Raw genomic sequence first — 86,004 nt, 5'->3', positions numbered from 1 at the left:
GCAGATGTTTGAATCGCTGGAGGAACAAGTTTAAACGACTAAAACACTGGCTAACTAAATTCAAAAGGGATAGGGTCATTTACACAAAATTATTGACGCCCCCAGTAGTTATAGTAGTAATAATAATAAATAGTAATATACCATAAAACCATACATAATCAGATACTGGTATATGTTCGTCTTCATCAGCAATAAAGTAGTTGTTAAGTGCCCTGATTACTTTAATATGATTACCTCCCTTATGTATAACTATTTAAGTTTAACTAGTTTCGTTACATTGATAATTATATATCGCTATTCGTTAAACGTCAATAGATATATCTATATTCGTTAAACTTTTTCTGTTATAATTATTTTAGGAGGGATATAAATATGAAGAAAATTAAATGTACTTTAAGTAACACGCTATCTGAATTACATATAACCAAAAATAAATTAGCTGTTGAATCAAAAGTAAGACCTAATACAATTACTGATATCGCCAATAACAAAGCACAAGCTGTCAATTTTGATACGCTGGTTAAGATTCTTGCTGCACTTGAGATAATTGCCAATGATAATAATATCAATCGTGATTTTAATGTCACTGATGTATTTATTTATGTAGACGAATGACTATACATTAAAATGATGGAAAGTAGGGATATGTTACAAGACTTATCTATATAAAAATAGCCACACTGTTTTATGTGTGGCTTGTATAACTTATGCAGCTTAGTCTATATCAGGAAATAAATCATCAATTTGTATGTCTAAGGCTTTTGCTATTTTAAATATGGCATTTTGTTCTGGAGCGTTTGTTCCACTTTCATATGAAGATATCGTATTATGTTTAACACCGATTAAATTACCTAGTTCTTTTTGTGTTACGTTCTTCTTCTTTCTCTCTTGTTTTATTCTTTTACCTATAGCTTCATTCATTTCTTTATTATCCATTTAGATTTATCTCCTGTATTATTTAAGAAGAGCCTTAATACCAATAGTATCAAGGCTCTCATCACAGTTAATGACCTACACTGCTTGTTTTTGTTGGCTGTTATTATTTTTAATAAATAATCCCATGATGCCACCAATACCTAACAAGACAACTGAGACAATGTAGAACATAGATACACTTACGACTCCCCAAACTGCCGATATTAGCATCAGAATGCTACCAACTTTAGGCTTCCCTTTTACTAAGGCAGAACCAACAATACCAAGTATAGAAGCAAATAAAGCTGATATTCCTAATCCGATCATTGAGCCTGATCCTTCTGCCTCAAATGCTGAACCGACACCACCAATGAACATAGCTAGGAATGAAGCTATAATACCAATAATTCCACCAATCAGTCCTAGCGTAAATGAAGTTGTTTTCATAATAACCCCCTTAGTCATTATTCTCCTAAGTTAACTTTAATTTTATCCTCACTGAGCCAATCATCTTCTATTAATAGAGTTAAATCTCCGTTGTCATCATCTTCTGGTGCTTGAAAAACAACGGAACCTTCTACTTTACCGTCTGGAACCAGTTTACCAGAGTCTAACTGATTATCCTGATCAACCATACTCATACCTGAGTCTTTGATTTGACCTTTTGAATTTTTAAGTGAGTAATCAAATGGGTTATAAGAAACTTCATCGTCACTCTCATTCTCAATTTTAATGTTTACAATAGCAAAATCATTACCATCATCTGGGTCTTCAAATTCAGTACCGTTGGATCTTTCAACATTAGTTACAGTTGTAATTACACCATCTTTTTCGATGTTGTCACCAGCAGAGAACTCTTTTTGTTCCTCCTCTTCCCCATTATTATCATCACTGTCTTCCTGTTGTTCTGCATCGTTGTCTGAATCAACCTTTTTAGCTTCTGAATCATCCTCACCGCATGCAGATAATACAAGTGCTAGTAATCCAACTAAAAGTAAAACTATACTCTTTCTCACAAAATACTTCCCCCTTAAAATTAAATATATAAGGCACTCTGAAACTTCACATAATATGAAGTATACAAGGTACTTTTTGCATAATACACCATATTCATCCTTTTCGTCTAGTATATTATTCTGATAACCAATCATAATATATACCTGATATAGCCATCTCGCGCATATGTAATTGCTCACATGTACGCTTAAACGCACCATATAAATACCCTAAGTAATCACCCTTAATATTTCCATTTTTATACTTGTGTATCGTTTCTTTAAACGTTTTGATGTAATCATCGAGATTTGTAACAAGACTGTCTGTATAGCTCTTTGTTGCTAATGTGAGTCGTCTGTATATTGAATATATATCCTCAGCTTTATCAAAAAATGGAGATATGTCTTGAACTAGTTTTTGTGGTACATTACTAGATACGTAAGTATGGTCTAGGTGACGCTCATTACGTGCGTTTATATTATTAGTTTTATATAGATTGCTAGTTTCTTTTGATACGTCAATTGTCTCGTCATTTGATACATCTTTATCAATATAAGGGTTAAAGACATAGACATTATGCCCTTTTCGTCCATACTTAAATGTATGATACATAGTGATAATACCTGATTTTGTAGCCTTGTTTAGCATACGTTCAAACGTGGATCTGCTTATACCTATTCCATCATTATGTGTAGCTGATACAATCGTTTGTATTTTGGCATAGCAAACACCAGCATATTTAGCTGAGTATCGTACAAGTCTTTTAAATGCTACTGTTTGAGCTTTAGTAAATGGACTATCAATTAGCCATTTTTCTACGGCAGAGTTAAACTGTTTTAAATTATCAAATTGTGATAGCTGCTTAAATTGATTGATGTTTCCGCTTGTCAGCATAAGTATCCCCTTGAATCTTGATTTATAGGGATCTAACATGCTATAATAAACATGCTTATCCCCTGCTTTAGTCGGTAGTGGTAAGCTTTTTGCTCCAGATGGTGTAGTGACCTCTGGGGCTTTTATTATGTCAAAAATTGCTTAATGGACTTACAGACAATGCTTTCTTGAGTAACTCATCATTGCTCAATGACTCTAAATACCTTTGTGTCGTACTTATATCACTGTGACCCAGTAACCTAGACAAGCTGTAAATATCAATGGGATTGTCACCAGATATAGCCTGTACAGCATAGTAATGACGTAGTTTATGTGGATGTACATCGTTTACACCAGCTTTAGAAGCTACATGTTTAACTAATATGTGTAATGCTGTATGTGACATCATTTGTCCTTGATACGACAAAAAATAATACTCTTGAGTTTGTTTACTTTTAAAGTATTTACGTTTAAATCGTTCATATTTAAGCAAAATACGCTTTAACTCTGGCGATATAAATACCATACGATCTTTGTTACCTTTACCTGATACAAGTATGGCATTATCCTTAATACTGTTATTTTTTAATTGTCTAACCTCATGTGACCTCAATCCACAATCTGCCATAATTGCTATAATAGCTTTGTTACGTGTCTCCATATAACTGTTACCATTCGTTGCTTTTAGAAGGGATTTAACCTCACTCTGAGTTAACCCTTGTGACAACCTCTTAGGTAGTTTTGGTAATACAACTCCGTAAAATGGATTAGATGATATATACTCCTCTTGTACACACCAATTTAAAAATGCTTTAACTTGTTTTGCTGTTGATACAATGGATTGAGCTTGTAATTGTCGATCTTGTTGCTTATATCTAATATAGGCTTGCAGATCATGTTTTGTTATATCTTCTATGTTTTTTATACCTCGTTTATCTTTAACAAATTGTGAAAATTGCTTATATTCCTGTTGCTTATTTTTCATGGTCTTAGCTGTAAATTCTTTCGATAAGCAATAGTAGTAATAATCCTCAATAGCATCAGCTAATAGCATTAAAAAAACACCCTCTCTGGTTTAGCTTCCCCAGACAAGAGTGTTCTCGTGTAAGATTAACCAAATATGATATTGATGCATTTAGAATCTTAATCAAAGCCCGTCATATGACAATCCTGTATAAATAAGTCCGATTATTTACCTTGCTGCTGATTGTTCATTTGACGCATCATCTGATTAATTTTCTTCTTGGATGGTTTTTGTCCCATCTGCATCATAAGTGTACGCAGCATTTGCTCATTAATCGGCGGGTTCTTCTTTAAGTAATTCATCATATATTTTCTGGCAATAAAAAATCCGAGCGCAAGGCCGGCTAATAAGGCAACAATGCCAATTAAAACAACCCATATGACGTTCATTAAAGCTTTCCTCCTTCATGTAGCACTCCTTATACAGTATAGTAAATCAAAAATAAGAATACAATACTTGTTCATGCTTGTCCTTATTCTGCGCCAGCGTAACTGGTGCAATCCAACCAGAATTATAAACGTTGTCTCCTGCGACAAAAAAATAAGGGTGAAACAATCGTAAAACCGGGAAAAACAAGTCTTCGGCAGCATGAACGATGTCACCCCAAAAGTTTATATGTTTTTCCCCGATATGTAAAGAAATAGAGTGTCTGTTATTGTAGATTTTCACGGTATTATAGCCTCTGGCCATGTGTATATGAGACGGCAGAAATCGATTAATATGTGATAAAACAGACGTTTCGGCAAGTTCTATCGTTATAAAATCAAATTGACGGGCAAATACATCATATTTCTCACCTTGTTCATAACTTTTTAAAAATCGATATAATACATCACTCCTGAAGTAAAAGAAATGAGCAAATTCTTCCTTAATTGCGTAAATGGTATATTGATTCAACAGAAGCCCTCCTTCTTTTACATCCTATTATACCGATTACCTTTTAAAAGGTTGTCACACTGCGCCGTAAATGCAGACTAATTTTGTCAAAACAAAAGAAAAGGTGACGCTTCTGTGTTGGAAGTGTCACCTTTTCACATTTATTCAGATTTAATTCAATAAATCGACGACACGATTGACGACATTGTTAACATGGAAGCCATATTCTTCAACAACCTTGCCGCCCTGTGCTGATGCGCCAAATTGTGAAATAGCCATAACATCGCCTTCGTCACCTGTGTATCTTTCCCAGCCAAATGGAGAGGCCATCTCAATTGCAAGCCGTTTCTTAACATCAGGTGGAAGCACCTCTTGCTTATAGGCTTTATCCTGTTCATTGAACCGGTCCCATGATGGCATACTGACAACGTTGACGCCAATACCCTTATCGAAAAGTGCTTCTTTAGCCTTAACCGCAAGCTGAACTTCTGAGCCTGATGCAAGCAGGAGTGCATCCGGTGCTGATTTATCTGTGCGGCTGACAACATAAGCACCCTTTTGGATACCTTCAGAAGCATTTTCCTTGGTACCCTCCAATACCGGCAATCCTTGTCTGGTTAGGACAAGTGCTGTCGGCTTGTCGTTTGTTTTCAGGGCAGTCCGCCAGGCTTCACGCACTTCATTTCCATCAGCTGGCCGGATCACGGAAAGACCAGGCATTGCTCTTAGTGATGGGAGCTGTTCAATCGGCTCGTGCGTCCGCCCGTCTTCACCAACAGCAATCGAATCATGCGTGAACACATATGTTACAGGGTTATTCATAATAGCTGACAGTCGTATGGCCGGTCGCATGTAATCACTAAAGACAAAGAAAGTGCCCGCATAAGGCTTAATTCCCCCATGTAACGCCATGCCATTAGCCGCAGCCGCCATGGCAAACTCACGAACACCAAACCAAATGTTTTTCCCTGCATAATGACTACTGGAAAAATCATCCTGACTTTTGATGGCTGTTTTATTGGAACCGGCCAAATCAGCGCTGCCGCCAAATAGATATGGAATCGCCGCAGATAGTTCATTCAGAACCTCGCCCGATGTTGCACGGGTTGCTTTTGCGTCATCTTCCACATCGTATACAGGAAGATTTTGCTCCCAATTATCCGGCAATTCACCATTAATAGCATGCTCTAACTCATCGGCTGCTTCCGGATATTTCGTACGGTAAGATGCAAATAAGTCATTCCAGTCCTGTTCTGCTTTTTCTCCAGGATCTGCAACTTTCTCCCGGAAATGCGCATAAACGTCATCCGGAACGTAAAAGTCATCATGTGTCCATCCGTATTGCTCTTTGGTCAATTGAACTTCTTCTTCACCCAGTGGTGCACCGTGCGAAGCAGCTGAGGCCGATTTATTAGGAGACCCGTAGCCAATAACAGTTTTTACTTCAATCAGAGTTGGCTGATCCTGATTCGCCTTGGCTTCCTGAATAGCTTTGCGGATTTCTTTCAAATCGTTTCCATCTTCAACATGAATGACCTGCCAGCCATATGCTTTAAATCTTTCTCCGGTATTATCTGAGAAAGCCCGGTTCAGATCACCATCAAGTGAAATATTGTTGGAATCATACAGAGCGACCAATTTACCAAGTTTCAAATGACCGGCAAGGGAAGCCGCTTCATGGGATATGCCTTCCATAAGGTCGCCGTCGCTCACAAGTGCATACGTATTATGATCAATAATTTCACTATCATCTTTGTTATAGGACGCTGCCAGATGCGCTTCAGCCATCGCCATGCCGACTGACATCGCAAGTCCTTGGCCAAGCGGTCCTGTCGTAGCCTCAACGCCATCTGTATGATGAACTTCCGGGTGTCCTGGTGTTTTTGAATCCCATTGACGGAAAGACTTCAAATCATCAATGGTGACATCATACCCTGACAGATGCAAAAGGCTGTATAGCAGCATTGAGCCATGCCCGGCTGACAAAACAAAACGGTCGCGGTTAAACCATGCCGAATGAGCCGGATTATGCGTCATAAACTCTGTCCATAATGCATAAGCCATTGGGGCAGCCCCCATCGGCAACCCGGGGTGGCCGGAACTGGCATTTTCAACCGCATCAATAGACAGTGTCCGGATTGTATTAATCGATAATTCTTCAATTGATTCAGACATATAGTCACACACCTTCCTCTGCTAGCATTCATATCCAATTTAATTCTATAACGAAAACGCAGATAGAACAAGTTATACTTGATAATGCTGACTATTCTTTTTTATTTTTCTTCTGCAGATCCCGAACCTTTTGCGGTGTGACATCATTTCCGGCAGGATCTCTTACCGACATAGACTTGAGTTCATTTTTAAAAGATTTCCGTACATTTTGCAGATATTCTTCACGCAGTTCTTTTTGTTCTTTTTTTTCACCGTCCGTCAGTCCGTCTTCTTTTGCTTTATGTGCTAATTCATTTATTCGATTCAATTTTTCTTTTTCAATCATTTGTAAACCTCCTGAATGACCTATAAAAAAGACAGGAATTGCATAGATTCCTATCTTTTTTATACTACATGTCCAGCATTTGTTATTCAAGTATTGTGATATTCCTGATACCTGCGGTGCACCGTCGCCTTCGAAACTGAATAGCCCAACCCGTTAAGTGTATCAGCAATGTCACGAAACGTCATATTATTTTGCCTCAGACGAACAACTTCTTGAATCGGGAACGACTTGCGGGTCTTCCCGGGAGCCAGATCACGATTGCTTAAATTCTTCTCCGGATTAAAGCCACCATCCACTGCCCGTTTCATCCCGCGCTTAATTTTCGTATTATGAATCTGCCGCTGATATTCCTCAACAATACTCAGGATCTTCAGCACCATAGAATCTGACTCGGATAATTCAAGTTCGCCATTTTGCTGAACTGTATATATAGAGACACCCAGTTTTTGCAGCTGATGAAACAAAGCAATTTTAGAATTACCCCGCCCCAGCCGTGTTTCATCCTGTATCAGCAAGCTGTCAGCCTGATGATCTGAAAAATAGTCAAGCATGCGAAAGATGCCATCACGGTTAATATCATAGCCGCTTGCCTGTTCCTGTATACAATCTGCTATGATAAATTGATAGTTATCAGCTAGTTTAATAAGTTCTTCTTTTTGCCGGTGTAAGGACGTTTCCTGTGTTTTTTTATCTGTACTCACTCTGCAATAAATAACAGCTTTCAATCTACCGTCTCCCTGCTCTATGAACTTGTTACCATGGAAACATAGAGAAAAATCAATGACAAAGCAAATGCCGTTAAGTAGAATAAGTCCGTTTTCGTCAGCTTGTCAAACATTGTAACAACCTCCGCTAAATTAGAACTTTTGTTCGCACTGTCTACACTTATTATAGACGAACACACGATCCTGTCAAGCTTTTATTCGAACGAATGTTTGTCTCAGGGGGCATGTCCATGATATACTGATATCAATAAATACTATGTGCGAGGTGTTTAATAGATGACAAAACTGTCTAAACGACAGCAAGCTATCATAGACTATATTAAAGAGCAGGTAACTGAAAAAGGCTACCCGCCATCAGTACGGGAAATTGCAGAAGCTGTGGATCTTGCTTCCAGCTCAACCGTTCATGGCCACTTAGCGCGATTAGAAAGCAAGGGTTACATTAGGCGTGATCCTACAAAACCACGGGCAATTGAGGTTCTGGATCAGTCCGAAGAAAGCCATATACCACGAGAAGATCCCCGGTATGCACCGGTTATCGGTAAAGTAACAGCCGGTATCCCCATTACTGCAGTGGAAAATATCGAGGAATTTGTACCACTGCCCGGTTCATTAACAGGGGTTGACGATAACTTATTTGTTCTGGTCATTGAAGGAGAAAGTATGATTGAAGCAGGGATACTTGATGGGGACATGGTCATTGTCAAACAGCAAAATACTGCTCAGAACGGTGACATCGTCGTTGGGATGACAGATGAAGATGAGGCAACCGTTAAACGATTCTTTAAAGAAAAGGATCATATCCGTCTGCAGCCGGAAAATGCAACGATGGAGCCGCTCATTTATCAGAATGTGACCATCCTGGGCAAAGTGATGGGGTTATACCGGCATATAGATTAAAAAACAAGGCTTTCGTCAGCAATATGATGAAAGCCCTGTTTGGGATCGCACGAACACAACTTTCCATTAAGTGTCGTTTCATTATATATAATCAGTCAGTTCCTCTGACTACCTTTCCGCTTCCTTACCACGAGAGTACCTCTCAAAGATTCTATTTCTCTTAAATAAGACTCTATTGCTGAACCAGCTTACTGCTGCACTCAACTATTCATTGACATCAAGTTTTGTTCAAGCAGTTCATTCATCGCTGCCTCAAGCGCAATTTTCACATGGGCATATGTAAGTCCGCCCTGGACAAACGCCGTGTATGGTTCTCTGATTGGTCCATCTGCCGTTAATTCCAGGCTCGCACCTTGAATAAATGTGCCCGCTGCCATAATGACATCGTCTTCGTAGCCAGGCATACCGCTCGGATATGGTTTGACAAAAGCATCAACCGGTGAGTTTTTCTGGATAGCCTGACAAAAGGCGATCATTTTTTCCTCACTGTGCAATGTTACTGTCTGAATCAGATCTGTCCGGCGAGCGTCGAAACGCGGACTTGTCTGGAAGCCGGTCAATTCCAGAAATCTTGCTGTTAGAACAGCACCCTTTAATGCTTCACCTACCACATGCGGGGCAAGAAACAATCCTTGAAACATCTCCTGCAGCATATTAAAAGTAGCGCCTGTCTCTTTGCCAAGACCCGGTGCTGTCAAACGGTTGGCACACCGTTCTATAAGTTCCGTTTTGCCAACTATATAGCCACCGGCCCGAGCCAGTCCGCCGCCCGGATTTTTAATCAGAGATCCCGCGATGATTTCGGCTCCAGCCTGCAGTGGCTCATATGCTTCAACGAATTCACCATAACAATTATCAACAAAAACGATCGCGTGCTGATTAATTGATTTCACAAATTGAACCATTTCTTTTATATCATCGATGGTAAATGAAGGCCGGTCATCATAGCCTTTTGATCGTTGAATGCCGATAACTTTTGTGTTTTCAGACATTTGACTCCTTATATCGGAAAAGTTCACAGAACCGTCTTCCAGCAAATCACTCTGTTTATAAGTAACGCAGAAATCATGTAATGAACCACTGTTCTGATTATTGATGCCAATAACTGACTCAAGGGTATCATAGGGCTTCCCAGTGATGTACAGCAGTTCATCTCCTGGCCGCAAAAGTCCAAAAAGAGCTGTAGAAATAGCATGTGTGCCGGAGACGATCTGCGGTCTGACAAGGGCATCTTCACCTCCAAACACATCCGCATAAACAGCTTCTAATGTCTCACGGCCCAAATCATCATAGCCATAACCAATCGTCGATTGAAAATGACTGTCACTTACACGGTTCGCTTTAAATGCATCAAGTACTTTTTTTTGATTCTGTTCAACTAAGTCAGCTATTTTGGCGTGCTGTTCTGTACAATCCTTCTCTGCCTCGGTTATTAGATCTTTCAGCATGTCGCTTTATGACTCCTTTACTAAACGCTGCAGTTCATGATCAGGACGCATGTACCCATTTACAATGAAAGCATTTGCATCTTCCTGAAAAAATCGCTGCGTTACAATCGTCTCTGATTCAAGCCTGTACAATAATTTCCCCTGATCAGGGGGCACTTGGATGTTATACCAGTCCCAGTCCTGTTTTAAAAGTTCTTCTATCTTCTCAAGGATCCCGCTAACAGCACCGGATTCAAAAACGCTGACTAAGATACTGGGGTGACGCATCGGTATAAAATCCTCACTCAGCTTATCCAGCTTATTATAGACCATAAGCTGGGGGACTGTATCCGCACCAAGTTCCTGAAGCAGGTTGTCGACCGTTTTCTGCTGCTGCATAACATCATCGTTCGCCGCATCAGCAATATGCAGTATGAAATCAGCCTCCGTTACTTCTTCCAGCGTTGATCGGAAGGAAGCTACCAATGTTGTTGGCAAATCCTGAATAAAGCCAACTGTGTCCGTGACCAACGCCTGTAAGCCTGACGGAAGATGAATATGCCGTGTTAGCGGATCGAGTGTTGCAAACAACTGGTTCTCGACTTTTGTTTCTCCTTTGGTCAGTTGATTAAACAATGTTGATTTCCCTGCATTCGTATAGCCAACAATTCCAATTTGAAAAACGTCATTGGCCTTTCTGCGCTTCCGGTATTGTTCACGCTGCCGAACAACTTGCTTCAGCTGATGTCTGATATCGTCAATCCGCCGTCTGATGTGACGTTGATCAATTTCCAGCTTGGTCTCTCCGGGGCCGCGTGTGCCAATTCCCGCCCCTAAACGGGACATTTCCTCACCTTTACCACGGAGGCGCGGCAGCGTGTATTCCAGCTGGGCAAGCTCAACTTGCAGCTTGCCCTCTTTTGTGTGAGCACGCCGGGCAAATATATCTAAAATTAACTGACTGCGGTCAATCAATCGCACCCCGATCGCGTCATTTAGATTTCGCATTTGACTGGGTGAAAGCTCATCATTGGAAACAACCAGATCAATTTCCAGATCACGGACCAGCTCCCCTATTTCAGCCGCTTTACCTTCACCAATATAATAGGCAGGGTGGATACGCTGCCGGTTTTGGATAATCGTTCTTTCAACTGAGCCACCAGCCGTTTCAGATAACGATGCCAGCTCAGTCAGTGATGATTCAAATTGATTGTCATCAGCCCCGGGCATTTTTACAGCCAGGAGAAGTACCCGTTCTGTCATATCAAACCTTCTTCCTAATTTACGTATTAACGTTTTTCCCAAGTTTATCATAGCAAAGAAATACCGCCTGGGCAATTCGGTGCATTCCTATCGTCTCTCACCGATCAAACGAAAGATCTTCTTCTGTCAAAAACATCAAATCATTAACCGAGAACATCTCCTGATTCAGAAGTCTGACAGCGTGATGCCGAATAGATCGCTCAACTATATTTCGGATATAGCGAGCATTAGAAAAATTGGCTGTTGTCGTCTGTTTCTGTATATTTATATGTGATCGTAATTTCCATACCGCTTCTTTTGTCAAAGCATACTCACGATCTTGAACCATTTGTTTGGCGATCATTATAAGCTGATCAATTTCGTAGTCCTGAAAATCCATGATAAATGGAAAACGAGATTTTAAACCAGGATTAAATGTTAAAAACCGTTCCATCTCTTTAGGATAGCCAGCCAGTATGAGAACAAAATCGCTATGATAATCTTCCATATGTTTGACCAGCGTATCAATGGCCTCCTTGCCAAAGTCTTTCTCCCCGCCTCGTGCTAATGAATAGGCTTCGTCAACGAATAGAATGCCTCCCATTGCTTTTTGAATGATACGCCGTGTTTTTTGGGCGGTTTGACCAATATACTCACCAACAAGATCAGCACGCTCCGCTTCAATTAAATGACCTTTCGAAAGCAGATTCATATCATAATACATCTCAGCCAGTTTTCTGGCGACGGTTGTTTTACCCGTGCCAGGATTCCCTTTAAACAGCATATGGAGAACTTGTCTGGATTTGGTCATACCCATTTCATGCCGTTTGTCATTGACGACAATGGTTGCATAAATTTCTTTTATCGTTTGTTTTAGCTGATTCATACCAATAAAAGCAGAGAATTCTGTGTCAATATGTGAGAATGGATTGTGTGACGTAATACCATGATTGTCTTTTTGAACGGTTCTGCTCTGTTCATCTTGCAGTATAATATTTATTTGCCCATTTTTGTTACGAAGCTTTTGCGTATCCACATAATCACCCTTTCGTCACGATAGCATACGCGGCTCAGGGAAGCGGTGTGACAAACGCCTAATGGGCTGCATTGGCAGAAAAAAACGGGCGCACTCGGGCGCCCGTTTTTATCATTCTTTGTCCAGTGGTATATTTCTAACTGGAGCAAAAGTTGAAATAGCATGCTTATAAATCAGCTGTTGTTTACCATCCGTTTCAACTAACACGGTAAAGTTATCAAAACCTTTTACAACGCCGCGCATTTGAAAGCCATTTGTCAGAAATAACGTAACGGAGACATTATCCTTTCGTAGTTTATTCAAATACTGATCCTGAATGTTAACCGACTGCGCCATCGTGTTTCCTCCTCTTTTGAAACTCTGGCTTAATACTTCTAGATCCTTGCAAGCATTCCTGCCAGGTCGTCAAAAATTTTTTCAAAAGTACCGTCGATTGCATCGGGTGTTACATGATACCAATTTACCTGCATCTTATTTTTAAACCAAGTGTACTGCCGTTTGGCATAACGTCTCGAATTTCGCTTGAGTAATTTTATGGTGTCATCAAAGGTCTGCTCTCCTTTAAAATAAGGGATAAACTCCTTGTAGCCGATACCACGCAGCGCCTGATGATTCTCATATCCCTGATTATAAAGCAGTCTCACTTCTTCCACAAGCCCTTGCTCCAGCATTTGCTCGACCCTGGCATTGATACGCTGATACAAAAGCTGCCGATCCATCTCGAGACCAAGCAAAATCGGACTATAGGGTGAATTCTCAGGCTGATCCTGCTGATAGTCTGACATCGTCTTCCCTGTTGTTTCGTAGATTTCGAGGGCTCGAATGAGGCGCTGGTGATTGTTCGGATGTATTTTGACCGCCTGATCCGGATCGATAGCTTTCAGGTTCTCATATAACTTATCAGCCCCCAGCGTTTTGAGCTCCTCTTCCAAACGGCGGGTGACGTTCTCATCCCGGGGCTTTTCGGCAAAATGATAATTATACAGGGCAGCCTGGATATAAAGACCGGTTCCGCCAACAATAACAGGCAGTTTGCCGCGTCTGTTGATAGCTTCAATCGACGCTTGCACCATCTGCTGGAAATCCGCAGCTGAAAAGGGTTCTGACGGATGTTTAATATCCAGCATATGATGAGGGATTGATTGCTTATCGTTCTGCGTTATCTTATCCGTTCCAATGTTCAATCCTCTATACACCTGCAGCGAATCTCCGTTTATAACTTCGCCATCAAAACGGTGGGCTATATCAATGCTTAACCGCGTCTTCCCTACTCCGGTCGGTCCAACAATTGCTACGACTGGCTGTATCATCTGCATTCCCCTATCACATTCTTACACATTGAGCACAAACAACAGTAAGTTTAACGTGTTCCTAATAGCTTAAGCAAATCTTATTATCTCACAATCATCATCCGCAAACAATTATTAGCGGGTTTATCATACTCATTACGCCCATTTCAGCAACAAACGCTACAGCTCATAAATGGTGCTGGCAGTCAGACGATACCGGTAAAGCCAGTCCAGGTGCTGTCCTTGATTATTTAACTTAAGTCTGTCTTCAATCATACTCATAATGATCAGCAGATTTTTCATACTTTGATTGCTTGCTTCACCTCTAAATTTGGCACTTAACTCCTGAAGCAAGGTAGGTATACTGCATAGAGCGGATTTTTTAAGTTGAAAATCAGCAAGTAACTGATCACAAACATAGCTATAAAATTAATCGGAATACCAGTTCAAATATTCAAGCCCGCCAAATAGACATCAGCATGGCTGTGATTGTGGAAATCCCAATTAAAATGTTTTCTGATCCGAACAAAGCCATAAAGGCAAAAATAAATGCCATAATGCCGACAAATAGCAGGTTGTTGGAAATAATGGTTTTTTGTTTATTTTCATACGTACCATCTTTTTTAATATGTTTTCGCATTTAATGTTTTAATATTAAAGTTTTAAATGCAAAACTAAAATGCTCACTATTTCACACATGATATTAAATCAATTTCCTTCACTATAACCAAACAGCTTGTTCTGGAGCTAACCAATCAAAAATGAGGCAGGTGTCTCACATCCACTTCCTGCACACATTTAAAATTGACCAGCTTTAAGAATAATGGATTTCGTTATATCCCAGCCTTAGACCAATAACTACATAACCCGCTTAAACATTTTTTCCAGCTCATAGGATGAAAAATGGATGATAACCGGCCTTCCGTGCGGGCATGTGAAAGGATCCGCTGTCGCCCGCAAATCTTCCAGCAAACGGAACATATCATCAGAATTTAAATAGTGATTGGCTTTAATAGACCGCTTGCATGACATGAGTGCTGCAGCACCTTCTCTGATGGATGCCACATCCACTTGTTCATCCTGCATAATCTGATCAATCATTTCCCGGATAACCTCTTCTTCATAGCCTTTTGGAAACCAATTAGGGTGAGACCGGATAATGTAGGTTTGGTTTCCAAACGGTTCAAAAAACAAACCAACTTGAGCAAGGTCTTCTATATGATGATCAATAAAAATAGCTTCCTGTTTGGAAAAGTCAAACGTTAATGGAATCAACAGTTCCTGTACTTCATTGGCCGTTTGACCTAATTTGCGTCTGAACTGTTCAAATTTAATACGTTCCTGAGCTGCATGCTGATCGATCATATACAAACCAGTTTCGTTTTGTGCCAGAATATAGGTCCCCTGAACCTGACCAATTGGGTGCATAACGGGAATCCGCTCTTGTGTCTCAGGTATTTGAGCCGTTGTATCTTTATCATCCAACGAGGCGGCTGAACTGGCTAAAGGGGCTTTCCAATACCTGTCTTGAGATGGAACCGGATATACATCGGGTTCGGTGTCAGCAGAAACCACATTTGGCTGAGATTCATTGACCTGTTGTGTGAACGAGGTATTGGTTTCTGTTTTGGGTTCCGGAAAGGTCATTGTATTTTGCAGTGATTGCCTCGTGTTATCCGGCTTAGGCTGTTCCTCTTCCATCTCCGGTATGAGTGATATCTGCCGGAAAGCATCACGAATAGCGCCTTCAATCGCTGTGAAAAGTTCTTTGTCTTTACTAAAACGAACTTCAAGCTTTGTGGGGTGCACATTCACATCAACTAAAACCGGATCCATGTCAATGTTCAAAACAACAACTGGGTAACGGCCCACCGTAAGCAGTGTATGATAGCCTTTAATAATTGCCTGTGATAGCTGCATACTCCTGATATAGCGACCATTAATCATGGTCGATACATAATTCCGGGAAGCTCTTGTCACTTCCGGTTTGGCAATATAACCATTAATCGAGAAATCAAGCGTATCACGGTGAATCGGGATCATTTTTCTGGCAACACTCATGCCATACACCTGGCTGATAACCTGCAGCCGATCACCAGTACCGGCAGTCGCAAACAGCTGGTTGCCATTATGAACAGCTTCAAACCGAATACCCGGATGGGACAAGGAGAGCCGGTTAAGCAAATCAGTTATATGTCCCAGTTCCGTATGAATGGTTTTCATATATTTCAGGCGCGCCGGCGTATTGTAAAATAAATCGTCTACAATAATCTCCGTTCCCTGGCGTGCATCACTTTTAGACCGGTCTGATATCTCACCGCCTTCAATTGACAGCCATGTACCGGCCCCATCTCCCTGCGACGTTTTAATCTTTAACCGGCTGACCGCCGCGATACTGGCTAAAGCCTCTCCACGGAAACCTAATGTGGTCACCCGAAACAGATCAGATTCCTGTGTGATTTTACTTGTCGCATGACGCAGAAAAGCCTTTTCAGCATCTGTTTCAGACATCCCTCTCCCATTATCAACGACTTTAATTGATTGCAGCCCAGCTTCTTCGACTTCCACCCGAATCCACGAACTATTCGCATCGATACTGTTTTCAATCAGCTCTTTGACAACAGAAGCTGGACGTTCCACAACTTCCCCGGCCGCTATTTTATTAGCCAGTGTATCCGGGATTTGCCAGATTTCCATGGAAACACCCCCCTCTTTTTATTCCTCTTCTGTCTGTTTTTGCAGCCGATATAATTCATTCATAGCTTCTATTGGGGTCATCTCAAATAGATTGACAGCTTTAAGTTCATCCACGATGGTATAGTCTTTTCGGCTTTCCTGTACTGATTCATCGTGTGTCTCCCCGGTCTGGTCGAAAAGCGATAATTGACCAGTGTCGGCCACAGGAACTTCACTATGTTGTTCCAGCTGCCCCAAAATGGCACGGGCCCGTTTTATCAATGGTGCCGGCAGATCAGCCAGCTTAGCTACATGAATCCCGTAGCTTTGATCCGCGGCCCCGTCCTGAATTTGATGCAGAAAGACAACATTCCCATCATGTTCCTCAGCCCGGACATGAATGTTTTTCAGCTTGTCCAGTGAATTCTCCAACGCTGTCAGCTCGTGATAATGTGTCGATAGGACGGTTTTAGCATGAATGTGATCATGAATGTGCTCTACAATCGCCTGCGCCAGAGCCATCCCATCATACGTGCTTGTACCACGGCCAATTTCATCCAGCAGAATTAAACTATTTTCCGTTGCGTTTGTAATCGCGTGATTGGCTTCAAGCATTTCAACCATGAATGTACTCTGACCCGAAACAAGATCATCAGCCGCTCCAATTCGTGTGAAGATTTGGTCGAAGAGAAGCAGTTCAGCATCTTCACAGGGAACAAAGCAGCCAATCTGCCCCATAATAACAATAAGTGCAAGCTGGCGCATATAAGTGCTTTTACCAGACATATTTGGACCCGTTATCAACAAAATATCGGTTTCCCTGTCAAGCTGGATATCATTCGGAACAAAGGCATGATCCTTCACGACTTGTTCAACCACCGGGTGACGACCGTTTTTAATCGACAGCAACTGATCCGAAAACCGGGGACGCTGGTATTGATTTGCCTCACTTACCGCTGCAAAACCCTGAAGAACATCGATTTGACTCACAACTTCTGCTAAATACTGAATAGCCGGAATATGCTCTTTAACCTGGTCACGAATCGTCATAAATAAGTTATATTCCAGATCAACACTTTGTTCTTCGGCCTCCAGGATCAGCTGTTCTTTTTCCTTCAGTTCCGGTGTAACATAACGCTCGGCATTGGCAAGCGTCTGTTTGCGTTCATATCTGTCCTCAGGCAATAAGTGCAAATTAGCTTTTGTAACTTCAATATAATAGCCAAAGACCCGGTTGAATCCTATTTTCAATGACTTTATACCCGTTTCCTGACGCTCTTTTTGTTCCAGTTCAGCAATCCATTGTTTCCCGTCTGTTGAGGCACTGCGATACGTATCCAGTTTAGTACTGTAGCCATCTTTAATGATGCCGCCTTCTGTTACAGATGCAGGCGGATCATCTTTCAAGCCGGCATCAAGCAATGTCATAAGATTTTCCGGAAATTGAAGCTGACTGCTTAAGTGTGTGATTCTTTGCTGCTCAAATTGCGTTAAAATGGTTTTAAGGTCAGGAATCTGGCCCAATGATTGTTTCAGCTGGATCAGATCCCGGGCATTAACATTACCGTAAGCTATTCTGCCGGCAAGACGCTCCAGATCATAGACAGATTTCAGTGTTTCACGCAAAGTATCGCGTTCCATAAACCCGCGTAAAAACCCTTCCACTATATCAAGCCTTGCTTCAATCTGCTGCTGATTTAACAAGGGACGATCAAGCCACTTTTTAAGCATGCGTGACCCCATTGGTGTTACAGTCTGATCGAGCACCCATAGCAAGCTGCCCTGTTTTCCTTTTTTCATAAGCGTTTTGGTCAGTTCCAGATTTCGCTTGGAATACATATCCAGAGCCAAATAATGATCCAATTCAATTAGTTTAACAGGCTGCAGATGATCGAGTGACCGTTTTTGGGTGGTCATAATATAGTTAAGCATCCTGCTGAGACCATGTACGAGTCGTTCATCATTTAAATTGGCGCACAAATCCCGAAACTCAGCATCAAATGACACATCATCCTGATAGGATAAGGTGAGCTGCAGCTTTTCAGCTAAAGTTTGCTGTATCGACTCCGGCAAGTCAGAGCCAATAACCATCTCCTTAATCGGCTGATTATACAATTCATGCATGACCGCATCCCAGCCATCTGTGATCAGCGCAATACTGTTTTCGCCAATCGATAATTCACTATAGACAATCACATAGGAACCATCTGGAAAATAGGTGAGACTGGCAATATAGTTATGGTCACGTTCCTCCAGCATATTGCTTTCCATGACCGTTCCCGGGGTAACCAATTGGACAACTTCCCGTTTGACCACCCCTTCGGCATCTTTAGGATCCTGAACTTGTTCGCAAATCGCTACTTTATAGCCTTTTTCAATTAAATTTTTAATGTAATTACTAGATGAATGATAAGGTACACCACACATTGGCGTCGGGTTCTGCTTGCCGCCGTCCCGCTTCGTCAGTGTGATTTCCAGCTCTCTTGCTGCCAAAGTGGCGTCATCAAAAAACATTTCATAAAAATCACCAAGCCGAAAAAATAAAAAAGCATCCTGATAGTCATTCTTGATGCTCATATATTGCTCCATCATTGGTGTGTATTTAGCCATCACGAATCCTCCAAAACATACATATCGATTATTATATTATAGCATATATAACCGTATTAAAACGACTGATGAAAGTTGATCAAGAATTTAAGTCATTTCTGGAATATGATGGTGCAGTAAAGGAAAAAACTTACGAGAGTATAAACTCTCGTAAGCAGCTCAGTCACTGAAGTTACTGCCGCTGTCAACAAAATCCGGTTCAACATCATTTAATTCATCGTCCGTAATATCAGCACCCCAGTCATCGTCGTCAAATGCCAGACCTTTCTGATCTACTTTGACGGCTACTTTCGTCTCGCCAATGATTTGTACGCCAAACTCGCGTTCAACTTCCACAGCAATTTTCTGGCCATATTCCGTAATTTCACATTCCAGGCAGTTTGGCTGCTGTACTACTTTGGCAATAACATCATAGTCATCATTCAAACTGTTATCGTCCTTCACAGACAGTGGAACTTTGTCGGTATACGTGACGCGTTCGGTAACGACTTCGGTTCGGGTATTATCGTTGTAGGAGTACCAAATGTTAATGTCATAGCTGCCGCTTATCTCAACAGTGTCTTCTGATTTTTTCTTAGCATTATATAAGTGGTTGATCACCCAGCAGCCAAGGATACTGGACGGATTATGTGATGGTGATACATGGTGGGTTGCTTCCGTAAACTTTCTGCCTTTGCCGCAGACCGCTTTTGTAATAATCTCTCTGTACTCATGATCAAGATAGGACATAAATTGTTACCTCCTTTTTCTCATAGCATCGTATGCAAGACAAATACCTAAAGTGCATAGCTGACTTGGAAAAGGAAGCAATGACGCCTGCCACGCTTCATACTAAAAGCCAGGCAGTTTCCATGCCTGGCTTCATTTCGCGCGCTATTCATCAAGGTGAACGATAGTCTCCATGACCAGCAATGGAACTAAATATTAACGGCTGCTGGCTGACTCGTCAGGGAATTCTTTTCCTGTTTCACCGGAAAGAAGATCACCGCCTGTAGATGTGATGACATTGTTGGTCACCTCACGGGAAATCGTTCCCGATACAAGCTGCAGAACATCATTGACAACACCCTGTGTCTCTTTAAATTCCTGAACAATAGGAATGGCATCGACTTCTTCATGCAGACGGTCAATTTCTTCTTCAACTTTTTTCAAGGCTTCTGTTTTGCCGTATGCCTGAAAATTAACAGCTTGTTTTTGCAGTGTCTTGATTTTTTGAATTAGACTTTGCACCTTTTGATTGTTGTTGATTTTAGCCTCAACCTGCTTAAAGCGGTCAATTTCTTCTGTATCGGCAAGCATACCCGCTAATGTTCTTGCCTCATCCATTATTTGCTGGCGTGTATATTCTGCCATATTATTTCACCTCAGCTGGCGTTTCGGCCATAACACCATTTAATGACCATGTTCTGGCTTCTGTGATTTCAACATCGATAAGCTGGCCGATTAATGATTTTGGTGCTCTGAAATTAACTAATTTATTCCGTTCCGTATAACCTGCGAGAACGTCAGGATCTTTTTTACTTTCACCTTCAACAAGCACTTTAACGATTTCACCTTTATACTGTTGCATCGATTCAGCAGATTGTTTATTAACCAGTTCATTCAGCCGATAGAGACGCTGTTTCTTAACGTCTTCAGGAATGCTGTCTTCTTTTCGGGCTGCCGGCGTTCCTTCACGCGGTGAATAGATGAATGTAAACGCCGACTCAAAACCAACTTCTTCGACTAGGGACATTGTTTCTTCAAACTGCTCTTCCGTTTCATTCGGGAATCCGACTATAATATCTGTTGTCAGAGTCGCATTCGGCATGGCTTCGCGAATCTTTCTGACCAGCTCCAGATAATCCTCCCGGGTATAGCGGCGGTTCATTTTCTTAAGAATCCGGCTGCTTCCTGACTGGACCGGCAGATGAATATGATCAAGCAGATTGCCGCCCTGGGAAAGAACCTCGATTAAGCGATCGTCGAAATCTCTTGGATGCGACGTGGTGAAACGGATTCTTGGGATATCGATTTTATGAAGATCGTCCATCAAATCACCCAGACCATAATCCGACTCGTCAAAATCCTTGCCATAAGCGTTAACATTTTGGCCGAGAAGGGTGACTTCCTTGTAGCCTTGCGCTGTTAAATGGCGTACTTCCTGAATAATATCCTCTGGATGACGGCTGCGTTCTTTACCTCGAGTCATCGGTACAATGCAGTAAGTGCAGAACTTGTCGCAGCCATACATAATATTCACCCAAGCCTTAACGCTGCCTTTACGGGCTTTGGGAAGGTTTTCGATAATATCGCCTTCTTTGGACCACACTTCAATTACTTTTTCCTTGCCAAAAATGGCATCTTTGATAAGCTGTGGCAACCGATGAATATTATGCGTTCCAAAGATGAGATCAATTTGCGGGTGTTTTTTCAAAATCCTGTTGACGACCCCCTCTTCCTGGGACATACAGCCACATACACCAAGAATCAGGTCGGGATTCTCGCGTTTTAGAGCCTTCAAATGGCCGATTTCACCAAATACTTTATTTTCCGCATTTTCGCGTATGGCACACGTATTCAGCAAAATAACGTCTGCTTCTGTTTTATCATCCGTTGATGTATAGCCCATTTCCTCCAGAATACCAGCCATTACCTCTGTATCGTGTTCATTCATCTGACAACCATATGTACGTATCAGGAACTTTTTATCCTGGCCAATGTTTTCCATATCTTCCGGGATGCCGAAATCATAGTGTACTTTGATATCGTCACGACCGCGTTTTCTGGCTTTGCTTAAATTAGGCGGTTCATAGGATGTCTCAAAGTACTTGGAAATCAAATCGTCGCTTGATGTATTCTGCAGCCGTTCCATATTATTCGCAGCAGATTTTACGTCTGAGGAATTCTCCGGCTGCTTAATTTGAGCTTGCTGTTTCCGTTCATCTTCGTTCATATCCAAACTCCTTTCAGCTATACCTCAAGTTATAGCTATAACCATCCATAATGTCATTATAAAGGCTCAGGACAAATTAAACAATACATGACCCATTACAGCTGGGCAACCAGACGCTAACCTGAACATGGGCGCCTGACTGCTGAAACAATAAAAATAGTGCTGCGCAAAAGCACAACACTGGTAGTAAAAAATATGATATTATCTCGGTTCGACAATTAACTTAATGGCTGTCCGTTCTTCTTCATCAATCATAATATCCGTAAATGCCGGTATGCAGATTAAGTCAACGCCGCTTGGTGCCACAAATCCTCTGGCAATCGCAACTGCCTTAACAGACTGGTTCAGAGCACCGGCACCTATTGCCTGCATTTCTGCTGATCCTCTTTCTCTTAATACGTTTGCAAGTGCACCTGCTACTGAATTTGGATTTGATCTGGCTGATACTTTTAATACGTCCACTCCTAGTACCTCCTTCATGTGCTATTGTCATTCTACTGATACTATATTCTTATAATTGCTAGCTTATAACCTCATTATGCAACAATATTTCTAAACATTCAAATAAAGCGAATCGATTTAAGTGAAGAAGGGATGATCATCATTTATCATAATCCGTTCAGCAGCCGTTGCTTTTCCTGTCTTTTCATTAATTGTTATCAACAGACCGTTCAGTTGTGCCCGGCCTTTTTTATCCACTTCAAAACGCCCTGGCAAACCTGTTAAGAACGTTTTCATAACCGCTTCCTTTTCCATGCCTATAATTGAATCATACGGACCGGTCATGCCAACGTCCGTTATATAGGCTGTTCCGTTCGGAAGCACGCGTTCATCAGCTGTCTGAACGTGCGTATGGGTACCAGCTATCGCTGTCACTTTTCCATCCAGATACCAGGCCATAGCCTGTTTTTCACTTGTTGCTTCGGCATGGAAATCAACAAAGATGATGTTGGTCCGCTTTTTAGCCTCCGAAATCAATTCATCCATTTTACGAAAGGGATCATCAAGGGCAGATAGAAATGTTCGGCCTTGTGCATTAATAATAGCAACTTCTGTGCCGTTCAAGTTAACAAACGTCATCCCTTTCCCCGGCGTTCCCTCAGGAAAATTGGCTGGCCTGACTAGATTTTTAGCATCATCTATGAATTCAAATATCTCTTTTTTATCCCATGTGTGATTCCCCATGGTAATAGCCTGTGCTCCAGCTTCCAGCAGCTGTTTGTAAATTTTCTCAGTTATCCCTTTGCCAGCTGCAGCATTCTCGCCATTAATGACCGTTATGTTTGGGTGGTAGACTTCCTTTAACTTGGGTAAATACTGTTGAACCATTTCTCTTCCGGGTGACCCTGTTACATCACCTACAAATAATAATTTCATTGTGCTCCATCCTTCTATCTGCGTAATTAAATATAGTGTTGCATAGTATCTGAGTATTGTAAAGTAACTAAAAATAGAAGCGGCCGGTTATGGCCGCTTGTCCTATTTTGCATATTCAACTGCCCGTGTTTCCCGAATAACCGTCACTTTGATATGACCTGGGTAATCAAGTTCACCTTCAATTTCTTTACGGATATCACGTGCAATTCGAACTGAATCAATATCATTAATTTCGTCTGGTTTAACCATAATTCGAATTTCTCTTCCGGCCTGAATGGCAAAGGATTTTTCAACTCCAGCAAACGACTCAGAGATTTCTTCGAGTTTTTCAAGACGTTTAATATAGTTCTCCAGGGATTCACTTCTGGCACCTGGTCTGGCAGCTGACAACGCGTCGGCCGCTGCGACCAGAACTGAGATAATTGATGTTTGTTCCTCATCACCATGATGGGACGCAATCGCATTAATAACAACGTCATGTTCCTGATACTTCATGCCCAGTTCTTTACCAATTTCAACGTGACTTCCCTCGACTTCATGATCAATCGCTTTTCCAATATCATGAAGCAGACCAGCCCTTTTTGCCAGTGTCTGGTCTTCGCCTAATTCTGCTGCAAGCAGCCCGGCGAGATACGCAACCTCGGTCGAATGCTTCAAGACATTCTGCCCGTAACTTGTGCGATATTTTAAGCGGCCAAGTATTTTGATAAGATCTGGGTGTAACCCATGTATGCCGACTTCGAATGTCGTTTCTTCCCCAACTTCACGAATCTGATCGTCAACGTCACGTCTGGCCTTATCAACCATCTCTTCAATTCTGGCAGGATGAATCCGGCCATCCTGTACAAGTCTTTCCAGAGCCATTCGGGCAATTTCGCGACGAATTGGGTCAAATCCGGACAATACGACCGCTTCCGGTGTATCATCGATAATTAGATCAATACCGGTCAGTGTTTCCAGTGTCCGTATATTACGGCCTTCACGACCAATAATTCGCCCTTTCATGTCATCACTTGGGAGATTGACAACAGACACAGTTGTCTCGGCCACATGATCCGCAGCACAACGTTGCAAAGCCAGTGAAAGAATGCTTTTAGCCTTCTTATCTGCCTCTTCCTTGGCTCGGTTCTCTGCTTCCTTAACTTTCAGAGCGGTTTCGTGGTTGACTTCCTGCTCAACCCGGTCCAGAATAACCTGTTTTGCCTGGTCACTCGTATAGCCCGAAATCCGCTCAAGCTCTGTCTGCTGTTCGTTAAGCGTCGCTTCCACTTTGCTTTCCATTTCTTCAATTTGTTGTTGTTGTTCTGCTAATGATGCTTCCCTTCCTTCCAGCGTTGTTTCCCGCTCATCCAGCGTTTTTGTTTTTCCGTCCAGATTATCTTCTTTTTGCAACAGGCGATTTTCCTGTTTCTGTACTTCAGATCGCCGTTCACGTAACTCATCTTCTGTCTGCTGGCGTAAATTATAGGCTTCATCTTTCGCCTCGAGAAGTTTTTCTTTTTTAGCAGCATCCGCATTCCGATGTGCTTCATCAACTATTTGTTTAGCTAAAGTCTCCGCACTGGAAATTTTAGCTTCACCAATCGATTTACGAATTAGGTAACCAACAACAATACCGACGATCAGGATTACGGCAAGCAAAATGGAGATGACTAAAGGATTATCCATGATTTCACCTCCTCTTGCTATAAAATTGTACAATTCATTCATTATTGTCGGCGTGTAAAAGGTTCAATAATAAACAATTTATTGTATAATAAAATAAGTAAATTATACAGTTTAATTTTACTGTGCTGTGTCATTTATGTCAAGAAAACGTAATAATTTGCAAATCAATAAGAAAAAAGTCCTTTACCGCATGCCAGCAAAGGACTTCTCATCATCTGATTCGTTTATACATCTGTTGTTTCCTGATCAGTTTGTTCGTCATTTTCTTCCTGATCAGCCTGTTCCTCTTCCGGTTTATCATCCAAATGATAATGTTCGCGAATTGCTTGATGAATTTCCATTTTAGTTGCTTCATTTTCTTTCAGGAACTGTTTAGCATTTTCTCTTCCCTGTCCCAGGCGTTCACCATTATACGAATACCAGGCACCGCTTTTTTGAACGATATCCAAGTCTGAACCAATGTCCAGGATTTCACCTTCTCTAGAAATCCCTTCTCCGTACATGATATCAACTTCAGCCTGCTTAAATGGTGGAGCAACTTTGTTTTTGACAACTTTTAAGCGCGTTTTATTCCCAACCATATTATTGCCTTGTTTAAGTGTTTCTGCACGGCGTACTTCCAGTCTGACAGATGAATAGAATTTAAGTGCGCGGCCGCCAGGCGTTGTTTCCGGATTACCGAACATAACACCGACTTTTTCTCTGATCTGATTAATAAATACAGCCGTTGTTTTTGATTTGTTAATAGCACCGGACAGTTTTCTCAGCGCCTGGGACATCAGGCGTGCTTGAAGTCCAACGTGTGAATCCCCCATTTCGCCTTCGATTTCGGCTTTTGGCACCAGAGCTGCTACCGAGTCTACAACGATAATATCGATGGCACCGCTGCGTACCAGCGCTTCAGCAATTTCCAGTGCCTGTTCTCCGGTATCCGGCTGTGACAAAAGCAATTCATCGATATCAACACCCAGCGCTTTCGCATAAGTCGGATCAAGCGCATGCTCAGCATCGATAAACGCGACCTGTCCACCCTGCTTCTGTGCTTCAGCAATGGCATGCAGCGCCACCGTTGTTTTACCGGATGATTCCGGTCCATAAACTTCTACCACACGGCCCCTTGGATAACCGCCAATGCCAAGAGCGACATCCAAAGCCAGTGAGCCGCTTGGAATCGTCGCCACATTCTGTCCTTCCTGTTCACCAAGTTTCATAATCGAACCTTTGCCAAATTGCTTTTCAATCTGTTTCAACGCCGTATCCAGAGCCTGATTTTTATCTCCCAATGAGCGTACCTCCCTTATAAGTGAAACAATTCTAGTTTTATCATACGCCCTTTTGAACATTTTCTCAATAGAAAGGCGAATAAGTGTTCTTGTATTTTAGTGAATGAACAACAGGTGAAAAGGAAATTTAACGGGGGCTTAGAAAAATAAAATTGTATTTCACCATTTAACAGTGTGGTTATATAGTCATTTTAACAGATTAAACAAAAGTTCATAACCCTTTAGAACAGCACGTTCGCGCACCGTTTGCCGGTCACCCTGAAACGTATATTTTTCCACCGTTTGTTTTCCAGACTTGTCATAAACACCGATAAAAACAGTTCCGGCAGGCTGTCTTTCACTGCTGTCCGGACCGGCTGCACCTGTAAAACTGATGCCAATATCTGAATCAAGACGCGACCTGACATTTTCTGCCATAGATGATGCACACGCTTCACTGATCGTACCATGCTGCCTAATAAGCTCAGAGGAAACATTGAGTACTTGCTCCTTCACTTGAGTGCCATAGCAGACAATGGCGCCAGTACACACATCCGAAGCACCCGGAATAGCTGTTAGTCTTTCTGTAAACATACCACCCGTTAAACTTTCGGCAGCCCCAAGTGTATAACCCTGCTGTTTCAGCAAACTGTAAACACTCTCCTCAAGTGTCTGATCATCGGTTCCATGGAAAAATTCGCCGACTCTTTCCATAACTGCCGCTCGGCTCTGTTTAATTAAACGATCTGCCTCCTGATCAAATTCTGCCTTGGCTGTCAGCCGGATAGCAATCCCCTGGTCCTGTGCCAAAGGAGCAATTGTTGGATTCGTCTGCTGCTGAATTAAGTCCAGCAGCTTATCCTCGACCTTCGACTCACCAATTCCTGTGAAACGGAGCATGGTGGATTTAATCACTGTATCCCGGCCAATGACCTGCTGCAGGCGAGGAATTACCCTGTCAGTCATCATGCGTTTCATTTCCCTCGGAACGCCTGGCAGGAAAACCCATGTTTTATCGTTGTGTGTCACAATCATTCCCGGAGCCATGCCTGTATTGTTAGTCATAACATCCGCTCCAGTAAAGACGCGTGCTTGTTTTCTATTGTTAGATGTCATCGTTTCCTGCTTTTCAGCAAAGTAAGCTTCAATTTTTTCCATAGATGACTTGTGCTCGATAATAGGGATGCCAGTCAGTTGCTGGAATGCTTCACGTGTAAGGTCATCTTCGGTCGGTCCCAGTCCGCCGGTGACAATAATGATATCCGCCCGCTCACCGGCAATCCGGAACTGCTCCTCAACCCGCCGGAGATTATCCCCGACAACTGAATGATGACGAACATTAATGCCAATCGATGCCATAGCCTTCGACAGCCATTGTGCATTCGTATTAGGAATCTGGCCTAATAGTAATTCTGTGCCTACAGCAACAATCTCTGCGTTTTCCTGTTTCATCATTTGGAATCCCTCATTACATGCCAATTTTTAACAAAGTAATCAACGCCTGATATAATTGTAAAAATCAGCGATAGATATAGCATCATTAAGCCAAATGGTATGCCGGCATATGAAAAGGGAAAGTTATGCAGCAGCAAAACAGCAATTGCAATCATTTGTGTGGCTGTTTTCAGTTTCCCCATATTTCCAGCGGCCAGAACAATACCTTCACCGGCTGCCACCAGCCGAAGACCCGTCACTGCAAATTCCCGGCTGATAATAATAATGGTTATCCATCCCGGGGCAAGCCCCTGTTCCACCAGTAAAATCAATGCAGCAGCAACCAGCAGTTTATCAGCAAGCGGATCAAGAAATTTCCCGAGATTTGTTATTAAATTATATTTTCTTGCATAATAGCCGTCAACCCAGTCTGTTGCAGCCGCTACAATAAATAATAAAGCTGCGGCGAAATGGGAAACGGGCAATACCGCTTCACCAATAGACCACTCACTCCAATTGAAGGGAATGGCCAGCAAAATCATGAAAATAGGAATTAGAAGAATGCGTGACAGTGTCATCTGATTTGGAATGTTCACAGTTTTCTCTCCTTCTGTGTACGTAAGCAGCTTTTCTTATTTGCCCGAGTCTTGTTCTTTATTAAGGTTAACCCAGATTTTTTGATGAAACACTTCGTTGTCCGGATCGACCGGATAATCAAGTGCTGCACCATCTACAGTAATATCAAGTGCTGGCGCATTGCCAACATTGAACCTTACCCGATCAGCCCCTGATACATCCAGTTCAATCGGTGAATCTTCAGCTGTTGCCGTATCTTTAAACAGCACGTCACCGTCACCATTATCTACTTCGAGCCAGGAATCATCCGTTGCTTCAATTGTTACAGAAATCTTATTACTGGCATGTTCCAATGTCAGTGTCGATTCAGGAGGATTTCCGGTACTCTCTTCGTCCACCGTCAGCGCTGGATCTGGACTCTCTTCCTGTGAATCAGTGCTTTCCGCATTGGCTTTGTTGTCTTCCTCAGCATCCGAACTGTCGTCATCCGCCGGCTCATTTCCGGACTCGTCATCCTGCTCGCGGACAACTTCATTATTTTCAGTTTGCGGCTGTGTCTGTGCTGAATCCGTGCTGTCCTCTGTCGACGATTCCTGCAAAAAAAACCATACGATAAAAACGATACCGATTACCAGCAGCACGACAATAACAGTCGGTATAAATGAAAAAACGTTTGTGCTTTTATTGGGACTGTTATCCTTGCGTGACCGGTGAACTTGTGAATAATGTGCTGAATTGTCCTCTTCTGTCTGGGGGACCTCTGCGTTATATTCTTCAAGAAGTTCATTGGGATCCAATCCCACAGCAGTCGCATACTCTTTAATAAAAGCACGCGCATAAAATGTTCCTGGCAGAATACTGAAATTCTCGTTCTCAATTGCCTCCAGATATCTCTTCTGTATTTTTGTTGTTTCCTGCATCGTCTCGAGCGACATGTTTTGTTTTTCTCTTGCCTCTCTCAGCTTTTCACCGATCGCCATGCGTAACACCATCCATCATTAAGAATCAAAACATTGAAAAGCCATCTCCCTGACCAAACATGCTGTCCTCAATTGGTCCATAAGTGATCTCTTCGTTCTCATCACTGCGGAGTTCAATAATATATTCAAAATCCTCCAGTTTGTATTCCGTGAATTGTACGAACATATCCGGATGTTCCACAACCTTGACCGCTGGAAGCTGCATAATTTTCCGGATAAGCTGCCAGTGTGTTTCATTAGCCTGACGTTTGGAAACAATCCCATCAATAATGTAAAGATTGTCACGATTGTACTCACCCTGGATCAGCTCATTCCGGATGGTCTGTTTAAGCAAGGTGCTTGATACGAACAGCCAGCGTTTATTGGCGGACACACTGGCAGCCACAACCGACTCAGTTTTTCCAACACGCGGCATGCCGCGTATTCCAATGAGTTTATGACCGTCCTCTTTAAACAATTCCGCCATAAAATCAACCAGTATTCCGATTTCATTCCGGACAAACCTGACAGTTTTTCGCTCATCCTCATCATTTTGGATATAGCGTCCGTGTCTTACAGCAAGTTTATCACGTAACATCGGTTTACGCATTTTAATAATGTTAATCGTATCCATTGTTTCCATAATGGATGTCATTCTCGTGATCTGTTCCTCATTCCGACACAATAAAAGCATTCCCCGCCTTGATTCGGCTACGCCATTAATGGATACAATATTAATGGAGAGCATACCTAACAGGGAAGAAATGTCACCTAATAATCCCGGGTGATTATTTTGAATTTCATATTCAAGGTACCACTCTGTCTTCTCCATCGTAAACCCCTTTTCATACATACTTAATACTATAATAAAGTATTTGCATAAAGAAGAAAAGATGTTTCTTAATTAAGACAAAAATAAAGAAGCTGCATAGTAATGCAGCTTCTTTATAAAGGCAGGCCGTTTAAGCGTTCCCTTGATTCTGCACGAGTTTAACCATCGCGCTCGCCATTGATTGTCTTTCCTCTTCAGATGCAGCACTCCAAATTTCCTGCAGTACAGCCTCTTCATTATTTTGAGCATTTGTATTAGAAGCCAGGTAATCGCCTACTTCATAAGCCATATTGTCAATCGTTTCCTGGCCCATGCCTTCGGATTGAGCCTGTTCCAGTTTATCAGCCAAAAAAGTTTTCCATGAATCAAAGTTGTCAAGAACTGACATGTCAATATGCCTCCTTCATGTTGGTTCATGACTAGCATTTGATTGATGAGGCTTGTTTATGCAACGGCATTTTCATAAATGCCAGCCGCCGCTGATATTTATGATCTCACCATGAACGTAATCACTTTTTTCCCTCATTAGAAAACGGACCATTTGGGCAACATCATCAGGGGTGCCAGCACGTCTGGCAGGAATATCCTTAATAATTTCCTCCTTTTCCTCAGATAATAAAGAAGCATTCATTTTGGTATCGATAAACCCGGGACTGACAGCGTTAACCGCTATACCAGATGGTGCTGTTTCCTTATCCAGGGCCTTTACAAAGCTGTTTTGCGCCCCTTTAACAGAGGAATAAATGACTTCATCGCCAGCTCCGGCTTCTCCCCATATAGACGTAATCAAAATAATTCTGCCCTGTTTTTGCTGGATCATCGAGGGCAATAAATTTTTCGTAATTATCCATGGCGTCTTCACATGCAGTGTAAGCATAGCGTCCATTAATGTTTCGTCGGTATTCTGAAACAGCCCATAATGTGCTCTCCCTCCAGCAAAAACAACCGCATCAACTGGGAAAACCAGCTGGCGGAGAAGATGGCTGATTCCTTCTGTCTTACTTAAATCAGCTTGTATAGTCAGGAGAACAGCTTCCTCATCCAAGCCCGTTCTGCCTTTATCCAGAAAGTGTTTATTTTGATAATAATGCAGCATCAATTGATGACCTTCCCGGCCAAGCTGCGTGACAACAGCCTGGCCGATATCGCCGCTTGCACCAATAATCAATACGTTTTTCCCCATTAAAATCACCTATTCGTTCACTGTTTTGGCAGCCGTTAAACCTAATCATCGCGTTATACAGCTTAACATAGCCATTACAGGACGTCGCAAATATCGCTTTTGGCATAAGCATTTTCGGCTCAAGTCATTTAAAGCTTATCGTGTGCCTTTAATGTAGGGTTCACCATTAGCCTTAGGTGCTTCAGCCCGGCCGATAAAACCTGCCAGGGCCAGTATTGTCAATACATATGGGGCAATCAGCAGAAACACTTGCGGTATGTCCTCCAAAACCGGAATACCACCACTTATAACACTCAGGCTCTGCGCAAAACCAAAGAATAAAGCAGCGCCCATCGCGCCTAACGGATGCCATTTTCCGAAAATAACAGCAGCCAATGACATAAATCCCTGCCCGACAATCGTCGCATGGGAAAAGTTTAAAGCTATGGTTAAAGCAAAGACTGATCCGCCCAGACCGCCAAGGACACCGGACAAAATAACAGCTGTATAACGCATTTTGTAAACGCTGATGCCATTTGTATCAGCTGCCATCGGATGCTCCCCAACTGAACGAAGCCGCAGCCCAAACGATGTTTTATAAAGAATGTACCAGACAATAAATGCTAAAATGATTGCCAAATAGGATGTTAAGTAAATATCCTGAAAGAAGATCTTCCCGATGATTGGAATATCAGCCAAAACTGGGATATCACGGGAAAAAAACTGTTCAGATACCATTTCCGTCTGGCCTTTGCCATACCATTGTTTTGTCAGGAAAACACCCAGACCCAGTGCCAGAAAATTAATGGCAACGCCGCTGACAACCTGATTGGCGCGGAAAGATACGGCAGCCACTGCATGAATCAGGGAAAAAACGCCCCCTATCAACGCGGCAGCGATAATGGAAATCCAGGGTGTCCAGGAACCAAACATATCGGCAAATTTGAGATTAAAAACAACTCCGACAAACGCACCCATCACCATAAGGCCTTCCAGCCCGATATTGATAACACCCGAACGTTCGCTGAATACACCGCCCAAAGCCGTAAAGATCAGAGGGGCTGAAAAGAACAAGGCCGGTGGAATAATTGACTGTAATAAATCGATAAACCCCATTTATTTTTCCTCCTTTTTAAAGCGGCGTATAACCCAGCGAATAATGTAGCTTGAACCAACAAAGAAAATAATCAGAGCGATAATAACGTCAACCAGCTCAGTCGGCACACCTGCTTCAGTGGGCATGTTTAAAGCACCGACCTTAAGTGCCCCAAACAGGATAGCAGCCAGCACCACACCAACAGGTGTATTAGAACCCAAAAGAGCAACGGCAATTCCATCAAATCCCAGATTATTGAACCCTGACTGTACTGACATGTACCCAAATGTTCCCAAGCCTTCCATAGCACCAGCTAAGCCTGCAAAACCACCGGAAATTACCATTGATAATACAAGATTTCGTTTAACGCTCATGCCAGCGTACTTTGAGGCATATTCATTCAGGCCAACTGACTTAAGTTCAAACCCCAGTGAGGTCCGTTCAATGATAAACCACATAATCACAACAGCAAATAAAGCGATGAATATACCATAATGCATACGCGAAAAATACGTTATATTCTGGAACCATTCAGATGCCAGTGAAGCTGTTGAGGCTACATCAGGCGTTTTATCTTCGTTATCTGACAGTACACTCCGGATGATCGCATTAGCCGAATACAAAGCTGTATAATTTAACATAATGGTTATAATAACTTCATGAACACCACGCGCAGCTTTCAAAATACCGGGAATAAATCCCCAAAATGCACCAGCCAGCGCCGCAGCAATGACGGCCAGGGGCAGATGAATGAACATGGGCGCTTCCACTGTTGTACCAATCCATACGGCTGCCAGCCACCCAACTGTCACTTGACCTTCAGCACCAATATTCAATAAACCGGCTCTGAAAGCAAACGCCACAGCCAGCCCCGTTAATATGTAGGGCGTTACCTGACGAACTGTTTCACCAATATAATAAGCATCTCCAAACGCACCATTCCAAAGAGCAACATAGCCTGTTACAGGATTGTAGCCAAATCCAAGCATCAGGAGTGCACCCGCCAATAAACCAATCAGGACAGATATGAGCGGGACCAGAATGTTAAACATTCTATTTGAATTCATGATTGGTCACCTGCCTTGTCCGCATGACTTCCTGCCATCAGCAGGCCTAATTCATTTTCATCCGTTTCCCCGGGGCTAACTTCTGCAATATTCCGGCCGTCAAACATAACAGCAATCCGGTCGCTGATATCCATGATTTCATCCAATTCAAACGAAACAAGCAGCACAGCTTTGCCCTTATCCCGTTCTTTTATTAATCGGTTGTGAATGGATTCAATAGCACCAATATCCAGTCCTCGCGTTGGCTGCGCCGCTATGAGCAAATCCGGTGAACGATCGATTTCTCTCGCAATAATAGCTTTCTGCTGATTACCGCCTGATAAAGCTCTTGCCTTGGTGTAAACGCTGGGCGTCCGAACATCATATTCATCTATAAGTTCTGAAGCTTTTTTATAGATTTCTTTATAATTAAGTGTTTTATATGTGGCATACGGCTTTTGGTAGTACGTTTGCAGCACCATATTTTCACCAATCGTAAAATCCAGAACAAGTCCGTATTTCTGCCGGTCCTGAGGAATATGGCCCACTCCGCTCTCAGTCACTTTACGGGGAGATAAATTGGTGATATTTTTGTTATTCAACGTAACGGTGCCGGATTCGGCTTTATGCAGACCGGTAATCGCTTCGACTAATTCAGATTGGCCATTGCCGTCCACACCAGCGATTCCAACAATCTCACCGGCACGCACTGAAAGATTTAAATCTTTCACCATAGCAACTTTACGATTATCTTTCACCTTTAAATCTTCAACCTTCAGGACAGTTTCTTTTGGCTCAGCCGGTTTTTTATCTGTATGAAAACTAACGTTGCGGCCTACCATAAGTGACGCCAATGCATCCGCAGACGTATCAGCTACATCAACCGTATCGATTCCCTCACCTTTGCGAATCACAGTACAGCGGTCAGCACTGTCCATAATTTCCTTCAGCTTATGTGTGATTAGAATGATCGACTTGCCTTCAGCAATCAAAGAGTTCATAATTTCTTTCAGTTCAGTGATCTCCTGGGGCGTCAGAGCTGCAGTAGGCTCATCAAAAATTAATACCTCCGCACCCCGGTACAATGTTTTAAGAATTTCGACACGCTGCTGCATACCAACGGAAATATCACGGATCTTAGCTGAGGCATCTACACGCAAACCGTAGCGATCCGACAATTCCTGGACGTCTTGTTCAGCTTTTTTTAAATTAACCTTCCCAAATTTAGTCGGTTCATTTCCCAGAATAATATTTTGTGTAACCGTAAAAGGTTCTACAAGCATAAAATGCTGATGCACCATACCAATGCCCAGTTCATTCGCAACGTTCGGGTCTGTAATATTAACAGGTTCGCCATTGACGCGAATTTCTCCTTTTTCCGGCTGATAAAGTCCGAATAATACATTCATCAGCGTCGATTTGCCAGCACCATTCTCACCTAACAAAGCATGAATTTCCCCTTTTTTCAGCCGGAGGGTAACACGATCATTGGCAACAACTCCAGGAAATTCCTTGCGAATATCGATCATTTCGACGACATAATCCACGTTTATCACTCCTAAAATCAACGATCACGTAGCTGCATTCAAAATTGCCAAAAGAAAATGTCTTTCCAGCATCTTTTCATTTGGCAATTTCAGCTATGACGTTGTGCCGCTCTATGGAAAAGAGGCTGGGACATATTTATATAACAGAAAACCGATCAGCCACTAAAACGCCAGTGTCATGAGCGCCGAAAATAGACACCGTTTTCCGCGGACGAGATGAGTCTTTGTTCCCGCAGAGTCTGCATATATTTCCTGTGCGCTTTTTTGATATCACACGTGTTAGAGTTAATAAATTCGTTATTCCCAGCCTCTTTCAATCTGTTCTACAGTGAATCCAGATAATCATCCAGTTCATCATGTGTTTGCGGAACATCAACGTCACCGTCAATGATTTTTTGTTTCCAATCCGCTGCGGCTTCTGCAATCTCATCTGTATAAGCTTCATCATTTGTATCCACTAAACCAACACCGTTATCTTCAACACCGAATTCTAAAACGTCGCCGCCAGGGAAGTCATCATCCATGGCCATGTTGCTAACCTGCTGAACAGCGTTATCAACGCGCTTAACCATAGATGTTAAGGTGACATTTTGATCGCCAATCTGGCCTTCATCGTACTGGTCACGGTCGACTCCGATGACCCAGATATCACGATCCGGATCACTGTTTTTAATATCTTTCGCTTGTGCAAACACCCCATTGCCTGTTGCGCCTGACGAATGATAAATAATATCAATGTCTTCATTATACATACTGGAAGCAATCAGTTTTCCGTCATCTGGCGCATCAAAGGCACCTGCATATTGAACATCCACTTCAATATCAGAATCAACTGTTTTAACACCTGCTACAAAGCCTGCCTCAAATTTATTAATCAGATCGGAATCCGTACCGCCAATAAAGCCAACTTTACCGGTATTGGTTTTATTGGCTGCGGCGACACCTGCAAGAAAGGAACCTTCATGGTCAGCAAATGTGATACTGGCAACGTTATCGCCTTCAACTACTGAGTCAACAATTGCAAAGTTTGTATCGGGATATTGATCAGCAACATCGCTGATGGCATCTTCCAGTTTGTAACCGATACCAAAAACCATATTATAATCTTCACGAACCATCCGGTTTAAGTTTGGTTCGTAGTCGGAATCATTATTTGACTGGGCATAATCAAATCCTTCACCTTTTTCCAGGTCATGCTCTTTTCCCCATTCCTGCAAGCCTTCCCACGCAGATTGGTTGAACGATTTGTCATCAACACCCCCAACATCTGTTACCAGACCGGATGAAAAGTCGGCTGTTTCACCTTTAGCTGTTTCACTTTTTTCGGCATCTCCATTATCGGAACTGGAGTCCTCATCGGCAGAATCTCCCCCGCCACAAGCTGCAAGTACAACCCCAAAAGTCAGCAGCACCAGCAGCATAAGTGATTTTCGGTTAGTCAATTCAATTCCCCCTTATTATTTAATAATACTAATATTGGCAAAACTAAAACGCAATTGGTCAGGCTATCACCTCCTCCTAAAAGGGTCTATGAAACCCTTTACATTAGCTTCCTTACAACATGAAAACTGAACATATCAGGCTGAAAGAAATTGGCCGAATACAGAACCGGCTCATCATTGGCTGTATAATGCATTTGCTTCAACAGCAACAGCGATTGGTCAGGATGACATCGCAATATATCATGAATGCGTTCATGATAACTGACAGGTTCTATATACGTTACAGCATAAGCAACATGTTTACCGGAATAGGCCTCCATTAGTTTAAAAATTGAATCTGACTCGTTAACATGATCCAGCGGAATGAGTCCTTCGGGCAATTTATCGATACAAAACACAACTGGCTGATCATCTGCTGTCCGGACACGTTCAACTTTTGCCAGGGTTTGAATGTCTTTTGGTGAAAATTTAAGCTGCTCTTCCCTGGTCGGTTCCTGGAACTCTGTTGATAAAAATTGTGAACCCGGAACCTTGCCTGATTGCTCTATCATGTGTGTCACACTATACAATTGCTCGATGCCAGAGGAGAAAATGGGCTTAGGATTGACAAACGTTCCAACACCATGACGGCGTGTTAAAATAGTTTCCTCTTCCAGGATGCGTAATGCCTCTCTGAGTGTTGCACGTGAGACACCAAGATCATTTGCCAGTTCAAATTCAGAAGGGAGTTTTTGTTTTGCATGATATTTACCGTTTTCGATATCATGTTTAATCTGATCAATTACTTGTAAGTATAGATGCCGTGAATCATATTTCAGCGACACAGTATCCCTTCCTATCTTTTAAAATATAAGAGCAGTTCGAGAAATCTGACATCTGACGTAAGACTCTCAAATTTGCCATAATTGTAACATGCCCTACATCATAAATAAACACATTTATAGAATGATTTTCTAAAATTTTAAATTTGATAAAAAATACCAAATAGCAGCATCTCTAAATCATGTCTAGATACCGCCATTTGGTAAGACCTAAGACGATTTTTCCTCCTGAGATTGGGTAGCCAGTACTTTTCGTGGTTTGCTTCCTTCATAAGGTCCGACGACCCCATGATCTTCCATCGCATCAATTAAACGCGCTGCTCGATTATAGCCGATCCGGAACCGCCTTTGCAGCATCGAAACACTGGCACTCTGCATTTCTATAATAAGCTGCACCGCGTCATCATACAGGTCATCATCCACATCGGATACTGTTTCACTTGGCTCCTCCGGCATCATGTCATCCTGGTAGGAGGCCTTTTGCTGATCAATACAGTAATCAACGATCCGTTCAACTTCTTCATCTGACAGGAATGCTCCCTGTACCCTGATTGGTTTTGACGAACCAACCGGCATGAACAGCATATCACCGCGGCCCAGTAATTTTTCAGCACCACCAGCATCAAGGATCGTCCGCGAATCTGTTGCTGAGGAAACACTAAAGGCAATACGAGACGGGATATTGGCTTTAATGACACCTGTGATAACATCCACTGATGGCCGTTGTGTCGCCAGAATAAGATGGATACCAGCTGCGCGGGCCATTTGTGCCAGTCTCGTAATCGCTTCTTCTACTTCATTAGAGGCAACCATCATTAAATCGGCCAGTTCATCCACCAGAACCACAATATATGGGAGATTGGGCTGCCGGTCCTCGTCTGCAGCTGTCTCATTGAATTTACGGATGTAGTCATTATACCCCTCGATATTACGTGTCCCTGATTCTGAAAAAAGTTCATATCGCCTGTCCATTTCAGTTACAACTTTTTGCAGCGCATTGGAAGCTTTTTTCGGATCAGTCACAACAGGCGTCAATAGATGAGGAATACCATTATAGACATTCAGTTCCACTTTTTTCGGATCAATCATCATCATTTTAACTTCATGCGGTTTAGCCCGCATCAGAATCGTTGTAATAATCCCGTTCACACAAACACTTTTTCCGCTTCCTGTTGCACCAGCAATCAGCATATGCGGCATTTTGCTTAATTCTGAAATAATGGCCTCACCGGAAATATCCCGTCCAAGCCCGAATAATAGTTTGGAAGATTGATTTTGTGCTGTTGTGTCCAGCACTTCCCGCAGTGACACCTTCGCAACGTCCTGATTGGGCACCTCAATTCCGACAGCTGATTTCCCGGGAATGGGTGCTTCAATCCGAATATCTCTCGCTGCCAGTGCCAATGCCAGGTCATCATGCAAATTGACAATCTTGCTCACCTTGACACCAGCTTCAGGCGAAATCTCATACTTGGTAACTGCAGGACCAACATGAACTTTTGTCACTTTTGCCTTAACATTAAAGCTCTGAAATGTCTGCTCAAGTTTTCGGACAGTTGCCTGAATTTGCGACTTTTCCTGCTGCTGGGAATTTTGAACAGGCTCAGCAAGCAGATTGACGGACGGTAATTCATATTCCCGGTTTTCTGTTTCTGTCATGGCAGATAAGCTTTCCGGTTCCATTGTTATGTCGTCCCCATCATTCGTTTCTGCACCAGATGGGTCTTCGCCAGGTGGGTCTTCATTTTCAGCGATCTCCTGTGCATTATATGAATAAGCAAAGTCTGTGAAATCCTGAATAACTGGCTCGTCCTGATCAGGTTTCTGATCAGATACCACCTGCTGGTCAGAAACATCTTCATTATCTGGACGATTACGAGACGAACGAACTGCTGACATACGACTTCTGATACTGCGAACCATGTTGGACAAACGTTTTTGCCATGCCGCAAAAAAGCTTCCCAATGAAAACTCAGTCATGACTATAATTCCGATTAAAATCGAAAAGACGGCGACAATTTTAGCGCCAGCCGAGGAAAACAAAAAATAACAGAACGTGAAAAGAACGCCTCCGATCATCCCCCCGCCGGTTTGTAATGCCCCGATTTCACCATTTGCATAGGCAAAGAAATGATCCCACGTAGCCCGCAGAATAGACGACTCGTCCGAGGAGACAAGCCAGCTCTCATACGTCTGAATATGTGTCAGAAGTAAGAGACCACCAAAAATGATATAAAAACCAATCATTTTTTTATGGCTAAAGTCAGGGTAGCGACGTTTTACCATCAAAAGAACACCGGTCACAAGCAGCAACAAGGATGCTACAAAATACCAGATTCCTAGAAAAAAACGAAAAATATGTTCAAGACCGCCCGGTATAGCCCCATCACTTATCGCACTGGCGCCACTGCCAAAAATCGCTAAAAATATAAACAATAGTCCAAGTAATTCCGATTTTACCTGCTTGTTCAATTGACGCTTCTTTTTCTTGCGTTTTTTCTTTGCCACAATCATCACCTCACTTACGATCGCGAGTGCTTTATAAACATGTCCTAATGGAATAATCAACCCCTGCCGGCTTGCAGGCAAGGGTCGAATGACAATTAGTTCCATTATAGCACAGAATGCAATCATTCGTGCTGTTCAGCGCAGCATTGTACCAGGCAGATAGTCCGAATTCATAAAATCCTGTGGATCACTGGACAGTAATTGCAGTACTTGATAGCTGCCATCGTCCATCTTTTCAACGTATAGTTGTTTCCCTTTATACGACACACACAGACGTTTTTCGAACGCTTCACTCGAATCTGGAAAAATATCGGTTGTTGCTAAAGGCGTGTGTAACATGGGGGATTCACTCGCTTTCTGATGTTTTTTTATCCTTAATCATTTCGTTTAGTTTGACCGTAGCTTGACCGACACCGCCAATACCGTCGATTAACCCGTATTCGACTGCATCAGTCCCCACAACATTCGTTCCAATATCCCTGGTCAGATTGCCGCGTGCAAACATGAGCTCGTTAAACTTATCTTCCTCGATATTCGAGTGCTGAACGACGAAATTAACGACACGCTCCTGCATTTTATCGATATACTCAAATGTTTGCGGCACACCAATAACTTGGCCATTCAGCCGAATCGGATGAACAGTCATCGTGGCTGTTGGTACTACATAGGAGTAATCAGCCGCGACAGCAATGGGAACACCGATAGAATGACCGCCTCCCAGTACAATCGACACAACCGGTTTCGAAACAGAAGCAATCATTTCTGATAGTGCGAGACCTGCCTCAACATCACCGCCGATTGTATTCAGCAAGACAATCAGCCCTTCAATTTCAGGATTTTGTTCCACAGAAATAAGCTGAGGCAGCATGTGTTCATATTTCGTTGTTTTATTTTGGGCCGGAAGTTGCATATGTCCTTCAATCTGGCCAATGATTGAGATGACATGGATATTGGAATCCGGCGCCTGAGCAACGTTGGATTGACCTAATTGCTGGATTTTCTGCACCAAAGATGAATCATTATTTTGCTCATCCTGTGATTGATTCTGATCATCTTGCTTGGATGATTCTTTGTCCATTATAACCAACTCCTTTTGCATACTTAACTAGTTACACGTCTCTATGCGGTAGTATGGGACTAATGGATGTCAACCATGCAGGCAAAATAAAAAATATCGGTACAAAGACCGATATTTTTAACTTTCAATTAATGTTTTTAAATGGGTTCTTTCCGTATCAGTCAAAGGAATTAATGGCAGTCTTACACCGCCCGTTTCCACACCTTTCATGGTCAGAGCTGTTTTCACCGGAACAGGTGAAGGCTGAGCGAACAGCCCTTTCATGACCGGGAGCAATTGACGATGAATGCGGGAAGCTTCTCTCACATTGCCTGCCTTATGGGCGTAAACCATTTGCTGAAGATCATTCCCAGCAATATGGGATACGACCGATATGACACCATCTGCACCAACTGAGAGCATAGGCAGTGTCATACTGTCTTCTCCGCTGTAAACACTGAACTCATCAGGTGTTTGGTCAATAACAGCAGACACCTGGTCCAAATTACCGCTTGCATCTTTAACAGCCGTTATGTTGGCAATCGTGCTGAGACGCGTAATCGTATCAGCCGTCATGTTAACAGCCGTACGCCCTGGCACATTGTAGAGTATAACCGGCAATGATGTTTCCTGAGCGATGGCTGAGAAATGCTGGAAAAGTCCTTCCTGATTGGGCTTATTATAATAGGGTGCCACCAGCATAACGCCATCAACACCCACTTCTTCAGCTGATTTGGTCAGTGTCACCGAGGCATGGGTATCGTTGCTGCCAGTTCCTGCAATCACAGGAACCCGGTGATTGACGACTTCAACGGTATGCTTGAATAAAGCAACTTTCTCATCTGCCGAAAGCGTTGGTGATTCGCCGGTTGTTCCTCCAATCACCAAACCTTCACTGCCATTATTTAGCAAATACTCAATTAAAGCAGTTGCCTTGTCAAAATCAATTTGATTATCCGTATCAAATGGGGTTACCATCGCTGTTAAAATTCTACCAAAGTCCATGATCGAACACCTTTCTTCATCAAAAAATGTTTAGAAAGAGCTATTACTGTACTTGCTGTATACCATTTATACAAGATTTTTTTCCAGGGTGTTCAAGGCAAAAACATCGTGCAGTGCATTCACAGCCGTCTTCAGATCCTGTTGATGAATAAGCACCCATATGGTTGTATGACTGTCAGCAGACTGCAAAATCTGCACACCTGCATCTGTCAACGACTGTACGATTTTGGCGGCAACACCTGGTTCGCCGGTCATTCCTGCTCCAACCGCAGACACTTTCGCACAGTCTTCGGTTATTTCTGGATAAAAACCCAGCGTCTTTAAAATGCTGACCGCTTTTTCGGTATGGGTATCCGGTACTGTATAAACAACACCGGTCGGTGAAATATTGATAAAGTCAACTGAAATACCTGCTTCAGCCATCGCTTTAAAAATGTCAGACTGCATTGCATTAGAATCTTTTTTCGTCTGAACGCTGATTTGGGTTATGGAAGACATATGGGCTATGCCGGTAATTAGCCTGTCAGGGATATCTGTTCCCAATTCCTGCGAACTGGATGCGGTGATTAATGTTCCTTCATCCTCAGCGTAGGCCGAGCGCACACGCATTGGGATTTTAGCTTGCATCGCAATTTCGACAGCTCTTGGATGGATGACTTTAGCACCCTGATAAGCAAGGTTACAAATTTCCGTATAAGTGACGATATCCAGTGATCTGGCTGAAGCCACCATGTTCGGATCAGCGGTCATAACACCATTCACATCTGTGAAAATTTCGATGCGCTCAGCATTCAGACCCGCGCCAATGGCAGCAGCTGTGGTATCGCTGCCGCCTCTGCCAATCGTAGTGGTATCACCAGCGGGGGTCTGACCCTGGAAACCGGCTACCACAACAACATCATGATTATGAAATTCATCATACACACGATCAGGTTTAACTTCCCTGATTTTGGCTTCGTTAAATTCGTCATTGGTCAAAAAGCCTGCCTGTGATCCTGTTAGAGCTGTAGCATTGATATGGTTTTTCTGCAGTTCATTTGATAAGACAACTGATGCAATTGTTTCGCCGCATGACATAAGCAAATCAAGTTCCCGATTGCTGTTATAGCTTTTCGGAAAATCAACCAGATCAAGCAATGAATCCGTTGCATATGGTGCAGGCTTTCGCCCCAATGCAGATACCACAACAACGACTTTATAATTGTTCATAAGCGCATTTTTAATATGCTGAATAGCATGCATTCGATTATCTTCTGACTGAACAGAAGTCCCACCGAATTTTTGAACTAATATCTGCATTGTTCCACCTCTTCTAAAACCAGTTATGATTGTTTAAATGTTCCGCAATTTGAATCGTATTCAATGCTGCGCCCTTGATCAGATTATCAGACACGACCCATAAATGGAAGCCGTTAGCCTCATCCAGATCTTTGCGGACACGCCCAACAAAAACGTCTTCTTTATCAGATGAACTGAGCGGCATTGGATATGTTTGTGTATCAGGATTATCCTGGAGCACAATTCCTTCCGTTTTTTCCAGGACATCCCATATATCGCTTACCGTCACGTCCTGCTGATCAACATTAAGATAGACGCTTTCAGCATGTGATGTAAAAATTGGCAGTCTGACACAGGTTGCCGCTATGGCCAGATCGTCATGATGGAGAATTTTTTTCGTTTCGTTAATCATTTTCATTTCCTCAAAGGTGTAGCCATTTTCTTGAAACGTATCAATTTGCGGCAATGCATTAAATGCTACGGGATAATGGCTGGATTCGTCTTTAACCGGCAATTGTGCCGCGGTCATCTCCTCACCATTCAAAAACTGCCTTGTCTGGTTCTCAAGTTCATCATTCGCTGCATTGCCTGCTCCTGATACAGCTTGATACGTCGACACAATCACACGTGACAGACCAAATGCATCCTGTACTGGCTTTAATGCAGCAGCCATTTGAATGGTTGAACAATTTGGATTGGCAATGATGCCCTGGTGTAATCGGATATCGGCTTCATTAATCTCCGGCACTACTAATGGTACGTTCTGGTCCATTCTGTAGGCACTTGTATTATCAATGACAACCGTGCCATGTTTCACTGCCTCTGGCGCCAATTTTTTCGAAACGGAGCCGCCCGCAGAAAACAAAGCGATATCCACATTCCGGAAACTTTCCGGCTGTGCCTCCTCCACAGTTAATTCCTGATTGCGAAAGGACACTTTTTTACCAGCCGAACGTTTAGAGGACAGCAATTTCAGTTCATTAATTGGAAAATCTCTGTTTTCAAGTAATTGAATAATTTTTTCACCAACAGCACCGGTAGCTCCAACAACTGCCAGATTCACTGGTTTCGTTTCAGCCATGCTATAAGACACCTCACTAAAAGTTTGTTTCGTTTATTCTATCATATTATCATCTCAGTGAGGAATAATTACTGGCTGACGCTGCTGATTATTGAGTGCCGAAGCAACGGTGTCCTGTAATAAGGTCATATCTGAGACGAGTGAGTTCGGTTTCTTATAGGGATCATCCTGGCCATAAGGAATAAAGTAGAAATATTGAGTTGCCATAAGACGCATCAGATTAACACCATTTAATCCAAGAGCATCATTGGTCGATATCCCCAGCACAATCGGATTTTGATTCCTTATAGTTGCTTTAACAGCCATTAATACGGGTGTATCTGTCAGAGCATTGGCTAACTTGCTCATCGAATTGCCCGTTAAAGGGGCTACAACCATGCAATCAAGCGGCAGCTTCGGTCCGAGTGGTTCAGCCTCAGGTATTGTTTTAATAGCACGCTTCCCTGTGATAGACTCAATTTTTGCTACATGATCAGCTGCTTCGCCAAATTTGGTATCTGTATTCTGTACCGTATAGGAAACAATCGGGATGACATCTGCACCACTTTCCACTAGTTTTTCCAGCTGTGGAAATACTGCTTCATATGTGCAATGTGACCCTGTTATACCGAAACCGATTCGTTTTCCATTCAAGTTCATTAGCCATTCTCCTTCCGTTTAAAATCAGCTAAAAATTGTTTCACAACATCCGCCAGAATCTTCCCGGCGGTTTTTGGGGCAACAACACCTGGCAGACTTTTAGCTAACACTGCTTTAATACCGCGTTTTTGGGCATAGTCGAAATCTGTTCCGCCTGGTTTCGAAGCAAGATCAAAAATAATACCGTGCGGCGGCAAGTATTGAATAGCATCTTTCGTAACGACTTGAGCCGGGACTGTATTGATCAATAAATCGCAATCACGGGTATGCGCGTGCAATTCATCAAATGGGATAGCTGTGTGCCCCAATTCCGTTATTCTGGCTAAATCCATAATACTTTCGGCACAAACGGACACTTCAGCCCCTAAAGCCGCAAACTTGTTGGCAACCGTATTACCAACCCGGCCAAATCCAACCACAATAACACGTGATGCATGAATCGTATAGTCTGTATGTTCAATCGCCATCATAATGGTTCCCTCAGCCGTTGGAATCGAATTGTAAATAGCCACATCGTCCCGGTTAAGCAAGGAAATCAGCGATAGGTTGGTTTTATTAATGGCGTTAGTCAAATAGTCATTGGTGATGCCGGTGAAAACCACCGTTTGATCATTTAAACTGGCAAACCATTCATGCGTAAGTCTGATGGTTTGACTGGAAAAAACCGTTTCCACATAGCCATCCTGATCCGTCCCGGTAATTGGTAAAATCACAGCATCAAGCATTGTTTGTTCCAAATCGGCAAAGTCTGTCTGATCCAATCCTGTAAAGCCCTGCTCGAGTTTGTCAAAACCGACTAAATGAATGGAGACATCCGGCAATGTCTGCAACTGGCGTATTAATTCAAGATAACGGGCATCCCCGCCTATTACAGCAACGTGTTGCGTCATAACTGAAACTCCCTCCACACAGTGTTCCAATCGATACTCAAATATAGCTTATGTTCTTATGAATGTTTAGTGATTACGACACATAAAAAAACTGGCGCCATTTTAAATAGCACCAGTTTTTTATGTTTTTTACGGCAAATCGTCGCCGGCTTCGATCATAATCATATCTTCACCAATTTTACGGATCGAGGTCCAGCTGATTTTTGTTTCTGAACCTTCTTTTTTCAGACCGAACCATTTATAATTCGGGAGAACAAAAGATTCAATCTGTCCGGATGACTCGTCGATTTCGAGATCTGTCTGCCCCAGCACACCAAGGCGTGATCCCTGATTGATGTCTACAATCTCCTTAGAGCTCATATCTTTATAGCGCATTAAGCCACCTCCTGCACCGTCGTACATATATATGACAGGAGACAGGAAATGATGCTCAGGAAATAACCGACTCCGGTCCAATTAGTGCACTGGATGGGGCGGGACGGAGAACTGAATCAATCACGGAACGTAATTTATCATGTGTAACAGCATCAATTTCAGTAATCATATCATCCATTGAGCGATGCTTATTTAGCAATAACTCGTTCTGGCCATTGCGGCTCATCCGGCTGCTTGTACTTTCCAGGCTCATCATCAGATTGCCTTTCAGCTGTTCCTTGCTGTTAGTCAGTTCTTTATCCGTCAGGCCATTCTGGATAAGATCATCAACCGTTCGATTGATCGTCTCCCGCAGCTTTGGCAGCTGTTCTTTGCCAGTGCCGGCATAAATCGTCAGCAGTCCATTATCCAAAAAAGAGGCATGATAGGAAAAAACGGCATAAGCCAGCCCCTGTTTTTCCCTCACTTCCTGAAACAGGCGTGAACTCATACTTCCGCCGAGAACATTATTCAGTGTGATCAGGCTGTACATGTTTTCATCATCGACAGGCAGACCATGATACCCGAGGCATAAATGAGCCTGCTCGGTATCCTTCTGACGCTCAATTTGCCTGCCCAAAAATTCAGGGCGTTCCAGTCCGATATGCTTAGCCTCGCTCGCCTCAAAGCGGCTGAAATAGTCTTCAGCTGTCTGAATAAATGTATCATCCGCATTACCAGCAATGGAAACGACCACATTATCAGGTGTATAACGTTCATTGATATAGGTTTTCAGGGTTTCCGGTGAAAACGACTGCAGCTGTTTTTCTGATCCCAGTATCGGATAACCCAGCGGATGATCGCCAAATGAGGCATGTGCCAGCAAGTCATGCACCATATCATCAGGCGTATCTTCATACATTCTAATTTCCTCTAAGACAACTTTTTTCTCGCGTTCCATTTCCTCTTCATCAAACGTCGAATTAAAGAACATATCTGCCAGTATTTCCAGTGCTTCTTCTTTATGCGTATCCATAACTTTAGCATAGATACAGGTATATTCTTTCGATGTCATGGCATTAACCTGACCGCCAATGGCATCAAACGCTTCAGCAATATCCTGCGGCGAACGGGTGTTTGTTCCTTTAAAGAACATGTGTTCCAGAAAATGCGAAATACCATTAATATTTTCCGTTTCATTCCGTGATCCGGTTTTAATCCATATGCCAATCGTCACCGAACGAACGGACGGAATGCTTTCAAAAACAATCCGCATCCCATTTTGACTTGTATGTTTTTCAATCAATGTTCTGCCTCCTAATAAGCGGCCTAAAGACTATCTTTCGCTGCTTAGTAACGTATTAACCGTTCCAAAACGATAGCCGTCTTCTTCAATATGTTTAAGCAGTGAATCCAATCCTTCAGCAATTGACGCTGTTGGATGCATCAGCAGCATCGCACCGGGATGAATATTCCTATCCACCCGATTAAGCATAACAGAAACGGAAGGGTTCTTCCAATCAACCGTATCAACGCTCCATAAAATTGTTTGCATATTCTGACTGGCAGCCGTTTCAACAACCAAGTTATTATAATCACCACTTGGCGGGGCAAGCAATTGAGGCGTTTCACCTGTTATCGCTTCCAGAATATCGTTGGTCTGATTAATTTGTTTCAGGATGTCCTCCTGAGATAAACGGGACATAACTGGATGATTATAAGCGTGATTTCCAATCAGATGGTCCTGTTCCTCAATCATTTTGACGTAATCTGTATTGTTCTTCGCCCATTTGCCTTCAATAAAAAAGGTGGCTTTAACGTCATGTTCTTTTAACGTGTTTAAGATAGCCGGAATATGTTCTGTCCCCCATGCTACGTTAATTAATAACGAAACCATATCCTTATCCGAATGGCCGCGATAAACCGGTGCGGGCGGCAAGTCATCCATCGTTACGTCCGGTTCGATCTGGTCATAAACGAGCAATGTGTCCTCGAATCCATCCTGGTCTTGCATTTGCTCATAGGATTCATCAAGATTTACTTCCACGCCATTGCGTCCGGGCATTTTCTTCCAGACTTTATCAATTACCGCGTTTTGGGGATCTTCTTCATAGTCTTCGCTTTTATGTTTTATCTTATTATAGAGCGGATCTTTGTTTTGGGCTACACTTTCTACTGCATCAGAAAATGTGGCCATTTGTTTCGGCTCAAACGGACTGTCCATATAATCGAATGATACAGCAACAATCAGGATAAACACACATACATGAATTAACGAACGATAGCTATGCATCTTTGATCCCCCCTCATTCACACATATGTGAAAATGGACAGGTTATGATACATAAAAAAAGAAACTGGGTTTCCAGCTTCTTGTTTCGTCTGATTAAGACTGTGATTCTTCCTGTTCTTCGTTCTCTTCCCGTTCCTCTTTCAGTATCGCCCGGCGTGACAGATTAACGCGTCCCTGATTATCGATTTCTTTAACTTTAACTGTAAGCTGATCACCAACGGAAACGACGTCTTCAACTTTTTTAGTATGCTCTTCAGCCAATTCAGAAATGTGCACCAGGCCATCTTTGCCTTTAAACAACTCGACAAACGCACCAAATTTTTCAATACGTTTAACGGTGCCTGTATAAACTTGTCCGACTTCCACCTCTCGGACGAGATCTTCAATAATCTGTTTGGCTTTTTGATTCATCTCTGCATCAGGTGACGAGATGTAGACACCGCCATCCTGTTCAATATCGATTTTGACACCAGTCTCTTCAATGATTTCATTAACCTGTTTTCCGTGCGGTCCAATGACATCACGGATTTTATCCGGATTAATGGCCATTGTCATTATTTTAGGGGCATATTGTGACAATTCAGCTCTTGGCTCTTTAATCGCCGCCAGCATCGTGTCCATAATTTGCATGCGCCCTTTTCTGGCCTGTGTTAAAGCTTCTTCAAGAATATTCTTGGATAGGCCTTCAATTTTGATATCCATTTGCAGCGCCGTTATCCCATTTTCTGTGCCGGCTACTTTAAAGTCCATATCGCCAAGCGCGTCTTCCATACCCTGAATATCCGTTAAGATCGTATAATCGTCTCCTGATTTCACCAGTCCCATGGCTATTCCAGCAACAGGTGCTTTAAGTGGAACGCCTGCATCCATCATAGCCATCGTACTGGCACAGATGCTGGCCTGTGAGGTTGATCCATTAGATTCCAGCACTTCAGAAACAAGGCGGACAGTGTAGGGAAATTCCTTTTCGGACGGGATAACTTTTTCCAGTGCTCGTTCACCCAGAGAGCCATGCCCGATTTCCCGGCGTCCCGGTGCTTTAATTGGGCCTGTTTCGCCAACACTGAACTGTGGAAAGTTATAATGGTGCATAAAACGTTTGGATTCCTCGAGATCAAGGCCATCCAGCACTTGCACATCACCAAGAGCTCCCAATGTACAAACACTCAGTGCCTGAGTCTGTCCACGTGTGAACAAGCCTGATCCGTGCGTTCTCGGCAAAATATTAACACGTGATGATAATGACCGGATTTCGTCGACCCCGCGACCATCTGGCCGGACTTTTTCTTTGGTTATCAGACGGCGGACTTCTTCTTTAACCATATTATCCAAAATGGCCTTGACTTCTGAAATAACCGTCTCATCTTCGTCTTCGAAACCTGCTACCACATCATCTTTAACCTGGTCAATCGCCTCATCCCGGGCCTGTTTTTCCCTGGTCTGAATGGCTTCATGCAGTTTGCCCCGTGCTTCTTTATCCACTTTGGCAGTCAGATCTTCATCGGGTGTATCAACACTGAATTCCTGTTTTTTAACGCCAACCGCTTCAACAATCTTTTCCTGAAACTCAATCAGACGGATAATTTCCTGATGTCCGAACATGATCGCGTCAAGCATGACATCTTCAGGAACCTCCTGAGCATCAGCTTCAACCATATTGACGGCATCCTTTGTTCCCGCCACGGTCAAATCAATATCACTGTTTTGTTCTTGTTCAACCGTTGGATTAATCACAAATTCACCATCAACACGGCCAACATGTACACCCGCTATTGGTTCCGAGAATGGAAGATCTGAAATAGCAAGGGAAATCGAGGAACCAATCATGGCAGCCATTGGTGCTGAACAATCCTGGTCAACACTCATCACCGTGCTGATAACCTGAACTTCATTACGGTAACCATCCGGAAAAAGCGGGCGGATTGGACGATCAATCAGACGTGATGTCAGTGTAGCCTTTTCACTCGGCCGTCCTTCCCGTTTAATGAATCCACCGGGAATCTTGCCGACCGCATATAACCGTTCCTCATAATTAACTGTTAACGGAAAAAACGGCAAATCTTTGGGCTTGTCAGATCCTGTCGCCGTCGCCAAAATAACTGTGTCACCGTAACGGACCAAACATGCACCGTTTGCTTGTTTTGCGAGTTCTCCGGTTTCAATAGTTAATGGCTTACCGGCTATTTCCGTAGAGAACTCTTTTTTCTCTTCTACCATGCGTATAGCAACTCCTTTCTAAAACATTTACTGCTTTCATTTTATAGTTAATAAGCGCAAATGTAAATTTCATATGTGTAAGTAGAAAAGAAGCAGGATTTCTCCTGCTTCTTTCTTACCGGCGTAGGCCGAGTCTTTTAATTAAATCACGATAGCGTATGACATCTTTTTTACGCAGGTAGTTCAGCAGATTACGGCGTTTACCTACCATTTTCAAAAGACCGCGTCGTGAATGATGATCTTTTTGATGAACGTCCAAATGCTTGTTCAATGTCGTGATTTCTTCGGTCAGTACAGCAATCTGTACTTCCGGAGAACCTGTATCCGTTTCATGAACCTTATATTCATTGATAATCTCATTTTTACGCTCTTGTGTAATGGCCATCAGGTTCACCTCCATTATTAAATATAGCCCCATTCCCCCAGCAATCGCCGGAGTTACGATTTGCCGAGCGATGGTTTACTTAACCTAGCATACATTTTTTATGTTCAGAATGCAAGATGTTGCGATCATCTTTCGTGATAAAAAAAGTGTCTAATGGCCGTTTCATCTTTTTCCATTTGCTCAATCAGCTCTTCTCTGGTATCAAACTTAACTTCATCCCGCACATAGTGATGCCATTCCAGAACAAGCTCTTCACCATACAGATCTTTGTTATAATCGAATATGTTCACTTCAACAATGGGTTCATTCCGGTCTGCCGTAAAGGTTGGGTTATAGCCTAAATTGGCCATTCCTTCATAGATATTATTCTGCCAAACCACTTTCACAGCATAAACCCCGACTTTTGGCAGCAGTGCATCAGAGGAAATATCCAAGTTGGCCGTTGGAAAACCAATTGATCTCCCTCGTTCATCACCTTTTTTAACGGTGCCGCGAACACTCAGCGTCCGGCCCAGCAGCCGATTAGCTTCTTCCAGATTACCGGATTGCAGCAGTTCTCTTATGCGGGTGGAACTTATTTTCTGTTCATCAGATGTGACCTGCTCTATGATCGTTACATCGAATGCACCCCTTGAGTGATCTTCAAGAGTTCCAGCATTCCCTTTTCCCTTATGGCCATAGGAAAAATCAAAGCCAGCTGCTAAATGCTTAATATTCAATTGAATGATAAAGTGATCAATAAATGCCTGGGGGTCCAGAGAAGCCAGTGTTTTATCAAATGTAATAATGTATAGGCGGTCGACCCCGAGCTCCTGCAATATTTGCTGTTTTTCCGCCAATGGTGTAATGTACTGTACTTGCTGTCCATCGTTTTTTAATACACTGGAAGGATCCGGATGAAAGGTGATCACAGCACTCTCTGAATTCGACTGTCTGGCCTGTGTGACAGCTGTATTGATCACTTTCTGATGCCCTTTATGAATACCATCAAAAAAACCGATGGCAGCAGCCGTTTCCGGCAGTTTTTCCCCCGAAAAGGTATGAGGATACGTTAGTGTAATTGTCCGCAACTTTGTCACCTGCACTTTTTAGTCATCATGAAAAACGCGTAACGGTTTTATCATATGACTGTTTTTTTGATCTATTTCATACAGAGCGATAACTTGCTCATTAAACATGACCAGAAAAGGACCAGATTCCGGCAGTTGGGCGGGCTTGGTCAGTTTTTGACCGTGATAGACCCGTTTTTGTGTCTGTTCGTCAACTGTCGTACGCGGCATGTGTGCAAGACAGCTGCTGATGGGGAGCAACAGCTGCTTTTGTTCATTTAATTTGACAGCCTCTTCGATATCCTGGAATGTAACTGTATTCTCTTGGAGGATCGTTCCTGTCCCCGTCCTGTATAAAGCAGACATATGAGCCGGATATCCAAGTTTCTCACCAATATCAACACAGAGGGTTCGGATGTAAGTACCCTTTGAACAAACAACTTTTAGCCAAAACCGGTTAGCATGCTGCCTCGTCTCAAGCATGTCAAGCTGATGAATGACTGCCTGCCGCTCCGGACGCTGCACTGATTCATGATCCCGGGCATATTCATAGAGTTTTTTGCCATTAACTTTAACAGCCGAGTACATCGGCGCAATTTGTGTTATATTTCCGCAGAATAATTGTAACACGTTTTCGATTTCCTGTTGAGATGGAGACTTCGACACTGATTTTTTTTCAACTGTCCTGCCGTAACTATCTTCCGTTTCAGTAGCAGTTCCAAGCGTCACCTCTGTTATGTAGGTTTTATCTGTATCTGTCAAAAAAGGTGTCATTTTGGTCGCATGCCCGATACAAATCGGTAAAACACCTTCTGCTTCCGGGTCAAGCGTTCCTGTATGCCCAACTTTTTTCAATTGAAATAAGCGGCGCACTCTCGCCACACAGTCGTGCGAGGTCATGCCCTTTGGCTTCCATAAAGGCAAAATGCCATTCATATTACCAGCTCCAATTAGTCATAAACACTGGACAAGGAAAAATCTGACTCTTAAATGAGTCAGATTAACCTGCCATAATACTGCTTATTCATTCAAATCACGCAGTATTCTTTCAATACGATTGCCATATTCATAGGCTTCATCAAATTCAAATGTTATTTCCGGTGTCTTTCTCAGCCGTATGCGCCTGCCGATTTCTGAACGCAGGAATCCATTTGCTTTAGCTAATCCGACAAGCGTATCCTGTTTTTCTTTATCATCGCCAAACACGGTGATGTATACTTTGGCCTGCTGCAGATCACCGGTGACGTCCACGTCTGTTACCGTGACAAACCCGATGCGCGGATCTTTCAATTTTTGACCGATCAGCTCGCCCATTTCTTTTTTAATCTGTTCTGCGACACGATTGGCACGTATACTCAATTTAAATCACCTCAATCAACGGAGGCACATCTTGCTTTATCAGCGACGTTCTGTCTCCGTAATCGTACGTTCGATTTCAATAAATGTGTCAATCAGTTTTAGTGCGGCCTGAAGCACTTGCTCAGCATGTGTTTTATCAGTCGAAACTGTCACGATTCCGAACTTTGTCCGCTGCCATAAATCCTGATAATCCAGTTCGGTTACAGCAACATTCAACTCTTGACGCAGCTTAGCGGTGATGCGTTTAACAACCGAGCGTTTCTGCTTAAGTGAATGACTCTCATACAGCCAGCATTGCACCTCGGCATACATAATCATGTGCGCTCAATTTCTTCCATAACAAAGGCTTCCAGCGTGTCGCCCACTTTAATATCATTAAAGTTTTTAATGGTTATGCCGCATTCGTAATTCTGGGCTACTTCTCTGGCATCGTCTTTATAGCGTTTCAAACTGTCAATTTCACCTTCAAATTGAACGACACCGTCGCGGATAATCCGGACACCTGCATCACGTGTCACCTTGCCGTTCGTTATATAACTGCCGGCAATGGTTCCGATTTTGGATACTTTGAATGTTTCACGAACCTCAGCCTGACCAATAACTTTTTCTTCATATTCTGGATCCAGCATGCCTTTCATGGCAGATTCAACTTCCTCCATCGCCTTATAAATAACACGATGCAAGCGAATATCAACTTTCTCATTTTCTGCGGTTTTTTTCGTGCTGGCATCAGGACGCACATTGAATCCAATAACAATGGCGTTAGAAGCTGAAGCCAAAATGATATCGGACTCTTTAATGGCTCCTACACCAGCATGAACAATCTTGACATTAACGCCTTCAACGTCGATTTTTTCAAGTGATGATGCCAGGGCTTCAGCTGAACCTTGGACGTCAGCTTTAATGACAATATTAATTTCCTTCATCTCACCCTGTCTAATCTGTTCAAAAAGATCATCAATACTGACCTTGGCTGATTCTGTCCGATTTTCCTGGATATGCTGCTGCTGACGTGCTGCCCCAACCTGACGTGCTTTTTTCTCATCCGTAAACTTAAGGAATGGATCGCCCGCCTGCGGAACATCATTCAGTCCGGTAATTTCAACTGGCATCGAAGGATCGGCTGTTTTCACACGTTCTCCCTCATCGTTAACCATCGTCCGGACACGGCCAAATGTATTACCGACAACAACGGCGTCACCTACGTGTAAGGTGCCGTTCTGAACGAGTAGTGTCGCAACAGATCCTCTTCCTTTTTCCAGTTTAGCTTCGACCACTGAACCAGAAGCATTAGCATTTGGATTGGCTTTTAATTCTTCCATTTCAGAAACAAGCTGAAGCATTTCAAGCAGTTCATCGATCCCTTCCTGCTTAGTCGCCGACATATTAACAAATATTGTCTGGCCTCCCCAAGCTTCCGGAACCATTTCATACTCAGTCAGCTCCTGCATAACCCGGTCCGGATTAGCGCCTTCTTTATCGATTTTATTAACAGCAACAATGAGCGGCACACCAGCTGCTTTGGCATGATTAATAGCTTCTGCTGTCTGCGGCATCACACCATCATCAGCAGCGACAACCAATACCGCAATGTCGGTTACCTGGGCACCGCGGGAACGCATACTCGTGAATGCTGCGTGGCCCGGTGTATCCAGAAACGTAACTTTTTTACCATTCGTTTCAACTTGATAAGCACCGATGTGCTGTGTAATACCTCCAGCTTCATCAGCGGTTACTTTAGTATGACGAATAGCGTCCAGCACCGTTGTTTTGCCATGATCCACGTGCCCCATAATCGTCACAACAGCCGGACGTTCCACAAGATCGGCCGGGTCATCCTCCTCAAGATATTTATCAAAGTCTGTATCATCTAAAATAACTTCTTTTTCAACTTCTGTGCCAAACTCGTCGCATAATAATTCGACGGTATCGTCATCAAGGTCCTGGTTTTTGTTAGCCATGACACCAAGCGACATTAATTTTTTAATAATTTCAGCTATTTCTTTATTCAGCTTCTCAGCTAGATCACTGACCGTCAGCGTGTCGCTGTACGTTATTTTAGACGGTGTTTCCTTAACTGGCTTTTGCCGGCCTTTGGACTGCTGGGATTTTCCTGATTTTGAATGCTGCTGTCCGCCTTTTCGATTATTAGCCTTTTGTTTCTTATGTTTGGCTTGGTCACGTCCATTTTGCCGTTGTTGCTGACCTTGACCTTTTGATTGTTTATTGTTCGGCTGAGATTGCTGTTTGCTTTGATTTTGCGACTGTCCAGATGCGCTGTTTTGCTGTTGCTGTTCGTTTCCTTTAGTATCTGCAGCTGCTTCCGTTTTTCCCGAGGCAAACTTTTTATCCAGTTTTTCCATTGTTTCGGTTGAAACAGTTGACATGTGACTTTTAATATCATAATTTAAATCATTTAAATATTGAATGACTTCTTTACTCGACTTATTATTTTGCTTTGCATATTGATATATACGCATTTTGCTCATAGATCCACCCCCAAGATTAATTATCCCAGCAGCGATTTGATTTTGGTAGCGAACCCCGCATCCAAAATAGCAACAGCTACCCTCTGGGATTTTCCAACCGCATTCGATAATGTGTCCCGATCGTCGACAATATTATATGGTATATCGAAAGTATGGCATTTATTTGTTATTTTTTTTCGCGTCCGGGGCCCGACATCATTTGCCAGCAGAACGAGTTCTGCACGCCTTTTTTGTATATCCTGCACAATGGCGTCCTCTCCCAGTGAGCATTGCCTCGCGCGATGGGCCAGTCCGACAATGTTAAGATAGTTATTTTTCATCTGGACCGTCCGTAACAAACTGCCTTAATTCTTCATACACCGAAGAATCAATGGCCGTATCAAGCTGCCGGCTTAGTATGTCATTTTTTTCGGCTTTGTCAATAACAGCCGGGTCATTGGAGAGATAGGCACCACGGCCGTTTTTTTTGCCTGTCGGGTCAACAAAAACGTCGCCTTCTTTATTGCGTACGATACGGATCAAATCTTTTTTTGGTTTCAATTCATTTGTGACAACACATTTCCTCTGTGGTATCTTTTTCTTTTTGACCATGCCAATGCCTCCTTATTCAAACAAGTCTTCATCTATGTCAGAATAGGACACGCCGGCCAGATCATCGTCATCATCGTTAATAGCCGAATAGGAAAAGGCTGACTGACTATCGTCCGCTTCATCAATAAGGCCTTCTTCAAGTGCTTCGGATTCACTTTTGATATCAATTTTCCAGCCTGTCAGTTTTGCGGCCAGACGAGCATTCTGCCCCCGCTTGCCGATGGCCAGTGACAATTGATAGTCCGGAACAACCACAGTTGTTGCCTTATCATCCTCATCAACCAGCACGTCGACAACTTTAGATGGACTCAAGGCATTGGACACATACACAAACGGATCCTCGGACCATTCAACAACATCAATTTTTTCACCTTTTAATTCGTCGACAACGACCTGAATCCGCTGCCCTTTCTGTCCGACACATGAACCGACAGCGTCAATTTCCGGATCATCAGCATGCACAGCTATTTTGGAACGGTCACCTGCTTCTCTTGCAACCGATCTGATTTCAACCGTCCCGTCATATATTTCTGGCACTTCCATTTCAAACAAACGCTTCAATAATCCGGGGTGGGACCGTGAAATATAAATCTGCGGACCCTTACTTGTGTTTTCGACCTTGTTGACAAACACTTTCATGCGGTCGTGCACATAGTACTCTTCTGTAGGCATCTGTTCAGATTCAGCCAATTTAGCTTCAATTTTACCTAAATTGACATAAACAAAGCGGTTATCCTTGCGCGAGATAATACCGGTCATGACATCCTCTTCCCGATCAGCATATTCACTGAATATCACACCGCGTTCAGCCTCGCGAACACGCTGAGTGACAACTTGTTTAGCGGCCTGGGCAGCTATTCGCCCGAAATCTTTCGGTGTCACTTCAACTTCGATAACATCTTCAGCTTCATAATTCGGATCGATTTCCCGCGCTTCTTCAAGAGAAATCTCCTCCTGAGTATTTTCCACTTCTTCAACAACTGTTTTTCGGGAATAAACACGCATTGATGCCGATTCTTCATCAATGTCAACCCGGACATTTGCAGCTGAGTTAAAATTCTTTTTGTAAGCAGAAATCAAGGCGGCTTCCAAAGCCTCCATCACAATATCTTTATCAATGCCTTTTTCTTTCTCTAAATAATCAATTGCATCAAATAGCTGACTGTTCACTTTGTCATTCCCCCTTCACAATGATACCGCCAGTCTGGCTTTGGCTATTTTTTGATACGGTATAGCAACCTGTTTGTTATGGCCTTGCAGGTTATAAGCTATAACGGCTGTTTCATCGTTAAATTCGTGCAGCGTTCCTTCATACTCCTTGTCGCCGTCAATGGGTTCATAAAGTTTAACGTAGACGTTACTGCCCACATTTGCGGAAAAATCCTGTTTAGATTTAAGCGGTCGCTCAACACCTGGTGATGATACTTCGAGAAAATAAGAACCTTTAATCAGATCTGACTGATCGAGCTTGTCACCTAATTGTTCAGAAACTGTCGCACATTCATCAATATCAACGCCGTTTTCTTTATCAATGTAAACACGAAGGAACCAATTCTTCCCTTCCTTTACATATTCAACATCAACCAATTCCAACCCTTTTTCCTGCAGAATAGGTTCGGCTAATTGTTCTGTTGTTTGAACAACTTTAGAACTCATAGAATCCTCCTTATTCAGTTGTTGTTAACCTTAATATAAACCACACATAGTGCATATTATTTCAATTTAAGACACTTCTTAATATAAAACCCCTGCCAGAGGATGGGCAAGGGAAGCTGCGTGGTGCGAAACCAGTTGTATGAATAACGAGTGGGCAAAACCCACTCGTTAGTCCTGCAAATTCCATACTTTAGAACTATAGCATACGTAACGTGATGTTGCAAGAAATGTAATGTCTGACGTTGACAGTCAAAGGCGCTCCGCTGCTTAAAACAGAGATAACTGGTTTTGATCAGCCATTCCTTCAAGACAGCCATGGTTATCCAAATATTCCAGCACCGTTTTGGAAATTTTGCTGCGCTGCCGCAAGTCTTCTTTGGACAGAAACTCACCATCTTCCCGCGCTTTAACGATATTGATAGCGGCATTGGTTCCAAGACCTTCAACAGCATCAAATGGCGGTATTAACGTATAGCCATCCACAATAAATTCGGAGGCTTTTGATTGATACAGATCCACCTTCTGGAATGAATAACCCCGCTCACACATTTCCAGCGCTACTTCAAGGACTGTGAGAAGACTTTTTTCTTTCGGCGGAGCATCATTCCCTTTGGCCATGATCTGCTCGATACGTTTCCTGATCGTTTCGGAACCTTTGACCATCGTATCCAGTTCAAAGTCGCCGGCTCTTACGGAAAAATAGGCGGCATAGAAATAAATAGGATAGTGCACTTTGAAGTACGCGATTCGTACAGCCATTAACACATAAGCTGCTGCGTGGGCTTTCGGAAACATATACTTGATTTTTTTACATGACTCAATGTACCAATCAGGAACACCGTGATTTTTCATTTCCTCTATCCATTCATCTTTCAAGCCTCTGCCTTTGCGGACATATTCCATAATTGTAAAGGCAAGTGATGAATCAAGCCCCTTATACAGCAAGTAAACCATAATATCGTCCCGGCAGCCGATAACATCCGGCAATTCGCAAATGCCGTCATTAATCAGCTCTTCAGCATTTCCGAGCCATACATCTGTACCATGTGACAGCCCGGAAATGATAACCAGCTCGGCAAAGGTGCTCGGCTTCGTATCTTCAAGCATTTGCCGTACAAACCTGGTTCCAAACTCCGGAACACCCAAAGTCCCCGTTTTACAATTAATTTGTTCAGGTGTGACACCTAATGATTCGGGTCCGGAGAAGATTTTCATGACATCCTCATCATCAGTTGGAATCGTTTTGGGATCAATTCCGCTCAAATCCTGAAGCATGCGTATAACGGTCGGATCATCGTGACCGAGTATATCTAATTTTAATAAATTGTCCTCAATCGAATGGAAATCAAAGTGTGTCGTCTGCCATTCGCTATTCCGGTCATCAGCCGGATATTGAATCGGCGTAAAATCAAAGATTTCTTTATCCTCTGGCACAACGATGATGCCTCCTGGATGCTGGCCAGTTGTTCGTTTGACACCTGTACAGCCCTGGACAAGACGATCAACTTCTGCATTTTTATAAACTAATTCATTGTCGGATGCATAGCCTTTCACATAGCCATAAGCCGTTTTGTCGGCAATTGTGCCGATTGTTCCGGCACGATAAACCTTCTCTTCGCCAAACAGAACCTTGGTATAATTATGAGCAACTGGCTGATATTCGCCGGAAAAATTCAAATCAATATCCGGCACTTTATCCCCTTTAAATCCAAGGAATGTTTCAAATGGAATATCCTGACCGTCTTTCGTTAATGGTTCACCGCATTCCGGGCATGGCTTATCTGCCAAATCAAATCCACTGCCGACGGAGCCATCTGTTATAAATTCATGATGATGGCACGTCTCGCAGACATAGTGCGGCGGCAAAGGATTGACTTCCGTTATTTCAGACATCGTCGCAACCAGCGACGAGCCGACTGAACCGCGCGAACCGACTAAGTAGCCATCATTAAGCGACTTTTTGACCAATTTATGTGAGATTAAGTAAATGACCGAGAAACCATTTCTAATGATACTGGAAAGTTCGTTCTCCAGCCTGTCAGTTACGATATCTGGCACGGGATCACCGTAAATTTGTTTAGCACGGTTATAACAGAGATCGCGTATCTCCTGGTCAGCTCCCTCTATCTTGGGTGTAAACAAACCATCCTGCACTGGCGAAACGTCATTGATTGATTCTGTGAGCCTACTTGGATTCGACACAACAAGTTCGTTTGCCTTGTCTTCACCCAGAAACTGAAAACTTTCCAGCATTTCATCTGTCGTCCGAAATGGTGTGTCCGGCAGCGTCTGACGGTTCAGAGCATTGCCGGGCTGTGACGAAATTAGAATTTGCCGGTAGATTTTATCATGGTCTTCCAGATAATGGGGATCACCTGTTGCGATGACAGGCTTGTTCATACGTTCGCCCATAGCCGTCATTTTCGCGATAATATCAAGAATTTGCGACTCATTCTGGACAAGTTCCTTTTCGATCAGGTGACTATAATTCGCAGGCGGCTGCACCTCGATATAATCATAGAATTCAGCTGCTTTTTCCGCTTCATCAGCTGACTTCTGCATCATCGCTTCAAACACTTCGCCATCGTCACAGGCGGTACCGACGAGAATTCCCTGGCGCAATTTCTGCAGAACAGATCTTGGTATACGCGGGACCCGGTAAAAGTAATTAATATGCGCATAAGAAACAAGCTTATACAGATTTTTCATGCCTTCTTGTGTCTGCGCCAGCAAAATGCAATGGGAGGGACGCGACCGTTTGTAAGCATCACCTTCACCCATATGACTATTTAACTGCTGATGGTTGGTGATGTCCTGATTCAGCAATCCTTTAACGAGTTTCCAGAGCAAATAGCCGGTTGCTTCAGCATCATAAATAGCCCGGTGATGCTGGGTAAGTTCAATATCCAAATGCTTGCACATCGTGTTCAGGCGGTGATTTTTAAGGGTTGGATACAAAAACCGGGACAATTCAAGCGTATCGATCACCGGATTAGTCGTTTTAGGATAATCAATCCTTTGGAATCCCTGATCCAGAAAGCCGATATCAAAGCTGGCATTATGGGCAACGAGAATACCATCAGCCATCCACTCGTGAAAGTCTTGTAACACCTTGCCGATTTCCGGCGCGTCCTGGACCATATCATCTGTTATCCCGGTTAAATCAGTTGTTGTGTCCGCTAATGGGTGATGCGGATTAGCGAACGATTCAAACCGGTCGATAATTTCTCCCTGATAGACTTTCACAGCTGCAAGCTCAATGATTGTGTCATAAACGGCGGAAAGCCCCGTTGTTTCCACGTCAAATACAACATACGTCCCCTCAGCCAAATCAGCATCCCGTTCGTTATAGGCAATGGGCACACCGTCATCAACTAAATTTGCCTCGACCCCATAAATAACCTTAATATTATGTTTCTCCGCGGCTGCGTGTGCTTCCGGGAAACCCTGCACACCACCATGATCGGTAATCGCCACTGCCTGATGCCCCCAGCTGGCAGCTTGTTCAATCAATGTCGTTGGTGACATCACAGCATCCATTTGACTCATCGTCGTATGAGCATGAAATTCGACACGTTTACCGCCCTCTGGTGCCGTGTCCTGACGTTTTTCAACTTTGACTTCATGGATATCATTTGCCATCATAGCTAATTCATTGGTGTACATATCGGTTTGAATACTGCCGCGCGCTTTAACCCACATGCCTTCTTGCAACAGTTTAAACGTTTCAGCATCTTCGTCACCTTTGGAAAACATTTTGATTTGTAATGAATCCGTATAGTCTGTCACCTTTAGAATCAATAAACTTCTGCCCGAACGCAACTCCCTGATTTCTGCCGAAAAAACGTAGCCCTGTACGGTTATCCGGCGTTCTTCTTCCTGAATCTCCTCCATTTGGGCAGGTTCATCCTGTATTTTGTAGCCAAGCATCACCGGTTTATCCTGGGCTTCCTTTTGTCTGGCCTGATCACGCTTTTCTTTCTCTTGAACAGTCTTTAAGACAAGTTCCTGATCTTCCTTCGCCTTTTGTTCCTTAAATTTCTGCAGTTCATCTGTTTCCGCTTTGACATCCACCTGCAAACTAAAAGGCGGTGCGCCGATTTTTTCACAAAAATCCTGAAAAGGCTTTTCAAGGCGCTTTTTAATGGCTTTGCCCTCCGCGTCACTTCTTGCCGTTAACATAAGGTTATTATGTTTAATCTCAGGCGTCTGCTGGGATACAAGTTCTTTATAACCTGGCGATAAATCGGAAATGGACTGAAGAAACTGCGACCAATAAGCAACAATTGTCTCACTATCTGTCTGTTTTTCCACTGTATATAAAGTCAAATCAATGGCTGCAAATTGTTTAAATGTCTCCTGCAATCGGGATGAGAACAGCGCATATACGTCAGTCGGCAGCAAATGGTTGACTTGTATATGAAAATGCCAAAGCTGTGTTCGTTTATGCACTTCCAGCTTAACTAATTGACTGTCCTGAAAATGATCACTGACAGTCTCTTCGGGAATCCCCAACTGCTGCAGCAATAGTGTCATTTTTTCCTGTTTTGAGATACCCATACGTACTTCCTTTCGATTTTTAATGACTGATGTCCATTATAACAGAAACCCTTGCCGAAAGATGCAGACAAGGGTTCGATGCCTTTTATAAAAGACTTCAGGGATATGGCAGGCCGCGCTATCGTGTCAACTGCTGATAAACAGTCATTTAAACGCTCTTACCAGGCTGTCTGGCGCTACAAAAATAACCGCTGTATATCATTCCACGTGACGACAATCATGAGCAGCATCAAAAGAGCAAAGCCGATAAAATGAACAACGCCCTCTTTCTGTGGATCCACCGGCTTGCCGCGAACAGCTTCAATCCCAACAAACAATAAGCGGCCGCCATCCAGAGCTGGAATTGGTACTAAATTCACAATTCCCAAGTTCACACTGAGAATCGCCGTCCACATTGCGAATGTCGCGAAGCCTGACTGGACAACCTGATTCGTCGCGTCATAAATACCTACAGGACCGGACAGAACTTCAAGAGAATATTGGCCGGTAACGAGTTTAAACAGATTTGTCAGAATCAGTTTTGTTGTATCGTAAGCTTTTTCAAATCCATACGTAAATGACCCAAAGAACGATCTCTCAAATGCATGGTCAACACCTACCTGGCCAATAGCCATCCCCTGTCTTTCTAATTTATCAGGTGTTATGGTCACCATTTCCGTGCTGTCATCGCGCTGAAGTGTCATTGATAATTCGTCTCCTGGATGATCCTGGACGATTTTTGTGAATTTATCCCATGTGCTGACGGGGGTGCCATCAATCTGAATGACTTCATCCCCAGACTGAAGGCCAGCCGTATCAGCGGGACTGTCTGCTTTAATATCAGTTACTTTAGCTTCGTCGACAGGTATACCCTGGACTAACCCAATGACAATGAAAATAACAATGGCCAGCAGGAAATTCATCATAGGTCCTGCAAACAGCTGCATAGCCCGTTTACCGGTGCTTTTTGAGGCGAATTGTCTGTCATAAGGAGCAATTTGCGTTTCTTCCTCATCCATTATAAAAGAGGCTTTGCGATCCACCTCAAACGTGAATTTTTCATCCTCCTCATCCGGTTCATACCCTTCAATGACCAGCTCATGATCCAGGTCAGTATGTTCCAGCTCGACAACACGTGCCTGAGGATGTTTTGCTTTGTTATTTACAATAATTTTATTGACATTTCCCTCGTCATTAAATTCCAATCCGACCTGCTGACCTGGTTTCAGATCAATAATTTCCGGGTCGTCCCCGGCCACTCGCACATAACCGCCAACGGGGAGCAAACGGATCGTATAAACCGTCTCATTTTTCATGAAAGTGAATACCTTTGGTCCAAATCCGATAGCAAATTCACGTGCCAGCATGCCGGCCCGCTTGGCAAAAATCAAATGGCCGAATTCATGAATAAAAACAAGCAGACCAAACATACAAATAAAAGCTATGATTGTGGTCAATCGCAGCACCTTCCTTTTGATAATAAGGGTAAGGATTGAACGTTTCGTCCGAATCGATTATCGTCCTGAAACAAACAATTGCCGTTATCCTAGGCAAAAAATTGGATGACATGAAGCAGTGGTAAAACAAACACAAGGCTGTCCAGCCGGTCGAGAATACCGCCATGACCCGGCAGTATTTTTCCGGAGTCTTTCACATCATAATGCCGTTTGTAGGCAGACTCCACCAGATCACCAATCTGACCGGCCGCTGAAGTAAGTATCGTCACCATGATCACCGTTATCATACCATACGAAAACGGGAAGACAATATGAAAAACAATGCCAACAATGACAGACAGAATGACACCGCCAGCTGCCCCTTCAATCGTCTTATTCGGGCTGATTTCCGGCCAGAGTTTGTGCTTTCCAAGTGTACGTCCGCAAAAATAAGCACCTATATCCGTCGTCCAGATCACAAGCAGCACATAAAAGATATTGGTCAACCCCGTAACGCCAGTACCATCACGAGTTACCATCAGGTAGAAAAAGCCCATTCCGACATAAATAACCGTCAATAGGACAAAACCAGCATCGTCAAATGTAAATGTATTCTTAGACAGCACCGTATATGCCAGTAAAAGTAATGCCAGCACTGTGATCATTTCTGTTTTATGAAAGGTTTCCAGAAAATCAGCTGATCCAGGCAGCATAATAAGCCATAAACCTATAACAGCAGCGATTATCGGAAAAAAGCTCATTGTCCGGCGCATACGGACCAACTCTAAGAGTGCAATCGAGGCGAGCAAATAAACCAGCACATTAAAGGCCGTACCGCCAATCACGACAAAAGGTATAAAAATAACAAATGCTGCAATAGCTGTCAGAATGCGTTGTTTCATATCATGTTCATCTCCTTAAACGCCGCCGTATCGCCTTTTCCGTTGCTGATAATCAGTAAGAGCCTGCCTGAATGTATCTGCCGTAAAATCGGGCCATAAAATATCTGTAAACCAGAGTTCAGAATAAGCACACTGCCATAACAGAAAATTGCTCAGACGCTGTTCACCGCTTGTGCGGATTAACAAATCCGGATCCGACAAGTTGTTTGTGTAAAGATACCGGGACACCACATCCTCATCCAGTTCATCGAGTGAGAGAGCTGAATCATCCACATCCGCAGCGATTTGTTTGATCGCTTCAATCATTTCATATCGGCTGCCATAGTTTAGAGCAAAATTCAGTAATAAACCATCATTCATCATTGTCTTAGACTTAGCGTCATTCACAGCATCTTTCGTATGATCTGGCAGAACAGTTGAATCACCTATTGTTTCAACCCGTACATTATTTTCGATCAGCTCGGGCAAGTAGATATGTAAGAACTCTTTCGGCAGACTCAGCAAATAATTCACCTCTGACGTTGGCCGCCGCCAATTTTCTGTCGAGAAAGCATATAATGTCAGAGTTTCGATATCGCTGTTGGCTGCTGCTTTGGCCACGTCACGGACAACATCCATACCTGCTTTATGACCAGCTATGCGCGGCAATCCCCGTTTTTTGGCCCATCGTCCATTACCGTCCATTATCACAGCGACATGCCTTGGCATATTATCTGAATCAGATGTTTCATTCGCCTTCGATTCTTTCTGTTTAAAAAAGGGAATTTTCATTGACATAATTTGTCCTCCGATATCACTGATAATGCTAACGCACTCTGCAATCCTAACCACCGTTAACTGCCAACCAGCTAATAACAGGCCAGTGTATTTTTCTATTAGGGTAAGTCACCATTATATCACGTTCAGTCAAAGATTTTATAAAGAATTCCTTAAAATATAAGAAAAACCTGACTCAGAGTGAATCATTTAGAGTCCAGCGCTTTTCTTGTATTTTAAACAAAACAATGGTTTTCAAATTCGCTAAACCAAGATAGATGCTGGAAACAAAGGGGCTGGGACAAAAGAGTCTCTTATCAAACAAGCTTGAATAACTAGATTAACCTGGCAGGACCAATCATTTGCTCCGGAAATGGACGTCACTTTCCGCGGGTAGCTGGTGAGCCTCTCTTCCCGCAGGAGTCAACGCATATTTCCTCCCGCCAATCTTAATATTATTCGTCTTCAGGATTGATAAGTACCGTTATGTCCCAGCCTCGTTGCATCTTACCTGCTCAAGGTCACTTAAAACGCCATTATTTCTTTTTCCTTATCTTTGACAAGATCGTCAATTTTCCCAATATGCTTATCGGTTTCTTTTTGCACATCGTCATACGCTTTCTTCAGATCATCTTCCGATAAGTCACCATTTTTTTCGTCTTTTTTAAGCTGGTCGTTGGTTTCACGACGAATATTTCTTACTTGCACACGCGCTTCTTCGGCATATTTCCCGACAACTTTCGTTAACTCTTTGCGGCGTTCTTCGGTGAGTGCAGGAATATTGATACGAATGACGCTGCCATCACTGGACGGGGTTAAGCCTAAATCGGCCTTTTCAATGGCTTTTTCAATGTTCGATATGGCTGATTTATCAAAAGGTGAAATGACCAGGAGTCTTGCTTCCGGTGCTGATATATTCGACAACTGATTCAACGGTGTTGCCGCACCATAATAATCAACCACGACACTGTCCAGAATAGACGGATTGGCCCGTCCGGCCCTTACAGTTGCCATACTTTTTGAAAAAGCCTTTACGGCCTCTTCCATATTATTCCTTGTATCTTTTATTATTTGATCGGACATGATCAGTCCCCCCTTATTCTTGTGCCAATAGGTTCTCCTTGTACAACACGCCTGATATTGCCTTCTTCAGTTATGGAAAAGACGATTAATTGAATATCATTATCCATGCAAAGGGAAGATGCTGTCGAATCCATAACACCCAGACCTTCATTCAGCATTTGCATATACGTTATCTCTGAGTATTTTTCCGCATCCTTATTTAATTTCGGATCATCTGAATAGACGCCATCAACGTTATTTTTAGCCATGAGGATAACTTCAGCTTCGATTTCCGCAGCTCTTAATGCTGCTGTTGTATCCGTTGAGAAATAAGGATTTCCTGTTCCTGCAGCAAATATAACAACGCGCTTCTTTTCGAGATGGCGGATAGCCTTTCGTCTTATATAAGGTTCTGCAACCTGCCGCATTTCAATGGAGGTTTGCACACGTGTAGGGATACCATTTTTCTCCAGGCTGTCCTGAAGGGCCAGGGAATTCATAATCGTTGCAAGCATTCCCATGTAATCGGCTGTCGTACGATCCATTCCCATTTCACTTCCGATTTTGCCGCGCCAGAGATTACCGCCTCCGACGACGACAGCCACTTCCACACCTAGATCAGCAATCTCTTTTATGTGCAATGCTATCGACTGAATGACGCTTGGCTCAATGCCATTGCCTTGTTGGCCGCTTAACGCTTCGCCACTTAATTTTAGTACAACTCTGCGATATTGGGGTGTCGTCATGATTACCTCCATCGGAATGATTTTTTTCAGCATTAAGCTGTTTGCAAGCCAAAAATGAGCAAAGGAGGAGACAGCCTGATTGTTTCTTATCTCATCTTACTTTATTGCTTCATTTGATTCTTGACTTCTTCAGCAAAGCTTTCTTCACGCTTTTCAATACCTTCACCGACGTCGTAGCGGACAAATGTACTGACGGATGCCCCATTATCAGCGACATATTTTTTCACTTTTTGATCAGGATCTTTAACAAAATCCTGCTCCAGCAGACAAATTTCCTCAAAGAATTTATTGAGACGGCCTTCAACCATTTTCTCTACGATATTCTCTGGTTTACCTTCTTCGAGTGCCTGCGTTTTCAGGACCTCGCGTTCATTGCTGACTTCAGCTTCCGGCACGTCCTCTTTTGATACATAACGCGGGCTGACAGCAGCCGCATGCATGGCAATGTCTTTTGCAATACTGTCATCCTGAGTGCCTGATAGCAGTGTCAGAGCACCAATTGAACCACCCATGTGAAGATAGGTGCCAAATGCTTCATTGTCTGTCTTGTTCAGAAGTGCGAAACGGCGAAGAGAAATTTTTTCACCTATTTTCCCGACAGTTACATTAATATATTGTTCGACTGTATCGCCATCCTGATTGCCGTGCAGTTTTTGCTGCAATGCTTCATCGACTGTTTCAGGTTTTTGTTTAACGATATGAGTGCCGATTTCTGACAGCAATTGTTTAAACTGATCATTTTTTGTAACAAAATCTGTTTCACAATTGACTTCCAGAAGTACGGCTGTATTGCCATCTACTTCGATATGGGCCATACCCTCAGCTGCAATGCGGTCAGCTTTTTTAGCTGCTTTAGCCATGCCTTTCTCGCGCAGAAATTCCATGGCGCTGTCCATATCGCCATCCGTTTCCTGCAGAGCTTTTTTACAATCCATCATACCTGCACCGGTTTTTTCGCGTAGATCTTTAACCAATTTGGCCGAGATCGCCATAATGATTCCTCCTTATTGTTATAAATAATGCGTTGTAAAAAAAGGTGATAAAAGGCTCTCATCCCCTTATCACCTGTCCTTTTACAACCTACTCTTTATTCGTTTCAGCTTCCTCAGAGGTGCTTTCAGCGTTCTCAGCATTTTCCTCTTCCGGCTTTTCCTGTTCTGCTTCAGACTGAGCGTCATCCGCAACTTCTGTTTCTTCACCTTGTTTTACTTCCAGAATGGCATCTGCCATTTTAGAAGTCAGCAGTTTGATAGCACGGATAGCATCATCGTTTGCCGGGATGACATAGTCAATTTCATCCGGATCACAATTGGTATCAACCATTGCGATGATTGGAATGTTCAATTTATGAGCTTCAGCGATCGCGATGCGTTCTTTGCGCGGATCAATCACAAACAAGGCATCCGGCAAATGCTCCATGTTTTTAATGCCGCCCAAAAATTTGACAAGGCGATCTTTTTCTTTCATCAATCCCACGATCTCTTTTTTCGGAAGTACTTCAAATGTACCGTCTTCTTCCATACTTTCAATATCTTTAAGACGTGTAAGACGTGTGCGGATTGTTTGGAAGTTTGTTAGTGTGCCGCCCAGCCAGCGCTGGTTCACAAAATACATACCTGAACGGGTTGCTTCATCCCGAACTGAGTCCTGTGCTTGTTTTTTCGTTCCTACAAACAGAATTGAACCGCCATTCGCAGCGATATCCTTCACATAATTATAAGCTGTATCCACGCGTTTAACTGTTTTTTGCAGATCAATGATGTAGATACCGTTACGTTCTGTGAAGATATATTTTTTCATCTTCGGATTCCAGCGGCGAGTCTGATGGCCAAAATGCACACCAGCCTCAAGTAATTGTTTCATTGAAATAACTGACATTAAAAATTCCTCCTAATGGTTTTTTCCTCCGCTTCAGATCATTTTTGTATAAAGACCAAAATGAATGGCACCCGATATACAAATCACCGAGCGTGTGTAGTCATGTTTAGCTTCGAACGCAAACACAGTTTTACACCAAAATAAATATATCATAACAATTATACCCAATCAAGTATTATTATAAGCCTTCTGATTCATTTTAATAATCAATTCGGCTTCTGTATGACCACAATTATGCTGACGAGCTATCTCCTCGATGCTGAACCCTTTATCGTGGAGCTGCAGGATTTTAGCTTCAAGTGATAACGCTGTTTCATCTGTTACGCTGTCCGTTTCGGGCGTATAAGGATTTTTTGTTTCTCCCTCTGTTTCAGGCTGTTTAGAACTTTCCTTCTCTCCCGCAGGTTTTGTATCATTGCCTGTCGCCGCAAGCGTGTGTTCCAGCTCCCTGTTCTCCTGCTTAATATCCTGTAAAGATTGTTCAAGAAGTTCCGTCACTTCTCTGGCATTGTCCTGCTGCAGCGACTGAACCTGCTTAAACAATTTATAAATAATCGATAATGTTACCACGTGTAAGCATAAACTTAAAAAAATCAGTATTGACGTCATCATACCCCTCGATCCATCATTTTAATCATCCATTATAATTTAGCATGCATTGTATTTGAACGATACAGATTTTGGATTATGCCGTCTTTTCGCAAGTCATGTATTGGCTTGGATTTTCTGCAGTGACTTTCGCAGTTTAAATATAGCTTTTCGATGTATTTGTGATATTCTGGACGTCGTCAATTCCAATACGCGACCAATTTCTGTTAATGTCAGTTCTTCTTCATAAAATAGACTGACCACCATTTGTTCATTTTGATTGAGATTTTGCATGCTTGAAATCAGTTCATTTTTCAGTTCCGATTGCAGCATTGATTTATCCGGCTGTAATGCATCCTGATCTGGAATCGTATAGCCAATGCCTTCTTTATAATCATTGTTTGGTTTCTCTTCAATGGATAAAATATTCGCTGCCAGTGAATGCTTTACAGTTTCCTCCACGTCTTCCATTGACAATTGCAGCTTCTTTGCAATTTCTTCAGACGTTGGCTCGCGCTGATAGACTTGCTTCAATACTTGTGATGTTTGTTCTACTTTCTTCGATTTCTCCCGCATAGATCTTGGCAGCCAGTCTTCTTTTCGCAGTCCATCAATAATAGCACCACGAATACGAAAGGAGGCATATGTATCAAATTTCAATTCCCGTTTATGCTGAAACTTTGTCAGGGCATCATACAATCCCAGCATCCCGAAACTTTTTAAATCATCCTTGCTGACATTAGGCGGAAGATGGCTGCCGATCCGTTCAACGTGAAAGCTGACCAGATACATATAATAATAAATTAGATCATTCGCAGCCTTCGAGTCATGATTTTCCAGCCACTTCTTCCATAATGATTGGATCAGAGGAGGTTCATTTGTCGCCATACTTCAAAGCTCCCCCTTTACTTTAAAAGCCAGACTTCTGCAGTTCAGTATCAAATAATGGTTTCACCTTTATAAACCGTGCGAATGCTCAGCATCCCATCTGCTGGATTAAATTCAATCGTTCTGCCGGAATGTCCCCCAACATCCATAGCTTCGGGCGTTATATGATGACGTAACAACGCAGCCTGAACAGCCTGTACATTTTTGTCGCCAATTGAATCCTGGTTAGATGCAGAATCAAACATTTGGGCTCCACCAGCCATTTTAGCCTTTAAGGCATATTTGCGGGCACCAATAGAACACACTTCGTCCATTAAACTATCAACAGCTGTATCTGCAAATTTTAAAACATTCTTCTGAGACTGTTTAGCCAGCTTCGAGTCAGGAAGCATAACGTGCGCCAGTCCAGCTGCCTGTTTAGTCAAATCATAAAGAATCACACCAACACAGGATCCAAGACCAGATGTTTTGATCCTGTCTGGTGCCCTGACAGTTTGTAAGTCAGCAATCCCAACCTTTATTATTGTCATCTTTTCACTCATTTCCGGCCATGCCCAGTGCTCTAAATAATGTGGCTAATGATTCCGGGTCAGGCAGGAATAGAAATTGCCCGTTAACCGGATTTTTTTGCCCGCTGTAACGTATAACCGTGTCAACGATCAGCACATAATCGGTCGATCGTGATACGTCAATAACAGCATCGGACAGAATCGCCCCGGCCATATCAATCTGCAATTGCGGTACCGATGGCTGAATATGCAGTCCGGTGAAATCAGAGATTGCCGACATATAAGATCCGGTCAGAATGTTGCCGATCTCTTTAAAGACAGATGCTCCAAAGAGATTTGTTTCATCCTGATCAATTAATTGAACATGCTGCTCATCCGACGCATACTTGACAAAGGTCTCGGCTTCATCAACAGCCAGCATAAAATAAACTTTGCCGCAAACGTCACCGGATATATGAATCAGGGTGCTTGCGACCGGACTATCCGGTCCCCCCATCCAGTCCAGGATATCTGCAAACGGAACAATATCAACAAACGGGACCTCCATATCTATTTTCTTATTCATTAAGGATGACATAGATGTAGCAGCGTGTGCTGCCCCAATATTTCCTGCTTCCCGCAGAGCATCCATTTGCATAGCAGACAGACCATTACCTTTATCCATTTACTCAACCTCCTGCTGATTTGATTCAATTCTGTGCATCTTCTCCAGTTCAGACCGCTGGGACAGCGCCAGCAATTATTAGTCACAATCGCGGGCGTGCTAAATGATGTATCAGACCTCCGATTTGCTGAATTGGTACACTATAGGTGACCAGCCGTGTATCCATGGCAGCTTTCGGCATACCATAGACGACTGACGTTAGTTCAGACTCAGCCACGATAACCGCCTGCTGATCTTGCATTTTCAGCGCCTTAATGCCTTCTGACCCATCACGTCCCATTCCGGTTAAAACAGCACACATTTTTCGGACATGCTGCAAACGGGCGAGCGATTCAAACAATACATCGACTGACGGCCGCTGTCCATGCCGCTTTGCATCCCGGGTCAGTTCAATTGAATAGTCAGTCCCGCTTTGTTTGACGGTCATATGATAATCACCCGGTGCGATATAGGCTGTAGCCGGTTCAATGATTTCGCGTTGGGTCGCTTCTTTAACACGGATAGCCACTGTCTGATCAAATCTTGCAGCAAGTGACGCTGTAAACCCTGGCGGCATATGCTGAGCAATTAAAACAGGTGCAGCGAAATCGCCGGGCAATTCAGCCAGCACACACTCAAGCGCTTTTGGACCGCCTGTTGAGGCGCCGATTCCAGCAATCGTGTTGAACTGTCTCATCGTTTATCACCTGACATGAACATTTTCAGTTTTTGCACAAAGGATCGCGATAATTGCTCATTTGTCGTGTCATCACGCAGGTAATCACTTGTCAGCTTTCTCATGGCCCGCGAAACAGCAGCTTTATCATTTAACAGGATATAAGGGACTTGCTGAAGAACAGCATCTGAAACTGTGCGATCATCTGGCAGTGTTCCCAGCAGCCGAATATGATGGTTAAGAAATTGCTGGACGACACGCTGGAATCTCACAAGCGCTTTCCGGCCATTTTTCACAGACGGGGAACGATTCATAATGAGCGATATGGGCATATTCCAGCGGCTGTGGACAATGTGCTTGATCAGTCCGTAAGCATCTGTAATGGAGGTCGGTTCAGGGTTAGCTACCACCATGCATTCATCTGAAGCCATAACGAATGTCATGGTCTCTTCTGATGCTCCTGCACCCATGTCAAAAATAATATAGTCATATAAGTATGTAACATCGTCAAATGCCTGAAAAAAATAATCCTGTTCTTCCGTACCCAGCCTAAAGAAGTCATTCAAGGCTGATCCCCCTGCCACATAGGCCAGTCCAAGGGGACCTGTTTCAATAATATCCTGAATGGCTGAACGATTGGCAAACATATCAATAATTGTTGCTTTCGGATCCAGACCAAGCAGGATATCGAGATTGCCCATGCCAATGTCAAGATCAAACAACAACACTTTTTTATCGTGATGCAGCAGATCCAAAGAAAAATTTAAAGCAACATTTGATTTACCTGCGCCGCCTTTTCCGCTTGCAATGGCGATTGTTCTGGCTGTTCGTTCAGATTGATTGTCTGCAAGTTTCTGCCTTAGTTTGCTAGCCTGATCACCTGTCATGCCTATCACCTGCGATCAAATCACTAATTAATCGCGAAGACGGCTTCACGATATCGTCCGGCACGTCCTGGCCATTGGTCAGAAAAGCCACACCCAGACTATTTGGCAAAGCAATATTCAATATACTCCCATATTCGCGTGTTTCATCCATCTTGGTGAAAACGACCTGGCTGATCGGCAAATGCTGAAACTGTTCATATATGGCTGTCATATCTTTAGCCTTGGCGGTCAGGGAAAGCACCAGGCAAGTACGGGTGCTCGCGTTAAAAGTAATTGTCTGCTGCAAATCCTGAACATGTTTTTGTTCCATAAAATTCCTGCCAGCTGTGTCAACCAGAATTAAGTCGCTGGAAGCCAGTTTTTGGACAGCTGCCTGATAATCCTCTGCATTATAGATAACTTCCAGCGGGATATTTAGAATCTGAGCGTACGTGTTTAATTGGTCAATAGCTGAAATCCGATACGTATCAGCTGTCATAAGCGCTACTTGTTTTTGTTCATTCATAAGCGCCGATGAAGCAATCTTAGCAATCGTGGTTGTCTTACCCGCCCCTGTTGGGCCAACAAACTGAATGATTTGCTGTCCCTGCAAATCTGTGCCGTGATTCAGTGTGCTTAATTGTCTTTCAATTTCAGAGCTCACGTCCTGCCAAATACGCTCCTGATCCTCTAGCAGGCCGTTATTTGTTTCATGATCACGGATCACATTCTCCATTAGATTCTGTGCCAGCTTTTCATCAACTTCCTGCGCCAGCAAATGATGATAAATAACCTGATAGTCCGGCGGATAATCTGCACCGTCTGCTGTTTGCGTTTCGACCAGTTTCCGCAGCTGTTTCACTTCATTTAAAACAGGATCATTTTTTGAAGGCGTTTGCTTGTCTGTTGTTTTAGTCACAGCAGCCGCTTCCTTCTTATGGTGGTTTTCATGTTGAGACTCAGGCTGCGGCTGGGGGTCCAGTGCAGCAATCACCTCGATATGCCGCTTTTTAAACAGTCCCAGGAAACCGCCCCGGAATACGTCTCTTGAATTTAAAATAACTGCCTGAGAACCAAGTTCTTTCCGAATACGATCCATCGCCTCAGGCATGCTCGGCGCTACGTACTTCTTCACCTTCATTCTGGATTCACCACCCCAATACTCTGTACGTTCACACTAGGCTCCAGATCGTTATAAGATAACACGGCGACTTGCGGCAGGAATCGTTCCACGAGCTGCTGCAAGTACATTCTAACGGCCGGTGAACATAAGACAACAGCTGTTTCTTCCTGCAGTGTCATCTTTTCAGCTTCAGCGTGAATGGCCTTGACAATTTGCTCCTGTGAATCCGGATCCAGTGCTAAATAATTGCCATACTCTGTCTGCTGAATATTTTCTGCAATCATTTTTTCGACCTGACCTGATACGGTGATAACATTTAATGCCATATCATCACCCGCATACTGTTTGGTGATTTGCGGTGCCAGTGCCTGTCGGGCATATTCGGCAAGCAGATCTGTATCATTGGTCATTTTGCCAAAGTCAGCAAGCGTTTCAAAAATAACCGGCAAATTACGTACGGACACGCTCTCCCTGAGCAATTTGGCCAGTACCTTTTGAATGTCACCAACCGATAATGGTTCGGGTGTCACTTCTTCGACCAGAATCGAATAACTTTCTTTCAGATGATCAATTAACTGTTTTGTTTCCTGACGCCCCAGCAGTTCATGTGCGAAACGCTTGATAACTTCAGTAATGTGAGTTGAAACAACTGACGGCGGATCGACAACTGTGTAGCCGGACAGTTCAGCTTCATCCTTATCATCTTCACTAATCCATTTAGCGGGCAGCCCAAACGCCGGTTCCTTTGTATCGATTCCCTCAATTTCTTCATCGTCCATTTCCGGTGACATGGCCATATAATGATCCAGCAGAAGTTCGCCGGAGGCCGCTTCATTTCCCTTGATATTCAAACGATAAGCGTTCGGCTCCAGCTGAATATTATCCCTGATCCGCACGACCGGTACGACAATACCAAGTTCAAGTGCCAGCTGCCTGCGGATCATCACAATCCGGTCAAGCAAATCGCCGCCCTGATCTTTATCGGCAAGCGGTATGAGCGCATATCCAAATTCAAACTCAATCGGATCCATATTTAACAGATCAACGACATTTTCCGGTGTGTTCATTGACTCGGATTGCTCAACCTGCTTGTCTTCTTCAGATTCGGATGCGGCCGGTTCTTCCGTTTGCCTTTGCAGTGTATACCCGCCTAAAGCCAGTAAACCAGCAATGGCAACTGCTAAGAAAAAATTGATCGGGGTGAAACTAAGGAGAAAGATCGTTCCTGCCGCAATAAACAGCAATTTTGGAAATTGCAACAACTGACCTGTCACTTCACTTCCTAAATTACCCGTTGTTGTTGTTTTGGTAACGACAATACCGGTTGCGGTCGCAATGAGCAAAGCAGGCATTTGACTCACCAGGCCATCCCCAACTGTCAAACGCATATAAGTATTCATAGCTTCGGTGAACGTAAAATCCTTCTGTACCATACCAATGATTAAACCAAAGATAATGTTGATTAGAACAATTATAATTCCAGCAATGGCATCGCCTTTAACAAACTTGCTGGCACCATCCATTGCGCCGTGAAAATCAGCTTCTTTTTCCACCTTCTCACGGCGTTCCTTGGCCTGCTGCTCGGAAATGAGCCCAGCATTCAAATCCGCGTCAATGCTCATTTGTTTACCGGGCATAGCATCAAGGGTGAAACGCGCCGCTACCTCGGAAACCCGCTCTGCACCCTTTGTGATAACAAGAAATTGGATAATGACCAAAATAACAAACACGACAAAGCCGACCAGTGCATTATCACCGATCACAAACGAACCGAATGTATCGATGACACCACCGGCATCAGCTTCCGACAAAATGGAACGCGTTGTTGAAACATTCAGTCCGAGACGGAACAATGTCAGCAATAATAACAGCGACGGGAATATAGAAAATTGCAGGGCTTCCTCCGTGTTCATAGACACTAGTATCACAATCAGTGCAAGTGATATATTACAAAGTATTAAAATACTTAAGAGCCACCCAGGAAGTGGCACAACAAGCATAACAATGATAAGTATAACACCTAGCAAAACGGATAAATCACGTGCTTTCATGATTGGCTACTCTCCTCATGGCCTTAAACTTTTTGCTCTAGTCTGTAAACATAAGCCAGTATTTCGGCTATTGCTTTATAAAATGTCTCTGGTATGACCTCGTCAATTTCCGCAGTGTCATACAGTTCCCGGGCGATTGCTCTATCTTCTACCATCATGACGTCATTGGCTTTTGCAACCTCTTTGATTTTCTGAGCAATCATGTCAGCACCTTTGGCTGCTATGTAGGGAGCAGATGCTTCGGTCTCATCATATTTAATGGCTATCGCATAGTGTGTCGGGTTGGTAATGACAACATCAGCTGATGGCACCTCGCTCATCATGCGTTTATTCGCTATGTCACGCTGCTGCTGCTGCCGTTTGGATTTAATCTGCGGATCGCCTTCCATGTTTTTATGCTCGTCTTTGACATCTTTTTTGGACATTTTAATATTTTTTTCAAAGTCATATTTCTGATAAACATAATCCAGAACTGACAAGCACAGCAACGCCAGACCTGCTGCGACGCCCATGATGATGGTTACTCGTTTGAAAAAGGCGACCGCATTGTCAGCTGTCTTAAAAGCAAGCATGAACAGATCACCTTTAAAAATCCAAATAATCAAAAATGTGGTTGCCCCTATAAAGGTTATTTTCAATAATGACTTTAACAGCTCAATAAGAGCCCGTGCTGAAAAAATACGCTTAGCACCCTGAATGGGATTGATTTTGTTCAGATCAGGTGACAGTGGCTCTGTCGTAAACAAGAAACCGATTTGCGTCAAGTTAGCTGCCAGTCCTGCGAGAATAGCAGCAAGCATAACCGGGGCCAGTACTTTGCCCATTTCAAGCGCCCCTTCTTTCAGCACGCGACCCACTGATTGAGTCGTCACATCCCAATGAATATATTCTGTGAATGTGTGCTGATATAACGACGACAGGTGTTCCATCATAAAGGTTCCCATGGCAAATAAAGTCATAAAACAGAAAAGCATGAGAAAGGCTGTATTGATATCCGTACTTTTTGCCACTTTACCTTTTTTTCGCTCATCCTGGCGCTTTTTGGGTGTCGCCTTTTCGGTTTTTTCCTCTGCTCCAGCAAAAAATTGCAAATCCAGCTGCATTAACCGCATTCTAGCCACCTCCGAACAAACGCATCAAGTCCCTCATAGCCGTGAACATGGTTTCAAAAACATGCTGAACCAAAACAACATACAGGCTGAGAAACAGGAAGATAACGACAAAACTGACAAAAATCTTTAACGGCAGACCAACAACAAACACGTTCATCTGCGGCACCGTTCTGGCTATAATCCCTAAAGCCACATCAACCAGAAACAAACAGCCAACGATTGGCATAGCCATCTGGAAAGCAATTAAAAACATCTGATTAAATGTCTCGATGATAAATTGCGCTATTCCTGCATTTTCAAACGGTATAAAAGCATCTATTGGAATTAGCTCAAAACTATTGAAAATCCCATCTATTAATAAATGGTGACCATTGACCGATAATAGAAACATAAGTGCGATAATATTAAAATACTGACCAATCAGCGGACTCTGGGCACCTGTTTGCGGATCAACCACATTGGCGATGGCAAAACCCATCTGAAAATCGACGAACCCGCCGGCGATCTGGACGGCTGCAAGAATAATATAAGCCAAGAGACCAATCAGCAAACCGACAATAGCTTCCTTCATTAGCAGCAAAAAATACGTGTAATCGACCGGAACGCCGGAGATATCTACTGTATAATACATAATGAGTGCCAAGAAAAATGAAAAACCAATCTTGAACGGTGTCGGTATTGTCGCATATGAAAATAAGGGCAGCGTGACAAAAAATGCAGAAATCCTGACAAAAATAAGAAGGAAAACCGGTATAGCTGAAAGATTAATAAGTTCCAGCATAGGCTACCCTGTAAATTGATTCAAATTCTGATAGAGATTCGCTGTAAACTCAACAACTTGTGTCAGCATCCACGGTCCCAGGAATACGAGACCAACAAAAACGGCAACAATTTTAGGGATAAACGCCAGGGTCTGTTCCTGAATCTGTGTTGTTGCCTGAAATATGGCAACTAACAGGCCGACTGCCAAAGCCAAAATCAGCAATGGACCGGCGACGAGCAAAATAACATAGACACCGCGTTCGGCCAGAGAAATAACAAATTCACTGCTCATGATAAACCACCTGCCTTAAAAGCCTTGCAGCAAGGAATCAGTAATTAAATACCAGCCGTCAACAAGCACAAACAGCAAAATCTTAAACGGTAACGAAATCATAACAGGCGGCAGCATCATCATCCCCATTGACATCAGGACACTTGCTACGACCATGTCAATAATCAAAAACGGCACGAAAATCATAAATCCCATTTGAAAGGCTGTTTTCAGCTCACTGATGGAATATGCTGGGACAAGTGTCGTCAGAGGAATATCCTCAACTGTATCGGGCTGTTCTGTACCAGCATAATCCATAAATAACTCTAAATCCTTCTCCCGTGTATGGGACGCCATGAAATCTTTAAATGGCACACTTGCTTTATTATAAGCCTCTTCCAGCGAAATATCGTCTGCCATAAGCGGCTGCAGGGCTTCATCATTCACCTCATGCAGTGTCGGTGCCATAATGAAAAACGTTAAAAACAAGGCCAGTCCAATTAACACCTGATTGGGCGGCATCTGCTGGGTTGCGAGTGATGTTCTGACAAATGATAAAACAATAATAATGCGTGTAAAACTTGTCATCAGAACTAAAATACTTGGTGCAAGCGATAGAACCGTTAATAAGAGCAATAATTGTACTGACGTCGATACATTGTCTGGGTCCGTTCCTGAGAATATATCCACCAATTCATTCATCGTTATCGTCCTTCTGTTTCGGCTGATTCATTAGCGAATGACGGGTCTTTTTCAACTTATCCAGTTCAGTCGCAAAAAGATCTCTGAAATGATTTGTCTGATCGCCATTATTTTTCTGAGTATTCCTGGATTGAAATAGAGCCGGCAAACGATTTGTCGTGTGATGATTATCCGCATGATCATTAGAAGCCTGATCTTGTTTCACATCATCTTCACTAAGTTCCTGCAAAAGCTGAACATTATCACCGACCCCCACCATGAATACTCTCGATCCAATCCGGAGAAGCTGAACAGATTTATTAGCACCGACTGAAGCACCACCGATATTCTCCAGTCCCTTAAAGTTCTGAAATCGTTTGCTGCGTTTCTGCAAAATCTTTAAAAGAAAATAGATTAATGCTAAGACAAGTACTAATGCGAGTACCATTTTTACCAGATTAATAGCTAATGACCCAGTCTCAGGCTCATCTGCCTTGTTCTCCTGCTCTGTCTCAGCTGGATCAGTCTGTTCGCAGTCGTCATTTTCAATACAGTCTTTGACATTTGATTCAGCTAGCACCACATCTGTTGGGACTGCGATAAACCATAGACCAATCAAACATAGACCAGCCATTATTCTCAGTTTCATAAGACCACTCGTTTCTAGCCCAAGACCTTTTGTATGGCTTCGATAACCCGGTCACCTTGAAAAGGTTTGACAATAAAATCTTTTGCTCCAGCTTGAATAGCATCAATTACCATGTCCTGCTGCCCCATGGCCGAGCACATGATAACGTTAGCATCGGGATCGGCTTCCTTTATTTCCTTTAAAGCCTCTAAGCCATCTTTTCCCGGCATCGTAATATCGAGTGTCACAAGATCTGGCTGCAATTCCCGGAATTGATCAACAGCCTTCTGTCCGTCTTCTGCTTCCCCGATGACTTCAAAATCATTTTTAGTCAATATATCTTTTATCATCATCCGCATAAACGCTGCATCATCAACAATTAAAATACGTTGTTCCATTGTTCTAGCACCTCCCTGCTCAAATCACTTCAAAGTCTTAAGACGATCTGTCCGGCTCATTATATCTGTTACGCGCACACCAAAGTTTTCATCGATAACAACAACTTCACCTTTAGCAATTAATTTATCGTTAATTTTGATGTCCACTGGTTCACCAGCAAGTTTGTTCAATTCAATCACGGAACCAGCCGCCAGCTGCAGAATATCCTGGATCGTTCGATTGGTTCGACCCAGTTCGACCGCGACGTCCAGTGAAATATCCAAAAGCATATCCAGATTTTGTTTTTCCGTTTGACTAAAATCTGTCTGCTCTAATTCAGAGAATGCAGCTTTTTGAACCGATGCCGACTCCTGCCCTACTTTATTACCCAGATAATGTGGCTCTTGATCAGCCGTCTCTGGCTGCTCAGGGGCTGTTTCTGCTGCTGAGTGGTCGGCTGCAGCGGCAGCAGTTTCAGCTTCAGCCGGTTCCTCATCAGCCTCAGTCTTATCAGCAGATGAAGCCATTAATTGATTAACCAGCTGCCTGGCAAAGAACAGCGGGATAAGCTGCATAATGTTCGAGTCAATTAACTCGCCAACTTTCAGACGAAACGATACTTTAACTAAATGATCCTCACCAGGAGCTGTCTCGGAGCTTTGACTGTCACCATCTTTCTCCACCTGGATCGTTGGCGGTGAAATATCGATTTTCTTATTAAATACCGAGGACATGCTCGTTGCCGCTGTCCCCATCATTTGATTCATCACTTCCTGAACGGCACTCAGCTTAATCTCCGATAACTCCTGTTCCGGCGACGTCCCATCGCCTCCAAGCATAATATCAGCAATTACCGCAACATCTTCTGAATTCATCAAAAGGATATTTTGTCCGTCGAACCCTTCGGAATAATTAACATTAACTTGTACCTGTTCCGATTCAAAGGCATCAGCTAATTCTTCTTTTGTAATGATGGAAACATCAGGTGTTGTAATCTCTACTTTTTGATTCAGTAACGTTGACATAGTGGTAGCCGAACTGCCGAATGAAATATTGCCGATTTCCCCAAGCGTATCTATTTCGACAGGGGAAAGCAGCTCCGAATTGGTCAGCTCCGCCTCATCATCGTCACTGCCAACCTTTAATAATGCATCAATTTCATCCTGGGAAAGTTGATCATCACTCATCGTTGTCCCCCCCTTGGAATTCCTCAAGCACTTGTACAGCCATTTTATTTTTTGATTTACCGGCTTGTACAGAAAATTTTGGCTGATTATTTATTTGCAATTGCAGTGGTTCATTTATTGACTTGTCCAGTGCGATGACATCATCCTTATGTAAATGCAGCAATTGACTGACACTGATCGTTGTTTCGCCCAGCAGTGCTTTCGCCTCAATTCCCGTTTCCTCAAGTGTCGCTGAAATTTTTTCATAAGATTCTGAATCCTGTTCATGCGTGTTCGACTGCATCCAATGATGAAGTGACAGTTTTGGAATAATGGGCTCCAGTATAATGTGCGGAATGCACAGATTGATCATACCGCTTGTTTCACCGACAGTGATGTTAAGTGACACGACAATAACTGTTTCATTCGGTGACACCAGTTGTAAAAATTGCGGATTAACCTCAAAATCTTCCAGAATTGGGTCAATGTCAACAATTGATGACCATGCTTCGTAAAGACATGTACTGGATTTTTCAAACAGCTGTGACATGAGCATTGATTCAATTTCTGTCAAATTATCCACTTTGTTGATGCTGCCGCCTCGTCCACCCAGTTGCCTGTCAAGCATCGCATAGGCAATATTTGGATTAATTTCCATTAAGATTCTGCCATCCAGGGGCTTCATACTGAACACGTTCAATATCGTCATTTTGGGAATTGAACTGATAAATTCCTCATAAGGAATCTGATCCACAGAAGCCACTGAAATATCAACATATGTGCGCAGTTGAGCTGAAATATACGTTGTCAGCGAACGCGCAAAATTTTCATGGATTCGTGCCAGGTTTCTGATCTGGTCTTTGGAAAAGCGCAGTGCCCGTTTAAAATCATAGACACGCACTTGCTGCTCAGTTTCTTCCTGTTTTAATTCATCTGCGTCCATTTCGCCTGATGATATAGCCGATAACAATGTATCAATCTCATTTTGGGAAAGGACATCCTCTGCCAAAAAACGTCACCTCCATCATGGCGTATCCAGCCTTAAACCTTTAATTAAACTTAAGCCGGGGTCGTACTGTCTACTGCAGAACTTTATTCGTGGTATAAACATCCGTGATCTGACCCTTTTCCATAACATCATTCAATTTTTGCTGGACAGTGTCTTCCAAGTCAGACAGTCCCGACTTAAAATCGTCACTTTTCATTTTTGCCAATTCCTTAATCAGCATATTTTTTAATTGAAAATCCCGTTTCACCACTTCTTCTTTAGCCTTTTCACTTCCAGTCATAATTTGGAATTGAATGCGGACAAAACTGCCATTTTTCAGGTCTGTGGTGATTTCCTCTGTTTCATAGGAATTCTCCAGCTGTTTATCCAGCGATTGAGCATCACCCTGATCGGACTCGTCTGTCATACTAAACATGACGACAATGGTAATCCCCGATGCCAGTAATAAGAAAATAAGCGTTGTGATCATCGTTTTGGCAAGCTTGCCCATAGTTTTCACCTGCCTTTTCTAGCGGCCGGTCAAACCGATTTGCTTGTAATAAGCTGTCGCCAGCCGCAAAACATCAGATTCGGCCTCTTTGACAACAAGTTTTTTCCCGTTGCTTAATGTAATCGTTGTATCCGGATGGGATTGTACTTGCTCAATCCATAAAGCATTTAATGTAAAACGATCGCCATTTAATCGTGTGAGCTGAATCATATCAAGGCGGGAGCATCCTGATTAAGGATGCCCCCTTCCCCCTTATTTAGCGTTTTAGATTGACAAGCTCTTGCAGAATTTCATCGGATGTTGTAATAATGCGTGTGTTGGCCTGGAATCCACGCTGCGCTGTAATCATATTTGTGAATTCATCAGACAGATCAACGTTCGACATTTCCAAAGCACCGCTGACAATGGACGCAGCACCATTCTTTTCAGGCTCTACCAGATTGTCATCGTTATCCGTGTTAAGCCCAGCGTTTTCCGTATTTGTATACAGACTATTCCCCGTCTTCTCAAGCCCTGCTGGATTGGAAAATTGAGCAATCCGTATTTGCTGACTTTTATCAATATTTCCATCCTCGTCAACATAAGTTACCGTGCCATTCTGCTCAATGTTGATGCTTGTAGCTTCATCTGGAATTTTTAATTCACCATCTGTGCCGTTGCCATCACCTTGTAAATAATAACCATCAGCATTGACGATATCGCCATCTTCATCCATATAAAAATTGCCGGCCCGTGTATAAGCAGTGGTTTCATCCGGCTTTTCGACAGCAAACATGCCGTCACCTTCCAGCTGCAGATCAAGCGGATTATCTGTTCGCTGACTGGAGCCTTGTGTATGCAGGTCATCGATCGTTCCCACTTGTGAGCCGAGGCCGACTTGTGAGGGGTTCACACCGCCGCGGTTATCTGTTGGGCCGGATGCCCCTGTTGTCGTCTGGCTCAGCATGTCCTGGAATGTCACCCGGCCTTTTTTAAACCCAGTCGTATTAACGTTGGCAATATTATTTCCGATGACATCCAGTTTTTCTTGAAACCCTTTCATGCCGGATATCCCAGAATACATCGAACGTAACATGAAAATCTCTCCTTTAGCTGTTTTGATTCTGATATCAGTGCTGCATTCAGTCGGTCAGCAGCTCCGGCTTCCTTAAAGGTCCGCCTCGCTATTGATCAGAATCGTGCCATTAATATTTGTGAAAATTTTGCTCGCCGCCTCTGCCTTATGCATGCCCGTAATCACGGTGTTATTTTTCGTACTGACCAGTAAAGCTGTTTCATCCGTCAGCACTAATGAATCCGTCACACCTTTCTGCCTGGCTTCAGACACTTTGTCAGTCATGGCCTGCCACTCAGCTTGACTAATCGTGATACCGCGCTCATCCAGTCTTTGTTCGGCATGCTTGCTGAGTTTGAGCTCCTGAACATCATGCAATACATCTTTGAAGGCTGAAGACGGTTTAGGCTCACTGGACTTGGGAACGGATCGTCCCGGTGCAACCGGCTGCTGCAGCTGGTGCAAACGATGATCCATGTCCATCAGCTTCCCTGAGATTCCTTATCTATGACACTATCGCCGCTATAACTGTTATTATTACCTGCTTCCGACGTGCCCACTTTCACAAGAACATCAGCGTAAATATTCTCACCATTAGCCAACTCCAGAACCGCTTTTCCCTTGTGTTGACCAACCGCCGTTACTTGAGCAGTCGCTGTATCCTGCTTTTCACCTGTTTCTTCGTCGTAACGCTGGTAAGTAACAGACTGATCTATCAGATGACTGTATTGCAAAATCGGCGATACGTTTTGTTTTTGGCTCAGTTTGTCAATGGAATCAGCCATATTCATAGTTTGCTCCAACTGTGAAAAAGTTGCCATCTGTGAAACAAACTTGCCTTCATCCATTGGACTTGTCGGGTCCTGGTTTTGCAGCTGGGTCATTAAGATTTGAAGAAAACCATCTTTACCGATTTTCGGACTTGGTTCGCGTGCATTTGATTGGTTTTGCAAATACAGTGATGAATCTACTGACGTCATAACGTCACCTCCTCGCCGGTCATAATCGCCTCTAATTCGTCATCAAAACTGTCGTCATCATCTTCTTCATCCTCTTTCTGTCCGGAATGTTCGGATTCTTCCTGTTCATCACTGTCCATAGGCTGACCGTGTTCGTCCTGCAGATTTGACTGTGCCTCCTGAGCCGTTGAATCCTGCTTTTCGATCATGACCTGCTGTGGCGAAAACATATTCTTGAGCTGATGCATGTTTGTCTCCAGCATATCTTTTGCGGCAGCGGTTGATACGACAATCTTCACTGTCATTTCCCCGTTCAGCTGTGTCAGTTTAACCTGCATATCGCCAAGATTATCAGGACGCAATGAGATATTGAGCTGCGATGCCCCGTTGGATGTCTTTAAAAACGAGCTTGTTTTCATGACCTTTTGAACTTGATCCATTAATTGCTGTCCAGCAGGCTGGCTGTTTTGCGTTTGGTTTAAATGAATAACATATTGTTCAACCTTGGACATTGGAAGCGACGATGACATGACTGCTGCCTGTTTAGGTGCTGGTTTATCCTGTGTCTGTATCGCATTCTGCAGCCACTTGGCAACATCACGATTGGTTACTTTAGCATTTGTATGGTATTGCTGTTTCATCGTGAATTGCTGCCTTTTTTGAAATGATTGAACTAAGTCCTTCCAGATTTTTTGATTCTTATCATCATGACCAGAGATGGTTTCCAAAACATT

At 43.1% G+C, this 86,004-nt stretch carries 91 protein-coding genes (1 of these 91 running past the window's edge); 2 read left to right on the top strand and 89 right to left on the bottom strand.

Annotated elements, in window-relative coordinates; translation table 11 throughout:
* The first annotated feature begins 372 nt into the window (after window positions 1–372).
* On the top strand, window positions 373–615 hold the full coding sequence (locus ACFQU8_RS01365; RefSeq protein ID WP_382357357.1) for a helix-turn-helix domain-containing protein: 243 nt from the start codon (window positions 373–375) through the stop codon (window positions 613–615).
* Window positions 616–714: 99 nt separating this feature from the next.
* Here ACFQU8_RS01365 and ACFQU8_RS01360 read toward each other — a convergent pair whose 3' ends face one another.
* From ACFQU8_RS01360 to ACFQU8_RS01315, 10 genes are all read right to left on the bottom strand, one after another.
* The gene (locus ACFQU8_RS01360; protein ID WP_382357356.1) at window positions 715–936 is read right to left on the bottom strand and encodes a helix-turn-helix domain-containing protein; all 222 of its coding nucleotides are present in this window, start codon (window positions 934–936) and stop codon (window positions 715–717) included.
* Between the two features lie 75 nt (window positions 937–1,011).
* On the bottom strand, window positions 1,012–1,362 hold the full coding sequence (locus ACFQU8_RS01355; protein ID WP_382357355.1) for a DUF4064 domain-containing protein: 351 nt from the start codon (window positions 1,360–1,362) through the stop codon (window positions 1,012–1,014).
* Window positions 1,363–1,379: 17 nt separating this feature from the next.
* Window positions 1,380–1,931: a DUF4352 domain-containing protein gene (locus ACFQU8_RS01350; RefSeq protein WP_382357354.1), complete on the bottom strand. Its 552-nt coding sequence runs from the start codon at window positions 1,929–1,931 to the stop codon at window positions 1,380–1,382.
* A 115-nt stretch (window positions 1,932–2,046) separates the two neighbouring features.
* Window positions 2,047–2,805 carry a hypothetical protein gene (locus ACFQU8_RS01345; RefSeq protein ID WP_382357353.1) on the bottom strand — a complete coding sequence of 253 codons (759 nt, stop codon included), beginning with the start codon at window positions 2,803–2,805 and terminating at the stop codon, window positions 2,047–2,049.
* A 130-nt stretch (window positions 2,806–2,935) separates the two neighbouring features.
* Window positions 2,936–3,838 (bottom strand): tyrosine-type recombinase/integrase, encoded by a 903-nt coding sequence (locus tag ACFQU8_RS01340; protein ID WP_382357352.1) that lies wholly within the window; start codon window positions 3,836–3,838, stop codon window positions 2,936–2,938.
* A 134-nt stretch (window positions 3,839–3,972) separates the two neighbouring features.
* Window positions 3,973–4,197 carry a YneF family protein gene (locus ACFQU8_RS01335; protein ID WP_382357351.1) on the bottom strand — a complete coding sequence of 75 codons (225 nt, stop codon included), beginning with the start codon at window positions 4,195–4,197 and terminating at the stop codon, window positions 3,973–3,975.
* Between the two features lie 46 nt (window positions 4,198–4,243).
* Entirely contained in the window at window positions 4,244–4,705 is a 462-nt protein-coding gene (gene sirA, locus ACFQU8_RS01330; RefSeq protein WP_382357350.1) for a sporulation inhibitor of replication protein SirA, read from the bottom strand.
* A gap of 150 nt (window positions 4,706–4,855) precedes the next feature.
* Entirely contained in the window at window positions 4,856–6,859 is a 2,004-nt protein-coding gene (gene tkt / locus ACFQU8_RS01325; protein ID WP_382357349.1) for a transketolase, read from the bottom strand.
* A 91-nt stretch (window positions 6,860–6,950) separates the two neighbouring features.
* Window positions 6,951–7,184: a DUF896 domain-containing protein gene (locus ACFQU8_RS01320; RefSeq protein ID WP_382357348.1), complete on the bottom strand. Its 234-nt coding sequence runs from the start codon at window positions 7,182–7,184 to the stop codon at window positions 6,951–6,953.
* An 86-nt stretch (window positions 7,185–7,270) separates the two neighbouring features.
* Window positions 7,271–7,909, bottom strand: a complete 639-nt coding sequence (locus tag ACFQU8_RS01315) for a YneB family resolvase-like protein (protein ID WP_382357347.1) — start codon at window positions 7,907–7,909, stop codon at window positions 7,271–7,273.
* Window positions 7,910–8,185: 276 nt separating this feature from the next.
* On the opposite strand from ACFQU8_RS01315, the gene lexA reads away from it, so the two are divergent.
* Window positions 8,186–8,809, top strand: coding sequence for a transcriptional repressor LexA (lexA, locus tag ACFQU8_RS01310; protein WP_382357346.1), 624 nt, complete (start codon window positions 8,186–8,188; stop codon window positions 8,807–8,809).
* A gap of 200 nt (window positions 8,810–9,009) precedes the next feature.
* Here the strand turns inward: lexA and ACFQU8_RS01305 are convergent, their stop codons facing one another.
* The 79 genes from ACFQU8_RS01305 to ACFQU8_RS00915 all read right to left on the bottom strand — a co-directional run.
* Window positions 9,010–10,257 carry a methionine gamma-lyase family protein gene (locus tag ACFQU8_RS01305; protein ID WP_382357345.1) on the bottom strand — a complete coding sequence of 416 codons (1,248 nt, stop codon included), beginning with the start codon at window positions 10,255–10,257 and terminating at the stop codon, window positions 9,010–9,012.
* Window positions 10,258–10,263: 6 nt separating this feature from the next.
* On the bottom strand, window positions 10,264–11,499 hold the full coding sequence (hflX, locus tag ACFQU8_RS01300) for a GTPase HflX (RefSeq protein ID WP_382357344.1): 1,236 nt from the start codon (window positions 11,497–11,499) through the stop codon (window positions 10,264–10,266).
* 97 nt (window positions 11,500–11,596) lie between these two features.
* On the bottom strand, window positions 11,597–12,514 hold the full coding sequence (spoVK, locus tag ACFQU8_RS01295) for a stage V sporulation protein K (protein ID WP_382357343.1): 918 nt from the start codon (window positions 12,512–12,514) through the stop codon (window positions 11,597–11,599).
* A 111-nt stretch (window positions 12,515–12,625) separates the two neighbouring features.
* Window positions 12,626–12,850 (bottom strand): RNA chaperone Hfq, encoded by a 225-nt coding sequence (hfq, locus tag ACFQU8_RS01290; protein ID WP_382357342.1) that lies wholly within the window; start codon window positions 12,848–12,850, stop codon window positions 12,626–12,628.
* Between the two features lie 38 nt (window positions 12,851–12,888).
* Window positions 12,889–13,824, bottom strand: a complete 936-nt coding sequence (gene miaA, locus ACFQU8_RS01285) for a tRNA (adenosine(37)-N6)-dimethylallyltransferase MiaA (RefSeq protein ID WP_382357341.1) — start codon at window positions 13,822–13,824, stop codon at window positions 12,889–12,891.
* Between the two features lie 159 nt (window positions 13,825–13,983).
* Entirely contained in the window at window positions 13,984–14,157 is a 174-nt protein-coding gene (locus tag ACFQU8_RS01280) for a hypothetical protein (RefSeq protein WP_382357340.1), read from the bottom strand.
* A gap of 100 nt (window positions 14,158–14,257) precedes the next feature.
* Window positions 14,258–14,443, bottom strand: coding sequence for a hypothetical protein (locus ACFQU8_RS01275; RefSeq protein WP_382357339.1), 186 nt, complete (start codon window positions 14,441–14,443; stop codon window positions 14,258–14,260).
* A 218-nt stretch (window positions 14,444–14,661) separates the two neighbouring features.
* Window positions 14,662–16,500, bottom strand: a complete 1,839-nt coding sequence (gene mutL / locus ACFQU8_RS01270) for a DNA mismatch repair endonuclease MutL (protein ID WP_382357338.1) — start codon at window positions 16,498–16,500, stop codon at window positions 14,662–14,664.
* An 18-nt stretch (window positions 16,501–16,518) separates the two neighbouring features.
* The gene (gene mutS, locus ACFQU8_RS01265) at window positions 16,519–19,089 is read right to left on the bottom strand and encodes a DNA mismatch repair protein MutS (RefSeq protein WP_382357337.1); all 2,571 of its coding nucleotides are present in this window, start codon (window positions 19,087–19,089) and stop codon (window positions 16,519–16,521) included.
* 159 nt (window positions 19,090–19,248) lie between these two features.
* The gene (locus ACFQU8_RS01260; protein ID WP_382357336.1) at window positions 19,249–19,818 is read right to left on the bottom strand and encodes an outer spore coat protein CotE; all 570 of its coding nucleotides are present in this window, start codon (window positions 19,816–19,818) and stop codon (window positions 19,249–19,251) included.
* A gap of 195 nt (window positions 19,819–20,013) precedes the next feature.
* A complete protein-coding gene (locus tag ACFQU8_RS01255; RefSeq protein WP_382357335.1) occupies window positions 20,014–20,442 on the bottom strand; it encodes a RicAFT regulatory complex protein RicA family protein in 429 nt (142 codons plus the stop codon).
* Window position 20,443: 1 nt separating this feature from the next.
* On the bottom strand, window positions 20,444–22,024 hold the full coding sequence (gene miaB / locus ACFQU8_RS01250; protein WP_382357334.1) for a tRNA (N6-isopentenyl adenosine(37)-C2)-methylthiotransferase MiaB: 1,581 nt from the start codon (window positions 22,022–22,024) through the stop codon (window positions 20,444–20,446).
* Between the two features lie 201 nt (window positions 22,025–22,225).
* Window positions 22,226–22,486 carry a stage V sporulation protein S gene (locus ACFQU8_RS01245; RefSeq protein ID WP_382357333.1) on the bottom strand — a complete coding sequence of 87 codons (261 nt, stop codon included), beginning with the start codon at window positions 22,484–22,486 and terminating at the stop codon, window positions 22,226–22,228.
* A gap of 117 nt (window positions 22,487–22,603) precedes the next feature.
* A complete protein-coding gene (locus ACFQU8_RS01240) occupies window positions 22,604–23,401 on the bottom strand; it encodes a TIGR00282 family metallophosphoesterase (protein ID WP_382357332.1) in 798 nt (265 codons plus the stop codon).
* A gap of 102 nt (window positions 23,402–23,503) precedes the next feature.
* Window positions 23,504–25,069 carry a ribonuclease Y gene (gene rny, locus ACFQU8_RS01235; protein ID WP_382357331.1) on the bottom strand — a complete coding sequence of 522 codons (1,566 nt, stop codon included), beginning with the start codon at window positions 25,067–25,069 and terminating at the stop codon, window positions 23,504–23,506.
* Window positions 25,070–25,293: 224 nt separating this feature from the next.
* Complete coding sequence (gene recA / locus ACFQU8_RS01230; RefSeq protein WP_382357330.1) at window positions 25,294–26,352, bottom strand: recombinase RecA; 1,059 nt, start codon at window positions 26,350–26,352, stop codon at window positions 25,294–25,296.
* Between the two features lie 186 nt (window positions 26,353–26,538).
* Window positions 26,539–27,783 carry a competence/damage-inducible protein A gene (locus ACFQU8_RS01225; RefSeq protein WP_382357329.1) on the bottom strand — a complete coding sequence of 415 codons (1,245 nt, stop codon included), beginning with the start codon at window positions 27,781–27,783 and terminating at the stop codon, window positions 26,539–26,541.
* Entirely contained in the window at window positions 27,783–28,361 is a 579-nt protein-coding gene (pgsA, locus tag ACFQU8_RS01220; RefSeq protein ID WP_382357328.1) for a CDP-diacylglycerol--glycerol-3-phosphate 3-phosphatidyltransferase, read from the bottom strand. Before pgsA ends, ACFQU8_RS01225 begins: the two co-directional genes overlap by 1 nt.
* A gap of 36 nt (window positions 28,362–28,397) precedes the next feature.
* Window positions 28,398–29,333, bottom strand: a complete 936-nt coding sequence (locus tag ACFQU8_RS01215) for a helix-turn-helix domain-containing protein (protein ID WP_382357327.1) — start codon at window positions 29,331–29,333, stop codon at window positions 28,398–28,400.
* Between the two features lie 13 nt (window positions 29,334–29,346).
* Window positions 29,347–30,132 (bottom strand): DUF3388 domain-containing protein, encoded by a 786-nt coding sequence (locus ACFQU8_RS01210; RefSeq protein WP_382357326.1) that lies wholly within the window; start codon window positions 30,130–30,132, stop codon window positions 29,347–29,349.
* Window positions 30,133–30,262: 130 nt separating this feature from the next.
* Window positions 30,263–30,520, bottom strand: coding sequence for a DUF3243 domain-containing protein (locus ACFQU8_RS01205; RefSeq protein ID WP_382357325.1), 258 nt, complete (start codon window positions 30,518–30,520; stop codon window positions 30,263–30,265).
* 72 nt (window positions 30,521–30,592) lie between these two features.
* On the bottom strand, window positions 30,593–31,315 hold the full coding sequence (gene ymfI / locus ACFQU8_RS01200) for an elongation factor P 5-aminopentanone reductase (protein ID WP_382357324.1): 723 nt from the start codon (window positions 31,313–31,315) through the stop codon (window positions 30,593–30,595).
* A gap of 135 nt (window positions 31,316–31,450) precedes the next feature.
* Window positions 31,451–32,410 (bottom strand): ABC transporter permease, encoded by a 960-nt coding sequence (locus ACFQU8_RS01195; RefSeq protein WP_382357323.1) that lies wholly within the window; start codon window positions 32,408–32,410, stop codon window positions 31,451–31,453.
* Window positions 32,411–33,457, bottom strand: a complete 1,047-nt coding sequence (locus ACFQU8_RS01190) for an ABC transporter permease (protein ID WP_382357322.1) — start codon at window positions 33,455–33,457, stop codon at window positions 32,411–32,413.
* Window positions 33,454–34,983 carry an ABC transporter ATP-binding protein gene (locus ACFQU8_RS01185; protein ID WP_382357321.1) on the bottom strand — a complete coding sequence of 510 codons (1,530 nt, stop codon included), beginning with the start codon at window positions 34,981–34,983 and terminating at the stop codon, window positions 33,454–33,456. The genes ACFQU8_RS01190 and ACFQU8_RS01185 overlap by 4 nt, the downstream gene beginning before the upstream one ends.
* Window positions 34,984–35,306: 323 nt before the next feature.
* The gene (locus ACFQU8_RS01180; protein WP_382357320.1) at window positions 35,307–36,425 is read right to left on the bottom strand and encodes a BMP family lipoprotein; all 1,119 of its coding nucleotides are present in this window, start codon (window positions 36,423–36,425) and stop codon (window positions 35,307–35,309) included.
* 98 nt (window positions 36,426–36,523) lie between these two features.
* A complete protein-coding gene (locus ACFQU8_RS01175) occupies window positions 36,524–37,249 on the bottom strand; it encodes a GntR family transcriptional regulator (RefSeq protein ID WP_382357319.1) in 726 nt (241 codons plus the stop codon).
* Between the two features lie 207 nt (window positions 37,250–37,456).
* A complete protein-coding gene (locus ACFQU8_RS01170) occupies window positions 37,457–39,754 on the bottom strand; it encodes a DNA translocase FtsK (protein ID WP_449280295.1) in 2,298 nt (765 codons plus the stop codon).
* Window positions 39,755–39,889: 135 nt separating this feature from the next.
* Entirely contained in the window at window positions 39,890–40,093 is a 204-nt protein-coding gene (locus ACFQU8_RS01165; RefSeq protein ID WP_382357318.1) for a YlzJ-like family protein, read from the bottom strand.
* Window positions 40,094–40,100: 7 nt separating this feature from the next.
* Window positions 40,101–40,832, bottom strand: coding sequence for a ClpP family protease (locus ACFQU8_RS01160; protein WP_382357317.1), 732 nt, complete (start codon window positions 40,830–40,832; stop codon window positions 40,101–40,103).
* A gap of 117 nt (window positions 40,833–40,949) precedes the next feature.
* Entirely contained in the window at window positions 40,950–41,819 is an 870-nt protein-coding gene (dapA, locus tag ACFQU8_RS01155) for a 4-hydroxy-tetrahydrodipicolinate synthase (protein ID WP_382357369.1), read from the bottom strand.
* A gap of 63 nt (window positions 41,820–41,882) precedes the next feature.
* Complete coding sequence (gene dapG / locus ACFQU8_RS01150) at window positions 41,883–43,115, bottom strand: aspartate kinase (RefSeq protein ID WP_382357316.1); 1,233 nt, start codon at window positions 43,113–43,115, stop codon at window positions 41,883–41,885.
* 13 nt (window positions 43,116–43,128) lie between these two features.
* Window positions 43,129–44,175, bottom strand: a complete 1,047-nt coding sequence (gene asd / locus ACFQU8_RS01145) for an aspartate-semialdehyde dehydrogenase (protein ID WP_382357315.1) — start codon at window positions 44,173–44,175, stop codon at window positions 43,129–43,131.
* A 54-nt stretch (window positions 44,176–44,229) separates the two neighbouring features.
* Window positions 44,230–44,814 carry a dipicolinate synthase subunit B gene (gene dpaB / locus ACFQU8_RS01140; protein WP_382357314.1) on the bottom strand — a complete coding sequence of 195 codons (585 nt, stop codon included), beginning with the start codon at window positions 44,812–44,814 and terminating at the stop codon, window positions 44,230–44,232.
* A complete protein-coding gene (gene dpaA, locus ACFQU8_RS01135; RefSeq protein WP_382357313.1) occupies window positions 44,814–45,704 on the bottom strand; it encodes a dipicolinic acid synthetase subunit A in 891 nt (296 codons plus the stop codon). Before dpaA ends, dpaB begins: the two co-directional genes overlap by 1 nt.
* 129 nt (window positions 45,705–45,833) lie before the next feature.
* Window positions 45,834–46,079: a YlmC/YmxH family sporulation protein gene (locus tag ACFQU8_RS01130; RefSeq protein ID WP_382357312.1), complete on the bottom strand. Its 246-nt coding sequence runs from the start codon at window positions 46,077–46,079 to the stop codon at window positions 45,834–45,836.
* A 55-nt stretch (window positions 46,080–46,134) separates the two neighbouring features.
* Window positions 46,135–47,364, bottom strand: coding sequence for a M16 family metallopeptidase (locus tag ACFQU8_RS01125; RefSeq protein ID WP_382357311.1), 1,230 nt, complete (start codon window positions 47,362–47,364; stop codon window positions 46,135–46,137).
* A gap of 30 nt (window positions 47,365–47,394) precedes the next feature.
* Complete coding sequence (locus ACFQU8_RS01120) at window positions 47,395–48,351, bottom strand: polysaccharide deacetylase family protein (protein WP_382357310.1); 957 nt, start codon at window positions 48,349–48,351, stop codon at window positions 47,395–47,397.
* A gap of 93 nt (window positions 48,352–48,444) precedes the next feature.
* Window positions 48,445–50,568: a polyribonucleotide nucleotidyltransferase gene (locus ACFQU8_RS01115; protein ID WP_382357309.1), complete on the bottom strand. Its 2,124-nt coding sequence runs from the start codon at window positions 50,566–50,568 to the stop codon at window positions 48,445–48,447.
* A 115-nt stretch (window positions 50,569–50,683) separates the two neighbouring features.
* Window positions 50,684–50,953, bottom strand: a complete 270-nt coding sequence (gene rpsO, locus ACFQU8_RS01110) for a 30S ribosomal protein S15 (protein ID WP_382357308.1) — start codon at window positions 50,951–50,953, stop codon at window positions 50,684–50,686.
* Window positions 50,954–51,078: 125 nt separating this feature from the next.
* Window positions 51,079–52,023 (bottom strand): bifunctional riboflavin kinase/FAD synthetase, encoded by a 945-nt coding sequence (locus tag ACFQU8_RS01105; protein ID WP_382357307.1) that lies wholly within the window; start codon window positions 52,021–52,023, stop codon window positions 51,079–51,081.
* A gap of 18 nt (window positions 52,024–52,041) precedes the next feature.
* Entirely contained in the window at window positions 52,042–52,938 is an 897-nt protein-coding gene (truB, locus tag ACFQU8_RS01100; protein WP_382357306.1) for a tRNA pseudouridine(55) synthase TruB, read from the bottom strand.
* 84 nt (window positions 52,939–53,022) lie between these two features.
* Window positions 53,023–53,361: a 30S ribosome-binding factor RbfA gene (rbfA, locus tag ACFQU8_RS01095; protein ID WP_382357305.1), complete on the bottom strand. Its 339-nt coding sequence runs from the start codon at window positions 53,359–53,361 to the stop codon at window positions 53,023–53,025.
* 39 nt (window positions 53,362–53,400) lie between these two features.
* The gene (locus tag ACFQU8_RS01090) at window positions 53,401–53,679 is read right to left on the bottom strand and encodes a DUF503 domain-containing protein (RefSeq protein ID WP_382357304.1); all 279 of its coding nucleotides are present in this window, start codon (window positions 53,677–53,679) and stop codon (window positions 53,401–53,403) included.
* The gene (gene infB / locus ACFQU8_RS01085) at window positions 53,676–55,850 is read right to left on the bottom strand and encodes a translation initiation factor IF-2 (protein ID WP_382357303.1); all 2,175 of its coding nucleotides are present in this window, start codon (window positions 55,848–55,850) and stop codon (window positions 53,676–53,678) included. The genes ACFQU8_RS01090 and infB overlap by 4 nt, the downstream gene beginning before the upstream one ends.
* Before the next feature lie 20 nt (window positions 55,851–55,870).
* Entirely contained in the window at window positions 55,871–56,170 is a 300-nt protein-coding gene (locus ACFQU8_RS01080; RefSeq protein WP_382357302.1) for a L7Ae/L30e/S12e/Gadd45 family ribosomal protein, read from the bottom strand.
* On the bottom strand, window positions 56,160–56,441 hold the full coding sequence (rnpM, locus tag ACFQU8_RS01075; RefSeq protein ID WP_382357301.1) for an RNase P modulator RnpM: 282 nt from the start codon (window positions 56,439–56,441) through the stop codon (window positions 56,160–56,162). The genes ACFQU8_RS01080 and rnpM overlap by 11 nt, the downstream gene beginning before the upstream one ends.
* A 12-nt stretch (window positions 56,442–56,453) precedes the next feature.
* Entirely contained in the window at window positions 56,454–57,611 is a 1,158-nt protein-coding gene (gene nusA, locus ACFQU8_RS01070; RefSeq protein WP_382357300.1) for a transcription termination factor NusA, read from the bottom strand.
* Between the two features lie 15 nt (window positions 57,612–57,626).
* The gene (rimP, locus tag ACFQU8_RS01065) at window positions 57,627–58,097 is read right to left on the bottom strand and encodes a ribosome maturation factor RimP (RefSeq protein ID WP_382357299.1); all 471 of its coding nucleotides are present in this window, start codon (window positions 58,095–58,097) and stop codon (window positions 57,627–57,629) included.
* A gap of 267 nt (window positions 58,098–58,364) precedes the next feature.
* Window positions 58,365–62,657, bottom strand: a complete 4,293-nt coding sequence (locus ACFQU8_RS01060; protein ID WP_382357298.1) for a PolC-type DNA polymerase III — start codon at window positions 62,655–62,657, stop codon at window positions 58,365–58,367.
* A 176-nt stretch (window positions 62,658–62,833) separates the two neighbouring features.
* Window positions 62,834–64,093 carry an RIP metalloprotease RseP gene (gene rseP / locus ACFQU8_RS01055; protein ID WP_382357297.1) on the bottom strand — a complete coding sequence of 420 codons (1,260 nt, stop codon included), beginning with the start codon at window positions 64,091–64,093 and terminating at the stop codon, window positions 62,834–62,836.
* An 89-nt stretch (window positions 64,094–64,182) separates the two neighbouring features.
* On the bottom strand, window positions 64,183–64,974 hold the full coding sequence (locus tag ACFQU8_RS01050) for a phosphatidate cytidylyltransferase (RefSeq protein ID WP_382357296.1): 792 nt from the start codon (window positions 64,972–64,974) through the stop codon (window positions 64,183–64,185).
* 15 nt (window positions 64,975–64,989) lie between these two features.
* The gene (locus ACFQU8_RS01045; RefSeq protein ID WP_382357295.1) at window positions 64,990–65,751 is read right to left on the bottom strand and encodes an isoprenyl transferase; all 762 of its coding nucleotides are present in this window, start codon (window positions 65,749–65,751) and stop codon (window positions 64,990–64,992) included.
* A 504-nt stretch (window positions 65,752–66,255) separates the two neighbouring features.
* A complete protein-coding gene (frr, locus tag ACFQU8_RS01040; protein ID WP_382357294.1) occupies window positions 66,256–66,813 on the bottom strand; it encodes a ribosome recycling factor in 558 nt (185 codons plus the stop codon).
* 2 nt (window positions 66,814–66,815) lie between these two features.
* Window positions 66,816–67,538 carry a UMP kinase gene (gene pyrH / locus ACFQU8_RS01035; RefSeq protein ID WP_382357293.1) on the bottom strand — a complete coding sequence of 241 codons (723 nt, stop codon included), beginning with the start codon at window positions 67,536–67,538 and terminating at the stop codon, window positions 66,816–66,818.
* A 101-nt stretch (window positions 67,539–67,639) separates the two neighbouring features.
* Window positions 67,640–68,530 (bottom strand): translation elongation factor Ts, encoded by an 891-nt coding sequence (tsf, locus tag ACFQU8_RS01030; protein WP_382357292.1) that lies wholly within the window; start codon window positions 68,528–68,530, stop codon window positions 67,640–67,642.
* A gap of 88 nt (window positions 68,531–68,618) precedes the next feature.
* Window positions 68,619–69,416 (bottom strand): 30S ribosomal protein S2, encoded by a 798-nt coding sequence (gene rpsB, locus ACFQU8_RS01025; RefSeq protein ID WP_382357291.1) that lies wholly within the window; start codon window positions 69,414–69,416, stop codon window positions 68,619–68,621.
* Between the two features lie 168 nt (window positions 69,417–69,584).
* Window positions 69,585–69,986 carry a DUF6115 domain-containing protein gene (locus ACFQU8_RS01020; RefSeq protein ID WP_382357290.1) on the bottom strand — a complete coding sequence of 134 codons (402 nt, stop codon included), beginning with the start codon at window positions 69,984–69,986 and terminating at the stop codon, window positions 69,585–69,587.
* A gap of 135 nt (window positions 69,987–70,121) precedes the next feature.
* Window positions 70,122–70,892, bottom strand: a complete 771-nt coding sequence (locus ACFQU8_RS01015) for a FliA/WhiG family RNA polymerase sigma factor (RefSeq protein ID WP_382357289.1) — start codon at window positions 70,890–70,892, stop codon at window positions 70,122–70,124.
* 50 nt (window positions 70,893–70,942) lie between these two features.
* Window positions 70,943–71,422 (bottom strand): chemotaxis protein CheD, encoded by a 480-nt coding sequence (locus ACFQU8_RS01010; protein WP_382357288.1) that lies wholly within the window; start codon window positions 71,420–71,422, stop codon window positions 70,943–70,945.
* A 4-nt stretch (window positions 71,423–71,426) separates the two neighbouring features.
* The gene (locus ACFQU8_RS01005) at window positions 71,427–72,065 is read right to left on the bottom strand and encodes a chemotaxis protein CheC (RefSeq protein WP_382357287.1); all 639 of its coding nucleotides are present in this window, start codon (window positions 72,063–72,065) and stop codon (window positions 71,427–71,429) included.
* Window positions 72,066–72,147: 82 nt separating this feature from the next.
* Window positions 72,148–72,741, bottom strand: a complete 594-nt coding sequence (locus ACFQU8_RS01000) for a CheB methylesterase domain-containing protein (protein ID WP_382357286.1) — start codon at window positions 72,739–72,741, stop codon at window positions 72,148–72,150.
* The gene (locus ACFQU8_RS00995; protein WP_382357368.1) at window positions 72,738–73,607 is read right to left on the bottom strand and encodes a MinD/ParA family protein; all 870 of its coding nucleotides are present in this window, start codon (window positions 73,605–73,607) and stop codon (window positions 72,738–72,740) included. The genes ACFQU8_RS01000 and ACFQU8_RS00995 overlap by 4 nt, the downstream gene beginning before the upstream one ends.
* Complete coding sequence (flhF, locus tag ACFQU8_RS00990) at window positions 73,597–74,727, bottom strand: flagellar biosynthesis protein FlhF (protein WP_382357285.1); 1,131 nt, start codon at window positions 74,725–74,727, stop codon at window positions 73,597–73,599. Before flhF ends, ACFQU8_RS00995 begins: the two co-directional genes overlap by 11 nt.
* Window positions 74,724–76,760, bottom strand: coding sequence for a flagellar biosynthesis protein FlhA (gene flhA, locus ACFQU8_RS00985; RefSeq protein ID WP_382357284.1), 2,037 nt, complete (start codon window positions 76,758–76,760; stop codon window positions 74,724–74,726). Before flhA ends, flhF begins: the two co-directional genes overlap by 4 nt.
* A gap of 23 nt (window positions 76,761–76,783) precedes the next feature.
* The gene (gene flhB / locus ACFQU8_RS00980) at window positions 76,784–77,872 is read right to left on the bottom strand and encodes a flagellar biosynthesis protein FlhB (protein ID WP_382357283.1); all 1,089 of its coding nucleotides are present in this window, start codon (window positions 77,870–77,872) and stop codon (window positions 76,784–76,786) included.
* Between the two features lies 1 nt (window position 77,873).
* On the bottom strand, window positions 77,874–78,653 hold the full coding sequence (gene fliR, locus ACFQU8_RS00975; protein WP_382357282.1) for a flagellar biosynthetic protein FliR: 780 nt from the start codon (window positions 78,651–78,653) through the stop codon (window positions 77,874–77,876).
* A 3-nt stretch (window positions 78,654–78,656) separates the two neighbouring features.
* On the bottom strand, window positions 78,657–78,926 hold the full coding sequence (gene fliQ, locus ACFQU8_RS00970) for a flagellar biosynthesis protein FliQ (RefSeq protein WP_382357281.1): 270 nt from the start codon (window positions 78,924–78,926) through the stop codon (window positions 78,657–78,659).
* A gap of 15 nt (window positions 78,927–78,941) precedes the next feature.
* Complete coding sequence (fliP, locus tag ACFQU8_RS00965) at window positions 78,942–79,607, bottom strand: flagellar type III secretion system pore protein FliP (protein WP_382357280.1); 666 nt, start codon at window positions 79,605–79,607, stop codon at window positions 78,942–78,944.
* Entirely contained in the window at window positions 79,600–80,235 is a 636-nt protein-coding gene (locus ACFQU8_RS00960; RefSeq protein ID WP_382357279.1) for a flagellar biosynthetic protein FliO, read from the bottom strand. Before ACFQU8_RS00960 ends, fliP begins: the two co-directional genes overlap by 8 nt.
* Window positions 80,236–80,249: 14 nt before the next feature.
* Window positions 80,250–80,612: a response regulator gene (locus tag ACFQU8_RS00955; protein ID WP_382357278.1), complete on the bottom strand. Its 363-nt coding sequence runs from the start codon at window positions 80,610–80,612 to the stop codon at window positions 80,250–80,252.
* A 24-nt stretch (window positions 80,613–80,636) separates the two neighbouring features.
* Complete coding sequence (gene fliY / locus ACFQU8_RS00950; RefSeq protein WP_382357277.1) at window positions 80,637–81,779, bottom strand: flagellar motor switch phosphatase FliY; 1,143 nt, start codon at window positions 81,777–81,779, stop codon at window positions 80,637–80,639.
* Complete coding sequence (fliM, locus tag ACFQU8_RS00945) at window positions 81,772–82,767, bottom strand: flagellar motor switch protein FliM (RefSeq protein WP_382357276.1); 996 nt, start codon at window positions 82,765–82,767, stop codon at window positions 81,772–81,774. The genes fliY and fliM overlap by 8 nt, the downstream gene beginning before the upstream one ends.
* 70 nt (window positions 82,768–82,837) lie before the next feature.
* Complete coding sequence (locus tag ACFQU8_RS00940) at window positions 82,838–83,257, bottom strand: flagellar basal body-associated FliL family protein (protein WP_382357275.1); 420 nt, start codon at window positions 83,255–83,257, stop codon at window positions 82,838–82,840.
* Between the two features lie 18 nt (window positions 83,258–83,275).
* Window positions 83,276–83,467: a flagellar FlbD family protein gene (locus ACFQU8_RS00935; protein WP_382357274.1), complete on the bottom strand. Its 192-nt coding sequence runs from the start codon at window positions 83,465–83,467 to the stop codon at window positions 83,276–83,278.
* 46 nt (window positions 83,468–83,513) lie between these two features.
* Window positions 83,514–84,332 (bottom strand): flagellar basal body rod protein FlgG, encoded by an 819-nt coding sequence (gene flgG / locus ACFQU8_RS00930; RefSeq protein ID WP_382357273.1) that lies wholly within the window; start codon window positions 84,330–84,332, stop codon window positions 83,514–83,516.
* A 72-nt stretch (window positions 84,333–84,404) separates the two neighbouring features.
* Window positions 84,405–84,788 (bottom strand): TIGR02530 family flagellar biosynthesis protein, encoded by a 384-nt coding sequence (locus ACFQU8_RS00925; protein WP_382357272.1) that lies wholly within the window; start codon window positions 84,786–84,788, stop codon window positions 84,405–84,407.
* Window positions 84,789–84,793: 5 nt separating this feature from the next.
* Window positions 84,794–85,291 carry a flagellar hook assembly protein FlgD gene (gene flgD / locus ACFQU8_RS00920; RefSeq protein ID WP_382357271.1) on the bottom strand — a complete coding sequence of 166 codons (498 nt, stop codon included), beginning with the start codon at window positions 85,289–85,291 and terminating at the stop codon, window positions 84,794–84,796.
* Window positions 85,288–86,004: the 3' end of a flagellar hook-length control protein FliK gene (locus ACFQU8_RS00915; RefSeq protein WP_382357270.1), read on the bottom strand. The gene runs 771 nt beyond the window's last position; only the last 717 of its 1,488 coding nucleotides appear in the window; its start codon lies beyond the right edge, outside the window; it ends in the stop codon at window positions 85,288–85,290. Before ACFQU8_RS00915 ends, flgD begins: the two co-directional genes overlap by 4 nt.

This window comes from Lentibacillus kimchii (genome assembly GCF_042666895.1).
Lineage (GTDB): Bacteria > Bacillota > Bacilli > Bacillales > Amphibacillaceae > Lentibacillus > Lentibacillus kimchii.
This window is presented reverse-complemented; position numbering and strand designations above follow the sequence as displayed.

What these genes read in the sequence shown, in the direction of transcription:
- ACFQU8_RS01225 (WP_382357329.1), bottom strand. Translation starts at nt 27,783, where the DNA reads ATGAAACAGGAAAACGCAGAGATTGTTGCTGTAGGCACAGAATTACTA.
- ACFQU8_RS01115 (WP_382357309.1), bottom strand. Translation starts at nt 50,568, where the DNA reads ATGGTAGAAGAGAAAAAAGAGTTCTCTACGGAAATAGCCGGTAAGCCA.
- ACFQU8_RS01240 (WP_382357332.1), bottom strand. Translation starts at nt 23,401, where the DNA reads ATGAAATTATTATTTGTAGGTGATGTAACAGGGTCACCCGGAAGAGAA.
- rimP (WP_382357299.1), bottom strand. Translation starts at nt 58,097, where the DNA reads ATGAGTTCTAAAGTTGTTCAAACAACAGAACAATTAGCCGAACCTATT.
- ACFQU8_RS01260 (WP_382357336.1), bottom strand. Translation starts at nt 19,818, where the DNA reads ATGTCCTATCTTGATCATGAGTACAGAGAGATTATTACAAAAGCGGTC.
- ACFQU8_RS00935 (WP_382357274.1), bottom strand. Translation starts at nt 83,467, where the DNA reads ATGATTCAGCTCACACGATTAAATGGCGATCGTTTTACATTAAATGCT.
- ACFQU8_RS01215 (WP_382357327.1), bottom strand. Translation starts at nt 29,333, where the DNA reads ATGGTGTTACGCATGGCGATCGGTGAAAAGCTGAGAGAGGCAAGAGAA.
- ACFQU8_RS01195 (WP_382357323.1), bottom strand. Translation starts at nt 32,410, where the DNA reads ATGGGGTTTATCGATTTATTACAGTCAATTATTCCACCGGCCTTGTTC.
- mutS (WP_382357337.1), bottom strand. Translation starts at nt 19,089, where the DNA reads ATGGCTAAATACACACCAATGATGGAGCAATATATGAGCATCAAGAAT.
- ACFQU8_RS01190 (WP_382357322.1), bottom strand. Translation starts at nt 33,457, where the DNA reads ATGAATTCAAATAGAATGTTTAACATTCTGGTCCCGCTCATATCTGTC.
- fliP (WP_382357280.1), bottom strand. Translation starts at nt 79,607, where the DNA reads ATGAATGAATTGGTGGATATATTCTCAGGAACGGACCCAGACAATGTA.
- ACFQU8_RS01015 (WP_382357289.1), bottom strand. Translation starts at nt 70,892, where the DNA reads ATGGCGACAAATGAACCTCCTCTGATCCAATCATTATGGAAGAAGTGG.
- flhA (WP_382357284.1), bottom strand. Translation starts at nt 76,760, where the DNA reads ATGAAAGCACGTGATTTATCCGTTTTGCTAGGTGTTATACTTATCATT.
- lexA (WP_382357346.1), top strand. Translation starts at nt 8,186, where the DNA reads ATGACAAAACTGTCTAAACGACAGCAAGCTATCATAGACTATATTAAA.
- ACFQU8_RS01060 (WP_382357298.1), bottom strand. Translation starts at nt 62,657, where the DNA reads ATGGGTATCTCAAAACAGGAAAAAATGACACTATTGCTGCAGCAGTTG.
- ACFQU8_RS01210 (WP_382357326.1), bottom strand. Translation starts at nt 30,132, where the DNA reads ATGGAGAAGACAGAGTGGTACCTTGAATATGAAATTCAAAATAATCAC.
- ACFQU8_RS01160 (WP_382357317.1), bottom strand. Translation starts at nt 40,832, where the DNA reads ATGGACAAAGAATCATCCAAGCAAGATGATCAGAATCAATCACAGGAT.
- fliQ (WP_382357281.1), bottom strand. Translation starts at nt 78,926, where the DNA reads ATGAGCAGTGAATTTGTTATTTCTCTGGCCGAACGCGGTGTCTATGTT.
- ACFQU8_RS01000 (WP_382357286.1), bottom strand. Translation starts at nt 72,741, where the DNA reads ATGAGACAGTTCAACACGATTGCTGGAATCGGCGCCTCAACAGGCGGT.
- ACFQU8_RS01050 (WP_382357296.1), bottom strand. Translation starts at nt 64,974, where the DNA reads ATGAAACAACGCATTCTGACAGCTATTGCAGCATTTGTTATTTTTATA.
- fliR (WP_382357282.1), bottom strand. Translation starts at nt 78,653, where the DNA reads ATGCTGGAACTTATTAATCTTTCAGCTATACCGGTTTTCCTTCTTATT.
- ACFQU8_RS01335 (WP_382357351.1), bottom strand. Translation starts at nt 4,197, where the DNA reads ATGAACGTCATATGGGTTGTTTTAATTGGCATTGTTGCCTTATTAGCC.
- hflX (WP_382357344.1), bottom strand. Translation starts at nt 11,499, where the DNA reads ATGACAGAACGGGTACTTCTCCTGGCTGTAAAAATGCCCGGGGCTGAT.
- ACFQU8_RS01090 (WP_382357304.1), bottom strand. Translation starts at nt 53,679, where the DNA reads ATGATTATGTATGCCGAGGTGCAATGCTGGCTGTATGAGAGTCATTCA.
- ACFQU8_RS01130 (WP_382357312.1), bottom strand. Translation starts at nt 46,079, where the DNA reads ATGCGCTATAAAGATATGAGCTCTAAGGAGATTGTAGACATCAATCAG.
- ACFQU8_RS01340 (WP_382357352.1), bottom strand. Translation starts at nt 3,838, where the DNA reads ATGCTATTAGCTGATGCTATTGAGGATTATTACTACTATTGCTTATCG.
- ACFQU8_RS01045 (WP_382357295.1), bottom strand. Translation starts at nt 65,751, where the DNA reads ATGTCAATGAAAATTCCCTTTTTTAAACAGAAAGAATCGAAGGCGAAT.
- ACFQU8_RS00955 (WP_382357278.1), bottom strand. Translation starts at nt 80,612, where the DNA reads ATGGAACAACGTATTTTAATTGTTGATGATGCAGCGTTTATGCGGATG.
- ACFQU8_RS00940 (WP_382357275.1), bottom strand. Translation starts at nt 83,257, where the DNA reads ATGGGCAAGCTTGCCAAAACGATGATCACAACGCTTATTTTCTTATTA.
- infB (WP_382357303.1), bottom strand. Translation starts at nt 55,850, where the DNA reads ATGAGCAAAATGCGTATATATCAATATGCAAAGCAAAATAATAAGTCG.
- rpsO (WP_382357308.1), bottom strand. Translation starts at nt 50,953, where the DNA reads ATGGCCATTACACAAGAGCGTAAAAATGAGATTATCAATGAATATAAG.
- ACFQU8_RS01165 (WP_382357318.1), bottom strand. Translation starts at nt 40,093, where the DNA reads ATGTTACACACGCCTTTAGCAACAACCGATATTTTTCCAGATTCGAGT.
- ACFQU8_RS01005 (WP_382357287.1), bottom strand. Translation starts at nt 72,065, where the DNA reads ATGGATAAAGGTAATGGTCTGTCTGCTATGCAAATGGATGCTCTGCGG.
- miaA (WP_382357341.1), bottom strand. Translation starts at nt 13,824, where the DNA reads ATGATACAGCCAGTCGTAGCAATTGTTGGACCGACCGGAGTAGGGAAG.
- rpsB (WP_382357291.1), bottom strand. Translation starts at nt 69,416, where the DNA reads ATGTCAGTTATTTCAATGAAACAATTACTTGAGGCTGGTGTGCATTTT.
- fliY (WP_382357277.1), bottom strand. Translation starts at nt 81,779, where the DNA reads ATGAGTGATGATCAACTTTCCCAGGATGAAATTGATGCATTATTAAAG.
- rnpM (WP_382357301.1), bottom strand. Translation starts at nt 56,441, where the DNA reads ATGGTCAAAAAGAAAAAGATACCACAGAGGAAATGTGTTGTCACAAAT.
- hfq (WP_382357342.1), bottom strand. Translation starts at nt 12,850, where the DNA reads ATGGCGCAGTCGGTTAACATTCAGGATCAGTATTTGAATAAACTACGA.
- mutL (WP_382357338.1), bottom strand. Translation starts at nt 16,500, where the DNA reads ATGGAAATCTGGCAAATCCCGGATACACTGGCTAATAAAATAGCGGCC.
- frr (WP_382357294.1), bottom strand. Translation starts at nt 66,813, where the DNA reads ATGTCCGATCAAATAATAAAAGATACAAGGAATAATATGGAAGAGGCC.
- ACFQU8_RS01360 (WP_382357356.1), bottom strand. Translation starts at nt 936, where the DNA reads ATGGATAATAAAGAAATGAATGAAGCTATAGGTAAAAGAATAAAACAA.
- ACFQU8_RS01345 (WP_382357353.1), bottom strand. Translation starts at nt 2,805, where the DNA reads ATGCTGACAAGCGGAAACATCAATCAATTTAAGCAGCTATCACAATTT.
- ACFQU8_RS01320 (WP_382357348.1), bottom strand. Translation starts at nt 7,184, where the DNA reads ATGATTGAAAAAGAAAAATTGAATCGAATAAATGAATTAGCACATAAA.
- flhF (WP_382357285.1), bottom strand. Translation starts at nt 74,727, where the DNA reads ATGAAGGTGAAGAAGTACGTAGCGCCGAGCATGCCTGAGGCGATGGAT.
- ACFQU8_RS00995 (WP_382357368.1), bottom strand. Translation starts at nt 73,607, where the DNA reads ATGACAGGTGATCAGGCTAGCAAACTAAGGCAGAAACTTGCAGACAAT.
- ACFQU8_RS00925 (WP_382357272.1), bottom strand. Translation starts at nt 84,788, where the DNA reads ATGGATCATCGTTTGCACCAGCTGCAGCAGCCGGTTGCACCGGGACGA.
- pyrH (WP_382357293.1), bottom strand. Translation starts at nt 67,538, where the DNA reads ATGACGACACCCCAATATCGCAGAGTTGTACTAAAATTAAGTGGCGAA.
- dpaA (WP_382357313.1), bottom strand. Translation starts at nt 45,704, where the DNA reads ATGACGCAACACGTTGCTGTAATAGGCGGGGATGCCCGTTATCTTGAA.
- ACFQU8_RS01255 (WP_382357335.1), bottom strand. Translation starts at nt 20,442, where the DNA reads ATGGCAGAATATACACGCCAGCAAATAATGGATGAGGCAAGAACATTA.
- miaB (WP_382357334.1), bottom strand. Translation starts at nt 22,024, where the DNA reads ATGAACGAAGATGAACGGAAACAGCAAGCTCAAATTAAGCAGCCGGAG.
- dapG (WP_382357316.1), bottom strand. Translation starts at nt 43,115, where the DNA reads ATGCAGATATTAGTTCAAAAATTCGGTGGGACTTCTGTTCAGTCAGAA.
- truB (WP_382357306.1), bottom strand. Translation starts at nt 52,938, where the DNA reads ATGAATGGCATTTTGCCTTTATGGAAGCCAAAGGGCATGACCTCGCAC.
- flhB (WP_382357283.1), bottom strand. Translation starts at nt 77,872, where the DNA reads ATGCGGTTAATGCAGCTGGATTTGCAATTTTTTGCTGGAGCAGAGGAA.
- ACFQU8_RS01010 (WP_382357288.1), bottom strand. Translation starts at nt 71,422, where the DNA reads ATGACAATAATAAAGGTTGGGATTGCTGACTTACAAACTGTCAGGGCA.
- ACFQU8_RS01080 (WP_382357302.1), bottom strand. Translation starts at nt 56,170, where the DNA reads ATGAAAAATAACTATCTTAACATTGTCGGACTGGCCCATCGCGCGAGG.
- ACFQU8_RS00960 (WP_382357279.1), bottom strand. Translation starts at nt 80,235, where the DNA reads ATGAAACTGAGAATAATGGCTGGTCTATGTTTGATTGGTCTATGGTTT.
- ACFQU8_RS01205 (WP_382357325.1), bottom strand. Translation starts at nt 30,520, where the DNA reads ATGTCAGTTCTTGACAACTTTGATTCATGGAAAACTTTTTTGGCTGAT.
- ymfI (WP_382357324.1), bottom strand. Translation starts at nt 31,315, where the DNA reads ATGGGGAAAAACGTATTGATTATTGGTGCAAGCGGCGATATCGGCCAG.
- ACFQU8_RS01120 (WP_382357310.1), bottom strand. Translation starts at nt 48,351, where the DNA reads ATGCATAGCTATCGTTCGTTAATTCATGTATGTGTGTTTATCCTGATT.
- asd (WP_382357315.1), bottom strand. Translation starts at nt 44,175, where the DNA reads ATGGCTGAAACGAAACCAGTGAATCTGGCAGTTGTTGGAGCTACCGGT.
- flgD (WP_382357271.1), bottom strand. Translation starts at nt 85,291, where the DNA reads ATGACGTCAGTAGATTCATCACTGTATTTGCAAAACCAATCAAATGCA.
- ACFQU8_RS01305 (WP_382357345.1), bottom strand. Translation starts at nt 10,257, where the DNA reads ATGCTGAAAGATCTAATAACCGAGGCAGAGAAGGATTGTACAGAACAG.
- rny (WP_382357331.1), bottom strand. Translation starts at nt 25,069, where the DNA reads ATGGATAATCCTTTAGTCATCTCCATTTTGCTTGCCGTAATCCTGATC.
- dpaB (WP_382357314.1), bottom strand. Translation starts at nt 44,814, where the DNA reads ATGAACTTGAATGGAAAACGAATCGGTTTCGGTATAACAGGGTCACAT.
- tsf (WP_382357292.1), bottom strand. Translation starts at nt 68,530, where the DNA reads ATGGCGATCTCGGCCAAATTGGTTAAAGATCTACGCGAAAAAACCGGT.
- flgG (WP_382357273.1), bottom strand. Translation starts at nt 84,332, where the DNA reads ATGTTACGTTCGATGTATTCTGGGATATCCGGCATGAAAGGGTTTCAA.
- ACFQU8_RS01275 (WP_382357339.1), bottom strand. Translation starts at nt 14,443, where the DNA reads ATGCGAAAACATATTAAAAAAGATGGTACGTATGAAAATAAACAAAAA.
- ACFQU8_RS01365 (WP_382357357.1), top strand. Translation starts at nt 373, where the DNA reads ATGAAGAAAATTAAATGTACTTTAAGTAACACGCTATCTGAATTACAT.
- tkt (WP_382357349.1), bottom strand. Translation starts at nt 6,859, where the DNA reads ATGTCTGAATCAATTGAAGAATTATCGATTAATACAATCCGGACACTG.
- ACFQU8_RS01355 (WP_382357355.1), bottom strand. Translation starts at nt 1,362, where the DNA reads ATGAAAACAACTTCATTTACGCTAGGACTGATTGGTGGAATTATTGGT.